The following is a 115,343-nucleotide window of genomic DNA, read 5'->3' as shown; positions in this document are numbered from 1 at the left end:
GGACCAGCACCCCAACATCGACGTTTACTTTGACATCCGTTCCAGCGGATGTGACCGGGGCGATTACGATCGGTGGGTCAGCCGTTACGCTCTCCACCACGGCACCTGGTCAGAACGGTAGTCTGACTTTCAGTGGCACCGCTTCGCAACGTGTGTCTCTGTACATGGCACCAAATTCGGGGGGCGGATGCGGGCGAGTCACTATTTTCAATCCCGACGGTGTCAACACGACCGGGTATCCGTACGGGTACTCCTACTGTGGAAGCCCCATTTTCACTGACGTACTAACACTGCCAACTACTGGTACATACACAATAAAGTTCAACCCGGAGGCGGCTGCGGTTCAAACTGCAATGTTCACCTTATACAGCGTTCCACCGGATGCGACGGGGACGATTGCAATAGGTGGGGGAGCTACGACGCTCACCATCACAGCACCAGGCCAAAACGGCAGCTTGACGTTCAGTGGTACCGCCGCGCAAAGCGTGTCGTTGTCTGTGAGTATGGACTCTGGGCTCGTCAATGGGTGTGCACGCGTAAGAATCGTCAACCCGGATAGCACCGTCCTGCTCAATCCGGATCTGTGTAGTACGTCCAATACCTTAGGCCCCGTGACGCTGCCCAGCACAGGCACATATTCGATCATTTTTGATCCGGATGGGAAGAACACTGGCACGGCGTCCTTCACGCTAAGCGGCCAATGACGGGAAGAATGATGCTCCCGGAATGTCAATCGTACTTCACGGCAAGGATCGCGTCATGAACGGGTCGCTTCGCAAGGTGATTGGTTTCCTGCTGCTGATAAGTGTGGCGCTAGTTCCTGCACTGGCGGCAACTCCGTCGGCAGTAATCGGGCAGAGCGTGACACTTTTGCCAGATGGGCACTCGCTAAACATTGGAGGAGAGGGTGGCGCTGCGGCTTCGGCTTCTCTTTTTGACCCGACTACACAGCAGATAGTGCGACTGGCATCGGGACCGACGACGCCCCGGGCATGGCACGCGGCAACCTTGCTGCCTGACGGTAGAGTATTGATTCTCGGAGGGGTCGGAAAAGACGGTTCGATAATTAATAGTGCAGAGTTGTTTGATCCGGCTAACCAGTCGTTCACCGTCCTCGGCGATGTCGGGTTGCTAGCGCGTGCCCACCATACGGCCACCGTGCTCATGGATGGTACCGTGCTTGTGGCAGGAGGTGTTTCGGCGACAGGCGCACCGTTGCCGCAGGCGGAACTGTGGGATCCGACGTCCCGCCGGGCCCTGGCATTCAACGCGCAGATGGTTTTCCCGCGCGCTGACCATACTGCAACGGTGATGCCCACCGAGCCGGTATTGTTGTCCGGCGGACGCGACGGGAAAGGCAAACCCGTAACAACACCTGAGACTTACTCTCCGCCGCAGCAAAACTTTGCGGCGGTTGATGCTGCCGGCAGCGGTGTGCTGGCTTCACAGCCGGGTCAGGACGGTCCAGTAGTGATGGATTCCTTACCGGCGGCCGGCATGTCGAGCGTGGCCATTAATGCTCGTCTTGCCGTGCGCTTCTCGACGCCATTGTCGGTTGCCAGTCTCAATTCACGGACAGTAACGCTCTTGGGGCCCACGGATGCCGTACCTGCGAGCGTTGTGCCCGTCGAGGGCGGACGAATGCTTTTCGTGACGCCGCGGACCGATCTCCGGCCTGGGGCAAGCTATACGCTTTTCATCAGTGGTGCTGTCGACGCGGCGGGCAGGCCGCTCCCGTTTACCTCGATTGGCTTTTCCACACGTACGCTCAGCGCTAACTCCACTTCTGCGAGCACGTCCGCCGGTGGATCTGTCACGGTCGCCGCGGGTTCCGTCGGCGCTGCAGTACCCAACGCGGCATCAGCGCCGAAATCGTCAGCGCCATCGCCGTCATCGGTGGCTGCGGCTGCGGCCGCAGCCGGTATGGCTGACCTCACCAGCTGGATACCGAATGGCGCCCAGCTGGCAGGAGACTGGCGTGTGAAGCTGGCAGCGTCCCCTCTGCAGAAGTTGCCACCCCTGAACGCTGGACCAGGCGTCACCGCGTTGTCCGGTCAAGTCCTCTTCATGAACGGCACGGCGGCGGCAAACGTGACCATGAAACTTGGCGGTCAAAGCACGCTAACTGATGCAACTGGACGCTTTCTGCTTTCGGGTGTAAGTGCGGGCGCTCAAACTCTTGTTATCGATGGCCGTAGCGCGAACCGGTCTGGCAAGACATTCGGTTATTTCGAGGCGTTGGTTAGCGTGGACGCTGGTAAGACTACGGTGTTGCCGTATACAAGTTGGATGCCACTGATCGATACCGCCCATTCGGTGAAGTTCGATTCACCGACCGCCAGTGAGGTGGTCATTACCACGCCATACATCCCAGGTTTGGAGGTACACATCCCCAAGGGGACCGTGCTGCGTGATCGCGCTGGCCACATCATCAATGAACTCTCGATCACTCCGGTACCGGTGGACCGGCCGCCGTTCCCGTTGCCGACGCGCTATGTTCCGGTGTACTTCACCTTGCAACCGGGTGGGGCACATGTCGAAGGCGTCGATGCGGCGAGCGCACTTGGCGCTCGCGTAATCTATCCGAACTACCATCATGGCGCGCCAGGCAGTACATTGGATTTCTGGAACTACGACCCTACGGTCAAGGGTTGGTATGTGTACGGCCAAGGCAAGATCAATGGTAGTGGCCAGCAAATCGTTCCTGATCCAGGTGTAGCCATTTATGAACTCACCGGCGCAATGGTGTCACTGCCCAGCAATGCGCCCCCGAACGGCCCGCCCGTCGGCGGTTGTGGCGACTCGCCGGGCGCCGCTACCGTGCCGGCACCCGCAGGTCCTGATCAGAACTGCTCACAACAGCCGCAGCCAGGTCATCCCGCGAATCCTTCAAGTCCTAGTCACTCGGGAGGGCAACCCGGCTGCGTGTCGCAGGGGGGAGACCCGGTGGATTGTGCCACTGGACTCTTCGTGCTGTCGCGAAACGACTTGGCGGTTGCCGGTACGATTCCGTTGGTCTTGACGCGCGTCTATCGTCAGGGCGACAGCACGTCTCGCGCATTCGGTATTGGTGGCAACGATCGGTACGATATCTTCACGGTCGGTGACACTTGGCCGTGGACGTATCAAGATCTGATTCTCCCTGACGGCGGACGCATCCATTTCGTGCGCACCTCCTCTGGCACGAGCTGGACCGATGCGGTGTACAAGCACACGGCCACGCCTAGCGCCTATTACGGCGCCGTAATCAGCTGGGTGAACAACGGCTGGCAACTCAAGATGCGTGACGGGCGAACCATGTTCTTTGCCGAATGCGCGGGCTGTACGAGTTCCCGAATGGCTGCGCTCCGTGAATTTGATGACCGTCTAGGAAACAAGCTGATGCTGACGCGTGACTCGTACGGGAACCTGACGCAAATCAGTAATCCGGACGGGCGTTTCATTAGTTTGACCTACGACGGCGCCAATCGGGTGACTCAGGCACAGGATAGTATTGGCCGCACAGTCACCTACCAATACGACTCGAGCGGACGTTTAGCCCAGGTCACCGATCCCGACGGCGGCGTTGAACACTATACATACGATTCCGCCAATAACATGCTCACCGTCACTCGGCCGGGCGGCCAGGTAATGGTGACCAACCAGTACGACACACACAACCGGGTGGCGCAGCAGACGCTCGCCGATGGCGGGATATACCAGTTTGCCTACACGCTTGATGGTAGTGGGAACGTGACGCAAACCAGTATCACGGATCCGAACGGCAATGTGCGTCAGATCGCGTTCAACAGCAGCGGGTATGCGACCAACGCCAGCTGGGCAGTAGGTAAGCCGGAAGCGCAGACCTTTACCTACGGTCGGGGTGTTGGCACCAACTGGCTGACCTCCAGCGCTGATGCGTTGGGACGAACGACAGCCTACACCTATGACGCCGCAGGCAATCTCGCGACCGTGACAGCGCTGTCGGGAACTTCGCAGGCGGTCACTGGCACCTATACCTACGAGTCGGTGTTTAACCGCCCGATCACGTACACGGACGGGCTGGGTCACACCACGACCTACCGGTACGACACCTCGGGCAATCTCACCGAGATAGACGATCCGCTAGGCAACGCCACTCACTTTACTTACAACAGCCTCGGGCAGATGATCGGGAGCACCGATCCGCTGGGTCATGCCACGACGTTCAGCTATCAGTATGGGGACCTCGCGGGCGTCACCGATCCCCTCGGCAGAACAGTTACCCGCTACACGGACGGTATCGGCAGGATACTGTCCGTCTCCGACCCGCTCGGCAATCGCACGGTGTTCGACTACAACGGGCGCAGCTTGCCGACCCGCGTGACGGATGCGCGAGGCGGCGTCACGACCTTCGCTTATGACACCAATGGCAACCTGACGACCTTCACGGACGCGCGAGGTGGAGTAACGACCTTTGCCTACGACTCGAAGGAGCGGCGGGCGAGCCGCACTGATCCGCTGCAGGCAATCGAAACCTACATTTATGATGGGAACGACAATCTCACTAAGTTCACCGATCGTACGGGGAAGATTGGGACGTTCAGTTACGATGGGCTCAACCGTGCAGTATCGGCTGCCTATGGGCAGACCAGCTCCGGAGGCGGTCTAACGGCACCCGACGCCACAGTGGCCGTTACATACGATGCGGGTGACCGGGCTACCCAGATCACTGATAGCCAGGGCGGAACCATTACGCACACTTATGACGGCCTGGACCACCTCACCGCGGAGACCACGTTGCAGGGTAGCGTCACGTACATATACGATGCCGCTAGCCGGCGAGCTAGCTTTCAGGTGTCGGGTCAGAACGCAGTCACCTATGGGTACGACAATGCAAATCGCCTCACCGGTATTACGCAGGGCAGTGCGCAGGTCGGGTTTACCTACGATGCTGTAGGCCGGCGATCGACGTTGACCTTGCCGAATGGTATCGTCGCCAATTACAGCTATGATGTGGCAAATCAGTTGACCAGTATTTCATTTGCGAACGGTAGCACTATCGTAGGCAACCTGACCTACGCGTACGACAACGCCGGCCGACGTACGCAAATTGGAGGATCGCTTGCCGGGATGAACCTTCCGGCCGCACTAGCGAGTGCGACCTACGATGCCGATAATCGCCTCACCAACTGGGCCGGCACCACGCTGACTTATGACGCGAACGGGAACTTGAAGAGCGATGGCAATCTCACGTATGGCTGGGACTCGCGTGGTCGGCTCAACTCGCTCTCTGGTACGGCAACAGCGAGTTTTGTCTACGACCCAATGGGGCGCCGGTCTGGGAAAATCGTAAGCGGGACAGCGACGAATTTCGTCTTCGATGGACCGAACGTGGTTCAGGAACTGGCGGGTAGCGCACCCACAGCAAACCTATTGACCGGCCTTCGTGCTGATGAAATCTATAACCGTACCGACGCCCTCGGCTCACGTAACTTCGTCACCGATGCGTTGGGCAGCACGGTAGCACTCACAGATGCGGGTGGCGCGATCAAAACGAGCTACGTATATGAACCGTACGGTAACACTTCCGCCTCTGGCGAAGTGAATTCCAACCCGGTTCAGTACACGGGACGTGAGAATGATGGCACCGGCCTATACTACTACCGGGCACGGTACTACCTACCAGGATTCAGCCGATTTGCGTCAGAGGACTCGATCGGTTTAGCCACGGGGGCTAACCTATACGCCTACGTAAATGGCGATCCGATAAATTTAGTGGATCCGTTTGGATTAATGGCTTTGGGTGGTTCTTTGCCTTTTGATTTGCCAGACTCACCTGCTTCGGCTTGCGAAGTTCCGACGCAAGGTATAGCAATGGACGGTGGCAACGGAGGCGGCGGTGAACGGGGATGGGCTGGAAGTCCATACGGAACAGACAATCCATTCAAACATATGAAACCGCATCCGACAGATCCTGATAAGGTGATTTATAAAGATCCTCAAACGGGGAAGAAGATAGTCAAGCCAAAACCTCCGGGCTTCCCGGGGTAGATATCAGTGTGTTATTGGAGAAAGTCGTGGGAAAAGTTTCATCTTTATTTTCCAGTCATCAGATGATAGGTACCTGGCGCGCAGATGAAGATGATGCGCGATCGGAATACACAGTAAGTGCTACAGTAAATGGACTTACCGTATCTGGTCGAGACTTCCTCGATGGTGAGTTATATCAAATCTCTAACGTGCGCTGGACTGATGAATCGGTGGAGTTTGACACATATATGACATCGACAGGAAGACATGGTCATCTTGTTCTATCTAAACTTCCGGGAGGGCAGGCGGAAATGCTTTTCACTTTTACAGATCGCTGTTTGGCTTGTAGATTGTGAGTTTTGAGATCTAAATTTAATAGTATTTGGTGAGTTTTAAATGCGATAGGTGGCCAGGTTCTTGAGGAATTGATTTCGCGACTACTCGGTAATGGGGTTCCATCCAGGATTTTGGACATCGTAGCAGATGAAGTGATTTTATTTGCAAAGTACGTTTGATGCTGCTCGGAGTGTGATGAAGTCACACACTTCAAGTGGCTTGATAAATACGTCTATGTCTCGATTAATTAGGTGAATTTCAATGACCCGCGCGACTACTGTCTGTGGTGCAGAGCTGCTATCGTTGGTGGCGTCATCGGTGGAATAAGCGGGGGCCTTTCAGCCATCAATACCTCGGGAGTATCTGCTGAGGGAGTTTTGTAGGTGTTGCAGTCGGAGTCGCGTTGGTGCTCTTAGCACCGTCTCATTTGGGGCTGGAAGCATGTTTGCCCTTTCCAGTGCTGCGACAGGCGGTCTTGCTGGAGCAGCCGAAAACGTGGCTGGTCAGTTAGTCGGTGGTACATCTCCGTCGTGCATTAATTGAGGGGCGGCCGGCGCTCAAGGTGCTATCGGCGCATTGGCGGGGCTTCTCGGAGGTGGGTTACCGGCAACGAGTTGCTCGTCTCTCGCCCTCGGAGCTGTTCGGGTCAAAGAACGCGCCATTTTGGGGCGTGCCGTCGAGGATCGCACGTCCGCGGGATATTCTGGCGCCATAAAGCGGGACTCATTCCAAAAAAAGACCTTCAGTCCTTGCGGGCGTTTTTTGCTTCGAAGCAACAACCACTATAACCGGCAGATTTCGGGCACTCTTTCGAAGAGAACGAATAGGGGAAATTTCGGACTGGTCCGTGCTGGTCCGCCTCGATCCGGTAAATTCATTAAGTAATTGAAATATAACGATAATTATAGGGATTCCCGCGCTCCTGTTGCTGCTTCGACGCTTGTCTACGCTTAGCTAAACTTGCCGCCTTGGCGTAGGTTTTTGTGGCGTTGTGCACGAAACCTACGCCGCGTATGCTTTTCTTGGGAAAAACCTACGCCGAGGGAAGAATGCGCTTTGATGCCCGTATCGTCGCCAAGCTGCCGAGCGGCGAACACATGACCTTTGAGAGATTTCCGGGGCTTCGTCTTCAGGCTTCGGCGAGTCGCAAATCGTGGACGTATCGCTACAAGCCGCCGGTCGACGGCCGCATGAGGCAGGTGAAGCTCGGCGAGTGGCCCGCGATGGCATTTGCTACAGCGATCTCCGCGTGGGAAAAGAGTCGCGCCGAGCGCGATTCGGGCGCCGAGCTTTCCGTTCCACGTCGAAAGCGGGAAGAGGCGGCTGCTCGTCCATCACCAACCAGCTACACCGTCAGGGAGCTGTGCCGCGACTATCTGGAAGGTCACGTAAAACCAAATCGGAAGACGAAGGGAGCAGTAGAAGTCGCCCGTATATTCAAGGCGATGCTTGGGCCTATTGCGGACACCAGCGCGGCGACCATCACACGTGCCCAGGCGTTCGATTTCCTGGATTCATATCGCTCGACGCCGGTGCTCGCGGCGCGCCTTCGCATGGAGCTCGGAGGTGCCTGGAACTATGCGGTGGATGCCGGGCGCCTTCCCGACACCACTGCGAATTGGTGGAAGGATGCTTTAAGGGGGGGATTGAAGAGCAAAGGCCGCAAGGTCGAGGGGAAATACACCGGGACGCAGAAACGAGTGCTGTCGGTGGATGAACTCGGCACATTGATCCGCTGGCTGCCGAATTTCAGTTTGACTGTCGCTGATGCGCTGACGCTCTATCTTTGGACTGGCACGAGAGGGGGCGAGATCGTCGCCATGGAGTGCGCCGAGGTGACGGAGGAATCCGACGGCCTCTGGTGGACTATCCCGAAACACAAGACCAAGGGGCTGCAAAAGCGAGAGAGCAACGGATCTGCGCGTGCCGCTCATCGGTCGTGCAGAGGTTGTTGTGCGACGGCGCCTCGGTCAGGCTAAGGGAACCTTTTTGTTCCCGTCTTCGCGCGGAACGTCGATGGACCAGACGGTGGTCCAGCACGGCGTCTACTACCATCAACCATATTGCAAGATCGCGCCGAAACATGACCGGCCGCGTTTGCCAGTCACGCACTGGTCAGCTCACGATCTTCGACGAACAGCCCGGACATTGCTTGCAATGATGGGATGTCCCAATGATATTGCCGAAGCAGTCCTCGGCCATGTGCAACCCGGAATCATCGGCGTCTACACGGGAAGGCACGGGAAGGCCGGCAGGCCTGGTTCTATCGCCACCCGCCGGCGAACGATCTGTCAGCCATTTGTATTTACGATGTTCAGACCGATGAGGAAATCACTGACACCAACGAGCCGCTCCAAGGCCGGGCGCTGAAGCTCTGCACCTTCAAGGTCGGTGAGCGATGCCGCCGCGGGGTTGGCGTCACTTGAGCGGCTGGCACGTGACATCCTGCGAAGGATGTCACCTCAGATGCTGATTGTTGATGAGGTACATCACCTCCACCTCCGCCACGCCACGAGCAAACCACGGAATTTGTGGCTGACCTGGGGTGCTGACAAAGAATGCCCACCTTGCGCGCGAATCGGAAAACGTCATAGACGATCAGCACCAGTTAATTGCTGGAGTATGGAGATGACATAAAGGCGGGTTGGGGCATGGATTTCAGGGCTTCTAACTTATGTCAATGTAAATGGGCGGTTCGTGGTGGAGGCACCTGAATTGTCCATGGCTCTAGTGCGAACTCATATACGTTGATAGCGCCTTGTTGCAGAAATACGTAGGCCGCAGTGAATGGGTCACCGCCTGGAGCACGACAGGCGGAAACGATCTGCGAAGTGTCTCGACCGAGTTCGCCGGACCTAACGACATTCCCTGTCCCATCGCTCGCCACAACCCGAGCCGATTTCGGCTGATTGTGTGGACCTTGGAGTGAGAGTTTCACTGCCGTTGCTTCCCTGAGGCCTCCCAACGCGAGGTTTGACTTGACCGTGTGGGATCATTCGAATCGTGAGCGGATAGCACTTAAACAATCGATAAGATAACGCGAATATTATTAATTTATTTCCATAATGAAGGCCGATTCGCCCCACAAGATGCCATAGTTATTCAAATAATTTCGGGTTTAGAAAAACTAAATTCCGGATGAAGATCAAATCGCTTGTGGTACAAAATGGCCACCTCTACGCTTGCGAACAACACAACAACGTCAGCAGGCTTCCACCCCAGAGGGGTGACTCCCCCGTCGCATTCTATCAAAAGAGGATATAAACAGTGTCATTGTTACCCATGAAAACCCGCAGCAATGAGATCTCCGAAGTCCAGCTCGGCGCATCTAATATTTCGATCGAACAATTCGTTGCGATTGCGCGGAACGGTGCGCATGTGACATTTTCATCGGATTATTGCGAGCGCGTATTGAACTCGCGCCGTCTCGTCGAGCGATTCCTCGATCAAAACCGGCTGGTCTACGGTGTGACGTCCGGGTTCGGCGCAAACTCGACACGCATCGTCAGTCCGAGCGACGCCGAGCAGCTTCAGCGCAACATCGTGCGCTCGCACGCCGTGTCCGTCGGCGAACCACTGCCGCGCGAGCTCGTCCGCGCCACGTTGCTGATGATGCTGATCAGCCTCGGCAAGGGTTACTCCGGCGTCAGCCTCGAATTGCTGCAGCAAATCGCCGGGCTGCTTAACAACGACATCACGCCGTTCGCGCCGGGCGACGGGTCGGTCGGCTATCTGGCGCCCGAGGCCCATATGGCCCTGGTACTGATCGGCGAAGGAGAAGCGTTCTTTCGCGGCGAGCGCGTGAGCGGTGCCGAGGCACTGGAGCGCGCGGGACTCAAGCCACACAAGCTGCGATGCAAAGAAGGGCTTTCGCTCACCAACGGCACCACGTCGGTGACGGCGATCGGGATGCTCGCGCTTCACGACGCACTTGAGCTGTCGAAGGTCGCCGACATCGCAGCGTCGATGTCCATGCAACCGCTCAAGGCCACCACACGCTCGCTGGACGCGCGGTATCACGCCGTCAAGCAGCACGCGGATCAGCACAACACGGCCGACAACCTCCGCCGCCTGTTGGCCGGCAGCGCGCTGTGCGAGCGCTTTGCCGACTACCGGCTGCAGGATACCTACAGCCTTCGCGGAATCGCACAGGTCCACGGCGCGGCGAAGCGGGCGATCAATGACGCATACGACGCGATACGCGATGAAGTCGGATCGTGCGGCGACAATCCCGTGATCCACCCCGACGGAGACGACGGCACGGCGATTTCCGGCGCCAACTTCGACGGCACCTTCGTCGGCATTGCGTGCGATCTCCTGTGCATCGCCATGACCACACTCGCGAAGATCTCGGAGCGGCGCACGGATCGGCTCGTCAACCCGTACTTCAGCGAACTGCCGGCGTTCCTCGCGAAAGATCCGGGGCTGAACAGCGGCTACATGATCATTCAGTACACGGCGGCCGGACTGCTGGGCGAAATGCGCACCCTCGCGCAACCGGCCAGTGTCGACAGCGTGCCGACAAGCGGCAATCAGGAAGACCCTGTGAGCTTCGCCTATCACGCGGCACGGAAAGCCTATGCCACGTCCCGCAAGCTGCAGCACGTGCTGGCGATTGAGTTGCTCACCGCTGCCCAGGCGCTCGACTTCTTCGATCCCGCCGATGCGTCGCCGGCAACCGCGGCGGTCTATGCACGCATTCGCCAGGCGGTCCCGACCGCGGAAAGCGATCGCTTCTTTTACCCGGACATGACGGCCGTGCACCGGCTGGTCGAACAGGGCCACCTGGTCGACATCGTCGAGCACATCGCCGGCACGCTGCACGACTGACGTCCACGCTGCCGGGAACGGTTTGCGCCGCGAGTCGGCGGTCCCGATCCGAGCGGCACGACAACCCGGCGATTCCCGCTCTGGCGAGATCGCTTCAACGAAATGGAGATGCAGCATGAAAATGACTTCCTCGAATGCCTTGAAGGCATCGCTCGTGACCCTCCTCGGCGCGCTCGCGCTCATCGGCAACGGTGCACAGGCAAAGGAATGGAAATCCGTCAAGGTCGCACTGGAAGGCAGCTATGCGCCGTGGAATCTCACGTTACCGAGCGGCAAACTGTCGGGATTCGAGCCGGAATTGCTCGACAATCTTTGCAAGCGCGTCAACCTGCAATGCGACACGGTCGCCCAGGACTTCGACGGCCTCATCACCGGTCTGCAGGCCGGCAAGTTCGACGCGGTGATGGATGCCCTCGCGATCACGCCGGACCGCGAACGCATCATCGCGTTCTCGAGGCCCTATGCGGCGACGCCGGCCGCGTTCGCGTCAATCGACGGGCAGGGATTCGCAAGGGGTGCCGGACCCGCCGCGCTCCTCAAGCTGACCGGCAACGCCAAGGCCGACAGCGCGACGATCGCTCCGCTGCGCGCGCAGTTGAAAGGAAAGTCGATCGGCATTCAATCCGGCACGGTTTATACGCGGTTCGTCTCCGACAACTTCAAGGACGTCGCGTCCGTGCGGCTCTACAAGACTTCGGCCGAACGCGATCTCGACCTGGTCAACGGGCGCATCGACATGGCGTTCGACGACGTGACCTACTACGCCGGCATCAGCGGTAGCAAGGACACCGCACGCATCCGGATCGCCGGACCGACGATCGGCGGCGCCATCTGGGGCCCCGGGGAAGGTCTCGGTTTCCGCAAGCAGGATGCGGATCTGAAGGCGAAGTTCGATGCCGCGATTACGGAAGCGCTCGCGGACGGAACCGTGACGCGATTGTCCGAGAAATGGTTCAAGACCGACGTGAAACCGTAGACACGCGGCATCGAACGGTCAGGTTGCGGGTTGCAACGACTGCCGCATGAAAGAACGAGATGCGCGGTTGATCTTTCGTATGACAAACCGCGCCCCACGCTTTTCCAAACGATCCCCTCGCCACACACCGAGCGCCCCGCAACGTTCCGGTGTCCTTGCGAGCGCGCGCAGGACGCGTCCGCTCCGGCATGCGCGCCACGCGCCAGTCTTTGCTAGACTGGCGTCGACCATTCCGCATGCGCCGCCGAGCAACGTTCGTACTGCTCCGGGGGCGCCGCCTTCCGACCGCATTTGCCAGGTCAGCTTCATGAACCGCCTTCCGCCACTTCGCGCCCTGCAGATCTTCGATGCCGTGATGCGCCACGGCGGTGTCGTGGCCGCCGCAGAGGCACTTCATGTGACTCCCGGTGCGATCAGCCAGCAGATTCGCGTGCTCGAGACGTTTCTCGGCATCGCGCTTTTCGACCGGGAGAACACAGGTCTGAGGCCGACCCCGCTCTGTGAGCTGTACCACTCGCACATCTCGCGGGGATTCGAGTGCTTCCACAGCGCCCAGGCCGCGCTCAACGTACAGACCGGGCGCCGGCTCACGCTGATGACGTTTCCATCGGTCGCGACGCACTGGCTTGCCTCGCGACTGGACACGTGGCACACCCTCTGCCCGCATGTGCAGGTTCACGTCGAAGTCGTCGATCACGAAACCAGCATTGCGACGAGAAGCGCAGACATCCGGTTGACTTACGGGACCCTTCCCAGTGACGGCACACCTTATCGCGTGATCTTTACGGACAAGGTCGCACCGGTATGCGCGCCGTCCCTGCTGCAATCGACGGGCGCGATCTCGCAACCGGCCGACCTCCTGCGTTGCCCGTTGATTCAAGTTGAGTGGGGCTGGGCGAACCTGTCGCCGCCGACCTGGGCCAACTGGCTGCATGCCGTCGGCGTGCCGTTGCCCGCGGCGCTGTCGCCGCTCACTTACTCGGTTTCCGGGATGGCGATCGACGCGGCCATTCGGGGACGAGGTGTTTCGCTTGGCCAAGGATTCTTTGCCGCCGACAGCATCAAGCGGCACGAACTCGTTGCGCCATTCAAGATTGCGCTGCCGATGCCGTTTCCCTATTTCGTTTGCTGGAAACAGGCCGTCACGGAATCCCCCGCCACTCGACAATTTCTCGATTGGCTGATCGAGGAAGCGGAGCAAACTGGGCGAGATATCGCGACCCTGTTTGGTTAGCTGCTGACTCTGCAGTTTCTGTCAATGACAAAAGCGAATTAAAAACGAGAGAAGGAAGCTGTGCTGGGCAATCCTCGTCTCCTCGCGAAGCAACGGCGTGCAAGGGAAGACTCGCAGCTTGAAGCGTGATGTGGCCGAAGTATTGCGCGCGCGCCACTTTCTATCATGCTATCAAAGCGAGGAGGCTTGGCTTGGCGGGAGAGTACCTTGATCACCCGACGGTTTGCGCTTTCCGAGAGTGCGACATGCGATGCCATGCCTCGAGTAAGAGGCCAGTTCAAAAAGGCTGTTCGATACGCCTGAAGATGTTCCAACAGACAAGCGAACAACCGAGTTTCAAGAATGCCTCGTGAATGTCAGCACGTCGCTCGAAGCGAGTGCGTAGGCGACGAAAATTGTGGAGCCAGGAGTGCGTGCGTTCGACCACCCAACGATACTTGCCAAGTCCGCTGCCGTGTTCGGTCCGGCGCTTCGCGATCACTGGCTGGATACCGCGATTGCGCAGGGCTCGCCGATGCCGCTCGCAGTCGTAACCGCGATCGGCGTAGACGACGCGAGGCCGTTGAATCGGGTGGCCGCGCAGGCCGCGAATCGATGGAATCGCGTCGATCAGCGGCAGCAACTGCATAACATCGTTGACGTTCGCGCCAGTCAGGATCGCGGCGAGAGGTGTGCCGTTGGCGTCGGTGACGATGTGGTGCTTGGAGCCGGGTCGCGCGCGATCAGTGGGGTTCGGGCCAGTTTTTGGCCCGCCCCAACAGCCCGTACCGATGATGAATCGACGGCGGCACGTGAGAAATCGATCTGGTCGGCCGCCCGCAGTTTGGCGAGCAATAGTTCGTGGAGGCGAACCCACACGCCGGCTTCGTGCCAGTCGCGAAGCCGGCGCCAACAGGTCGCCCCCGAACCGAAGCCGAGCTGCGTTGGCAGATGGTTCCATCGAATGCCGGTCTTGAGCACGAACAGGATGCCGTCCAATGCTGCCCGATTCGGAACCGGAAACCGTCCTGGATTCTTCGTTCGCCGCGGTTTCGGCGGCGGGAGCAATGGTTCGATGAGTATCCACAATTCGTCATTAACGATCGGCGCTTGCATTCCTCATGATCCCGTTGCTCAGATGCTCGAGGTTAACAGGTCACCGGTGAAGTTAACAGCCCCTCGAGGGTCTTTTTGAACTGGCCTCTAAGGATGCGCCGCGTGCTTCGACTTGAGGACGTGTAGCTTGCTGGAGTCGCAATTAGAAAAATCAGATGCGGAGTTCAGCATCGGCGCTCTAGTCATCATTGTCTGATCTTGTCGATGCGCAGCACGCGCAACCAATTCTCGCACATCAACAAAGGACTGAGGATTGCGTGACAACAAAGCAATTTTGTTTTTCGGACAATTTTTATTTGTTTCACAACAAGGATTGATCCCTCGCATAATTTAAAGACGTTTGATGAGTCGAGTGCGATTGACGTCCCTCGTGCGTGATTTTCACACTCCTCTGCCGATCGTCCTGTGGGCTTCGTGACCAGAGTGGTCATCTGCCTGATTTCCGTACCGCTGAACCTGAGAGAACTCCTTTGAAGACAATCGACCAAACCAATGAGTTGCGATCAAGCGGGATCAATCACGCCACGATCATCGGGGGTGGAGTTATCGGCGCCTCGTGGGCGGCGCTCTTCCTTGCCAACGGCCTCTCTGTAACGGTCACCGATCCCGATCCTGATATCGCGGAGAAGGTCGAAGCTGTCATCACCGGCGCGATTCCGGCGCTTCGGGGGTTAGGCTATCAAACGTCGGGCCTGTTCGATCGGTTGTCGTTCGACGGCAATCTGGCTACTGCCGTCGCTTCGACAGACCTGATCCAGGAGTGTGGCCCCGAACGAGCTGACTTCAAGCAGGATCTATGGCGCCGGATCGAGCAGGTTGCGCCCCAAAACGCGCTGCTGCTCTCTTCCAGTTCGGGAATTCCTGCGTCGGTACAAAATGCGGGAATGGCCGAGCCGGGTCGGTTGATCATCGGCCACCCATTCAATCCTCCCCATCTGATGCCGCTCGTCGAAGTCGTTCCGAGCGATAAGAGCGACGCGGCGACGGTTGCGCGGGTTCTTTCTTTCTATCGCGGTGTTGGCAAGATCGCGCTGGAACTGAAGAAGGAGATTCCGGGATTTGTCGCCAATCGCTTGCAGGCGGCGATTTTCCGTGAGTGCATGTATTTGGTACGGGAGAACGTCGTAACGATGCGTGATCTTGACGACATCGTGACGAGTTCGCTTGGCGTGCGCTGGGCAACGAATGGCCCGTTCCTGTCATTTCATCTCGGCGGCGGCGAAGGTGGTATGGCCCACTTCGTCGAGCATCTCGGCAAGGGTGGCATGGAGAAGCTTTGGGCAACGTTTGGTGACGTGTCCTTTGATGATGCCACCTGTCGGCTCCTCGTCGAGCAAGCTAGCGAATTCTATGGTGGCAGTTCCATCGATGCGCTCGCTGAAGACCGTGATGCGAAGGAGGTCGCAATCCTCAATGCCCTCGCGGGCATGGGCGATCCTACCAATACCTAGAGCGGCATCCGCTGGTATCTCTCCGTCACGCATTCTCGGTAGGTATTCATCATGTCAATCGCAACAGGAGAAGGCCTTACTAGGCACTTCAAACACATTCTTGCGAATCCGGAGACTAGCGTCGATTTCGATCTCGCTGGTGAGACGACGGCGTTGCTGGCCAGTATCGGTGCATCCTCGTCCGAAAGTGGTGGAAAACTAAGTTTTTATGGTCTGGATCCGATCGTGCCTAGTGTTGTGCGATTTGGTGCGATGTCGGCTATTTCGCTAGCTGCGAAGTCGTTGCAGACTGCTTCAATATGGCGCATGCGAACGGGGGAGGGTCAGGATATTCACGTGGATGTCCGGAAGGCGCTGCGTCGGTTCAGTCCGTTCATCGACGGACGGTGGGAGTTGCTGAACGGCTATCCGGGCGGCATGTATTCCAACGTCGACAGTGCGGTCGCGGGCAATATGTATCGCTCGAAGGATGGAAAATGGTTCTTTCCGACCAACCCCTATCCCGGACTGTACGGTCGTATGTTGAGGTTCCTGGACGTTTCGGGGTCGTCTGAATCGATTGAGCGCGCGATCGCTCAACGGGATAGCGGTGATCTCGAACAGGCGGCAGCACAGGCAGGTGTATCGCTGGCAATGGCTCGCTCGCTCGAGGAAATCATGTCGATGGACGTGTACACGCAGGGATTGCGTGACATGCCGCTGATTTCGGTCGAGCGCATCGGGGACGCGCCCCCTAAACCGTTCGACGAGAAGGTCGTCGCGCCTTTGTCGGGTGTGAGGGCGCTCGGTCTTGGTCACGTCATTGCAGGCGCCAGCATTGGGCGAACGTTAGCGCTGCACGGTGCGGACGTGCTCAACGTTTGGAATCCCCACGACTGGGAGCATGACGTTTTCCTGAATACGTCGCATGTCGGCATGCGCTCGACCACCTTGCAACTGAAAGATGCCGATGCACGGGCGAAGTTTCTTGAGCTGATGTCGAGAGCAGACATTTTCTTTGCCAATCGTCGTTTCGACTATCTGGACCGCTACGGAATTACTGCCGAGGAGATGTGCGAGTCCAATCCTGGCCTCATTCACACCAATGTTTTGTACTGCAATGGGCCGGGGAAGCCGTGGTCAGATCGGGTTGGGTTTGATGTAACAAGTGGCTTCGCAATGGGTCTCGATTATCTGGAGGGTAGTCCCGAAAAGCCCGAGTTCCCACCGATTTTTGTGGTCAACGACTATGTTGCCAGTTGGTTGGCAACCATCGGTGCACTGCAGGCCCTCAAACGCCGGGCAATCGAGGGTGGAAGTTACAAGGTGACTGTTTCGCTGTGCAGAACGACCTTGTGGCTGATTTCGTTGGGAATTTTCGACAAGGCATTCGCGAAAGCAACGGCGGGGTCAAGCGACGAACATCGCTACGTCGAGCCGGAGCAGTTCACAGTTGAGACGCCGATGGGAACCTACACCGGTGTAACGGAGATGGTCGAGATGTCGAAGACACCTGGGAGCTATCGCTTTCCGCGGGAGCCACGGGGTAGCGCCAAGCCGGAATGGCTTTCGGAGGGCTGAACTCATGGTTGGAAAAAATCAGGCAACAGCAAGTGGCATCCTCTATTTCCTTCGCGCCCATCCGGCGGCGATCATGGCACTCCATCCGGATAGCGGCGAAGTCCGCGAAGTCTTCACCGTTCCCGACGGGACACCAGACGGCATCCAGGTCGATGGCGCAAGCCGGACGATTTACTGGACGAATATGGGCCAGATGCCTGCCAGCGGAGAGGCTTTTCCTGACAGGGATGGAACTATCGAGTGCTGCGACCTCGACGGTGAGGGCCATCGCAAGCTAGTGGGTAACGGTGCGATCGTTACGCCCAAGCAGGTGCAGCTCGATTCGGCCCGTGGTCTGCTGTATTGGTGTGACCGGGAAGGGATGGCGGTGTTTCGGTCCCGCGTCGACGGAACTGAGTTGACGATGTTATTAAGTACAGGCGTATGGCCGAACGCAACACAAGACGTCCTTCGCCATTGCGTTGGGGTTGCCCTCGATTCAGAGCGCGGTCAAATCTATTGGACGCAAAAAGGGCCACCCGACGGTGGACTGGGGCGAATTTTTCGCATGGGGCTCGACATGCCGGATGGGGTGATGCCGGATATGCGGAATGACGTTGAACTCCTGCTCGACGGGCTACCCGAGCCCATCGATCTGGAGATCGATCATGAGCGCCGCCAACTGTACTGGACGGATCGCGGCGATCCCGCCGCGGGCGGCAACAGCCTGAATCGTGCCGATATGACTGCTGGTGGGCTGACGAATCATCATGTGCTCGCGACAGGTTTGAAGGAAGGCATCGGACTGGCTCTGGATCTTAGAAATCGTCGAGCTTTTGCTGCAGATTTGAGCGGGGCAGTATGGGCGGTGCCGATGGACGGAGGCGAACTCGCCATGATTCATCAGTGCTCGGGGCCGGTCACCGGGATCGCATTCCTAGCAGCAGCTGGCGGGTCGGCCTGACTGGTCCGGAATCTTTGAGCGGAAGATAGTCTGATATTCGAAGATTTTCGGCTTGCCGGGCTGGTATTGCCATTCACGTCAGCCGTATTAGTTATCCGGTTGTCGAGAGAGCGCGTCAGTTTCGCATCTCGCCCGCGACTCGCTGGGGCTGCAGTGCTTTGTCCCGCTCTTTTCTCCGGCCACTGGCTTCCAGTGCCCCGTCGTCATACATTCAGATTTTTCCATACCTGAGTGCCTGCGGCCTCGATGGACGTATCGTATGACCGTATGTACGGGGACGTGAAATTGGCCGATGATCGATGCGTAAACGGCGCGAGGTTGATGATCTGTCGATGGGGTTAAGAGCGAAATATTTGACCGACCCTGGCTTCTGCCGAAATATGTATAGGGGACGATGACATATCCCGACTCATGAACTTCCCAGACGGTTATGCAAGATGCTGAATCGAACGATAGATTCCACCTTGATGGAAATGATGGTTTGCCTTGCCGAAGAAAGCAGCTTCACGGCAGTAGCGGAGCGCATGCATCTTACGCAGCAGGCGGTAAGTGCACAGGTCAAGCGACTCGAGGCATTGACCGGGCAGCAGATCGTCGTTCGATCGCCTCATGAGGTCCATTTGACACAGGCCGGCGAGAAACTGTTGATATATGCCCGTCAGGTTATCGCAGTAGGCGAGCGGATAAGGCAGCAGTTTTCGATCATACCGCTTGAAGGGACGGTTCGCTTTGGCTTCACCCCGGGATTCGGTGCGCCGATGCTTTTCCCGGTGCTGAGCGAAATCAGGCGCGTTCACCCTCGACTGGAACTGCAGTGCGAAACTGGGCGGACGACTAACTTGCTTTCAAGAATGGAGGCTGGAAAGGTCGACGTGATCATTGGCGCACAGGCCGACGGTGGAAATTGCGGTGAAACGCTCTGCCGAGAAAAGCTTATATGGCTGGGAGATGCAGAGAGGCTGGTCCAGTCAGGTTCACCTGTGCCGCTGGTGATGTTGCCCAAACCAACCTTCCTGCGGGAGCACATCTTCAAAATACTGGATGGCGCAGGCTATACCTGGTCGGTCTTCTTCGAAAGCGATGACGTCATGGCGTTGCGGGCGGCGGTTCAGGCCGGTTGGGGAATGTCGCTGTTTAACAAGGTGTTGGTCGCTGGAGAAGACAACCTTGTATTTGAAGGTGCGTCAGAACTTCTGCCCGACGCGGGCCACGTGGAGTTTTTCATGCGATATCGCGAGCAGTCCGAAGATGTCGTGAAATCTTTTGCGAAGGCACTGCGTAGTGTTCTAGGGGACTCCTAGCGGTTTTACTTCTATCGCATCGAGTCAAGTGCAGCTTCTTGCAGAAGCAGACGTCCCAGCCTTGTCGGATGGCCATGAGCGCTTCAGACGATCAAGAGACTTCGGATGCGAGGATCATGGCCGTCGCGTTGCTCGGCCGTGGACGCCCAGTCGGGCGAAAGATCGGATCTCCAGGGCTGATGTTCTTCCCCGAATAGGCACATACCCCAAAACGAGTCGCGATCCTGGGGCGCCAGATCTGCTCACCATAATGGCTGCCACCAGGCTCGACCCAGCGGGCAACCACCCGATCCGAGGCGCATTCGAGAATGTATATCTTGACATCCATGGGCAAGGCGTTTCGGGTTCATTGATTACAATCTGTTTGCTTTGCCTGCTTGGAGAAATATGAGGGAGCGGCTACGCTGCGAAAATGACCAAATCGGACAAGAAAATTGTCCGACTTGATCTGAATGTCGACGGTAGCTGCATCATGGGTATTCGGCACTCAACTCGCCGTTCCATCCATCCCTGTTGCGGCGAACTTCATTGGGTGTCATGCCTGTCCAGCGCTTGAATGCATGCCTGAAGCTCACTGCGTCGCTGAACCCCAATGCCAGTGCGATGTCTTCGGTGTTCAGAGTGGTTGTGGTGAGGTAGTCGATCGCAAGTGCTCTGCGCACACTCATCAGTAGCTCGTGGTACGAAGTTCCTGCGGCTTCGAGCTTGCGGCGTAGGGTTCGTGCTGTCATACACAGAGCTTCGGCAACGGCGTCAATCTCAGGAAATCGACCTGGAACGCGTGTGAGTTCCTGATAGACGCGCTGCGTGATCTCCGACTGACTCCGGAGTTCATCGAGTAGAAGCGCGCAGTGATGCGAGACTTGCGCCGCCGTGATGGGATGAGCAAGTTGCGGAGCCCGCGGTAGCCATTCGGCAGGGTAGCTGAGGGTATTGGATGATTGCTCGAACAAGAGTGGGCATTCGAGTACTTCCGAGAGCAGCGTCGCATGTGCGGGCCGGCTGTATGTGAAATTCGCACATACCGGTGTGCACCATGGGCCCATCACGTTTTTGATGACCGTCACGTGCAATGCGAATTGCATATCGAGTAGAAACTGGTACATCGGTGCGTCGAGTTCGGGGAGCGTGACTTCTTCTCGCGCAGGAAAGTGCCACGATGCTTTGTCTCCGTCCTCAATCCAGCGGATGCTGAGCATGCCGTTGGCGAGCTGATGGAACTTGACGGCCGAGTCGAACGCGCTCGCCATCGACTCGGCGCATAGGGCTGCATAGCCGAACATCCCATAGCTTGACGCATGCAAAAGTTTCCCGACCCGAACGCCTAGATCTGAATGCGGGTATTGACGGATCGCGTTACGTGCGGCCGTCAGGAATTGTTGCGTCGACGTCAATGTAAACGGATCGGAGAGATCCTTGAGATTGAGACCCGTGCCCGTCAAAACCTGGTCGGCATCGAGTCCAAGGTTTGCGACAACTTCGGCTAAAGCTGCGAGCTTCGACGGAGAAAAGCGCTTTTCAGACAGCGTAGCGGGTTGCGCAGGTTCGGATGGTTGATCTGCGGGAACGCCCGAGTCTGCTGAGTTCGATGGGGTATTCCTGTTCATAGCGGGATCCAGTAGGTCGAGCTTCATCCCCAGAAGACACTGGGCATTCCCATGCCTCAATTTCCTCCGGGCCCTGCTTCATGGGCGATGACGCTACGTCATACGGTCGTCACTGGCCGCGACCAAAACGGACAATTTTCGTGTCCGTTTCCACCATTTCCAATGTATGCGCAGGACGCCATAGTCACAACCGGAGACATAGTCCGCTGATACAGAAACAGTGCCTGTCGCGTGGGTGCTGGCCGGGCTATAGCAGTATTTCGAGCTGGTACTTTGATGCTCGCCTCAGGGGGTACCTATATGATGAACAGACACTGGATAGCGTCGTACGGTTCGATTCCTGCTGAGATCGATCCCGACTGCTATTCATCCGTCAATGCGATGCTCGACGTCGCCATGGCGCGGTTCGCCAATAAGCCGGCATTTCGCGTAGAAGACCTAACGTTGACTTACGCAGACGTTGATCGCTTGTCGACTGCCTTCGCTGCTTACTTGCAGCAGATCGTTGGTATTCGAAAGGGGGATCGAGTAGCGGTCATGTTGCCCAACGTCCTGGCGTTTCCGATTGCATTTATCGGTATCACGAAGATCGGCGGCATACAGGTCAATGTCAATCCTCTTTATACGGCGCGGGAGCTCGAACATCAGCTTAACGACGCTGGGGTCGAAACGATCGTGGTGTACGACGAGTCACTCGGAACACTGGCTAATGTGATTGAAAGGACGAGTATCCGAACTGTCATCCGGGTCGACCCCTGCGAATTTGGGGTTGCGCCGTCCGCTCCCGTCGGTAGTTTCGACTTTCCGTATGACGCGATTGGCTTTGCGGCAGTGCTAGATGAAGGAGAGCGTCTTGCCTGCGAGCCCGTTCCGCTAGTCGGTAACGATCTTCTTTTGCTTCAATACACGGGTGGTACGACTGGATTGTCGAAGGGCGCTGCGCTGTCTCACCGGAATCTCGTTGCAAATATCGAGCAGTTTCAGGCGTTCATGCCGGATGCTCAACGTCCGGGCGAGGAAGTTGTCGTCACAGCTATCCCGCTGTATCACATCTTCGCGCTGATGACGAACTTCCTGTCGTGCTTCTCGATCGGCGCCGAAAACTGGCTCGTTACCAACCCGCGTCGAATCGAAGCGCTGATCGACGTTCTTAAGGCGGCGCGGCCGACGGTGTTCTTCGGTGTTAATACGTTATACGCGAGCCTGGCCAATCACGCTCGTTTGAACGACGTGGACTGGTCGCGCTTGAGATTGTCGGCCGGCGGCGGTGCAGCTGTAATCGACGTCGTGTCTGACCGATGGAAAGCAGTTACTGGAAATTTCATTCGGGAGGGTTATGGCCTTTCCGAGACCTCACCCATCGTGTCGTTCAACCCTCAATTTATTGAGGAATTCTCCGGCACTGCTGGCTTGCCTGTGTCGTCAACCGACGTGGTACTACTCGACGACAATGATCGTCCGGTTGGCATCGGCGAATCAGGCGAGATTTGCGTGAAGGGGCCGCAGGTAATGGGGGGATATTGGGAGTCACCCGAAGCGAACGAGAATGCCTTCACGCCGGACGGCTACTTTCGAACGGGCGATGTAGGGGTATTCGACAACAAGGGATTTCTCAGAATTGTTGATCGAAAAAAGGACATGGTCATTGTTTCAGGCTTCAACGTTTACCCGAACGAGGTCGAGGCCGTTGCGACCGCGCTTCCCGGTGTCGCCGAATGCGCGTGCATCGGCGTACCGGACGAAAAGACGGGCGAAGCGGTGGTGCTCTTCATCGTCAAGACACGTAACGCAGACGTGACACTCGAAACCGTCATCGCACACTGCCGCGCGCGGCTTGCACCCTACAAGGTGCCGAAGATTGTTCACTTTGTGGATGCGCTGCCGAAGTCGACGGTTGGAAAAATACTGCGCCGAGAGCTACACGGTATGACGAAACGTCATTGGGCGTAATAGAAATGGCACGAGGGGGTGATGTACGGCTTCCAATCTATAAAATACCGATAAAAAATTATTACGGTATCCATATAATAAATACGGAGACTCAGTGCAATGAAATACAGGAATCTGGTAGTGACCATGGCCGCGTTGACGGCTGCGGTCGGAGCTCAGGCTCAAACTGCGGGTAGTAATGTTGCCAGCGTCGGATGGTTGAGGATTGCGCCGCAGACCTCAAGTGACCCGTTGACTGTTGGTGGACACTCGGTTCCGAATACGGGGGCAAGCGTCGACAATGCAGATACGGTTGGTTTGACGCTCACCCATTTTTTTACGGACAACATCGCGGTGGAAACCGTGGCCGGGATCCCGCCGAAATTCAAGTTTTCGGGCACCGGCGTTCTTGCGGAACCAGCGATCAATCCGCTTGGGGATGTGCGGCAATGGAGTCCGGCAGTGTTGCTGAAATACTATTTCGGGCGCGCTGATTCTCGGTGGCGTCCGTTCCTTGGTATCGGTGTCAGCTACATCTGGTTCACCAACGCGCACGTCAATCCCGCATTTCAGCAGGCATTAAGCGCGCAGATCACACACGGTGCGACATCGAGTCTTTCGACCAGCGCTGACATCGAAAGCGAATGGTCTCCGGTGTTCAACGCTGGCATGATCTATCAGTTCGACAAGCACTGGTCGGCTGGTCTCTCCATTTCATATCTCCCGTTCGGTACCAAGGCCAATCTGAGCACGAGGCTGCCGAATGGGCAAGAAGTCAAGAGTCAAGCAAAGATTACGCTTGATCCGATCGTCACGCTTGTCTCGGTCAGTTATCGATTCTGAAATAAATTTAATCATATTGATTCGTACTACATCGTATTTGAGGTGTGAAGTCGAGAAGCGAACGATGGAAGCTGGTAACACGGCCGGAACGGTGTTCCGGCATTGTCTGATATCTGGATTCCAGGGGGCACGATGGGTATCAAGGAATACAGCGTTGCGACGATCGAGGATTTCATTGGGCACGAGCTGGGCGTGTCTGGTTGGGTTCTGATCGATCAGGAGCGAATCAACGACTTCGCGAAATGTACTGGCGACCACCAATGGATCCATACGGACTTGGTGCGGGCCGAACGCGAGAGTCCGTATGGCGGAACCATCGCGCATGGTTATCTGACGCTTTCCCTGTTGGCTGCGCTGGCAATCGAGATCGGCGCTATTCCGCATGACGCAGCGGCCGGGCTCAACTATGGACTGGACAAGGTTCGGTTCATGACACCGGTCAGGGCCGGCAAGCGTGTGCGTAGCAGGATGACTCTCGCGTCGGTTGAGAAGCGGGAGGGCGGACGTCGCGTCATCCTCAAGACGGTGAGTGAACTTGAAATCGAGGGCGAGGACAAGCCGGCCCTGATCGCGGAGTCTCTGGTCATGCTGGTTGTGTGACTGGCACAGGAAACGACGCGAGCCACCCTGTTCAAGGAGCATCGAGATGACAAGAAATACCGACGGTGAGCCGCGCAACGAGGCGGCCGATGATCTTGCCGCGGCGGCTGCAGAAGGCATGCTCGGGCCGAACCCATTCGTCGGGCTGCGGTCGTCCGATATTGTGGCGACCACTCAGTTGATCGGGGCACAAGCGCTGAGGCAACCTTCGCTTGTTCTGGAGCAAGAAGCCGCGCTTGTTCGCGATCTCGTGGCAGCTCTGTGCGGCGCGGAATTTAACGCTTCGAAAGGTGACAAGCGCTTCGCGGACCCGGCCTGGCATGAGAACGCGATGTACCGATTGACGATGCAAGGCTATCTTGCATGGCGCAACGCGCTGTCAGGGTTCGTCGAGCGTTCTGCACTGGATCCGAAAAGCAAGGAGCGCGCGCTGTTCGTGATGTCGTTGTTCACGGAAGCGCTGTCGCCCACGAACACACTGTTGGGCAATCCTGCGGTAATGAAGAAGATCGTCGAATCAGGTGGCGCGAACCTCATCGGAGGTATGAGGAACTTCCTGGTAGACATGTTGCAGAACCAGGGGATGCCGTCGCAGGTCGACAAGACAGCGTTCAAGGTTGGAGAAAATCTCTCTACCTCGCCGGGGGCGGTGGTGTTTCGCAACGAAGTGCTGGAATTGATCCAGTACGCGCCGGCGACAGATCATGTTCATTGTCGCCCTCAGTTGATCGTGCCGCCGCAAATCAACAAGTTCTATGTGTTTGATTTGGCGAAGGGTAAGAGCATCGTGGAGTTCCTCGTCAAGAACGAGTTTCAGGTGTTCGTCGTGAGCTGGCGCAATCCCACTGCGCGACAAAGCCATTGGGATCTCGATACCTACGTCGGTGCACTGCTTGAAGCGATCGAGGCGGTGCGCGAAATTACTGGAAGTGAGGATGTCAACCTCCACGGTGCGTGTTCCGGGGCAATGGCCATTTCCGCGCTCCTGGGCTATCTGGCTGCTGGAAACGAAAAGATGGTCAATGCGGCGACCCTGATGGTGGCCGTGCTCGACAATTCAACGGATTCGCAGCTTGGTCTTTTCGCGACACCGGAGGCCATTGAAGCAGCAAAGCAGAACAGTCGGTCGAAGGGCGTACTCTCAGGAGAGGAGATGGGACGTGTCTTCGCATGGATGCGTCCCAACGATCTGGTGTGGAACTACTGGGTCAACAACTATCTGTTGGGTAAGGCGCCCCCGGCCTTCGACGTTCTCTACTGGAACAACGACACGACGCGGCTGCCGGCGCGTCTGCATGGTCAACTGCTGGACATCTTCTCGGGGAATCTGTTTAGCAAACCGAATGCGTTGACGGTACTTGGCACTCCGATCGACCTGTCGGGCGTGACCTGCGACAAGTATGTCGTCGCCGGCATGACCGATCACATTACGCCGTGGAAAGGCGTCTACAACACAGCTCGCACCTTCGGCGGCAATACGCGATTTGTATTGAGTTCAAGCGGGCACATCCAGAGCCTGGTCAATCCGCCCGGCAATCCGAAGGCGAAGTACTTCCTGAATCCCGAGTTGCCGGCAAGCGCTGATGCGTGGCTCGAGCGCTCGCAGCCGGAAAAGGACTCGTGGTGGGGCAACTGGGTGGACTGGTTGCGCGAGCGTTCCGGCGAACGACGCGCGGCACCTGCCGTGCTGGGTAGCGAACGTTACCCCTCAGGCGCAAAGGCGCCAGGTACGTATGTGAGCGCGTGACCGATCACATTCTTTCAACGTCGAACAGTGGAGATTCCTATATGGATCCGACCAACGTCAAGAGCATTTTTTCGGAGTACACGAAGGTTATCGGGCAGTTCAAGTTGCCGGGTATCGATCCCGGTGCGCTGCTCGAATCCAGTCGCAAAGACATCGAAGCGCTTGCCGCGGCGAATACGACCGCGCTCGGGGGAATGCAATCGCTGGTCGAGAAGCAGGCCGAGATTTTGCAGACGACGCTCACGGAATTGCAGTCGTTCGTTACGAACCTGGCAGCTTCCGGCGATTCCCCGAAGAATGCGGGCGAGCTGGTTCAACAGGCTCTGCATAAGGCGATGGTCGATATGCGCGAACTCGCAGACACGGCGTATCGCACGCAGTCAGACAGCATCGCCGTGATCACTAAGCGGGTGGCGGGACACGTCGAGGAACTGAAGGCTACCTTGGCGGCGAAGAAGTAGCGTGATGCCGGGATTCGGCTTGCCGAATCCCTTATGGAAAACTTGCAGGAAGGTCGCCGTATGTCAGAGACGTGCACGTCATTCGAATCGACTTGTGGCATGCAGATCAGAATGATTGATCTGGATGGCCAGATGCTCAGAGTCGCCACGCGGCAAGGGAGCAGCGTATCACCGCCGCTTGTCATCTTCAATGGCATCGGCGCCAATCTCGAACTCGTCGAGCCGTTCGTTGCAGCGCTCGGAGATATAGGTGTCGTCATTTTTGACATCCCTGGCGTGGGAGGCTCTCCCGTGCCGATTGTGCCCTATCGATTCTCGTCGCTGTCGGTCTTGACGGACAAACTGCTGTCGAGACTGGGGTACGATGGGCCCGTAGATGTGCTTGGCGTGTCGTGGGGAGGCGCACTGGCGCAACAGTTCGCACATCTGTACCCCGATCGCTGTCGTCGACTGATTCTCGCATCGACGTCTCCGGGTGTCATCATGGTGCCGGGCAAGCTGTCCGTGTTGTCGAAGATGATCGGCCCGAGACGCTATACCGATCCAGACTATCTCGAGAGAGTTGGCGGAGAGATCTACGGCGGGGTGTACCGGAAAGATCCTTCACTGCTCAAGTCGCATAGCCAACACATTCAACCTCCGCGTGGGCGCGGCTATCTCTATCAACTACTGGCCGTAACGGGATGGAGCAGTTTGCCGTGGCTCGGCACATTGCGCCAGACAACGCTCGTCATGCACGGCAACGACGACCCAATTGTGCCTTTGACGAACGCGAAAATTCTCGTGGCGCGTATCCGGCACGCGACGTTGCATGTTGTCGACGATGGGCACTTGTTTCCGATCACGCGTGCGAGAGAGGTGGCACCCGTGGTGACGAGATTTCTTCAGCAGGCGGAATGTTGAATGTCTTCGCAAAGGGCGGGGAGGCTGCGAGCCGCTCGGCGACGGGCGCCACCGAACATGAGGGCGCGTTGCGCCTTATCCGGATGCGGCGAATTGCGACGTACCTGCTTACGGGAATGGCAGTTCTGTTGATCGTGAGCGTAACGTGGCGGCGGAACTATCCATGGCTTTCATGGCTGCAGGCTTTCTCTGAAGCCGGCCTGGTTGGCGCGATCGCGGATTGGTATGCTGTTGTTTCATTGTTTCGGCGTCCGTTCGGCTTGCCTATTCCGCATACAGGCATCGTACCCAAGAATCAGAATCGGATCGCTGAGAGTCTTGGTAGTTTCGTTGAGAGGAACTTCCTGGAGCCCGAACTTATTGCGAGTCGACTGAGCAACTACAACGCCGCGCAAGCCGTGGCCGTGTGGATCTCAGAACCGGAGAATCAGAGAACAATTGCCGATGTCGCGAGTACGTCGCTGCCGGGTCTGTTGAGTGAGATTGACGAAGCAGATATCGGATATTGCTTCGATTACGTAGTCAGGCCGCAATTGCGCACGCTCGATGTGTGCCGGATCGCTGGATTCATTGCAAAGGCCATGGTCGAGAGAAAGCTTCATCAGTCGCTACTCGACCAGGGACTGCCGGTAGTGGAGAAGTGGTTAATGAACAATGCCGGTGTCATCGGAGCCAAATTCAGTGCGGCGTCGAGATATACGCCCGCGCCATTTGATGCTTACATCGTTCGAAAATTTCTAGAAGGGATTGTCGCGCTGCTTCGCGAAGTTGCATCAGATCCCGAGCACGAGCTCCGACGACAGTTCGATGCTGGCATCCAGCATTGGATTGCCCAGTTGCTTACTTCACCCGCGTTGAGGCGCGCAGGACGACTGGTGGTGCGTGACTTTGTTGGTCGTTTCGGGAACGAGGACGTCTATCGCATCTTATTGGAGTACTTTCGCCGGCAGGTGGAAAGCGATCTCGAGCGCGAGCGTTCCGTGATTCGTGGTGCTATCGGCAGTCTCCTTGGTTCCCTGGGTGCAACCTTGAGCAGGGAGCCGGCGATTCAGCGCAAACTTAACGCGTGGTTGCGCATGCTTGCTCGTGAACTGATCGTACGTCATCGACATCAATTGTCACTGTTGATCGTCGAGGTCGTGAAAGGCTGGGATACAGAGATGGTGAGCCGGAAGGTCGAATCCGAGATCGGTTGTGACCTTCAATATATCCGGATCAATGGCACGTTCGTTGGCGGAATCGTGGGGGTGTTGCTTCACGCATCCGTACTTATGCTCGTGGCTTGACGTATCGAATTCCAGCGATCATTACCTATGGCGATTTCCGTGGCAATCGGAGCCATCGAGGAGATTTGACCGATCACCACCCATGTTAGCAAGATCAGGCAGCAATGTTCCCGCGCGTCCGAGATCTTCCGATCAGGGCTTCAGCCACTGAAGTCATTCCTCCGCTGCTAAAACCGTCCAGACAGAGATCTAAGCAGGAGATTATATGAAGAAATTGGCGTTCAATGCCTTTATTCTGACCAAGGTGCCGATCGCTTGGATCGCTGGTGTGAGAATTCGCCATCTGGACAATAGATCCTGCCAGATGGAAGTGAAATTTGGTTGGCTGAACCAGAACCCGTTCAAGAGCATGTTCTGGGCGGTGGAGGGAATGGCAGCCGAGTTCTCGACAGGCACCCTTTGTATATCCAAGATTCGGGCGTCGAAGCGACGAATCGCTGTGCTGGTCGTTAATCTGGAAGCCAGATTCACCAAGAAGGCAGTCGGGAAGATAATTTTTAGTTGTGACCAAGGCGTAGATGTAGACGCCATAATTGAAAATGCTATCAATACCAGGGAACCACAGGTTCTCCGGATGCGGAGTGTGGGAATCGACGGTCAGGGTGATCTGGTTGCCGAGTTTGTCTTCACATGGAGCTTCAAAGCGAATAAATAGGGGCTATTCGAGACCTCTATCCGGCACCCATATTCGTTGCGGACGTCTCGGTAACGTGCAATTCGTGGAGGTATCAGGCACACCCACGCATATCGATATCCGATGGATCATGCGTGGTGTGCACCCGCTAGCGGGACGGTGGCGGACGTTGTAGCGTCTGAGTGATCGCTGAGAAGTCGGCCTGAATTACGGCGAAAATGAATGCAGTCGACATGCCAAACAGCAGCACGCCGTCGGATGACTCGATCGCACCCAGCATCCGCCAATTTTCGGTCAGTGAGAGGCCCGACGCGCCGCGTGTCGCCATCGTATCGATCGAGAAGAACAGCGCGTCGCCAAACGAGCCAATGGCTTTGAGCTGGACGAAAACAATGGCCCATATGGCCGCCTCCAACGTGTGGAGTAGGCCAAGAGCGATGCAGACGAAGGCGACGATGCCAACCAGTTTTCGCAGTTGTGTGTGAATGGTATGGCGTTGCATGTCGAGCGCGCAGCGTAGTCGACGTGCGATGACGGCGAGAAATACCATAGCTGCCGCATGAACCAGAATGTTGGCCATGCCGAGAAGCACGCCGATCGTCCAGCTTTCCATGGTGATGTTGTCGTGAGGGAGCGTGGAGGAGAACGGAACAGGATGCTGTCCCGCGAAGTAAATACGCGGGCAAGCCATCAACGACCGTCATTTGGCCGAGGTGCGCAACTTGAGCGCAATATCTAGTTTTGAGATCCAGCTAGAGTCGTCCAGACGCGCGCCGAGCATGTTTTCGATGCGCTCAAGGCGGTAATTGAGCGTGTTGGGATGGATCCCCAGGACACTCGCCGTTGCCTTGCGCCGCTGAAGTTGATTGAAGAAAGTGCGGAGTGTTTCGAGTAAGTCGGGCTCGCTGGCCAATTGGTCGATTAGCGATGTCAGATAGGTAAGCGCGCGTTTCGTGCCGCGTATGCTTTCCTCAACCGCGATCTCCGAGTACAGACGTACGCGCTCGTTATCTACATGCTCCCGGCCAAAGCTGAGCGCCCGGCTCGCTTCATTGGCGGACATCGCCCAGCCTGGCGCACCTTCTCCCGGCAGCCCGATGCCGATGGCCTTGACTTCCGGTAGTGCGTCCGCAATCGAGGCGATTTGCCGTGCCAGTTGAAGATCACTTTTCCAGGTTGCCTCGTCAGGCCGCATGGGTATCCATATGAGCAATTGCCCACGAAACCAGACGTCGAAGATATCGTCGACGGGCAGCCGTAGGCGTCGGGCGGTTGCTGCTACGACACGCTCGATCTCATTCTTGAAATTGGCCGAATTGCTGTCGATTGATTCGATGTCGACGGCCAGAGCGGTTCGTGGTACCGAGACGTCGAGGCGCAGCGCAGCCGCGGTCTTGTCGAATTCATCGGTATCGTCTGGAAAGTTGAAGATGATGCCGTGCAACTGATAGCGCAACGATTCCCGCCAACGCGCCTGTTTGTATTGTTCTTCGAGGAAGGTCTGGGCCATTTCCTGCGACAGGATGTCGAAGAACTCCATCAGATACGGGGAGATTCGGAACAGGAGGTCGTCTCGAAGCGTGTCGTTTTTTTCCGCGAGACCAATATAGAAGCACCACAGTTCACGGGATCCAAGCCGGAATGCGCGCAACAGCGATTCGAGCGGAACGCCTTGGTAGACGCGCCGACGCCCATGTGCGCGGAACTCCTCAAGCGCCGCATCCGACGGCATCGTGCCCGATAGCAGGCTGTCGAGCCAAAGCTGTGACGACAGCGCGATCTGATCACGGATGTCCAGCTTCGTCGTCGAATCGAGATCAGCATAGGGTTTGACATTCATTAGCGCCCTGTATACCCGCTCGATGAAGTCGGCGTTGTGCTCGGCAATGCCCGTGATCCACTGACGCAAGGCCGGCGAAATGTCGGGAATGGCTGTAGTCATGCGATTTCGCTCCTAGCGACGGCTTCGCGCGGCTGGATCGTGTGCCGGAGACACTGACGGGCACGTTCGAGACGATTGCGCGGCTTGATGGTGACGAGACGGATACCAAAGCATACGTCTTCGAGGAGGCTGACAGGGCCAATTCCAATCATTTTCGTTGACGATGCACGGCCGTCACATCCGGGAGCGTGCGTTGTCGTCTCTGCACGATCAGTCTTCACGTACCCGTCGGGGAGGGAGTTGATCACGTGTCAGCCGACACCTGATGGAGGGCGTCGCAGATTTTCACCGCAAGTTTGCCCTCAAACGCTAACGGACATTTTTATAGTCAACATCGGTTTGCGACGTCAACATAAATATTAGTCGCACTCGATGGACGAGTCGTGGCGATGCGATGTGTGAGCGCAGGCGTGATCGTTCATTGTTTGATTCGACAAATTGTTTTGTGTATTTCCACAAATTTGTGAGAACGCACAATCGCAATAGTTCATTTCACGGTTTTATCGGAGCCGCGACGCGATTACCATCCCGAAGCGAGTCGCGCGTTGCTGATGTGCGATCCGCCATGTGCTCTCGGCGCGGAGGCAGAAGGGAGGCGTGGCGTCGAGCAGCACGTGCCCCGGCCTTCTCTCGTCGCGCTCATTCGAGCGCCGAATCAATCCCCGCGTCATGTCGTCATGCCGCCTTCGTCCGTTGCCTTGAGTCATTTGCCGATGCGTCTGTCTATCTCCCTGAGTTTCGTTTCGATTGGGGCCAGCGTGCTGCTGGGAGGATGTGCGGCCGCACCGTCGGTTGCCGTGTTCGGCGCGGCCTTTCCCGACTGGCTGTTCTGTATCGTTGTCGGCGTGCTGGCGACCTCGATCGTCCACGTCGTGCTGGGCAAACGCGGCAAGCGGGCGCTGCTCGCGCCGTTGGCGATTAGCTATCCCTCGCTCGCCGCCGCGTTCGCGATGGCGTTCTGGCTGCTCTTCTTTCCCCACTGATTCCGCGTACCGTTATGTCCGACGCTTCCGGCGCATCGCGCAAAAAGTCCCTGCCTGCATGGCTCATCGTGATTGTCGCGCTGGTGTTGCTCGGCGTCGTCGTGTGGCGTCTCGACCAGTCGCCGACGACCGATGACGCATACGTCTACGCGGACACGATCAACGTCGTGCCGGAGGTCAACGGTAAGATCGTCGAGATGCCGGTGCGCGACAACCAGCCGGTGAAGCAGGGCGATCTGCTGTTCCGGATCGATCCTCGGCCGTACCAGAACGCGCTGAACCAGGCCCGCGCACGGCTGGTTACGCTCGACAAGCAGATTGGGCTGACGCAACGCACGGTCAATGCGCAGCAGTACAACGCAGATTCCGTCAAGGCGGCGGTCGAACGCTCGCGCGCGCAGGCCGTGCAGGCAGCCGACACGCTGCACCGGATGGAGCCGCTTCTCGCGCCGGGCTATACGTCCGCGGAGGACGTCGACCGGGCACGAACCGCGCAGCGCGCGGCGCAGGCGGAGCTGAACGCGGCGATGCTTCAGGCGCAGCAGGCAGCTGCGGCGGTGAGCGGCGTGGATGCGCTGGTCGCGCAGCGTGCGGAAGTCGAGGCGCAGATCGCGATCGCCGAATTGAATCTCGAGTACACCGAAGTTCGAGCGCCGTTCGACGGACGGGTGGCTTCCCTGCGCACGACGGTCGGCCAGTTCGCTTCGGCGCTCAAGCCGGTCTTTACGCTGATCGACACGCGTCATTGGTACGTTGTAGCGAATTTTCGCGAAACCGATCTGAAGGGCGTACGTGCCGGAATGGCTGCCACCGTCTATCTGACGAGTGATACCGGAAAACGCTTCGGCGGTACGATCGATTCGATCAGCTACGGCGTGCTGCCCGACGACGGTGGCGTGGTGCTGGACGGGTTGCCACGCGTGGCGCGCAGCATCAACTGGGTGCATGTGTCGCAGCGCTTCCCGGTCAAGATCGCGGTGCGTGATCCGGATCCAAACCTGTTCCGGGTCGGCACCTCGGCGGTCGCGACGCTCAGGCGCGACTCCGCTGTACACGACACGGCACGGTGAGCGCGGCATGAGCACCGCGCAATTATCGCCGAGCTGTCTGCAGCGCTTCGTGGACTTCGTCGGTGGAGAGATTCGCCCGTACCCGGGGCGCATGAACGTGATGCTGCGTTGCGTGCTCGCCAGCGCGCTCGTTATCGTTGCGTCGATGGCGCTTCAGGTGCCGCTGCTCGCGGTGTCGCTGATCGTGGTGTTCTTCGTGACGCAGGCGAACGTCGTGGTGACGCGCCTGATCGGCATCCTGTTCGTCGTCGGGTCGACGCTCGCCGTCGGCAGCTCGATCCTGGTGTTCAAGTTCACCTACGACTATCCGCTGTTGCGGATACTACTAGCCGGTGCGCTGTTTTTCTTCAGCGTCTACATGATGCGGGTGGCGAAGATCGGCGTGGTGTTCTTCGTCGTTGCCATCGTTATCATTTACTCGCAGACCTTCGTCGACCAAACCGACCAGGCTGAACTGCTGGTGCGCGCCGTGCTCTGGGTATGGGTCGCAGTCAACTATGCGATCGCGGTGACGCTCCTGATTAATACGCTGTTCCTGCCGATAGAACCGGCGCGTCAGCTCCGTGCGGCCCTGTGTGGGCAACTGAATGCCGTCGACGCGCGTTTGATCGCGCTCGAACAGCGCGTACCGACGCTGAGCGGCCCGACGGCACGCGACATCCAGGTGGGTGCGCTGACGCTGCAGAAGCTGCTCCGCTTCGCGACGATGCGCGATCCCGCTTACCGTGCGAGCCAGGCATTGCATCTCGCTCGAGTGGTGACGGTGTCGCGCCTGTACGCGGCGGCAGGTCATCTTCCACCCTCGGCCACTGGATCGGTGGCCGACGCGCTTCCGGTGCTGCGCGATGCCGTCCGACGGCTGGCCGATGCGGCTGGGACGGACGCCCGTTTTGTCTCGCCGGACGCGCTGGTTGGACTGGCGTCGGAAGGGTTGCCTGGCGCGCTGGCGGAAATGCGCGACGCGTTGCTGACGTTCTCGGACCGTTCGGCCGCACCACCCGAAGCTCAATCCACAGCCGAGAAGGAACGCATGCTGGTGCCGGATGCCGTCAGTAATCCCGTCTATGCGCAGTTCGCACTGAAAACGCTGATGGCGGCCATGTGCAGCTACGTCTTCTACGTCGCGACCGACTGGCAGGGCATTCATACGATGATGCTGACCTGCTTGATCGTCGCGCAACCGAGTCTCGGCGCATCGGCGCAGCGTGCCGTGCTGCGGATCGGTGGAGCGGCGGTCGGCAGCGTGCTGGCGCTCGCGATGGTTGTCTGGGGCATGCCACATCTGGACGGCATTGTTGGCTTGCTGATGATGACGTTGCCAGTGATCGCGCTGGCCGCATGGGTGTCGGCGGGCTCAGAGCGCATCAGTTATGCGGGTACGCAAATCATGTTTACGTTCTCGCTGGCAGTGCTTGAGCACTTTGGCCCGACCACGAATCTCACGGAAATTCGGGACCGGATGATCGGCATCCTGCTGGGCGTCGTCGTGTCCTCGGTCGCTCATGCGTTTCTATGGCCAGAGGCCGAGGGTGAGGCGTTGCGTCAGCGTGCGGCGAAGCTGCTGCGCCGCATTGGTACGCATCTTCGCTCGGATACAACCGGGCCGGTCCCGATCGGCCTGTGGGCCGAACTGGGCGACAACGAGGCGATGTCGGCACGTGTCGCGCTCGAACCGGGGTGGCAGATGGCGGACGGCGAACACGAAGGCCTGACTTTGCGTGTGCAGACCTTGCTGGCTCGCACACGGGAAATCCTGTTGGCGACCGATGCGTTCGCCGCGGAGCGGGACGCACGGCACCTGCCGGCGGAGGTCACTGTCGCAACAGCAGCGTTCCAGGCCGAGCTCGCCGGTGCACTCGACAGTTATTCAGACGCGCTGGTCGAGCACCCGTTGACGATTGACGCGCCACCACGTGCATCGATCGCAGCTCTCTCGGATCGCTGCACGGAGGATCTGTCGGCCCGCCGGGGCGATGCGTCGCAGATGGCGTATGACCGACTGCTGACCCGCGCCGGCGATCTCGCCGGCCAGATAGCGGGGCTACCCGCTTGGGCGCCTGAACCCGTCGCTTCCGTACTGACTTCCCGAGCTTCCCAAGCATGACCGATTCGTTGATTCGACCTTCCTGTTCGTCGTTGCGTCGCTTGGCCGTCGCGGCGATGCTGTGCGGGCTGTCCGCGTGTGCGCTGATTCGTCACGACGCCAAGCCCACGACGACACTCGATCCGAACCGGATCCACATCACTGACGATATACACCTGGCGCAGGACGGCTGGCCGTCAGCGCGCTGGTGGATGCGCTACGGCGATCCGCAGCTCGACTCGTTGGTCGGGCGGGCGTTGGCCGATTCACCGACGATGGCGATCGCTCGCACCCGCGTTTCGCAGGCCAAATCCGACGTCGATCTTGTGAAGGCGGGGACCAACCTGCAGGTGAGCGCGCTCGGGTCGGTGGATCGGGAGCGCGTGTCGAGCAACGGCTTCCTGGGCGCCTATTCCGGTAATCAGCCGCTGCTGGGCGCGACCGGACCCTGGTACACGGAAGGCATCGTTGGCCTGAGTGCGAGCCTGGATATCGATATCTGGGGCAAGCAGCGTGCGCAGGTCGAGGCCGCATTGGGTATGCACAACGCGCGGGTGGCCGAGACGTCGGCGATCGAGCTGGAGCTATCTGCAGACGTCGCGCAGCTCTACTACGGTATTCAAACGACCTATCGCCTCATCGGTCTGCTGGAACAATTGCATGATGTGGCCGCGTTCTCGATGGATGCGCACGCCGCGCGCGCCGCACGCGGGCTCGAGCCGCAGACGCAGGCGGAGCTCGCTCGCGCGCAGAAGCTGGCGACGGAGCGGCAGCTGGTGGCTGCACGCGGGCGCATCGTGCAGTTGCGTGAAGCGCTGCGTGCGCTGCTCGGTGCCGGGCCGACGGATCTGCCGGAGATCCGGCCCGTGCCGTTGCCGCAGCCGCCGTCGTCTCTGCCGACGACGCTGTCGTATGAACTGCTTGCGCGGCGCCCGGATTTGCAGGCGATGCGCTGGTATGTGGAAGCGTCGTTCGACAAGATCGACGCGGCGAAGGCCGCGTTCTATCCCAGTTTCGACATCAAGGCATTTTTCGGCGTCAATGCACTGCATCTGGGTGACCTGTTCACGCATGCGAGCCAGCAGATCAATCTCGTCCCCGGCCTGTACCTGCCGGTATTCGATGGCGGCCGACTCAACGCGAATCTCGGCAATGCGCGCCACGCGAGCAACCTGCTGATCCTGCAATACAACCAGTCGGTATTGAACGCCGTGCGCGACGTTGCCACGACGGGCAGCCAGCTGCAGGACCTTGACGCGGAAGCGAAGCTGCAGGCGCAGAAGATCCAGGCCGTGACGTTTGCGCAGGACAGCGCAGACGCGCATTACCGTAGCGGGCTGGGCAGTCGCCTGACCGCGGAGGAAGCGAAGCAGGCCGTGCTTCTGGAGCAGGTCGCACTGCTCGATCTCGACGGTCGTCGGATCGGCCAGGACATTGCATTGACCAAGGCGCTCGGCGGTGGCTACCGGTCGGATGCGCCTGTCGTCCTCAACCCGCGGTAATGCCCCTCATGTTCGAACAGTCACTACGATCGTCCGTTCGTGACGTGCCGCGCGAGGTCGACGGCTTTCGCACGATGATGGCCGTTCAGCTCTCGATTCGGAACGTATTGAACGAGAGAATGCTGACGGCGCTCGGGGTTCAATTCTCGCAGGGCAATGCGCTGGCCCATCTCGCGCGTAGCGACGCGATATCGTGCCAAGCGCTCGCGAAGTCGCTCGGTTGTGGAACGAGCCGTCTCACACGACTTGCCCAAGATCTGGAACGTCGAGGGCTGATCGTGAGGCATCGGGATAGCCGGGACCGCCGCGCGCTGAATCTATCGCTTACGCCGAAGGGGAGAGAGATCGCGGAGCGGGTTCCGCCCGTCGTCGCGGAGGCCGAGCGGATCGTGCTGGGGCGATTGTCTGAGGAGGAACGGATGTTTCTCAGACGATTTCTCCGGCGAATTATTTGTGAGATCGAGGCATGAAGGGTTGCGCCGCGACTGCGCCATGCCAATGGATTTGGACGCGTGCGTCGTCGATCCGTGGCCCATGGCCTGAAACCTGTAGAGCGAGTGTCGCCGCATGTCCCGCACTGTATTGATCGCTTGTCATACCTGCGACACGTTGCTACGCAAGCTGCCGCTTGCCGGGAACACGCAAGCACGCTGTCCGCGTTGCAATGAACTGCTTTATCGAGGCGGCGTTTTGCAACTCGACCGCGTCTGCGCGCTCACGCTGGCCGCGCTGATCACGTTCGTGATCGCGCAGGTTTTTCCGATTCTTGAAATGAACGTGAACGGCATGCACGTGCAGACGACGCTGCTCGGCGCGCTGGCGGCGTTGTGGAATCAGGGCATGGACCTCGTCGCGGCGATGGTGTTCTGCGCCACGTTGCTGTTTCCGCTTGCAGAGATGGCGGCGCTGCTCTATGTGATGCTGCCGCTACGCGCCGGTCGCATTCCACCCGGGTTCGGCATGGTACTGCGCTTGATCGGGCTGGTGCGTCCGTGGGGCATGATCGAGGTGTTCATGCTAGGTATTCTTGTCACGATCGTGAAGATGGTGAGCCTCGCGCGCGTGGTACCCGAGGCGGCGCTGTTCGCTTTCGCAGCGCTCACTTTGATGCTGACCGTCGTCGTGATGTTCGATCCGCGTGCTTTGTGGGATCTCGCTGACGAACTACGCGATGCGGCGCCCTCCGGCAACGAGGCGGCAATTCTATGAAGACGACGACTGCTGCTCGTGAGGGTATGGCGAGCTGCCACGTTTGCGGGCGAGTTCAGCCGCTCGCGGCGGATCCGCATGCAGTGTCGACGCATTGCACACGCTGCGGCACTGCGTTACACGTGCGCTTCCCGAGCAGCCTGGTGCGCACTTGGGCATTCCTGATCGCTGCCGTGATTTTGTACATACCGGCAAATCTGCTGCCGATGATGCGCACATCGTCGATCGTCGGTTCTCAGTCGGACACGATCATGAGCGGAGTCGTCTACTTCTGGGTGTCAGGCGACTGGCCGCTCGCAGTAGTCGTGTTCGTCGCTAGCATTCTCGTGCCGATGCTCAAACTCTGCGTGCTGCTCATCCTCGTGATCACCGCGCAATGCCGTGCTACCTGGCGGCCGATGCAGCGCACGACACTCTATCGAGTCGTCGAACACATTGGCCGCTGGTCGATGCTCGACATCTTCGTCGTCACGCTGACCGTCGCGCTCGTCCACTTCCGGTCACTCGCGGTCATCACCGCCGGACCTGGTGCGTTGGCATTCGGCTCGGTCGTGATTCTGACGATGATCGCTTCGCTGCAGTTCGATCCCCGCCTGATTTGGGATCCCGTCGAAATTTCTGGAACACGCCATGAATAGTCCGCAAAACCCGCAACGCGATTCGAACGCGGGTGCCGGTCAACCCCCGTCCATTGCTGATCCGGTGATCGCGAAGCGCGCCGGTTGGTTGCCGTCGCTTGTCTGGCTTGTGCCGCTGATCGCCGCCCTGATCGGCATTGGCCTTGTCGTCAAGTCGGTGCGCGAGCGTGGCCCGGAAATCACGATTAGCTTCATTAACGCCGAAGGACTTGAACCTGGTAAGACGCAGGTCAAGTACAAGGACGTCGAGGTCGGCACGGTCGACGCGATCCGGCTTGCGAAGGATCTGTCGCATGTACTGGTCGATGTCCGGCTCAAGAAGGAAGCAGAGGATTTCGCGGTAAAGGGATCGCGGTTCTGGGTCGTGCGTCCGCGTATCGGCGCGACTGGTGTGTCGGGGCTCGGCACGCTGCTGTCGGGCGCCTACATCGGCGTCGATGCCGGCCGCTCGAAAGACAGCGAGCGTGCGTTCACTGGTCTCGACACGCCACCCGCCGTGACTGGTGACCAGCGCGGCACGCAGTACACGCTGCGCGGCGACTCGCTCGGCTCAGTCGACATCGGCTCGCCCGTCTACTACCGGCGCGTGCAGGTCGGGCAGGTAGTTGGCTTCTCGCTGGACAAGCTCGGCACCGGCGTCACGTTCACGGTATTCGTCAACGCGCCCTACGACCAGTATGTTCACGAAAATTCGCGCTGGTGGCAGGCGAGCGGCTTCGATCTGCGTCTCGATTCGAGCGGCCTGAAACTGAACACGCAGTCGCTTGCCACAGTGATTCTAGGCGGCATCGCGTTCCAGTCTCCGGCCGACCAGTCGCCTGGGGACCTGGCTGCGCACGACACGGTATTCCAGCTCGCGTCGGACGAGGGGCAGGCGATGCGCGACCCCGACGGCGAACGGGTGCCGGTCGTGATGAATTTCAATCAGTCGCTGCGCGGACTTGCGGTGGGCGCGCCGATCGACTTCCGCGGCATCGTACTTGGCGAAGTGACGAATATCGGCATCGACTACGACGCGAAGGCGAAGAGCTTCAAGATGCCGGTGACGATGAATCTGTATCCGGAGCGGCTCGGCAAGAGTTTCCGGGACGCGATTCGCAGCAAGGGCGAACCGGAACGCCGGCAAATCCTGCAGAGGCTCGTTGAGCACGGGCTGCGAGGACAGTTGCGCACCGGCAACCTGCTAACGAGCCAACTGTACGTCGCGCTCGATTTCTTCCCGACGGCGCCGGCCGTGAAGCTTGACATTAGTCACGAGACGGTTGAGCTGCCGACGGTTGCGAACACGCTCGACGAACTGCAGTCGCAGGTGGCCGATATCGCGAAGAAGCTCGACAAGGTGCCGTTCGATCAGATTGGCGCGAACTTGAACAGCGCACTTGGCAATGCAGACAAGCTGTTCAAGCAGCTCGACACGCAGGTTGCGCCGCAGGCGCGCGACACGCTGTCGGCAGCCAAGCAGACCTTTACCGCTGCGGAGGTGACGCTACAGCAGGATTCACCGCTGCAGTCCGATGTGCGCGGCGCGTTGAAGGAACTCACGCATACGCTGCAGTCGCTCAACATGCTCGCCGATTACCTCGAGCGTCACCCCGAATCGCTGCTCAAGGGCAAGCCAGGAGATGAACAATGACGACACGAGTGAACAGTTTCGCGAGCGGCGCGGTGGCGGCGCTCGCCGCACTCGCGCTTGCCGCGTGCAGCTCGCCGCCCGCACGGTTCTACACGCTTAGCCCGGCCGACGCCGCGGCGCCGCTGAGCACCGCGCCGGCCAACCCGGCGTTCCTGATCGAGGTGCCGTCGGTCGGCGTGCCCGAGCAGGTCGCGAAGAGCCAACTGGTCGTGCAGAAGAATGCTGCGCAGGTCGACGTGCTCGAGGAGGAGCGCTGGGCGTCGCCGCCTGCCGACGAGATCCGCCGTGCGCTGTCGGACGATCTCGCCGCGCAGCTCGGCACGATCGACGTCGCGAATTCCGCGCGCCCGCCCGGCGTGCCCGTGTACCGCATCAGCGTGAATGTGCAGCGCTTCGAGTCGTCGCCGGGAAAGCGCGCCGCGGTCGAGGCCGTGTGGAGCGTGCGCGCGCTCGGCATGCAGGCCGTGATGGCCTGCCGCGCGAGCGTCGCGGAACCGGTTGCCGACGGCTACGACGCGCTCGTAGTCGGCCACCGGCGCGCACTTGCGGAACTGGCGAGTCAGATTACCCGGGGTGTCGAGGCGATAGAAGCATTGCGTATTCGATCCGTGAAAGCGCCTATGTCTCGTCAATCCAGGGAAGCGAACATGTCAATGGCTTCGACTGTACCTTGCCTCGATTTGCCGCACTGAATGCGCCTATCGGGCTGGTGCCGCAAAGCTTATCCGGGCTGTAAATGCGACGCAGACGTGGCAAGGGGCTATGACGTGATGAAAGTGCCGTCGATCCACCGGGCGATGTAATCGTAAAAGGAGACGTAATGGACCGCCTGGTGGCAATGAAGGCATTTGTTCGCGTGGTCGACTGTTTGAGCTTCACCACGGCGGCCAAACATCTGCATCTCGCGCCCGCCACTGTGTCGCGCCTCGTTCAGTATCTTGAGAAGCAGGCCAGCGTGCGCCTTCTGAATCGAAGCACGCGCACCGTCAGTCCGACCGAAGAGGGCCGTGCCTACTACGATGCGTGCGTTCGCGTGTTGGAACAGATCGAGAACATGAACGCGGAGGCTGCAAGCGCCGGGCGCGCGCCGGAGGGACGGATCAAGGTCGGGCTTTCTTCTGCGATTGCGAAAAGCGTGCTGATTCCCGCGCTGCCGTCGTTGCTTGATGCGTTCCCGAAACTCGATGTGGAGATGGCGATCTCCGACGACCCATGCGATTTCGCAAAGGACGCGATTGATTGCAGGATCCTTGTCGGTACCGTGCGGGAGAACAGTGTAATCGCAAAGGAAGTGGGACGGATCGCTCGAATCATGTGTGCATCGCCCGCCTATCTAACGCGCTACGGCGAGCCTCGCACGCTCGCAGAACTGAAAGACCACATGACCGTGGCAGCCGCATGGGATGACGGGACCGGACTGAAACCCCGGGAGATCTACGTCGGCGGTAAGGTCGCGCCGGTTGTGATGAAGAGCCGGATCATGGTGGACGACGCGGATGCAGTCATTTCCTGTGCGCTAGCAGGACTGGGCATCATCTCGGATTACCGCTTTGCGCTCCGCTCCCATCTTGACGACGGCTCGCTCATGGAGATCATGCGAGGTAGCGTCGCGGAAACGAAGCCGGTGAGCATCGTGTATTACCCGAGTCGTCATATGCCAAACAAGCTGCGTACCTTCGTCGATTGGTTCAAGGCAGTATTCGAAGAGACGATCGTGGCGTCCGGCAATTAGTGCTACGTCACTCGATGCTGAGATGATGGCGTATCTCAATGTATCGAGCCGTTCGACAGCTCGTCCTGGCTGATCTGTGGCAATTTCGAGCCGCGCCTCCATCTCGCACCAACTTGCCCACGTGATAAGGAAGCTGCCCACCGGCATAGGAATCTGCTCGGGTATGAGCGAATCCAACGCATCGACGGTTTCTCGCGCGCGATCGATCCAACCATGCTGAAGAAAGAGGCGCACGGTGTCGGCATCGCACGCGGCACGCAGGCGCAGCCAGTGTCGAGACGTGGCGATTTCGGCCCCTGGGTCAGGTAGAGCTAGGCAGACGCAATATCGTTGCGTCTTGCATGCAGATCAGCTGTTCAAATCACTTGATGGTCCGCAATGACGCTACCCTTAGCACTGCACCCGTCCGAGAAATATTTCATTGACGCATTGTCGGCCCGACCCGGTGGGAATTGAGAGCCGTCAAGCCGCATGTCGCAGAAACGACAATGCCCGCTCGTTGAGCGGGCACATGAAGAGGTGGGGCGGGAACAAACCGCGGAACAACGTCCAGTCCGATAAGCCCCGCTCCCTGTTTTCTTACGTCGAACCTGACCGGGTACATCGCAAGAGTAGCTGGAGTTCTGGCGGCCTGCAATGCATGCGTGGCCTCACCCGGCTGCCCCCGCATCGAGCGATGTGACGTAGCGCAGTAGGTCTTCGGTGCGTCCTTCGGATACGAGTTGTTCTGCAGTTTTGTAGTCGAAGACCGGCAAAGGCGCATTGCGATACCAGAAGAGCGCCCGCTGCAGGTCGCCGGAGATGTCGGTCGCGGCTCGAATAATTCTGAGTGCTTCCCGAAGGTACTGCTGCACGCTTTCGGAACCCGCCAGACGGCTCAGCGTATTGCGATGAACGTGTGCCAGTCGCGCGAGTGTCTGCATATCGATTCGCAAGGCTGCCGCGAAGCGTCGTGCCGAGACGATCGGTGCAGCGCTTTCCGAGTCCCTCAAGAACGCCATGAACTGGTCGAAATCGAGGGGCGGTGTTGAATCGCGGGCCAGATCAGGATTCATGACAGGTCACTCTGTGCACATTATTTGCACAGTTATAGCACAATCAGTATCGACGGTGCGGGTCGCTGAAACACCCGTTTGCGGCGCTGCTTGTCGCCAAATTCAGTCGAGGAACATAGGCAGGGGCGTGCCATTCCCAAAGACAACTTTTCTGAGAATATCGGGGGTCACGGACATCTTTTCTGAGACAAGGGGCATGTGGATTTCTCAAAAAAGATGTCCAAGTCCTTGATATGTCTAGGGGCCCAAAGACACCTTTTCTGCGAGCCCACAGTTGTTGGTTCTCAGAAAAGCCCTCCGCCTTTCCAAGTGTTGTCCTTGAATAAAAAGCCGCCCATCTGAAGAAATCGCGCCGGCTCTGCGAATTTTTGTTGAGATCGAGATTAGGGCGCCAGAGTTCTATCAGCAGAGCAATTTACCACTGCGTCAAACGAAAGAAGTGCATCGCGAAGGGGCCAAAAGCGGGAGGCCCACCAAAGATCGAAGGGGCTTGTGGAAGAGTCGGCTTGATCATTCGAGCTTCCTCGCAGGTTTGATCGCGGCATTGCTTCTATTGCTTTCGATCAGCGTGTCGTCATGGGCTTCGACGTACAACTTGTCCTATGACGAGCTGGGGCGCCTAGTTGGGGTGGTAGACAGCGGTGGAAACACTGCCGCGTACACCTACGATGCGCTGGGTAACATCTTGTCGATCGTTCGCGGCAATAGCGCGGTCTCTATCGTCTCGTTTTCTCCAAGCAGCGGGCCAGTCGGCTCGAGCGTCACGATCTCTGGCTCTGGCTTTTCGGCTACGGCCGGTCAGAATGCCGTCACATTTAACGGTACTGCGGCGACAATTGTTTCCGCGACAACGAACCAATTGGTGGCCACGGTACCGGCAGGTGCTACCACGGGGCCGATATCCGTTACTTCACCGGCAGGAAGTGCAACGAGCAATAGTGTGTTCACCGTTGCTTTGGGGCAAGCACCGACCATCGCGAGCTTCTCACCAACGATAGGAGTGTCTGGGGCAGCAGTTACGATCAATGGTACTAATTTTCAAACTACAACGACCGATGACAGCGTCGTCCTTAATATTCGTAACGCGAGAGTTTCCACGGCGACAGCGACGGCGATTGGAGCCATAGTGTCACCATTGTCGACTTCTGGTCGCTTTACTGTAACCACGCCCTTTGGTCAGGCGACCAGCAGCCAGGACTTCTTTGTGCCGCCCGGTACACGCGTACCGGCGGATGTGGGCGTTACAGGCCGGATGTCGCTCGGAAGCTCGCAATCCGTCACGTTGGGTACCGCCAATAAGATTGGGATGATCCTATTCGACGCGACGCCGGGGCAAAGGGTCATCCTGCAGGTCACAAGCTCCAGCTTCGGCTCTTGTGACGGCGGCACCATTCAGATTCTCAACGCCGACGGCACGGTCGCGGGTAGCGCGAATCTGTGTAGCGGTGGGTTCATCGATGCGATCACACTGCCTGTGGCCGCTACCTATACCGTTCTCGTGACCCCGTATACCAACAGCACCGGTAGCGTCACGTTTTCACTCAGTAGTGTGCCTCCAGACGTGACGGGGACAATTACCGCGGGTGAAGACGAGCTACACCTACGAGCCGTACGGCAATACTTCCGCGACTGGTGAGGCGAATGCCAATGTGGCGCAGTACACCGGGCGAGAAAATGATGGTGCTGGCCTGTACTACTACCGGGCGCGGTACTATCACCCTGGCATCAGCCGTTTTGTGGCTGAGGATTCGATCGGATTAGCAGCGGGGGCTAATCTTTATGCTTATGTAAGCGGCAATCCCGTTTTGTTTGTCGACCCCAATGGACATTGGACGAGACAGATTGGCTTTTCTTTCAGCTATACGTTTCCTTTTGGGCTATCGGGTACGTATTTTGCTGGGGTTGCATACGACTCTGAAGGAAATATCGGGACGTATTATGGAGGTGGAGGTGGGGTTGGTGTTGGGGCCGGTGTTTCTGGTGGGGTTAGTGCCCAGGCTTCAAACGCCAAGACGATTTGCGATCTAAGCGGGCCATTTGGGAATGCAAGTGCAGGACTGGGAGCCGGTGCTAACGTTTCTGCCGATGGTTTTTGGGGGCCGAGTGACGACGGGTTAGTGATCGGCGGGGGTGCCACATTCGGACCGGGGTTGGGGGTAACGTCATTTAATGGGGCAACCAATACTTGGGTGAATCCGATAGGTCGCTTCAAATAGTGGGGGTTTTATGAAATTCTGGAGAAATTTCGAGATTATATCTCTGATTGTTTCTGTAATGACATTTTTATCGGCGATTTATTTGTCGTTTTATCTGGTGAGCACTCGACCGAAAGTACCGGAGCCCTCTGAGTTAAGGGTATATGCTCATAACGTCCACGGAAAGGTTGCTTATCTTAATAATAGTGAACGTCTTTCTTTGGATTTGTTGTTTTGGATCGCTGGGATTAGTTTTGTTGCTGGCGTGATTGTTGATAGATCAAAGCGCCCATTTCAGAAAAAATCGCAATGATGCGCCCATTTTTCTGTGAATCCCTTAGTTGGGCTGCGTCACTTGTCATGCGACGAAAAACTATTCAATTGGTCGGCTACCACGGCGACCTATGGCCCGAATGGCAATCTCACGGGCGACGGCAACCATCATGGATGGTTGGCATTCGCACGGTCGGCTTTTCTCGGTGACCGGGAGGGCGACTGAATTTCACCTACGACACACTGGGGCGGTGCACTGGTAAGACGGCGAACGTGGATAGCATGGCCTTGCGGCGCCGGCGTTACGTACCGAGGAACAGGAGTGAATGGTGTAGCGTTTGTTCAACGGTTCAGGCAATGGCGAGCGCAGATGCGCGGCCTTATGTGAAGAAGCGTCGTGGATGATCAGCCTCGGAGATAAGGTGAACGATTGCTCATCTTTGCAATCAGCATGGTGCGTCCTTCCGACACCAACTTTTCAGCAGTCTTGTAGTCGAAGATTGACAATGGCTCATTGCGGTACCAAAAGAGCGTGCTCGGTACATTGCCGGAGACATCGGTCGCAGCTCGGATGATTCGAAGCGCGTCTCGAACGTATTTTGCGCTCCTTCGGAGCCATCCAAGCGGTTCACCGTATTGCGATGGACGTGGGCTAGCTGTGCAAGCGTTTGCATATCGATATGCAAGGACGCCGTGAAGCGGCGCACAGAGATGATGGGCGTGGCGCTCCCTAGCTCCCTCAAGGGCGCCATGAACCGGTCGAAGCTCCGGGGCGGCGTTGAGTCGCAGGTCAGATCGGAATCCATGGCAGATTGCTCGGCGCACACTATTTGCACATTTATCGCACAAGTAGATCGATGCCGCTGGACGCGGGAATACACTTCCATGGCGCCGTTTGTTGCCAAGTTCCGTCGAGACCACGCGGCAGCGCCTGCGACATTCCCAAAGACGCCTTTTCTGAGAATTCCCGTGGCCACGGACATTTTCTTTGAGACGAGAGGCATGTAGCTTTCTCAGAAAAGATGTCTAAGTCCTTGATACGTATAGAGGGCCAAAGACATCTTTTCTGAGAGCCCACAGGGCTCGCGCAGCAGGGATACTTCCTCTTCATTTGGGACGGACGTCTCTACATTTCCGGCGCGTTGCGACACGCGTCCGACCTATCCACGCACACCCGCATTCAGAAAGGTAGGCAACTTGCCTATCAAATTGTAAGAAATGATGCCCGGATGAGTTCGATATTGGGCTTATTCAAAGCTGCATCGACGAGGGGTATTTTCAAAATTTGGGAGAAGCTGAATATTCTATTTTCTAGGCGCGCGTTAAACCTGATGTTTTTACGAGGTGCGCAATTCCTTGAGTATCGAATGATGTCGATTGGTAATTGTAAAAATGCGAGCTGTATGTGCGTTTCCCAATTGAAAGCACGACGAAGGCGTCCGGCAAAGTAGACGTGTGGGAGGGACTGTTATGGATGGCTAGTGAAATTCTTCTTGCGCTACTTAAATTTGTTAACTTAGGATTGAGACTCGTCGAATCGGGAATGCTTATATCCAGAACGGGAAATCTTTCAAATTCCTTTGGCTTGGCCGCCGCGCGAAATGATCTTGCACGGACGTAATAGCTCGCATGAATCGCGATCGGACGGGGAGCGGGAACTGTCGTTTTCGCATGCCGAAGAGAAAGCAAATAAATTTCTGCGAAGTATTTAATCGATGCCTCTCCATGTTCGTGAGTAGGCTGAGTAGAGTTGCGTCCATATTTCTTTGTTGGGCGGTACTGTGGCTTGGGCTTTCTGCATCGCGTAGCTATATCGACGATATGGCTCGATGGGATATTTCAGGTGTCAGTTTGTGTATATCCCGTGATCGATGCTTTCATGGGTTGATGGATTTGCAGTTTGCAGCGTTGTATGGGCCGTATTCCGGTTGAGTGTGGTGTCGATGGTTTTCTATCCGATGCTCGGATCATGGGTCGTGTTGAATTCATGAGCGTAACGATACGTTGATCGCATTTCGTTGGTCTAGAGAGGGCTGAGTAAAATGTTGATTGGAAATTCTGGTGGCGAAAAAAAATATTCGGACAACTATCGGAGTTTTGATGTCGCGTCGGCCGAATGGCGCGACTGGCGCTGGCAGCAACGGAACACCATCCGGGAGGAAGCATCGCTACGCGAGGCCTGCGGGGGCTGGTCCGACGAACTGAGTTCGCACATTCAAAGCAACCTGAACGGCCGCAAGCTACAGATCACGCCCTATTACCTCCGCTTGATTCGCGAATCGCAGGGCGACACCGACATCGTCCGGAATCCGCTATGGCGTCAGGTCGTTCCGTTCTGGAGTGACGAAATCGTCGGAGGATACGATGGCGAATCGGAAAACTGGGAGCTGGCGCATGAAATGAAGACGCCGATCTGTCAGCACAAGTACGACAATCGCGTCATTTTGCGCATGGTCAACACGTGCAATTCGTATTGCCAGTTCTGCTTCGAGGCGCTCCGCACGCTTGAAGTCAATAGCGAAAAGACCAACGCCAGCCGGGACACGTTCGGCGAAAGCGTGGCCTATATCAAGCAGAATCCGGCAATCGAGGAAGTTATTCTGAGCGGCGGCGACCCGTTGATGCTCTCCGACGCCAAGCTCGACGAGCATCTGTCCGCCCTGCGCGACGTCGGACGCGATCTCCTGATCCGGATTCACTCCAGATCGCTCACCTTCAATCCGTACAGGGTCACCGATCAGTTGGTCGCAATGCTCGAGCGGCATCGGGTGAACGCATTCGGCGTTCACGTTTGCCATCCGGACGAACTCAGTCCGGCCTTCACGGACGCAGTGAAGCGGATTCGGTCGGCGGTGCCGATCGTATTTTCCAACATGCCATTCCTGCGCGGCATCAACGACGACGAGGAGACGCTGCATCGGCTCTTCATCGAACTGTATCGCCGCGGCGTCAAACCGTACTACCTGTATCACTTCATGCCGTTCTCGCCGGGCGCGTCGGTCTACAAGGCCTCGATCCGCGACGCCATCCGCATCATGAACCGACTGAAGCGGCGCGTTTCGAACGTTGCGATGCCCGAGTATGTGCTGCCTCATGCGAAAGGAAAGTTTACGGTGCCGCTGTTCGAAGGCCAGGGCGACATCCCGCAGTTTGTAGAAACCGGCGAACAACGCATCTACCGGTTCGTCAACTGGCAGGGCGAGACGTGCGACTGGATCGATAACTGAACGGGCGCTGAGCGGTGTGCGGACTGATTTCTCATCCAGGTGAAAACATGCGACAAGACGCGGTTTTGTTTGTGCAAATCGAGGGCTCCTTGCTGTCGTTGACCAGCTATCGGGATTATCACTTCGAGGTCGCTCGCAAGATGGGTCTCGCGTGCCTGACGGCCGTCGTGCGCCGGCACGTGCCGACGGACGGCGATGCAGGCGCGGGGAGCGACGACACGTGGTGGCTCGATTCACTTTCCGTCGAGTCGCTGCTGAGATTGCTCGAGCGTCTGGACGCGCACTATGACGTGGAGGCCGTCTTTTGCTATGCGGGGCAGGCGTCGGCCTATGGGGAAGTGGGCGCGGTGGTCGCCGAGGTTTGCCGGATGACCGGCCGAGTCCATTCTCCGTCGGCGGCCGTCGCCGCCTGCAACAACAAATTCCTGATGCGTGCGGCGCTGGAGGAACGGGGGGTACGGTCGATTCGACACGCAATGTGCAGCGATGTCGACGCATTGCGAGAAGCCGCCGACACAGTGGGCTATCCGCTGATCGCGAAACCGCCTTACGGCGCGGGCTCGGCCTTTACCGCGAAGTGTCGCGACTGGAACGAATTGCGCGATCACTATCAGCGATTCACCGCGCAACATGGTCAGGCAGTGGTTTCGGACTACTACGGCATGCCGCACGACGTCTACGCCCGTGACGGCGCCCCGGTTCACTATGAGCCGGGCAAGAGCATTCTGCTTGAACAGTACATCGACGGCGTCGAAGGCAGCGTCGAATGCGTGATCGTCGACGATCAGGTTTATCCGGTGCTGATCAACGAAAAGCTGATCCTGACGGAGAAGCGCGGCACGGTGCTGGAAAACCTGCTGATCTCGCCGCCGGTGTCCTTTCCGGCGCCCGCGATTGCCGAGATCAATCGGTATGCGATCGATTGTCTCGAAGCGATCGGCCTGCGCAACGCGATCGTGCACCTCGAATTCCGTCTGTCGCCGACCGGACCGATCGTCATCGAGATCAATCCGCGGCTCGGCGGCCTTTATGTGAACGCGGCGCTCAAGGACATCGCGGGCCTCGACCCGTACGAGCTCTATCTGCTGATGCTGACACGGGCTTCCGGGCTGCACGAACGCTTGCGAAGCGCCTGCGAACGCGCGGCGGACGGGCGCCAGCATTACTCGATGTTCGCGCTGTTTCCAGAGGCGAGCGGAACATTCAACGGAATCCGCGGGCTCGATTCCGTCGTCGGCGATCCGGCGATCATCGAATGCAAGGTCGCCTGCCCGGTCGGTAGCGAGGTCCGGGCGGACATCGAGGAAAATTATCTGCTGAAGGGCTGGGCCGCAGTGAATGGGCGCGATCATGCGATCGATCTCTATGACCGGATCGTTCGCGAACTCGAGCCGGAAATCGTTTCCTGAACGAATGGCCCGACTCACGGGAGACACGATGTCCATCGATACCGTCATTGACGCGTTGAATCGCAACGGCTATTGCCATGCACCACGCTTCCACGGCGTGATCCGCTGCGATGGCGACGAGGTCGTTGCGTTCAAGCGCCACTGGGAGCGCCTTGTCGTCGACGAGAACTATAAGCGCTACACGCGACGCGAACGGCGCTTCCTGCTGTATCGCTTCAAGCCGGGCCAACCGTTGGAAATTGACCGGAACACGAATTTCGAGCCAACCGCGACCTACGATGTGGACTACGTGCCGGGCGTCAATCGCTTGACCTATGCCGAGGACTCCTTCATAGAAAGTGCGATTCTCCGCCAGTTGCTGGACGTCGACATCGCCATCCTCGGGGAGCGGCTGGTTGCGGGGCGGGAGTACAAGATCGATGTCCATCTGTTCCGGATCATTGCGGAACAAGGTGAGGTCAGTCCGACCACATCGGGGATTCACCAGGACGGGTTGGAATGGGTCTTCATGCATTTCATCGATAGTCGAAATATCCGGCCGGTTGTATCGGAGATCCACGCATCGAAAAATTCCACCGTTCCGTTGTTCGCACGGCCGCTGACGGATTTCCTCGATACCGTGGTCGTAAACGACGCCGTGTTGTACCACAGCGCCAATGCCGTTCAGCAAGCCAACCCCGACGAACTCGCGTTCCGGGACATGTTGCTGATTTCCTTTTCCTCAGCGAGATAAGCTGTCATGAAATCCGAGCTGGTTCTAGAAAAACGCGCTTCGTCTTCGTTGGCGCAGTTGTACGTCTGGTTGTCGTTCAAGACAATCTCCGACATCAGTTCGACGATGATCAGCATCGTTCTGGCGACCTACGCGCTCGAGGTCACGGGCTCCGCCGCGCTGCTCGGCCTGACGATGGCGTCGCGCCTGCTGGGTGCGGTCGCGGGCGGCGCCGCGGTGCCGCGGCTGAGCCGGTTCTCCCGCCGTACCCTGATCTTCGCCGCGGAAGCGGGCAGTGCACTGGCGATCGGCGTGCTGGCGATGTCGTCGCGTGCCGCCGACGCGTCGCTCATCTATTTCGTGCCGTTCTTCATCGGCCTTTTCCAGGGGATCTACCGGGTGTCCATCATGTCCGAGGTTCCGGAAATGGTCGGGCAGGAGGGGCGGCATCGTTTCAATGCGGTCCTCAGTGCGACCGATGGGGTGTCGGTGGTCGGCGGTAGCCTGCTCGCATCTGTGATTACGCAGTACCTGGCCTACAAGAGCGTATTCCTGATCGATTCGATCACGTTCGCGATCTCCGCCATCGCATTTCTGATGCTGGTGGGCAACATGCCGCGCCGGCATCGACCGGCCGAGGAGACGCACGCTGCGGCCGAGGCCGGCGCACTGCCGCGCGCGGCGCGTTATCTGTCGGTCATCGTGATGCTGGTGATCTGCGCGCGCTTCGTCGAAGCGTTCGGCTCGGGTACGCACAATGTCGGCTTCCCGATCAGATCGCAGCTGTTCGACCCGAATCAGCCCGCGTTTCTGTACGGCTGGCTGATGGCTGTGTGGGGCGTCGGACGGCTCGTTTCCGCGGCAGTGACGCCGCGCTTGCTGGAGCGTCTCGAATCGCGTCACCAGCCACTCGAGCCGTATTTCATCGCGTTGCTGATCCTGACCTTCGCGTGCTTCCTCGGCGTCTTCGAGGTGCGTGGCATGCCGGGCATGTTGGGCTTCGTCTTGCTGGCGGGCATTTTCGACGCCGCCACGGAGACGATCTACTATTCGCTCCTGCAGTCGACGCCGGCCGCGTCGCGCGATCGCGTGATCGGTATCTCGTACGTCGCTGAGCGCACCGGCCTCGGATTGGGCATGCTGGCGGTCGGGTTCGTGTTCTCCCGGCTCGGAACGGACGTGACGGCACTGCTGTTTTACGGTGGCTCCATCGCGCTGGCTGGCCTGGCGTTCGTGGGCGTCAAAAGACGGCTGGCGCAGGAGGCAGTGGTCGGGCAGGTCGACTGATTCCGGATGTGTTCCCTGGTTCGTCAAGACGACCCGAGGCATCTTCTCCGAGCGCCCACGACGGGCCGACGAGCGAGAACGTCGAACAATGAGCGTCGAACAATCAAAGAGGCTTCCGCCGCTGCCCTGCCGTCGGTGAGGTCATGAGCCTGCATGCCCCCGCGCTGCGCGGCCGGCACAGGGTGACGACGGCCGTCAGCGCTACGCAGGTACCCGGCAGGGTTCTACCTATCCCAGACGAACGATAGATCGCTAGCGCTCCGGCGACTCCTCGGGCGCAGACGTCACAGCTGGCGGCAACGGGCGATTCGCAATCTCTATCGCTTCACTCGGCGGCACACCCAGCGTCTGCAAAAGGGATGAAGCTGCACGCTCGGCAAAGCCGTTCCGACTGTACCCGACCATGTTCAACATGTCGGTAACCGGCTTCTCGTCTGCATCAAATCCTAGTTCGATTGCAATGGCGGTCAGTACCGCGCCCCCGACCGTGACAACGCTCATCAGCGGGTCGTTTGCCGAGAATCTCCCGGCGCGGATCCCTTTCTGAATATCCCTCAACAACCGAGGTCCGAGGCCGCGGCTGAGCGCTCGCATGGACAGCCCTTCGCGGAGGAGAAATTGTCCCCAGACCGGCTCACTTCCGGCTCGCAGCAAAGCACGGCGCAACGACACCGAAATGATTTCAGCCGGGTCGGTGAGGTTGGCTGCGATGCGGTCCAGGGTATCCGCGAACTCCTCGAACACGATTTCCACAACCGCAGCGTGAATCGCTTCCTTCGATGCGAAGTGGTTGTAGAACGAGCCCAACCCCACGTCCGCGGCTTCCGTAATTTCGTTGATCGCGACGCCTTCCATTCCCTTTTGCGCCATGAGTACGAAGGCGGCATCCAGCAGGCGCGCCCGCGTCTCACGCTTTCGACGCGCGCCTCGGGGCTCGCGGACCTCGGGGCCCGACGGCGCTTGCCCGTTCGCGACGGCCGGCAGCGGCGTTCTGATGCGACGGGAGGAAGTATTGGGCATCGGCGTGCGCATGGGTTCGATGTTCGAGTATACGTTCGAACGTCACAATTGACAGAATCATCATTTATGAATTTAATGTCATCAGACGGCCTGCAGTGGCCTGTCCGGAGAATTGGAGACAGAACGGTGGCGGAGACAAAACTGACGGGCGAGTCGGCCGTCCATGAAAGCAACGAGAACGCGAGCCGTGTCGGTGGCCGCGATTTGCCGTCGGACGTAGACGTGCTTGTCGTGGGCTGCGGTCCCGTCGGCGCGGCAATCGGCGCGCTGCTTGGCCGGGACGGCGTGCGCGTGCTTGTCGTCGACAAGGCGGCGGAGATTTTCATGGCGCCGCGTGCGATCGCGCTCGACAACGACGCGCTTCGCATCCTGCAGTACGTCGGGGTAGATGAGGCCGACCTCGATACGGTGGCGATTCCGTACGTCCGGATGCGCTCGCCCTGGTTCGGCGAGTTCGGGCGTATCAATACGCTGGGGAGCGTCGATGGCCATCCGAAGCTCGTGACGTTCTATCAACCGGACCTCGAGCGATGCTTGCGTGCCCGGCTGACCGCGCACCGCACCGCCCGAATGGCGCTCGGTGTAACGCTCGTCTCGCTCGACGAGCACGCCGATCACGTCGCCGCGACGCTCGACAGCGGGCAGGGCGCGTGGCACGTCGTGCGCGCCCGCTACGTCGTCGGCGCCGACGGTGCCAGCTCGATCGTGCGCCAGTTGATCGGACAGGATTTCAAGGGCAAGACGTTCGCGGAAGACTGGTTGATCGTCGACGCGCGAAACGTGCGCCGACCCATCGACCATGTCGAGTTCATCTGTGACCACCGACGGCCGACACCTCATATGACCGCCCCCGGTGGGCGCGAGCGTTGGGAGTTCATGCTCCATCCCGGCGAGACGCGAGAGAAAATGGAATCCGACGAACGCATCCGCGAACTGCTCGCGCCGTGGGGCGGCATCGAGGACATGGTGATCGAACGCAAGGCCGTGTACCGTTTTCATGCCCGAACCGTCACGACGTTCAGCAAAGGGCGCGTTTTTCTTGCCGGTGACGCCGCCCATATCACTCCGCCGTTCGTCGGCCAGGGGCTCGTCGCCGGCCTGCGTGATGCCGCTAATCTCGGCTGGAAACTGGCGTGGGTCGTCAAAGGCCACGCAACCGCGAAAATTCTGGACTCCTACGATCAGGAACGCCGACCGCACGCCAAGGCGATGATCGGCGTCGCGAAATTCATGGGGAAGCTCGTGATGCCGCGAAATGCCGGGATCGCGTTGTTCACGCATGGCCTGATGCGATTGACGCGGCTCGTTCCGTCGCTACGGAATCACTTCGACGAGCTCGGGATCAAACCGAAGAATGCGTTCCGGAGCGGTCTGTTCGTCCCCGGCTATTCCTCCACGCGGCTCGTGCGCGGCGCAGCCCTTCCGCAGGGGTGGCTGCGCAAGCACGATGGGGCGATTCGCCTGAGCGACGACGTGTTCGGTAGCGGTCTCGCGTTGGTCGGATTCGGACGGGATCCAGGCGCGGAGCTCGACGCCGGCGCGCGAGCCGCGCTGATTGCGGCGGGTGGTGTCGTGGTGCAGGTCGTGCACCGCGGGCAGCGCCTTCATCGCATCGACAACGACGGATGGGAGGACCTGGACGGTACGTTCATGCCAGGTGTCGTGCGGTTTGGCTGGGCCGCCGTGATTCGGCCGGACAAAACGGTCCTGCACGAAGGCCCGGTGGCCGACTCGACCCGCCTCGTTCTCGAATCCCTGCGATTGCTTGGTGCGCGCACCTCGTTGTCGTCGCTATCCGGTCACATTGCCCAGCCGGTTTCCTGAGGACTCCCATGAAACTCTCTACCGTACAACCCGCACGGAATCCCCGGCCGACGACGAAGGCTCGGGCGCTTTCCTATTTGATGTTCGAGCGTTCCGATCTCGAACGGGCCGAACGATTTCTCAACGATTTCGGCCTGCGGACGGTATCCCGCGACGGCGAATATCTGTTCCTCCGAGGCACGGCCGCCACACCGTTCTGCTACGTCGTCCGGCGGGCTGAAAAAGACCGCTTCGTCGGCTTCGGGCTTGAAGTTGACGGCATCGACGCACTGCGCAAGCTTGCCGACGTGCCGGGCGCGTCGGACGTGGAGCCGTCACCGTGGCCCGGCGGCGGCCATCGCGTCACGCTCGTTGATCCATCGGGTTTTCGTGTCGACGCAGTCGCGGGACAAGCGCGGGCCGGCGCCCTGCCGCACCGGTCGGCGTTACCGTTCAACTCGCCCGATTCCGTCGTTCGCGTGAACGATACCCAGCGTCCGCCGCTGGAGGTGCCGGAAGTGATTCGCCTCGGTCACGTCGTGCTCGAACTCGCCGATTTCCAGGCGACCTGCGCGTGGTACACGTCTCACTTCGGCTTCATCCCGAGCGACGTTCAGGTGTTGCCGGATGGATCGCCCGCCGTCGCGTTCCTGCGACTCGATCGCGGGGCGACGCCCACGGATCACCATACCCTGGCATTGGCACAGGGATTCGCCGCGCTCTACAGCCACTCGGCATTCGAGCTGGTTGACGCGGATGCCGTGGGGATCGGGCAGCGCGTGCTGAGCGAAAAAGGATGGACGCACGCATGGGGGGTGGGTCGCCACATTCTCGGTAGCCAGGTCTTCGACTATTGGCAGGACCCTTGGGGCGACAAGCACGAACACTATTGCGACGGGGACATGTTCACGGCGGACGTGGCGACGGGCATCCACGAAGTCAGTCGTGAAGCGATGTCGCAGTGGGGCCCCCGGATGCCGCGCAGCTTCACCAAACCGAAGATCACGGCGGCAAGCATCGCATCGCTCATCCGAAACCTCCGGACCAGTCCGGACGTCACGTTCGCGAAGCTGCGCACGCTCGCGAAGCTGTTTGCGTGACCTTCATCTCCACTCAGACCTGTTCGAGGCATCTTCATGGCATTGCACGTCCTGCACTATCGGCATCAGGGGCGCGCCCAATGGGGCGTGGTGAGGAATCACCGGATCACACCGATACCGGGCGACTACCCGACGACCGGCGAATTCGTGCGAGCACATCGGATCGATGAACTCGCCGCGCTCGGCGGAGAAACGATTCCCGAGTCGGACGTCGAGTGGCTGTCGCCGGTCACGCGCAATCAACGGTTCGTTTGCCAGGGCGCCAACTATCGTCAGCACATGATCGAGTCCGGCATGAATCCGGATGCGAAGTCATTCAACATGATCTTCACGAAAGCGAACAGCTGCATCGTCGCCGCCGATTCCGACGTCGTCCGGCCGCAACATGTGCGGTTTCTGGACTACGAGATCGAACTGGGACTCGTGCTTCGCCTCGATATCACGTCCCGGCAAGCCATCACGGACAAGAACCTGCACGAGTACGTGGCCGGCCTCGTGATCGTCAACGACTATTCCGCACGCGATATCCAGATTCCCCAAATGCAGTTTTACAAGGGGAAAAGCTATCGAACGTTCGGGCCGGTGGGGCCGTATCTGTGCCTGCTGGAGGCAAGCGATATCGCGCGGCTGCGCGCGCTGACACTGACATTGACCGTGAACGGGGAAGTGCGGCAGAGCGATTCGACCGGGAACCTCGTGTACGGTCCGGCCGAAACGCTCACCGAGCTGTCGGGTGTTCAGGATCTGAACGCCGGTGACTTGCTTGCAACGGGCACGCCGTCCGGATGCGCGCTCAGCATTCCGTCGCCGGCGAAGCAACGGATCGCCGCGTTGCTGCCCGAGCACATGAAGTGGCGGATGTTCACGAAGGTTCAGGCCGCTCGCCCGCAGTACCTGAAGGCCGGGGATCTGGTCGAATCGTGGATCCGGAGCAGGGACGGAGCGATCGACCTCGGTGTGCAACGCAACCGAATCGTGGACGCGCTCGCATGAACGCCATCGCAACCGAAGCGGACGTGCTTCGGATCGAGAACCAGGGGCCGCCCGACGACCTCCCGGCCAGCACTTACGAAATGATCGGCCGGGGTGCGGCCATCGACCCGAGCGCGCCGGCCTTGTCATTTTTCCTGCGCGCCGACGATCATCGCAAGCCGTTGCGCTGGACCTATTCGGCGCTTCTGCGGGATATCACCCGGGCCGCGAACATGTTTTCGCGCCTGGGCATCGATCGCCACGCGGTGGTCGCCTACGTGCTGCCGAACTTGCCGGAGACGCATTTCGTCATCTGGGGAGGCGAAGCGGCCGGGATCGTATGCGCGATCAATCCGTTGCTGGAGGGGCCGGCCATCGCATCGCTGCTCAAGGCCGCAAACGCAAAAGTACTGGTGACGCTGGCGCCCTTTCCGGGCACGGATATCTGGTCGAAGATCCAACCCATCCTGAGCCAGGTGCCGTCGCTGCAAAGCCTCGTCCTGATCGATCTGGCCGAGCGCGTGCGGGGGTGGCGCCGAATGGCGGCACGCATGATGCAGCGTCGCGAATGCAAACGGTTGCACGGGCGCGCGGGCGTGCGCGGCGCCGTTCCGCGCCACATCGAGATCCACGATTTCGACTGTGCGATGTCGCGTGAATCCGGTGATTCGCTGCTGATCCCCCGGCGTTTCGAAGCCGACGACATATCGTCCTACTTCTGCACGGGCGGCACGACGGGATTGCCGAAAATCGCGATTCGCCGGCACGGCAACGAGGTGGCCAATGCGTGGAGCGTCGGGCAGGTCGTCGGTGCCGGGATGGGCCCCGGCAAGACCGTTTTCTGCGGACTGCCGCTGTTCCATGTCAACGCCGTGCTGGCAACGGGCCTGGTGCCGTTCTCGCGCGGCGCACATGTGGTGCTGGGTACGCCACAGGGCTATCGCGGCGACGGCGTCGTCAAACGATTCTGGGAAATCGTCGAGCACCACCGGATCAATTTCTTCAGCGCGGTGCCGACCTTGTATTCGGCCTTGCTCGACGTGCCCGTCGACGGCCGGAATATCGCCTCGCTCGAGTATGGGCTTTGCGGGGCCGCGCCGATGCCCGTGGAAGTATTCCGCACGTTCCAGGATCGCACCGGCGTCCGGATTCTCGAAGGCTACGGGCTCACCGAGGGCGCATGCGTGAGCAGCGTTAACCCGCCAGGCGGCGAACGGCGTCTCGGTTCGATCGGTTTGCGCATCCCCGGCCAGATGATGAAGGCGGTGATACTCGACGACGCCGGCCGCTACGTGCGCGATTGCGTCGAGAACGAAGTCGGTGTGCTGACGATTTCCGGGCCGAACGTTTTCGCGGGCTATCTTCAGGAAGATCAGAACAAGAGCCTGTGGCTCGATCTCGGCGACGGCCGGCAGTGGCTCAACACCGGGGATCTCGCGCGCCGCGATGGGCAAGGCTACTTCTGGCTCACGGGCCGCCGCAAGGAACTCATCATCCGCGGCGGTCACAACATCGATCCGGCGACGATCGAAGAACCGCTGCACCGCCACCCGGCAGTGCAAATCGCCGCGGCAATCGGACGCCCCGACGTACATGCAGGCGAACTTCCCGTTGCCTACGTGCAGTTGAAAGCCGGCGCAACAGCAACCGAGACGGAGCTCGACGCATTCATACGCGGCTCGATCGGCGAGCGTGCTGCGATTCCGAAGCGGATTCACATCGTCGATGCGATGCCACTGACGGCGGTCGGCAAGATCTTCAAGCCCGAACTCAAACGATGGGAAACGTTCGACGCGCTGATCTCCGCGCTGAAGGATGCCGGCGTCGAGGGTGCACGGGTGAGCATGGTGGACGACCCGTCGCGCGGGCTCGCCTTGCATGTGGCGCTGAGCGATCCCGCGCAGCTGGCGAAGGCCAATACGGTGATGGGCCGCTTCCCGTTCGCCTTTTCGACTTCGGTTGAACCCGAACATCGGTGATTGTCGATTCCTGGAACGTTTGAGGTTGAAGTGAGCAAATAACTTCGGAATGCGAAGTTATAGATTAACGAAGCAGTACCCGATGCCTTTGGCGTCGCGCTTCATCAGCGCAGGAACAGCCCGCGAGTCACGTCTGGCGCACGGGGATGAAGGCAGGTTTCACGATTCTTGAACATCAACACCAAAATATGGAGACATTCATGAAACGAATCAGTGCAGGAACCGTCGTACTGCTCGCGGCCATCTCCGGTGCGCATGCGCAATCAGCCGGTCAGTGGGTCGTCAATGCCGGCTGGTCCCACTTTGCCCCGCAAGGGTCGGCGGATCCGCTGACCGTCAATGCGCTCGGCCAGTCACAAGTGATGACCGGCAGCGGTGGGGAGATCGCAAGCGGCGATACGTTCGGATTGACCGCAACCTACTTCGTGACCGATCACATCGCGGCGACGACGATCATGGGTTTTCCGCCGACATGGCACTTGAACGGCGCAGGTACGCTCAGCGGCTTCGGCGAACTGGGGACCGCGCGCGCCTGGAGTCCGGCGATCATTCTCAACTACTACTTCGGCCAACCGAATGCGCGGTTCAGGCCGTATCTGGGCGCCGGCGTCACCTACACGTGGTTCAGCAACGTCAAGCTCAGCAATCCCGTTTCCACTGGCCAGATCTATTTCTCGCCGACTGTCGGGACAGCGCTCGAGGGACCGACATCCGTGTCACTCAGCAAATCCTTTGCGCCCGTCGTCAACGGCGGCCTGACCTACAACATCGATTCTCACTGGTCGATCAACGCGTCGGTGGCGTATTCGTGGGTATCGACGCGCGCCACGCTGACTACCCGGTCGTCCGTCGGCACGGTCACGAGCACCAGCAAATTCCGGGTCAATCCGATCGTGACGTTCCTTTCGGTCGGATACCGCTTCTGAGCCGCATTGACGTAGACGCGGCAATGGAGCTTTACATAGCGCGGTTTGAACATGAAGGACTGCTAACCCGAACGATGAATGTGACATCGACGTTAGGAGATGTTCGAGTATACGCTCGACCAATATAAGTGACAAAAATATCAATGTTGAATTTAATGTCACAAGATGCCGTGGCCGGCCTCCGTGAGGGCACGTGGTTACCGGTCTCGGCGTCGAGGGTTGCTTGATTCCGATGGAGCGAACGCGCAGCAGAGGAGTCCCGAACCGTCTTACGTTGGTGTTACCCCGGGAGGGAAATGTGAAGTCGATTAGCTGTGTTTACGCCATTGCGCTCATCGCGGGATTGGCGATGCCACATGCGCATGCCGAATTGGGCGGCGCACCGATATCGCTATCCGCCGCCGATCATGCCGCGAAAGTGCGCGTGATGCGGCCTGCGAATCGAGCGGCCGATGGCGTGACGGCGAATCCAGCCGCTTACATCGTCCGTGAATCTACGCTCGGATCGGGAACCGTGATTCGCGAATACCTATCGGGCGACGGAATCGTCTTCGGCGTGGCGTGGCAAGGGCCGACGGTTCCCGATCTCGAGTCGGTGCTCGGCGGTTATCTTCGCGATTACAGCGCAGGCGTGGAAGCCGCGCATGCACGTCGTGGCTGGCGTACGCCGGTATCGGTATCGACGGGCAATGTCGTGATCAAGACAGGAGGGCATATGGGGGCATTTTCCGGACAAGCCTGGTTGCCGCTTGCGCTTCCGTCCGGCCTGACCGGCAACGATATCCTGTGACTCCCATGAGAATGATCATGAGCATTTTTGGTTCGGTCGTTCGGTGGTTCAGCCTATTCAGCTTGATGACCGTTTCGACCGCTTTCCTCGTTGCGTGCGGTGGCGGCGATTCAGGTTCCGGCGAAACGGGCGTCAGTAGTTCGGGTGCATCGGACGGTAACACCGGGAATACCGCCATCATTACGGTCGCGCGAGGCGTTGCACGCGTCGTCAACATTCCGACCGTCAACATCAAGATTTGCGCGCCTGGAACGTCACGCTGCCAGGTGGTGTCCAATGTGCTCGTTGACACGGCATCGTATGGCTTGCGGATCGTACGCGATGCAATTCCGGGCGTCATCGACAGCCTGCCTAAAACGACCACAAGCGACGGGTCGACGCTTTCCGAATGCGGCAAGTTCGTTTCGAGTTATACGTGGGGCACGGTTCGAACGATCGACCTGTCCATTGGCGATGAACGTGCAGCTTCGTTGCCGGTGCAGATCATCGGCGATCTCGGAACGGAAAATGTGCCGAGCTCCTGTACAAACGGGAATGAATCGGCGAACTCGGCCGTTGCTCTCGGTGCAAACGGCATCCTTGGAATTGGCCCGGCGCCCTACGATTGCGGCGCGGCTTGTGTGAAGGTCACGTCGTTGAGCAACTACTACGCGTGCGAGGACGGAAACTCGAGCTGCGAACAAGTCACCGTGCCGCTCTCGCAACAGATCAGCAACCCTGTCGGTCAGTTTGCCGCAGACAACAACGGCGTGATCGTCCAAATGCCGCAGATTTCGGCAGACGGTCAGGAAAGCGCGACGGGCTCATTGATTTTTGGCATCGGCACGCGAAACAACAATGCGTTCGGTGCCACCACGAAGCTGATGTCGACGACGACGGGCGATGTGCCGGGAGCGTTTCTTTCCAGACAGGTCACCGCGTTCTTCGACACTGGGTCAAATGCGAATTTCTTCGATGATTCGTCGCAGATTACGTGTACAAAGAACACGCAATTCTATTGCCCGTCAACGACGACCACGTATGCCGCGACGCTGGTGGGTCTCGATGGCACGGCGAGCATGGTTTCCATCTCCGTCGCAAATGCAGATACGTTGTTCTCGAGAAGTTCGACATATGCATTCAATGACGTCGCCGGACACTTCGGATCGTCCTCTTGGCTCGATCTCGGGCTGCCGTACTTTTACGGTCGGACGATCTATTTTGGCCTGGATCGTTCGGCGGACGGCGGGTCTGCGCCTTACATCGCGTACTGACGCATCGAGAAGCAGTCCACACACCGGAGCAGACCCTCGATTTCACTCAAAAAGCCCGACAAGCAACTTGTCATACGCGTCGATCTGCTTCGGGTTGGTCGACAAAAACCGCCCGATCCTTTGTCGTTGCTGATCTCGATAGTCTTGCCAACTGTCGTCGTGAGATTCGATCGCGCGCTCGAGCTGCCGACAACCTTCATCCACATCGTTCTTATCGTAGAAGTAGCCCAGCTCGCGGCAGAGGTCGGCGTTGTGAACCAGCGCGTAACCGTTCCAGCAAACGTCGAAATAGAAGTAGTTCAACGCAAGCCCGGATTGATGGGAGATGACGATGTCGGTGAATTCCGAAAGAAACTGAGGCGTATTGTGGTAACCGACGAAGCTTATTTTTGAATCTCGCACGAGATCCAGATGATGCGCGATGCCGATGAATTCGGGGCTGCCCGTTGCAAGATGCTCCGTGTTCGTCGCGTGCACGTACGCTATTTTTTCGCCGAGCTTCCGGTAACCCAGTTCCGCGATCAGGATCGGGTAGAGGCAGAACTTGGTGACGTCGATATTTGCCTCCATGACGGACAACCGTTTCGGTTGCCCGGTCGGGCGATATTCGCCGCGATGCGGGAGCGCGGCCGATCGTTCTTCCACGCAGATCGGATCCCACACGAACGGTACCTCGCGAACCGGCTGGCGTCGCAACACGCTGAAGAAGCCGGCGCTGGTCTCGGCGACTTGCGGAATGATCCACACCTGGTCGTAACGTTGGTTGATGAAGACCGTTTCAGCATGCCGTCTGCCGAAAATCATCGCTTGCATCATGTGCACGTATTCCGGACCACAGCAGTAGCTCACGACTTTCGTGCCGCGCGCCTGCAGATACGCGGTTTGCTGCTGATCGATTTGCCCCCCGAGCTCGATCAGGACATCGAGCGAATCTTTCGCGTCGTCGAACGCGCACACCGGAAACTGCTTGATATCCCACGGGAGCGCGGGCGTGACCTTGACGCTCGTGGTGTTGACGAGCGTGACCCGATGCCCGAGCGGCGAGTGCTGAAAGAGCTTCATCAGGTACAGGGCGTTCTGCTTGATGCCGTTGACCCAAAGGCTCTCCGTCGCGTGGTGAAGGCCGATTGTGATGCCGATGTTGAGTGATCGTGCGGAACTCATGGGGTCTCCGGTATGCGCGTCAGGGTGCGAATGAGATCATAGCGTCCCGCTTTCTGGGGGCGGTTAAAAACTGTCAAAAATCGGGTTCTCGCCACTCCGCCGCAACCCGCCCCTTCAAACACTTGAACCACAGTCTCACAGCCCCGACCCCGCCCGCGACCGTAATCCGCGGCAACAGAAACGGATCGTCGTTCGCACCGGCGCATCCGCGCCGGGTCGTCGTCGCATTGCCGTAACCGGCGGCGATCACCTGGTCGCGCACGCGTGGGTCGAGATCCCCGTACGGATAACAGAACGATTCGACGCATTGGCCGCTCAGCATTTCGAGTTTCCGCTTCGATTTGGTCAGCTGAAACGCCGATACGGGCGCCGGCACATACGATAGCGCAACGTGATCGAGCGTATGCGAGCCGATTTCATGGCCGTGATCGCGCCACGCGAGCATGTCCGCGCACGTCATCAGCGGCGAGCGCGTCGTCGGCGCGCCGGCATCCCAGTCGTTCGTGCCGCCGAACCGGCCGGCGACGAAGTAGCAGGTCGCGGTGAACCCGAGCGCGTCGAGCACGGGCATCGCATGCGTGAACACGTTGAGAAAGCCGTCGTCGAACGAAATGCCGAAGACCTTGCCCTGCCGCTCTCCGCGCAGGTACGGCTGCAGTTCGCGCACGCTCAGGCCACGGTAGCCGAGCCGCCTGAACAGCGTCATCTGGCGGCGGAACGCGTCGGGCGCGACGCTCAGGCTGCGCAGCCGGTCGGTCGGCGGCGGCAGCGGGCGGATCTGGTGATACGTCAGGATCGGATAGCGTGGAGTGAGCGCAAGCATCGGCGGATCGCAGGAAGGCGGGATTACGCGGCCTTGCGGAAAATCCGCAGGGTCTTGAAGTCGCCGACCTCGGCGAAATCGGCATGCGCGGCGGCCCACTGCGCGATGATCGGCTCGGCCTTCCGGTAGGCCGACGATCCCTTGTAGAACAGCAGGTGGCCGTTGGGCGCGGTATGGCGCGCGAACAGGTCGAGCACCTCCTCGTCGCTCTTCGCGCCGTAGCGGCTGTTCGCTTCGTCGCGGAATTCGCACAGATGAAACAGCGTGACGGCGTCGAACGTCGGCAGCAGGCCCGAATGGCTCGTATAGATGTCGCCGAAATACGCGAGGTAGGTCTTGCTCACCTCGGGCTGCCGCGTGATCAGATCGACATACGACTTGTATTCCTTCGGCGATGCGGTCACGCCGAACACGGTGTTGTTCAGGTGCGGCCGCGCGCATTCGACGCCGACATGGTGGTGGCCGCCGGTACCGAAGTGATAGATGCGGATGCCCCTGAGGCGCACGGATTCCAGCCATTCGACGAAGTGCACGTCGCACGGACATTCCCGCGTGCGCAGCGCCCAGTACTTCTTCCAGACATTCATTGCCATTTCGTGGATCTCAGGGAGGTCACCCAGCGGGACGGGTTGTGTCGAATCGAGTGGTGATAGACGGACAAGGTCGCGTCGACGAACGCGTCGAACGAGAATTCGCGCTTGCCTTTCAGCCGCGCGCTGCGTCCCATCGCACGGACGCAGCCGGGTTCCTGCACGATCGCGCGCAGGATCGCTTCGATCTCTGCGGGCGCGCGCGGCGGGACGACCCAGCCGTCGACGCCCGGTTCGACGTTTTCGGGCAGTCCGCCCACGCGCGTCACGATCGCGGGACAGCCGAGCGACATCGCTTCGCGGCACGCATACGACAGGCTCTCGTGATACGACAGCACGAACGACACGTCGATGATCGAGAACGGCGCCCGCACGTCGTCGAGGCGCCCGGTGAACGCGGTGCGCGACGCCATGCCGTGCCGCGCGAGCTGTTCGCGCTGCTCGCCTGACGGCTCCGCGCCGACCAGCAGCACGCGAAACCGCTCGCGCTTGGCTTCGGGCAGGCGGCCGAGCGCCGCGATCAGGTCCATCCAGCCTTTTTCCGGCGCGGTGCCGGCGCTGCTGCCCAGCACGATCGCGTCCGCGCCGGACGCGCCGAACAGCGCGATCTTGCGGCGTCGGATCTCGTCGGCCGCCAGTCGTTCGGCAGCCGGCCGGCGCACGCCGTGCTTGACGACCGTGACGTTTCCGTACGGCGAGCGCAGCGCGAGCATGCTTGCGACGTAGTCGCTGACCGCGATCGTGTGGTCGGTGGCCAGCCGCGCGCGCAGCAGGTTGCCGAAGCTGTCGGCGCGATAGGTGTTGTGCTTGGTCAGCACGATCGCGGGACGATACCGGCAGCCGAGCAGCGCCAGCATCACCTGCCGGTGATCGGCGGACCCGTTCACATGGATCACGTCGAAGCGCTCGGCGACGATCCGCCGGCGCAGCCGCAGAATCTCGTGGCACAGCCGGTTCCAGCGCGGCTTGAACTCCATGTCGAAGATCGCGACGTCGGGACTGTCCTTCAGCAGTCGCGACAGGCGGCTGCCTTCCGGCGACGCCACGGTCACGCGGTGATGGCGGCTCATCGCGACGGCGAGATCGCGGACGTAGGTGTCCTGGCCGCCACCGTAATCGCCGTGGAAGTTGGTGTACAGAATGTTCATCACGATGCCGCTTGTTCTCGATCCTTCATTTCATAGGAATACTGATGAAATGAATGAATCGACCCGATGGAAGCAATGACGTGAACGCGGTGCCGCGTTTCCGGCTCGAGATTGCGTGTTGACGTCAAGACATGACGTCAACACGAATCATTTCCAAATATTACAGATCGTTTACGTGCCGTAGTGTCGAGGTCTGCGCATCTTTGTGAGAATGTGTCGCGATCGCTGGATCGTGTCGGCCCGTGTGCGACGATTTCCCGCGAAAGCGACGGTGGCCGGCACCTACGTGCGGGTTGCCTGACGCCGGGCGTCGCCGGGGCGCGTCGCACTGATGCGTTCGCCGGCCTGCCGGGTCTTTTCGGGCCGGCCGCCTTCTGCGCGATTCGCTGACATTCCCCGGCATCCGGCCACACCGGAAGCGGGCCGGACCGCGACAACCCGTCCTTTCCCGCCGACATCAGGACGCAAATCAACCCGCGCTGCTTTCAGATTTGAAAGCTGGGGCGCCATTTGCGTTAGAATGCCCCCCCTGTCCGCCCCGGTGACCGCCGGAGACCGCCGAAAGCGGACAGGTCGCCCGCATGGCGACACAGGTTTCGATTCGCAGCCGGACGCGAATGATTGGCCCGCCGTTAGCAACATACGCTTTGTAATTTGGACGACTAATGAAGAAGAAGCAGAACATTACCAAGTACATCGTTGTCGCGATGATGCTTGGTATCGCCGTGGGTTACGCCTGCCATAGCGCGTTTCCCGACCCGAAGATGGCGAAGGAAGTCGCCGGCTACGTGTCGTTGCTGTCCGACGTGTTCCTGCGCTTGATCAAGATGATCATCGCGCCGCTGGTGTTCGCGACGCTGACCGTCGGCATCGCGCAGATGGGCGACGGCGGCGCGGTAGGCCGCGTGGGCGTCAAGGCGTTCGGCTGGTTCTTCATCGCGTCGTTCACGTCGCTGCTGCTCGGTCTGCTGACCGCGACGATCCTGCAGCCGGGCAGCCACCTGAGCCTGCCGTTGCCGCCGTCCGATGCGGCGCTCAACCTGAAGACGGGCGCGTTCACGCTGAAGGATTTCGTGGTGCACCTGGTGCCGAAGTCGATCGCCGAGGCGATGGCGAACAACGAAATCCTGCAGATCGTCGTGTTCTCGATCTTCTTCGGCACCGCGCTGTCCGCGCTCGGCGAATCGGGCAAGCGCCTGACCGGCGTGATCGACGATCTCGCGCAGGTGATGCTGAAGGTGACGGGCGCGGTGATGTGGTTCGCGCCGGTCGCGGTGTTCGCGGCGCTGGCGTCGACGATCACGACCGAAGGCCTCGGCATCCTGCTCACGTTCGCGAAGTTCATGGCGAGCTTCTATCTCGCGCTCGCGCTGCTGTGGGCCGTGCTGACGCTCGCCGGCGTGACGTTCCTCGGCAAGCGCGCGTTCACGCTGCTGCGGCTGATCCGCGAGCCGTTCCTGCTGTCGTTCGCGACGGCCAGCTCCGAGGCCGCGTATCCGAAGCTGCTGGACGCGCTCGACCGCTTCGGCGTGAACCGCAAGATCTCGAGCTTCGTGCTGCCGATCGGCTATTCGTTCAACCTCGACGGCTCGATGATGTACTGCACGTTCGCGGTGCTGTTCATCGCGCAGGTGTACGGCATCCATCTGCCGCTCGGCACGCAGATCACGATGCTGCTGATGCTGATGGTGACGTCGAAGGGGATGGCGGGTGTGCCGCGCGCGTCGCTGGTCGTGATCGCGGCGACGCTCAACCAGTTCAACCTGCCCGAAGCCGGGTTGCTGCTGATCATGGGCGTCGACATGTTCCTCGACATGGGGCGCTCGGCCACCAACGCGGTCGGCAACTCGATCGCGGCGGCCGTGGTCGCGAAGTGGGAAGGGCAGCTCGACACGCCGCGCGACGACGACGATTCGGACGGTGCGCGCGTTGCCGAAGTGAAGGTGCGGGAAACGTCGGCGTGATGTGTGGCAATGCGGCGGTGCGCAACGCCGCGTTGCCCGACCCGCGGCAAATGACGTTCGCCGGCCTGGATTCGATAAGGATTCAGGCCGGCGTTTCGTTTTGGGTAGTGGCTTCTCCCGATGCGTCCGGAATGGCATGCACCGTTTCAATTGATCGACGTCGAATCGGCGGCGATATTCCCGCACGCAACAACCTGACTCTCCCGATTCCCCGTCCGACGCGTAAGTGACCATTCACTGACGCGTGGCGGCGCTCGCCGCAAACGCGGGCGATTCGCAATTTTTTTCGATTTATATAACGCTATTCTCGCGCTGCGCATTATCGAATGCATGCCGTACGTCATACCGACTGCGCCGGATGATTCAGGGAAGAATTTACATCTCGCGGACTTCAAGCCATCTGGCCGGCCGATCCTTCATGTGAATGTTTGCCCGTTCAGGAGAGCATCCGTCATGGTCGCCAGAAAACGCATCCAGGCCGCGCTCGTTGCCGCGGCGATCGCCGCATTTGCGCCCGCAGCGCACGCAACCAATACCACCGACTGGCTGGCGAACACGTACGGCACGCTCGCCGCGCACGTCGGCAACGTCGCGCGCGCGATGTGGGTCGCGCCCGAAGGCGTGATCTACACGGCGTCGATGTGGGACGAGGACGAAGGCGGCGTCGCGATCTACCAGAACGGCAAGAGCATCGGCTCGATCGGCGCGCATTCGGAATTCCAGGGCAGCGCGATCACCGGCAATGCAACGTCGCTGTTCGTCGCGTTGCAGCCGGGCAAGACGTACGGCAGCGGCGCGGTGGGGCGCTACAACCGCGCGACGAAATATCGCGACCGCGTGATCCAGATCAGCGCGGCGACCAACCAGCCGCGTATCGACGTCGTCACCGGGCTCGCGACGGCCGGCTCGCTGCTCTATGCGAGCGACTTCTACGGCAATCGCGTGCGCGTGTTCACGACCGATGGCGTGTGGCAGCGGGACATCGACGTGTCGGCGCCGGGCGCGCTCGCGGTGGACGGCGCGGGCAACGTGTGGGTCGCGCAGAAGAGCGCCGGCTCGATCGTCGGCTTCAGCCCGGCCGGTGCGCTGCTGAACACGATCCGGATGCCGGCCGGCTCGCACCCGTCGGCGCTCTACGTCGATGCGGCGGCCGGGCAACTGCTGGTGGGCGACGAAGGCCCCGACCAGAACATCAAGCGTTATTCGATCTCGGGCCGGCCGGCACTGGCCGGCACGTTCGGCGTGCGCGGCGGCTATCTCGACACGACGACGGGCATCAAGGGGCAGGTCGGCCCGCAACGCTTCACGCGCATCGCCGGGATCGGCAAGGACACCGGCGGCAACCTCTATGTGCTCAACAACCCATGGGGCGGCAGCTGGGATCTCGGCCGCAACGGCGCGACCGACATTCATGCGTACGGCAGCAACGGCAACCTGCGCTGGACGCTGCAGTCGCTGAATTTCGAAGGCATCGCCGCGCCGGACCCGGTCACGGACGGCGCGCTGTTCTACGGCGCCACGCACATCTACAGCGGCGGCGCGGGCGGCAAGTTCGTCGCGAACACCGTCGACCCGTTCACGTACCCATCCGACCCGCGCATCGACATGAGCGATACGCAGCGCGACGAACACTTCGGGCTGCTCACGTCGGTCGGCGCGAACCGGATCCTCGTCGCGGCCGGCCAGAACCCGCCGGTCTTCTACTTCTATCACTTCAACGCGGCGAACGGCTACATCGCGATTCCGGACGGCTCGATTCCGGGCCCCGCATTCAACACGACGCAGCGCGTGACGGGCGGCTTCAGCGTCGACAGCCAGGGCGGCGTGTGGGCCGGGCTCGACAAGACCGGCGCGATCACGCATTACCCGCTGACCGGCTTCGACGCGAACGGCAAGCCGTCGTGGGGGCCGGGTGTCGCGACCCGCATTCCGGCCAGCATCGTGCCGCTGACGCGCATCGTCTATCTCGCGGACAGCGACACGATGGTGCTCGCGCAGGGCGCGGTCGGCACCAACGACTGGACGTCGATCGGCACGCGCATCGAGGTGTATCACGGCTGGCGCGCGGGCAACACGACGAAGCCGAACCCGGTGATCACGCTGCCGCACAGCGGCGCGAAATCGATCGACGCGGCGGGCAATCACCTGTTCGTCGGCTACTGGTTCAGCAGCAGCGGGCCGCTGTGGCCGAACGTCGACGCGTTCAACCTCACCACCGGCAATCTCGACACGACGCTGGTCAACGCGAGCCCCGCGACCGTCGATACCAGCAGCGCGATCGACGCGATGTACAGCATCCGCGCGTACCGCCGGTCGAACGGCGAGTACGTGGTGATGAAGAACAACGTGAAGGGGAACAGCATCACCGTGTACCGGTGGACGCCCTGATCTGCTGAACGTGCGGCGGCTTCGGGCGGCGGCGCGTACTCGCGCGCGAAGCCACGAAAGAATCGAAGCGTTTTCGCGGGATTGTTGCGCAACGCGCATGCAATGAACGGCGGGCACAATGCGCGCGGCGCCGCGTCGGGCCCGCTTTCCCAACCTCCCGACGTGGAAATGCGGTTCCGTGCACAATGGCTGCTGCTCCCGCAGACGTCGTGCGGGCGTGCACGATGAACGGACGCGGCTGCCTCATGCCGCGTTCCTTACGCTCGAACTGACAACCCGATGAAGATGAAAAACACCCCGAACCGCCTGTTGACGATCGTCGCGCTGGCTGGCGCATTGAGCGGCCCTGTCCACGCGCAGACGGCAGCGACCGTCGCGACGGTCAACGGCACGCCGATCACGCAGACCGACGTCGATACGCTGCTGCGCGCGTCCGGCCAGCCCGATTCGCCGCAGCTCCGCCAGGCGATCAAGAATCAGCTGATCACGCGCGTGCTGGTTCAGCAGGCGGCCGAGAAGGCCAACTATGCGGACAAGCCCGAGGTCAAGGCGGCGATGCAGCAGGCGAAGGTGACGGCCGAGGTGCAACTGTACCTGCGCGACAACGTGAAGCCGGAGCCGGTGACCGACGAGCAGGTCAAGGCGCGCTACGACGAAATCGTCGCGTCGCTCGGCAAGAGCGAGTACAAGCCGCGCCTGATCGTCGTCAAGGATCCGGTCGCGGCGGCGACCGTGCTGAGCGAGCTGAAGGCGGGCAAGTCGTTCGACGCGCTGGCGCGCCAGTACAGCCTGGCGCCGAGCCGCGATACCGGCGGCGAGCTCCCGTGGGTGAGCTTCAACACGCCGGCGGCGGAAGGCAAGACGGCCGGGCTGCCGCTGCCGGTCGCACAGGCGCTCGAGAAGCTGACGGTCGGCGCGGCGACGAAGGATTCGATTCCGGTCGATGGCGTGCGCGCGATCGTGAAGCTGGATGCGAAGCGGCCGACGCAGGTGCCGGGTTTCGAAACCGCGAAGCCGACGCTTCAGCAGCAGCTGCAGGCGATCGCGGCCGAGAAGGCGAGCGCGCAGATGATCGGCAATCTGCTGAAGGACGCGAAGATCACGCAGTAAGGGCCATGTGGCGGCGTCGACATGACGCGCGTCACGCGCGCCAGATCAGGTTCGCGCTCGTATCGGTTTCCGACGCGACACGAAAGCCGAGCCGTTCGTAGAGCCGCCGCGCCGGGTTGCCGTGCAGCACGCTGAGCGATACCGACACCTGCGCGCGTGCCGCGTCGGTCAGCAATGCGCGCAGCACGGCTTCGCCGATGCCGTGGCCCTGACGCGCGGGGAGGATCTGGATCTGATGGACGTGCCATTCATCGGCGGCGCGCGTCACCTTCAGCAGGCCGATGGCGTCGCCGCCTTCGCAGACGATCATCGCGTCGTCGAAGTTCGCACGAATGCGCCGGTCGTGCGCTTCATCGTCGATCGGCGCGCCGACGCGCTGCAGGTGCTCGGTCATCGTGAGTCGACGGAGCGTCAGCAGGAACGGGATATCTTCCTGGGACGCGGCACGCAGATGGATCGCCGGTTGCATGAGTGAGGAGAGGTTGCGCCGGGCGTGAGGCCGCGACGTGGATCACAGGCCCGACAACGGAATCTGCAAGCCGGCCGGACGGTGTTCGAGGACATTCGTGACCTCGTACTCGGTTTTTGCGCCGTCCGAGGTTTGCCACTGCTGCATACGGACATTACACAACAGCACGTCCCCCTTGCTGAAACTGATCTGGCTGTTGTTCACGCGCGACAGGAAGCCGGCATCGGTGATCGTCGCGTGAATCGTCGACGTGCCGTCGTACAGCCGCCACTTGTTGTCGTCCTTGAACGCGAGCGACACGATCGAGAACGCCATCTTGCGATGCTCGTCGAGCAGGAGCGCATCGGCTGGCTCCGGCGCGTGAAACCATGCGATCTCGTTGCGGGCGACCGTCTCGTACACCTCGGTATCGGTGCCGGCCGCGAAAATCTCGATGCCTTCGCGCGCGAGCGGCGCCAGCACTTGCGCGGTGGCACGGCGAACGCGGACGTCGCGCAGCAGTGTGAGCACGGGCAGGTCGATTTCGAGTGTGTCGCCGTCGACGTCCAGCACTGCGGTGTGATCCTGCATCCGCACGTGCGTGATCTCGCGCCCGCGCAGCCATTTGAGGACGGCGAAAAGCCCCTTCCTCGCCTTGGGTGCGGCGATGCCGAGCGCGGTCAGGATGGTGACCGCATTGGCGAGCGCCGTGCTTTCGTTGCCGCTCAGCATGTCGCGCATGCGGCCGAGCAGCGAGGTCGCGAGTGTGAAGTCGATACCGAAGCTGCCGGTCTTGAAGCTGCCGCGCACGTTGACCTGCGGCCGGACCTGATCGCCGCACAGCGCGCGCGTCGACGCGTCGAGCAAATCGCCGAAGGCGAGCAGCGCGGGCGCGAGTTCGCGCACGTCCATCTCGGACGATTCGAGCGTGGGCCCGTCGTAAGTGATGCGAAACCGGCTCATGGCGTCGAAGGGGCCGATATCGGCCGGGTCGGTACTGTTTCCATTGTGTGCGGTCATGTCGAGTGCGGGCAGGAGAGGTGGACGATACCCGAAACGAACGCTTCCGGATGCCTTTCATCGTAGGGGCGAATGGCTGGCCGCGGGCGATTTTGGCCATCCGGACAAGACCGCTTGCGGACGTGTCCCGATAGCCCCGGCAAGCAACGAACTTTTCCGATACTCTCCCGGTCACATTCGCCAGCTTGCGGGCGCGCCGGTGCCCCGAACGTGCTGCCGCCTTCCGGTTCCGGTATTCCGCCGTTCGCCTATCATTCGCACATCGCTCGCACGCACGGCGCAATACACAGGGATTCTCGATGGACACCAAACGATCGCGGCCGGGGCTCGTCGCCGCGCTGCTCTGGGCGGCGCTGTATCTCGCGACCGGCTACATCTCTCACGAGTTCAACGGCCCCGTCCGGCTGACGGGCTACATCTGGCTGCCGGCCGGCGTGACGGTCGGCGCGTTCATGCTGCGGCCGATGCGCGAATGGCTGACGCTGGCCGGCGCGTTCCTGGTCGGGCAGCTCGTGCTGTCCGGCATCGAGCACGGCAGCCTCGTCAACGCGGTGCTGTTCACGGTCGACGAGGTCGGCGCGGCCGCGCTCGCGGTGTGGCTCGTGCAGCGCGTGCGCTTTTCGCTCGAAGGGCTGTACTTCCTGCGCTCGGTGATCCTCGCCGGGCTGATCGCGGGCGTGGTGGGCGCGACCGGCGGCGCGGCGTGGTACACGACGCTCAAGGGCGCGCCGTTCTTCGACGTGTGGTCGGTGTGGGCCGCGTCCGATTTCGTCGGCGTGCTGCTGGTCACGCCGGTGCTCGCATCGTGGTCGCGTTTTCGCGCGCACCGCTCGGGCGATCACGAGCGCTTCGACCTGATGCTCGGCATCGTCGCGTTCGCGCTGCTCGCGGTCGTCGCGCTCGTGATCTTCGACGGCGATACGTCGCGGAAATTCGGCACGGGCGCCGGCTTCGCGCTCACGTATATCCCGCTGTTCCTGACCGTCGCGGTGACGCTGCTGCTCGGCGGCCGTGCTGGCTCGTCGTCGGTGCTGGTGCTCGCGCTGATCGTGATCGAGCAGACCGCGCAGGGCGACGGCCCGTTCGCGTCGTTCCACGAGCATTACGGCAGCGCGCTGCTCGAAGCGCAGCTCTATCTGGCGGTCGCGTCGCTGCTGGTGCTGACGGTCAGCACGCTGAAGACGACGCGCGAGCGCGTGCACGAGCATGCGGCGGTGCTGCAGAACAACATGGAGCTCGCGCTCGCGAGCGCCGGCCAGATCGCTTACGTGCTCGATCCCGAGTCGGGCCGCATCGAATGGAGCGGCGACGTCGAGCGCGTGTTCGGCGTCGGCGTCGACGTCGCGCAGATCGCGAGCGTGCCGCTCGTGCTCGAACGCGTGCAGCCGGGCGACCGCGACGCGCTGCGCGACTACTGGAACGCGGAGATCGCGGGCGAGGATCGCGCGTCGCTGTCGCTGCGCATCGTGCTGCGCGACGGCGGCACGCAGACGATCACCGACCACGGCGCGCCGCTGCTCGATTCGAACGTCGACGTGACGGTGGTGGCGGGCGTCTGGCAGATCGAGCGCGTGTGGCCGGCGGACGAATGAGCGGGTGCGCGTCATGACGGGCCGCACGGGCGTGCTGCTGATCCACGGGCTCGGCGGCACGCAATACGATCTCGGTTCGCTGCACAAGGCGATACGGCGCGCGGGCGGCGACACGCACATGATCACGCTGCCGGGGCACGGCACGCGCCCCGAGGATCTGGTCGGCGTGCGCGCCGAGGCGTGGCTCGACGCGGTGACCGAGCAGTACCGCGCGCTGGAACGCGAGTACGACACGCTGCACGTCGCGGGGATGTGCATGGGCGCGCTCGTCGCGCTGCTGCTGTGTCATCGCGTGCAGCATGCGCGCGGCCGGCTCGCGCTGCTGGCCGCGCCGGTGTTCATCGACGGCTGGTCGACGCCGTGGTATCGGTCGCTGCGGCACGTGCTGTATCGCGTGCCGGGTGTCGCCGAACGGATGCGCGTGGAGGAAGGCGATCCGTTCGGCATCAAGAACGCGACGATCCGCGCGATCGTGAAGAAGAAGTTCGAGCGGCAGGACAGCTTCCACTATGCGTGGGTGCCGCTCGCGTGCGTGCGGCAGGTGGACCGGATGCGCGACTGGGTGCTCGACGCCGCGGCCGGCACGCCGTGCCCGACGCTCGTGCTGCATGCGCGCGAGGACGAACTGACGAGCCTGCGCTCGGCCGACTTCCTGCTGGAAAAGCTGCCCGACGCGCGCGGGATCGTGCTGGAGAACAGCTATCACATGATCTGCGCGGACAACGATCGCGACGACGTCGCGCGGCACGTGCTCGAGTTCTTCGGCTTCGATCCCGTGCATGCGGTGAGCCCGGCGATGGCGCGGAGAATGGGGCGGCCGGGATCGTGACGGTGGCTCACGCCGTCGTTGGCCGCCGCGCAATCCGCTCCCGGACCTCCGGCGACGCCAGGCACGTGGCCACGGCTTCATACCCCGGCGCGCCGGGGTAAGGCGCCACGCGCGCGGGCGGGCTGTGATTGGCCGGGCACAACAGGATGGTTTCGTCGGGGCCGACCGCCGCGAGATCGAGGATCGCCGACGAGCGCGTCAGCAGGAACAGTGGCCGCATGCCGGCGGCCGCGGATTCGCGCAGATGCGCGATCAACGCCAGTTGCGTGGCCCGGTCGAGACCCTGTTCGATCATGTCGACGATTCGCACGCGCGGGCCTTCCGCTTCGAGGCTGACGAGCAGGGCGGTCAGCGCTGGCGACGGCGTCGCGCCGTTGCCGACGAGCACCGCCGCGGTGCGTTCGACGCGCGACTTCAGTTCCGGATCTGCGCGCAATGCATCCAACGCAGCAGCACAATCGTCGTCCAGCCGATCGAGTCCGACGAACACCGCGTCGGGCAGCGCGTCGGCCAGCCGAAGCGCGAGCCGCGTCTTGCCGCTCCCCAGCGAACCGATGATGTAGTTCAACGGCCGGATATCGCGACACTCGAACCACTCACCGCCCCACGGCCACGGCAGGTTGAACGCGACGCCGGCGCTGCCAGCGTCGACCAGCCGCGTGAGTTCGCCTTCCGCCGGCATTCGCCCTCGTGCCAGGCCGGCGCGCATCGCGCGCACGCTGTCGAGCTTGCCGACGAGATCCTGAATCCCGTGATCGAGCGCCGCTTCGTGAGCAGCCAGCGCGGCGTCGAGACTGCGCGCGTCGCCGTCGAGCACGCTCGCCACCTGCGCGAGACCGAGGCCGAGCTTGCGCAGTGCCGCGATGTCGGCAGCGCGCGCGAGGTCGGCTGGGCCGTACGCGCGGTATCCGGCCGGCGTGCGTTCGGGCGTGACGAGGCCGTGCCGCTCGTACAGCCGCAGCGCCTTGATCGAGACGCCGAGCCGCGCGGCGGCGGCCGATGCGTTCAAACGCGGTGTGGCTGTACCCATCCGTCACCTCTTTGCTGTCGATTCGTTGCGGTCAGCATAAAGGCGATCCCAAGGGCCGGGTCAAGCGCGATCGCGCGGCCGTTCCCGTTCAGTCGGCGGCCGCGAACTCGTCCCGCAACACGCGATACAACCGTCGATAGCGCGCGAGCCGCCCCGCCAGCAGATCGACGGACGCGGGATCGGGCGCGACCGTCTCCGTGACGGGCGGCGCGACGCAGACTTCTTCCAGGCTGTCGTTCGTCGCCGCCAGCCGGGCGAGCCGCGCCGCGCCGAGTGCAGCACCGACCGCGCCGTCCGCATGACGCCGCATCGCGAGCCCGGTCGCATTCGCGCACAGCCGCGCCCAGAACGCGCTCTTCGAGCCGCCGCCGATGAACGACACCGCGTCGAGCGTCGTGCCGGCCGCACGCAGCGCGTCGTAACCGTCGGCCATCGCGAACGCGACGCCTTCCATCACCGCATACGCGAGATCGTCCGCATCGTGTTCGTTCGACAGCCCGAAGAACACGCCGCGCGCATGCGCGTCGTTGTGCGGCGTGCGCTCGCCGCCGAGATACGGCAGGAACAGCGGCGCGAGAGCCGGATCGGCGCGTTCGGCGCGCGCCGCGAGCAGGCCGGGTGTCGAGCCGTGCGCGCGTGCGAGCCAGTCGAGGCTCGCGGCGGCCGACAGGATCACGCTCATCTGGTGCCAGCGCCCTTCGACGCAGTGGCAGAACGCGTGCACGGCCGCGTCCGGGTTCGGCGCGAAGCGGTCGTTGCCGGCGAACAGCACGCCCGACGTGCCGAGCGACAGGAAGCCGCTGCCGGCGCCCGTGACGCCCATGCCGATCGCGGACGCCGCGTTGTCGCCGGCGCCGCCGGCGATCGTCACGGGCCCGGCGATCCCCCATTCGCGCCGCAGCGCGTCGCGCAATTGCGCGGCGGCCGTGTTGCCTTCGACGAGGCGCGGCATCTGCGCGCGCGACAGCTCGGTCGCGGCGAGCATCCGGTCGGACCAGTCGCGGCGCGCGCAGTCGAGCCACAGCGTGCCCGACGCGTCGGACATGTCGGACACGAATTCGCCGGACAGGCGCCAGATCAGGTAGTCCTTCGGCAGCAGCACCTTGTGCACCGCGCGAAACACGGCCGGCTCGTATTTCGCGAGCCACAGCAGCTTCGGCGCGGTGAAGCCGGGCATCGCCATGTTGCCGGTGATCGCGCGCGATTCCGGCACCAGCGCCTCGAGCTCCACGCATTCGGTGCCGGCGCGCGTGTCGTTCCACAGGATCGCGGGGCGCAGCACCTGGTCCGCGCGGTCGATCAGCGTCGCGCCGTGCATCTGCCCGGACAGCGCGATGCCGCGCAGCGCGGCGAAGCCGGCCGGGTGCGCGGCGCGCACCGATGCGATCGCGTCGAGCATCGCGTGCCACCACGCCTGCGGGCTTTGTTCGGACCAATGCGGATGCGGCCGGCTGATCGACAGCGTGGCCGCGCCCGTCGCGAGGGGGGCCGATCGGGAATCGGTGAGCAGAACCTTGACCTCGGACGTGCCGAGATCGATGCCGAGGAATGTCACGTGTGAAGCGTCCTGTCTGGGGTACGCGGCGGCGGCGGCGGCGCGCGTCGCGCGGGCGGCGCGTCGTCGCGGCCGTGCGGTTCGTTGAGCCGGTGCAGCGCGCGGAACTTCGACGGCGGCACCTGCTTCATCGCGAGAAACTGACGGTTGAAGTTCGACAGGTTGTTGAAGCCAACCCGGTAGCAGATGTCGGTCACCGTCAGGTCGGAAAACATCAGCAGCTCGCACGCCTCGTTGATGCGCAGCCGGTTCAGGTAGCGCACGAACGACGAGCCGGTGTGACGCCGGAAAAACCGCGTGAAGGTGCTGACGCTCATGCCGGCGAACGCGGCGACGTCGGCTTCGCGCAGCATGCCGGGCAGGTTCTGCTGCAGGTACGACAGCACCTGGTTGATGGTCGACGACATGTAGTGCTGCGCGTCGCTGCGGTAGCCGGGCCCCGCGAGCACGCGCCGCTCGCGGCACGACGACAGCCGGTCGAACAGCGACATCAGGATCTCGACGCGCCGGCAGCCGTGCGCGTTCGCGAGTTCGAGCATCAGCGGCGCGACCTCGACGCCGACGCGGTCGGGAAACTGCACGCCGCGTGCCGCGTCGTCGATCAGGTCGATCACCGGCTGCAGCTCGCTGAACGCGCCGACCATCTTCTCGATCGCATCGCGCGAGAACTGCAGCACGACGTCGCGCGACGGCACGCGTTCGCCGTCGGCGAGTTCGCTGACCCAGTTGTGCGGCAGGTTCGGCCCGGTGACGATCAGGTTGCCGGGACCGAAATCGCCGATGTGGTCGCCGACGAACACCTTGCCGCGCGACGCCTGGATCAGGTGAATCTCGTACTCGGGATGGAAGTGCCACTTCGCGACCGAGTGCGGATAGTCGTGGACCCACGCGCGGAACGATTCGTCGCGGTGGGTGGGAACGATCTCGAGATCCGGGTTCATCGTGTGCTCCGTCGGGGCGTGCCGGCGTGCTACGGACGGGACATCGACCAGCCCGTCGCGGCAGGCGGCGTGGCGCGCGTCGCGGCGGCCGGCGGCGCCGCGTGCGCGATCGGGTTCGCATCCGGCAGCGTGACGTTGCGCTCGGTGCCGGCGTCGAACAGATGCAGCGCTTCTTCGTCGAAGCGAAACGCTACCACGGCGCCGGGCGCCGGGGCCATCGGGGCCGGCACGAGGGCCGCGCACGGCTGGCCGCGCCAGTCCAGCGTGACGAGCGCCTCCGCGCCGAGCAGCTCGACGAGCTCGACCGTGCCGGTCAGCGCGAGCGCGCCGGGGGTCGGATCGCCTTCGGCGACGAGCCGCAGGTGGTTCGGGCGGATCGCGGCCTTCACCTGCTGGCCGTGCTGAAGTCGCGCGAAGCGTGAAGACGCGAGCGGCCAGCGTGCGCCGTTGCAGTCGACCAGCACGTTCGCGCCGACGCGCTCGATCGTGCCGTCCGCGAAGTTCATCGCGGGCGTGCCGACGAACCCGGCGGCGAACACCGTATGCGGCTGGCCGTACAGCTCCGCCGGCGTGCCGATCTGCTCGATGTGGCCGCCGCGCATCAGCACGACGCGGTCGGCGAGCGTCATCGCTTCGAGCTGATCGTGCGTGACGTACAGCGTGGTCGTCTTCAGTTGCCGGTGCAGCCGCTTGATGTCGCCGCGCAACTGCGTGCGCAGCTTCGCGTCGAGGTTCGACAACGGCTCGTCGAACAGGAACACGGCCGGCGTCTTGATCATCGCGCGCGCGATCGCCGCGCGCTGCTGCTGGCCGCCCGACATCGCGCGCGGGCGGCGGTCGAGCAGCGCATCGAGGCTCAGGATGCGCGCGACGTCGCGCACGCGGCGATCGATCTCGTCGGCCGGCACCTTCAGCCGCCGCAGGCCGAACGCGATGTTGTCGTACACCGTCATGTGCGGGTACAGCGCGTAGTTCTGGAACACCATCGCGACATTGCGCTCGCGCGACGGCAGGTCGTTGACGACCGCGTCGCCGATCACGAGCTCGCCGCCGGTGATCGCCTCGAGGCCCGCGATCATCCGCAGCATCGTCGATTTGCCGCAGCCGGACGGGCCGAGCAGCACGATGAATTCTCCGTCGGCGATTTCGAGGTCGAGCGGATGCAGCACGGCGGGGCCGCCGTCGTAGTGTTTCGACAAAGCGTGGCAGACGATTCGGGCCATGGCTCAATCCATTTCGATCTGAATCTTGACGTCGCTCGGCAAGCCGCTCGCCGCTTCCTCGAACGCACGCACGCCTTCGGAAAACGGGAACGTGCGCGAAATGAACGGCTTCACGTCGATCGCGCCGGACGCGATCAGCGCGAGTGCGCGCGGGAAGATGTTCGCGTAGCGGAACACCGATTCGATGCGGCCTTCCTTCGCCTGCAGCGCGACCACGTCGAGCGGCACCGGCGCGACCGGCATCCCGATCAGCACCGCGCAGCCGCCGGGGCACATCAGGTCGACGAGGCCCGCATACGCGTTCGCGCTGCCGCTCGCCTCGAACACGACGTCCGCACCCCAGCCGCCGGACGCTTCGGCCACCGCGTCGGCCAGCGGCCGCGTGCGCACGTCGACGGTCGTGACGGCCGGCTTGCCGGCGAACAGCGCGAGCTTGTCCGGCACGACGTCGGCGAGGATCACGCGCGCGGCGCCGCCGGCGAGCGCGGCGAGCGCCGTCATCGCGCCGATCGTGCCCGCGCCGATCACGACGGCAAGGTCGCCCGGCTTCATCGCCGCCTTCTTCGCGGCCTGCAGGCCGATCGACAGCGGCTCGACGATCGCGCCTTCGGCGAACGACACGTTGTCGGGCAGCCGGTACGTGAACGCGGCCGGATGCACGACGAACGGCGTCAGGCAGCCGTGGATCGGCGGTGTCGCCCAGAAGCGCACGTCGGGGTCGAGGTTGTAGAGCCCGCGCAGCGTCGCGGGCGAATCGAGGCGCGGCACGCCGGGCTCCATGCACACGCGGTCGCCGACGCGCAGGTGCGTGACGCCGGCGCCGGTCTCGACGACGGTGCCGGACGCTTCGTGGCCGAGCACCATCGGCGCGTCGACGCGGAACGGGCCGATCCCGCCGTGCACGTAGTAATGCACGTCGCTGCCGCAGACGCCGACCGTATGCACCTTGATCTGGACGTCGCCGGGGCCGACCTGTTGCGGCAGGTCGATGTCGCGCAGCGCGAGTTCGCGCGTGCGTTCGAGGACGAGTGCTTTCAACATGTTCTCCTTATTTTCCCTTGACCATCGAATTGAGCAGCCGGCTCAGCATGCCGACGAAGACGAGCGGCGGCAGCGCGAGCAGCACCGTCGACGCGTTGATCACGCCCCACGGCACTTCCTGGCCGAGCGACGTGAACGCGGATGCGACCACCGGCAGCGTCGCGCTGCGCGACGACGTGAGCGCGAGCGCGATCATCAGTTCGTTCCACACCAGCACGAAGCTGAACACGATGCCGCCGAGCAGCGTGCTCGCGCACACCGGCAGCGCGATGTGCCAGAACACCGCGTACGGGCCGTAGCCGTCGAGCGCGGCGGCTTCCTCGATCTCGCGCGGCAGGCGCCGGAACACGGGGATCGACAGCCACGTGATGGTCGACAGCGTGACGAGCAGGTACGTGACGATCATCGACAGCTTCGTGTCGTACAGCCCGAGATCGACCCAGATCGCGATCAGCGGCAGCGCGACCGCGACGGGCGGCAGGAAGCGCAGCGACAGCAGGAAGAACTGGATGTCGCGCTTGCCGCGCACCGGGTAGCGCGCGATCGCATAGGCGGCCGGCACGCCGAGCACCGCGCCGATCAGCACGGCCGCGCCGACGATCGCGATGCTGTTGCCTAGCCCGATCAGCACTTCGGGGCTCGACAGCACCTGCTCGTAGTTCGCGAGCGTCGGCGTGAAGAAGAAGCGCGGCGTCGGCGTGACGATGTCGAGCAGGTGCTTGAGCGAATTGAGCACGGCCCAGAACAGCGGGAACGCGGCGACGAGCAGGATCGCGCCGGCGATCGCGACGGTGGAAGCGGTGGCGGTGGCAGCGGCACCGCGCCGGGCCATCAGTCGTCCCATTTGTTGACCCTCTTCCAGATGAGCGTGAACACGAGCGTGGTCGCGACCATCATCAGCACGGCCATGCCCGACGCATACGACACCTTGCCCGCGAGGCCGATGCCCTGCTGGTACGCGTAGAGATCGAGCGTTTCGGTCGCGATGCCGGGGCCGCCCTTGGTCATCACGTAGATCAGGTCGAACGAGCGCAGCGACTCGACCATCTTGATGAACACGAGACTCACGAGCGGCGCCTTCAGCATCGGCAGCGCGATGTACGCATGCACTTGCCACGTCGTCGCGTAGTCGAGCCGCGCGGCTTCGAGCGGCTCGGGCGGCAGCGTCTCCAGCAGCTTCAGGATCACGATCGCGAAGAACAGCCCCCACTGCCATACGTCGACGAGCGCGACCGCGTACAGCGCGAGATGCGGATCGGCGAGGAACGCGGTGTGCTCGACGCCGAGCGCGCCGAGCAGCCAGCTCAGGATGCCGGTGAGCGGCGCGTACATGAATTTCCAGATGAACGCGGCCGACACGCGCGGCAGCAGCACCGGCATGATCAGCACCAGCGACGCGAAGCGGCGCCAGCGGCCGTGCACGCGCTCGAACAGGAACACCGCGAGCGCGATGCCGACGAGCACCGCGCCCGCGACCGTGACGACTTCCCACAGCACCGACACCTCGATCGCGTTCAGGAAGCGCCGGTCCGACGCGAGCCGCACGAAATTGCGCAGGCCGACGTATTCGCTGTCCGGATAGCGCAGCACGCGATTGCGCAGCGCGAGGTTGATCGCGGCGATCGTCGGGACGAGGCTCAGGACCGCGAGCAGCGCGAGCGTCGGCGCGAGGAACACCCACGGCAGGCTCGTGCGGTCTCGGCGCGCGCGGCCGCGCCGGGCCGAAGGCGGGGAAGAGGCCGGGCGGACGCCGAGCGCGCGTCCGCCGGCGCCGTCATTTGCGAGCGCCATGTTCGAGCGCGTCCTTCGCGTACTGGTCCGCGTCGTCGAGCGTGCCGCGGATATCCGTCTGCGTGCCGGTGAACACCTGTTCGAGCGCGATGCCGAGGTTGTCGCCGATATCCGGCCACTGCGGCGTGCGCCAGATCGTCACCTGCGTGACGGGGTTGGTGTCGTTCAGCCCGGCCTGGATCTGCGGCGCGACGTGCTGCTTGAAGTACGGGCTGCCGATCGTGCTCGAGCGGTTGTAGTCGCTGAACACGCCGTTGCGCAGCCGCGCCTGTTCCTGGTCCTTGCTGGTCGCCCATGCGATGAAGCGGCCGGCGGCCATCCGCGTGCAGTCGTCCTTCGCGCCGACCGCCGAGATCGCGAAGCCGTGGCCGTACGCGGCCGACGGCAGCGGCGCGGGCGGGCGCGTGTAGCCGACCTTGCCGGCCACGCTCGACTTGCTCGCGTCTTCCATCCAGTCGGCGAACGGCGTCGATTCGATCATGAACGCGACCTTGCCCGAACGGAACGCTTCGAGCGCGTTGCTCCAGTCGTAGGTCGCCGAGCCGGGCGGCGCGTACTTGAACAGGTCGCTGTAGAGCTGCGTGGCCTTCACCGCGCCCGGCGAGTTGAACGCGGGCTGGCCGCCCTTGTCGGTCCATGCGCCGCCCATCCCCAGCATGAACGGCGACCAGCGCCACACGTTCATCCCCGAGCCGCGCTGGCCGCGCGCGACCCAGCCGTACAGTTTCGGCGGCGCGTTGAGCTGCTTGATCGCGGCGACGAGCTGGTCGAGCGTCTTCGGCACCGGGATGTGCGCGGCGTCGAGCAGGTCGCGGCGATAGAACAGGAAGTCGCCGCCGCCGATCAGCGGCGCGAAGTACGCGACGCCGTTGTAGCTCGCGACCGCGCGGCGGCCGGGCAGGAAGTCGTCGTAGTCGTAGTCCTTCGGGTAGTACTTGAGGAGCGGCACGATCCAGTTGGCCGACGCGAATTCGGCGACGTTCGCCTCGTCGACGTAGTAGATCTGGTAGGAACCCGCGCCGGTCGACGCGTCGAGCCGCGATTTCGCGCGGCGGTCGTTCTCGCCGAAATAGCTGATCTCGACCTTCGTGCCGTTCTTCTTCTCGTAGTCGGCCAGCGACTTTTCCATCACCGACAGGCCGAGGCTCTTCTGCGCGAGCACGCGGAGGGTCGGCACCTTGCAGGTTTGCGCGGCCGCGACGCCCGGCAGACAGGCGCCGAGCAGCACGCCGGCTGCGACGATTCGCATCTTGTTCACCCGTGTCTCCTTGATTCTGCTTGTTCGAATGCCGCCGATGACGGCAGGAACAATGGTGTGACGCGGGCGACGCGATCACCACATCAAAAGAGTTCGGGAACCGATACTTTTTGCTCAGGATCGGTCGTGCGATGCACAAAATGTGGTGGTCGGGCGGCGGCGAGCCCTTTCTCGCCTTTCTCGCCGCGCCGTGCATCTGGGAGAATGCGGCTGCGGCCGTGCCGATTCACGGCCGGCGTGCCGGCCGTCGCCGGGCACGGTGCGGGACCCGACAGGTGGGAAATTGACCGACGACGACGAACTTTCACTCCGCCCGGAGAGCCGCTTCTGGCAGCTCGCGCCGGTGAGATGGTGGATCCGCGGGCACGGCCGCGACGGCTATGCGTTCCGCCTGCTGCTGTACCCGCTCGCGATCGTGTTCGTGCTCGAATTCGTCTGCGTGATGGCCGGCGCGCTGTACACCAGCCTCGCGATCAGCGCGGCCGCGACGCTGTTCCTCGGCATCGCCGGGTTCTACGGCGCGCAGCGCGAATGGCTGATGACGTCCGAGACCGCCCGCGCACTCGTGAAGGCCCGCATGAAGAAGGCGGCCGAGCGGCTCGCGTCGCTCGGCGTCGGCGCGACCGTGCTCGCGATCTTCGTCGCCGCGACGTCGCTGTCGCTCGTGATGTCGGGCCAGCCGGTGCTGGACAGCGTGTCGAAGGACGCAGTGTCGATCTTCATCGCGCTGGCGTTCCTGCCCGTGTACGTGTCCGGCGCGGTACGCAAGCTGGCGATCGCGCGGATCGAGGAACTGGAGGCATTGCGTCACGCGACCGTCGGCACGCAGCTGAGATTCGACCGCGCCGGCGCCGTGCGCGCGGTGATCGTGCAGGGCGCGGCCGGGAAAGGGACGGTATCGGTGATGGAATACACGGTGCTCGGGTTCAGCCCGCCGCTCGAACAGGTCGGGCGCGAACCGCGCGCGTGAGCGGCAAGGCCCGCGCGTTACGCTGGGAAGCGCTCGCCTTCGGGCGCCGGCACGAGATCGTCGGGCCACTGCACCTCGAACCGCGTGCCGCCCGCGCCGGTCGGCACGCACAGCGCTTCGCCGCGATGCGCATGCGCGATCGCCGCGACGACGGCGAGCCCGAGGCCGCTGCCGCCGGGTTGCGATTCGTCGACGCGCCGGAACGCCTGGAACACGTGCGGCGCGAACTCGGCCGGGATGCCGGGGCCGTCATCCTCGACGCGCAGTCGGCACATCCCGTTCTCGATGCGCGTCTGGATCCGGATCGTGCCGGGCACCGCGTGGCGGCGCGCGTTCTCCAGCAGCGCGAGCAACGCCTGGCGGATGCGGACCGGGTCGCAACGCATGCGCCGCGGGTCGAGATCGAGCTGCGGATGCTGGCCGGCGGCCTGCAGTGTGTGCGCGAACACGTCGACCACCGCGCGCACATCGGCGGCGAGATCGGTGTCGCGGATCTCGATGCTCAGATGGCCGCTGTCGGCGAGGCTGACCACGCGCAGATCCTCGATCAGCCGCGTCAACCCTTCGACCTGCGCGAGCAGGCTGCGGTACAGCGCGTCGCTCGGCGTGAACACGCCTTCGGCGAGCCCCTGCAGCCGGCCGCGCAGCACGGTCACGGGCGTGCGCAGCTCGTGCGCGATCGCCGCGTTCCAGAACGTTTGCTCGTCGGTCACGCGCTGCAATTCGCTCGCGAGCGCGTTGAAGTTGTCGGCGAGCAGCGCCGCTTCCTTCAACGAACGATCGCCGGCGACCGCCCGCGCGCCGAGATCGCCGCGCGCGACGCGGCGGATGCTGTCCGTCACCGAATTCAGCGGCACGAGGATGCGGCGCGACAGGTTGATCGCGACGATGACGGCAATCAACAGGCCGACCAGCGTGGTCGAGACGATCCACACCCACTCCGGCCCGGTCGGGAGCCAGCTCACCGCCTGGAACGACTGCGGCGAGTACTGGTACAGCAGGTAGTAGAACGCATAGGCCGTCACGACGATCAGCACCGTGATGCCGAACGCGATCGCGCCCATCGTCAGCGCGATCTGGCGGCTCAGGCCATCGAGTCTCACTCGCCGCTCCACAGTTTGTAGCCGACGCCGCGCACGCTCGCCGGCACGCCCGCGACGCCGAGATCGTCGAGTTTCTTGCGCAGCTTGCTGACGTGGCTGTCGACCGTGCGCTCCAGCGCATCGCCTTCCGGCAGGCACGTGGCCATCAGCTCGGCGCGGCTGAACACGCGGCGCGGCGCGCGCGCGAGCTGCGCGAGCAGCTTGAATTCGGTGAGCGTCAGCACGAGCGTATGGCGCGCGCCGTCGACTTCGACCGTCGCTTCGTGATGCTCGAGATCGATCTCGAACGGCGCGGCGCGCAGCACGCGCTGCTCTTCCTGACGCGCGCCGCCCATCGACCGGCGCAGCACCGCCTGGGCGCGCGCGACGACTTCGGCGGGGTTGAACGGCTTGACCACGTAGTCGTCGGCGCCGATGCGCAGCCCGGTCAGCTTGTCGATGTCCTGGTCGAGCGCGGTCAGCATGATGACCGGCGTGTCGCCGCGATGGCGGATCTCGGCGAGCACCTTCCAGCCGTCGACGTGCGGCATCTGCACGTCGAGCAGCACGAGGTCGGGCTTCAGCGACAGGTGGAGTTCGAGTGCGCGGCGGCCGTCGGCGGCGTGCACGGTGCGCAGGCCGTTGCGCGCGAAATAGGCGGTCAGGATCTCGGCGATCTCGGGTTCGTCCTCGGCGATGAGGACGAGCGCTTGCGCGCCTTGGCCGGCGCCGGGAGATGAAGAAAATTCGGGCATGGCCACTCGTTCGGATTCAGCGGGATTCCATCGAATCGCCATACTACCGTACGGCCCGCGCAACCGAACGGAGACGGGTGGGGCCGCACCGGTCGCCACTGCCGGCGCGATCTTTCCGCGACCTTTCGGCAGCGCTGAAATGCACGGCCCAGACAGGGGATTACCCTGTCTTTTTTTTTCGATCGTGTTTTATGTATCATGACCTATCTTTTGCAACATGTACTAATTAAGGGCGCCGGAAAATCCTTACCGGTACGGAGCAGTACGGCGCGTGTACAGGCAGGAATGCGAACCGGAGTCGCGCCCCGTCAGGGGCAGGCGGGCGGTGGCAGGTGAAGCGGATCGGGATCGCATCCCGTCTTCAGATTCCGCGCGAACGATGGCCGCCTGCCGCCAGGGCGGCCGGCGTTCGCGCCCATTGCAGGCGTCATTCACAGATCATGTCCAGGAAGTCATCCATCAGCGGGGCGGCCGACCTGCAGCGCAGGCAGTGGCTCAAGGTCGCGGGCGCGTCGGTCGCGGCGGGCGGTCTCGCGCTCGGCGCCGCACGGGCGAAGGCCGACGCGGCGCCGGCCGCCGGCCATGAAGGCGATGTACTCGATGTCGCGATCGTCGGCGCCGGGCTGGCCGGCCTGACGGCCGCCCGCGACCTGCGCTACGCGGGCTGCGAATCGTTCGTCGTGCTCGAGGCGCGCGACCGCGTGGGCGGCCGCACGCTGAACTACGACGTGGGCGGCGGCTTCGTGACCGAAGTCGGCGGCCAGTGGATCGGCCCGGGCCAGACGGCGGTCGCCGATCTCGCCCGCGAGCTGGAAGTCGGCACGTTCCCGAGCTACTACGCGGGCAAGACGGTGATTCTCGGCGGCAACGGGCGCGCCGAGATCGACCTGGAGGGCACCTTCGGCACCGACGAGGCCGTCGCGACGAAGCTGAGCAAGCTGTCGCGCGACGTGCCGTCCGGTGCGCCGTGGACGTCGCCGAAGGCCGGCGAACTCGACCGGCTGTCGGTCGGCGACTGGCTCGCGACGCAGGGCATCAAGGCGGAGGACAGGATGGGCTGGAACGCGTCGATCTCGCTGTCGGGCGGCGTCGCGCCAGCGAAGATGGGGCTGCTGCACTTCCTGTCGATGATCAACTCCGCCGATTGCGATTACGCGCAGCTCGACTCGATCAAGCACAGCGCGCAGGAAACCCGCTTCGTCGGCGGCTCGCAGATCCTCAGCATCCGGATGGCGCAGCAACTGGGCGACAAGGTGCGGCTGTCGTCGCCGGTGCGGCGGATCGTCGGCTGGGACCGCGACGTCGTGACCCTGGAAACCGATCGCGGCACGGTGCGCGCGAAAAAGGTCGTGATGGCGCTTCACCCGGCGCTGTGTCACCAGGTGCAGTTCGACCCGCCGCTGCCCGACAAGCGCGTCGCGCTGCAGCGTGCATGGCCGGCCCATTCGCCGGCGCGCAAGACGGCGATGGTCTACCGCCGCCCGTTCTGGCGCGACAAGGGCCTGAACGGCCACATCTTCCAGACCGACGGGCCGGTGTTCTGGGCTTACGACAATTCGCCGCCGGGCGGCGAGATCGGCGTGATCAACGCGTTCGTCCGGAATGCGCTGATGCCGTCGGATCCGCAGGCCGCGAAGCAGATGCACATGGATCTCTATGCGCAGGCGTGGGGCGACGAAGCGCGCGCGCCGGTGTCGTACCACGATCGCGACTGGGGGCTCGCCGACCCGTGGACGCTCACATGCGTGTCGGCGATCCCGCCCGGCTTCTGGAGCGCGCACGGCGACGCGCTGCGCGCGCCGTGCGGCAACCTGATCTGGTCGGGCACCGAGACCGCGAACATCTGGGCCGGCTACATGGACGGCGCCGTGCGCGCCGGTCACCAAAGCGCGCTTCAGGCGCTCAATGCGCTGCGTCGTGCTTAGGAGAGCGAAGATGAAAAAACGCATGCTGCTCGTCGCGGCGCTCGTGGTGCTTGTGGTGATCGGCACGTTGCTGGCGCTCTACGGCCCGACGCTGCTCGGCTTCTATCGCCTGCAGCGCCATATCGACACGGCCGCGCAAGGCGACGACGCCGACGGCGGCCCGTGGCCGCGCGTGACCGACGCGTGCATGGGCTGCCACGGCGTGAAGGGCACGTCGCTGAGCCAGGCGTATCCGAGCCTGGCCGGCCAGCCGGCGCAATACGTGGCCGCGCAGCTTCGCGCGTTTGCGGGCGGGCAACGCACGAACCCGACGATGGGCCCGCTCGCGATGACGATGAGCGAAGCCGAGATCACCCGCCTGGCCGGCTATTACGCGAAGCAGGCGCCGCTGGACAACCGCTATTTCAAGCCGGATGCCCGACTGCGCACGAAAGGCGAACAACTGGTGACGGGCGGCGCGTGCGCGGCCTGCCACGGCGCACGGCTGACGGGGCAGGCGCAATTCCCGCGTCTGGCCGGGCAGGGCTACGACTATCTGCTCGCGCAGCTCGACGCGTTCGCGACGGGTTCGCGCAGCGAGGCGACCGGCACGATGCAGCGCGTCGCGCAGGCGATGTCGGCGGACGACCGGGCGGCGGTCGCGACCTATCTCGCGAGCGTCAACCCCGCCCCGCAGTGAATCAACGGCAGCAATCGACCTCGGGAGTTCGTACCATGGATCACAGATCACTTGTTCTTTGTCTTTCCAGCGCGACGCTCGCGGCGACCACTGGTGTATACGGCTTCAAGTTCGTGCGCAAGCGCAACTTCCTGATCGGCCTCGAGTGGTGGATCGTGACGATCTCCGCGTCCAACGCGGTGATCTTCTTCGCGACCGAATCGCCGGTGTCGTACTTCATCTCGCACTTTCTCGACGCGTTCTCGCGCGGGTTCGGGATGCCGGTGATCGCGGTCGCCGGCCTGATGGCCGTCACGCACGGCTACCGGCCGTCGATGCGGCAGGACGTGACGCTGTTCGTGCTCGCGACGCTCGGAACGATCGCGCTCGTGGCCGGCGTGTTGCAGCACGCGCTGCCGTACTTCTACGTGGCGATGTGGACGCTGATGTCGATCTATCTCGCCGGTTTCGTGTGGCGGCTCGCGCGTGCCGGCCACGCGTTCCATGCGCTGACGACGACGCTCGCGCTCGTCGCTGCGCAGGCGATCGCGTGCATCTACGACTTCTACAAGATTCCCGGCGAGGAAACCAACGTCGTGTTCAATTTCTACGTACTGGCGCTGCTGACCTGGTCGTACCTGACCGTCACGCTTTATTACGCGTATTGCGCACTGGAGCGGGAGAAGGGGCGCAGTCGGGCCGATGCCGGTGTGTTGTCGTATCCGAAATGAGTAGCTCTACTGAGGAATTGGCGAAGGCTCGGGCCGGCTGCCGTGATCGCAGAGCGCGCGGATGGACCGGGTTCGCCTGACCCGCGCCGAGCGGCGCGATGCGACGCGCGAACGCCTGATCGACGCCGCGCGGGTGATCTTCGCGGAGAAAGGCTATGCGGCCGCGAGCGTGGAAGACATTGCTGCGGCGGCCGGACACACGCGTGGCGCGTTCTACTCGAACTTCCGCGGCAAGGCCGACGTGCTGTTCGAGTTGCTGGGGCGCGATCAGGACGAGGCTGCGGCGGCATTGCAGCGGATCGTCGGCGCGCACGACCCGGACGACGATGCGCAGCGCGCGATGCTTGCGTACTGGCGAAGGGGCACGACGCAGCCTGCATCGCGCCTGATGTGGCTCGATGCGCAGCTTCAGGCGGCGCGCGATCCGCAGTTCCGTGCGCGGTTCGGCGCGTTGCTGCACGACCGGCGCGCGCTCGCGGCCGCCTGCATCGACGCGTATGCGGCGCGGGTCGGTGTATCGCTGCCGTTGCCCACGCAGGTGCTGGCGCTCGGCCTGACCGCGCTGTGCGACGGCATGCAGTCGCACGGTGCGGCCGAAGCACGCCCTACCGCCGACACGCTGGCCGATGCGGTACTGGTCGGCTTCATCACGCACACGGTGTTCGACCGCGTGCGCGGTTGAAGGCGCGAAGACGCGGCGGCCGCACGTTGTCGTGCGCCTGTATGAAGGCCGAAAGCCGATTGTCATGCCGGGCCGGCGGCGGGCGGCCACAGACGTTCGATCATGCAGACGAAACAGGGAATACCCCGTCTTTTTCTTTTAATTATTTTTGTCATGATGACCTAACATAGTCATCATGTTCTACTGATGTGCCGGCAGTGAAGACGAACCGCCGGTTGAGGCTGAACGAATCGGGAGATAGACGATGGATGCAATGAAGCGAAAGGCGTTCTTCGAGGACGGAGCCGTGCTCGTCGAAGGGGTGCTCGACGACGGGCAACTCGCGCAATGCCGCACGGTGTTCGACTGGGGAATGGAGAATCCGGGGCCGATGGCGACGACGCTGCTCGACGGCACCGAATACAAGTCGCACAACGACAACGCGAACCCGTATGCGAAGGAGCGGCTCGACGCGCTGGTCGGCACGCTGCCGTTCGGGCAGTTGTTCGCCGACCTGTGGGGTTCGAAGCACGTGTGGTACTTCGCCGAGGAGCTGTTCATGAAGGGCGGCGGCAAGAGCGCACGCTCGCCGTGGCACCAGGACACGTCGTACCTGCCGTGGCAGGGCATGCACTTCGGCAATGCGTGGATCAGCTTCGAGCATGTGCCCAAGCGCAATGCACTGGAGATCGTGCGCGGCTCGCATCACGGCGTGCGGCATGACGGCACGACGTTTCAGAATGCCGAGGACCCGACCGACCCGCTGCACGGCGGCGACGTGTGGCCGCGCCTGCCGAACATCGAGGCCGAGCGTCGCGCGGCGCCGGATGCGTACGACATCCTGTCGTGGGAAACGAAGCCGGGCGACGTGCTGCTGCTCCATCCGGGCGTGCTGCACGGCGGCGGCGCGGTCGATGCCGATTTCCCCGATCGTCATACGCTCGTGCTGCGCTTTTTCGGCGACGACGCGGTGTTCAGCCCGCTGCCCGACGAAAGTCGCTCGGGATTCACGCCGGCCGGCGTGCTGTTCGTCGAGGAACTCGCCGGGCTGAAGGCCGGCGATCCGTTCCGCGCGCCGTGTTTCCGTCAACTCGTCTGAACCGGGAGAACCCATCATGACAGCAACACCGAAGCGCCAATCGATCGTGCCGGCCGCGTTCCAGCCGTGGTACGACGCGTACCACTTCTCGCCGGCGACGCGCGTCGGCGACACGATCTGGGTGTCGGGCCAGGTCGGCCTCGACGCGCAGATGCAGCCGGCCGACGGCGTGCAGGCGCAGGCGCGGATCGCGTTCGAGTGCCTGAAGGCGATCCTCGAGGAAGCCGGCGCGAGCCTCGCCGACGTCGTCGAGCTGACGACTTTCCATACGGATCTGCAGCGCGAGACCGAAGGCTTCGCGGCGGTCAAGGACATGTATTTCCCCGACCGTTACCCATCGTGGACGGCGGTCGGCGTCACGCAACTGGCGCTGCCGGGGCTGTGCGTCGAGATTCGCGCGGTGGCGGTGGCCGGGTCCGGCAAGGGCTGACGGAAGGCTCGAGGGTTTTTCGCCGGATCTGCGTTCCATTCGAATCGCAGTACTGACGAAATATACGGAATGGCAATCAGGCGGCAGGCGGCCGGCCGGAACCCCGGCCGGCCTCGATCAGGGAACGACGTCATCGTCGGCTGACGATGGCGATCGAAGCAAACACGTGTCGTCCGGGATGGGCGAGCGAAGGCGGAGCACGAAGGAGAACCATGATGAAGAAGCATCGTTTCTGGACCACGTCCGCGATCGCGGCCGCTGCATGTGTCGCGATCGGCACCGCCGTCGCGGCGGACGACCTGACGCCGGCCGGCGCCGACCGCTCGGCGAGCAAGGACGGCGCGGTGCCGGCCTATGCGGGCAAGCAGTCGCCCGACGCCGGCTGGGAGTGGGGCAAGGTACGCGGCGATTTCTGGAAGCATCGCAACGAGAAGCCGCTCTACTCGATCGATGCGGCGAACGTCGACAAGTATGCGGACAAGCTGTCGCCCGGCCAGGTCGCGCTGATCAAGCAGAAGAAGGGCTACCGGATGGACGTCTACCCGTCCCACCGCGAATGCCAGTTGCCGGATGCCGCCGAACAGAACTCGAAGGCGAACCTCACCGCCGCGAAGCTGGATGCGAGCGGCGAGAACCTCGCCGCGGCCGCGTTGCCGGGCGTGCCGTTTCCGCAACCGAAAAGCGGCATCGAAGCGATCCTGAACTACGAGATGCGCTATCGCGGCGAAGGCGTCGAATGGGCGCAGGTCGCCACGAGCATTTCGCCGCGCCCCGGCGGCAGCGAATGGATCGACGCGGTCGGCCCGCAGACGTTCTACTTCCCGTCGGCCAAGCTCGGCAAGACGTCGCCGCAGGAGGTCGACCAGTTGAGCGCCGCCGTCTACTTCCAGATGAACTCGCCGGCCGCGCTCGCCGGGCAGGCCTTCGTCCAGCGGCAGTACTTCAACAAGGACTCGGAAACCTACTACTACTTCCCGGGCCAGCGCCGCGTGCGACGCATGCCGGCCTATACGCACGACGCGCCGCTGATCGGCTTCGAGAACCAGTACCTGATCGACGAGGCGAACATGATCAACGGTTCGCTCGACCGGTTCAACTGGAAGCTGGTCGGCAAGAAGGAGATGCTCGTCCCGTACAACGCGTTCGGCATGTACCGGTTCAAGAACAAGCTGCACGACGTCGCGACACCCGACGGCCTCGCCGCGGCGAACCGTCGCTACGAGACGCATCGCGTGTGGGTCGTCGAAGCAACGCTGAAGCCGAGCGCGCGGCACGTTGCGTCGAAGAAGGTGTTCTATCTCGACGAAGACAGCTGGCTTGCGCTCGTCGGCGAGGACTACGACGCGCAGGGCAAGTTGTGGAAGGTGCGGGAAAGCTACCCGATTCCAGTATGGGAGCTCGGCGGCACCTGCGACAACGAACCGCTCGCGCAGTACGACATGATCAACGGCCGCTATGTGTTCGATGCGTCGTCGATCGGCCAGGGCAAGGACATTCGCTGGTTCGGTCAGGTCGACGATCCGCGTTTCAAGCAGGATTTCTACACGGCGGAATCGCTGCGCTCGGTCAGCGAACGGTGACGGCGACCGGCTGACGGATACAAGGACCGGCGCGCGCAACGATCGCGCGCCGGCATCGAACAGGGGCGGAGGTGGATCATGGAACCGGCAAGATTGTTCAGGAATGCTACGGTATCGGTGGCGATGGCGGGCGCTGCGACGTCGAGCGCGTACGCGTATGACTTCACGTTGAACGGCGGGGCCCTGCAGGGCTCGTGGGTGTCGAACCTGACGGCCGGCGCCGGTATCCGCACCAAAAACCCGAGTTGCTCGCTCACGGGCGACCCGAACGCCTTCGGCTGCGGCGCGGGCGCGAACACCAACCAGTGGGGCTACGCGGACAACGGTGACTTGAACTACCGCAAGGGTCAGCCGTTCAGCACCTACATCAGCGCGACCAGCGAGCTGCTGCTGAAGATGCCGAGCGAAGGGCTGAAGTTCATGGTGCGCGGCACCGGCATGTACGACTTCATGGCCAAGAACACGAACCGCACGCCGTTGTCGAGCACGGCCGCCGCGCAGGTCGTCTACAACGCGCAACTGCTCGACCTGTGGGCGCAGAAGGATTTCACGATCGGCGGGCGCAACGCGCACGTGCGGCTCGGCAATCAGGTGATCAACTGGGGCGAGAGCATGTTCGCGCAGAGCGGCATCAACGCGACGAACTCGATCGACACGCAGAAGCTGCTGATCCCCGGCTCGCAGCTCAAGCAGGCGCTGCTGCCCGCGCCGATGGTGAGCCTGGCGGCCGACCTGTCGCACGGGTTCAGCACCGAGGCGTACTACCAGTTCCAGTGGAACGGTAACCGCTATCCGCCGGTCGGCTCGTACTGGTCGGTGACGAACGGCTTCGGCCGCGGTGCCGAACCGTTCACGATCAACACGAACAACCTGAACGTGACCGGCCCGAGCGCCGGCACGATCGCCAACGCGATCGGCGGATCGGGCGCGGCCGGCAACCAGGACACGCTCAACGCGATCAAGAACGGACTCGTGAACGGCGCCTACGCCGGGCCGCCGTTCAACGACATCGGCCTGCCGAGCACGACGAACTTGCCGGCGAAATACCGGCCGCAGTTCGGCGTGAAGTTCAACTACGCGCCGCGCTCGTTCGACGCGAACTTCGCGTTCTACTACCTGAACTACACCGACAAGTCGCCGGTGCTCGCGTCGCTCGCGAACGGCACCGAGCAATGGTCGTATCTCGGCCGGCGCCAGTTGTTCGGCGTCAGCGCGAACTTCGGCGTCGGCCCGTGGGCGATCGGCACCGAATTGTCGTACCGGCCGCGCGACGCGGTCGCGCTGTCGAGCTGCTACGGCGCGGGCGGCCCGCTCGACCTGAACACGAACGGCGTGGCCGGCGTGGACTGTCCGCAATGGGTCGACAAGAAGAAGTTTCAGTACGACATCAACGGGCTGCTGGCGCTCACGCGCAGCGAGTACCCGTTCCTGAAACTGCTCGGCGCCGATTCGGCCGCGTTGACCTGGGAACTGACGTGGATCTACTACCCGGGGCTGAGCGCGAGCGGCGTCACGCGCACGGTCGGCGGCCAGACCGTCACGCAGGTGCCGCAGACCGGCTACCTGCCGTGGCTGAACAACGGATCGGCGGCCGGCTATCCGATCGGGATGGGCCAGGGTACATCGAGCTCGGTCGGCGCGACGATCGACTTCAACTGGACCTACGACGGCTCGCTGATTCCCGGCTGGCAGGTCACGCCGGGCCTGACCTTCAGCACCGGCCTGTACGGCTACACGCCGACCTTCACCGCGAATTACATGCAGGGCGCGAAGTCGCTGAACGTCTACGTGCTGTTCAACCAGAACCCGCCGAACTGGCAAGCCGGCATCAACTTCACCGCGTTCTGGGGCGGCCACAACACGGTGGGCCAGCCGTACGCGGACCGCAATTTCGTCGGCTTGTTCGTCACGCGGAATTTCTGACGGCGGCGGGTGGCAAGTGGCAGGTGGCAGGTGGCGTACGTCACCGGAATACATGAAGGAGTAACGTCGTGCTCAATCGTCTGGTCAGTCGTCTCGAAAGGCTTTTCTTCGGTCACCGCGCGATCGTGCTCGCGGCGATCGCGTTGTTCACCGTCGCGATGGCCGTGTTCGCCGTGCAGCTGCGCATGGATGCCGGTTTCGAAAAGCAGATGCCGATCGGGCACGAGTACATCCGCACGTTCCAGCAATACCGGAACGACCTGCTCGGCGCGAACCGGATCACGGTGGTGGTGCGTGCCAAGCACGGGTCGATCTGGTCGAAGGAAGGCTTGACGCGGTTGTACAACGTCACGCAGGCCGTTACATACCTGCCGAACGTCGACCGCATCGGGGTACGCTCGCTGTGGACGCCGAACGCGTTCGTCAACGAAGTGACCGACGAGGGCTTTCGCGCGGAGCCGATCATTCCGGGCACCATCACGCCCGACCAGTTGACGCCGGAGCGCGTGCAGGGCATTCGCCGCGCAACGACGCTCGGCGGCTACGTCGGCACGCTCGTGTCGCACGGCGAGGACAGCGCGATGATCACGGCCGAGCTGAACGAGCGCGACAGCGCCGGCAAGGTGCTCGACTACGTGGCGTTCAATCATCTGCTCGAAGAGAAGATCCGCAAGCCGTTCGAGGATGCCGGCTACGAGATCCAGATCATTGGTTTCGCGAAGCAGATCGGCGACATCGCCGACGGCGCGACGGCCGTGCTCGGCTTCTGCGCGGTCGCGCTGCTGCTGACCACGCTCGCCGTGTACTGGTATTGCCATTCGGTGCGCTTCACGGTGCTGCTGGTCGCATGCTCGCTCACGTCGCTCGTATGGCAGTTCGGCACGCTGAAGCTTCTCGGCTTCGGCCTCGATCCGCTCGCGGTGCTCGTGCCGTTCCTCGTGTTCGCGATCGGCGTGTCGCATGGCGTGCAGCAGGTGAACTTCATCGTCCGCGAGATCGCGCACGGGCAGAGTTCGTTCGATGCGGCGCGCCACAGCTTCAGCGGCCTGCTGATCCCCGGCGTGCTCGCGCTGATTACCGCGTTCGTGTCGTTCATCACGCTGTTGCTGATTCCGATTCCGATGGTGCGCGAGCTGGCGATCACCGCGTCGCTCGGTGTCGCGTACAAGATCGTCACGAACCTGATCCTGCTGCCCGTCGCGGCATCGTGCTTCAACTTCACGAAAACCTATGCGGACAACTCGCTGAAGCGCGCGCAGCAGCGTGCGAAGCCGCTGCGCGTGCTCGCCCGCGTGGCGGAACCGAAGTACGCAGGCCTCACCGTCGCGCTGACGGTGGCGATCTTCGCGCTCGCCGCGTGGCAAAGCCGCGATCGCGTGATCGGCACGCTGCAGCCGGGCGCGCCTGAGCTGCGCGCGGACGCGCGCTTCAACCGCGATGCGACGTCGATTGCCGGCAACTACGACATGGGCCTCGACTGGCTGACGGTGGCGATCGAATCGACCGGCAAGGCATGCGACAACCCGGCGGTCGGCCTGTACGAGGACGACTTCTCGGCCGCGATGAAGACAGAGCCTGGCGTCGTGTCGGTGCAGTCGTACTCGGCGATGCTGCGCGCGTACAACCAGGGCTACAACGAGGACTTCCCGAAGATGAACGTCGTGCCGATCGCCGCCGAGAACTACGGCGCGGTGTCGGTCGACGTGTCGCGCATGAAGGGTTTCATGAGCCGCGACTGCGGGATGACGGCCGTGCACCTGTTCCTGACCGACCACAAGGCGACGACGATCAACCGCATCCTCGACGACGTGAAGCAGTACCGCGCGGCGCATCCGTTCCCGGGCATCACGGTGCGGCTGGCCGCGGGCAACGCGGGCGTGCTCGCCGCGACCAACGACGAGGTCGAGAAGAGCGAGCTGCCGATGATGCTCTACGTGTATGCGGCGATCCTGATCCTCGTGTTCCTCGCCTATCGCGACTGGCGCGCGATGCTCGCGTGCTGCGTGCCGCTGTCGGTCGCGACCTTCATCGGCTACTGGTTCATGAAGGAGCTGCAGATCGGGCTGACGGTCGCGACGTTGCCGGTGATGGTGCTGGCGGTGGGCATCGGCGTCGATTACGCGTTCTACATCTACAACCGGCTGCAGGTGCATCTCGCGGGCGGGCAGGACATCGTGAAGGCCGTGCAGCACGCGATGCTCGAAGTGGGCGTGGCCACGATCTTCACCGCGATCACGCTGGCGATCGGCGTCGCGACGTGGAGCTTCTCGGCGCTCAAGTTCCAGGCCGACATGGGCAAGTTGCTCGCGTTCATGTTCATCGTGAACCTGGTGATGGCGATGACCGCGCTGCCCGCGCTCGCGTCGCTGCTCGAACGCTGGTTCCCGCGCCGCAAGCCGGCCCGCGCACCGGGCCTGTTCAGCCACTGAAGTTGACGCACATCCCGACGGAGATCCAGTCATGGTCAAGACCTTTGCCGTGTGCGGCGCACTTTGCGTCGTGGCGACAGGCTTCGCACGCTTCCATGCAACGGTTGCGCAACAGCCCGCGCCGGCCCACGCGTTCGCAACCAACGCGCAACGCATCAGCGTGCGCCACGCCACGGGCGGCGAACCGGCCGTGGCCCCGTCGTCGAACGACGGCGACGCCGGACGTCTGGCGGCGGCCGCGCAGGTTGCCGACAAGCCGCCCGTCATCGCGCTCGGCGTCGCGCATGCCGGCTGGTCGGTGCTGTTCAGCCACTGATGCCCGCGCACACCACTACGGAGGTTCTTCCATGATCAAGACGCTCGTTGCCTGTACCGCGCTGTGCGCCGCCGCGATGGCCCTCGCGCAACCGCAGGACGGAACGGTGGCGGCCTGGGCCGCGAAGCCCGCGCATGCCTGGGCCGCGCCGACGCACCGGATGCTGATGGATGCGGCGCGCGCCGGATCGCGGATCGTCGCGGTCGGCGAGCACGGCATCGTGCTGCTGTCCGACGACGACGGCAAGACCTGGCGGCAGGCGCGGCGCGTGCCGGTCGCGGCGACGCTGTCGGCCGTGTCGTTCGCGGATGCGAAGCACGGCTGGGCCGTCGGCCAGTGGGGCGCGATTCTCGCGACCGACGACGGCGGCGACACGTGGGTCACGCAGCGGCTCGACACGTCAGTCGACCAGCCGCTGTTCTCGGTGCTGTTCACGAACGCGCGGGACGGGATTGCCGTCGGCCTGTGGTCGCTGATGCTGCAGACGCACGACGGCGGCAAGACGTGGGCGCGCACGACGCTGCCGAAGCCGCCGGGCGGCGGCAAGGCCGACCGCAATCTGTATCACGTGTTCGCCGACGCCGCGCAGGCGCGCTACATCGTCTCGGAACAGGGGATGGTGCTGAAGTCGACCGACGGCGGCGCGAACTGGACCTATCTGCCGACCGGCGGCAAGGGCACGTTGTGGTCGGGCGTCGCGATGCCGGACGGCCGGATCGTGGTCGGCGGGCTGCTCGGCAGCCTGTTCGAGAGCCGCGACGGCGGCGCGACGTGGGCGGCGCTGCAGACCGGCACGCGCAGCTCGATCACCGATCTGGTCGCAACCGGCGGCGGCCTGGTCGGCGTCGGGCTCGACGGACTGACGTTCACGCAGCGCGTCGCGGGCGGCCCGTTCGACGTCGCACAGCGCGCGGATCGCGCGACGCTCACCGCCGCGCTGATCGACGCGCGCGGCAAGCCGGTGCTGTTTTCGCAGGACGGCGTGCTGGCCGTGCCGTGAATCCGTCGAGAAAAATGAGGACGCATGGAGTACTCGGAATGAAACGCAAGCACAAGCCGGACATGCAGGCCCGGCGGCAAATATTGCGCGCCGCGGCCGCGGCCGCCGCGTCGCTCGCTACCGGCGACGTGTCGTTCGCCGAAGGCGCGACGTCGGCATCCGCCGATCGCGGCGTGTTCGACGTCGTCATCATCGGCGCCGGGCTCGCGGGGCTGACCGCCGCACGCGACCTGAAGCGCGCCGGATGCGAATCGTTCGTCGTGGTCGAGGCGCGCGATCGCGTCGGCGGGCGGACCTACAACCACGATCTCGGGCACGGCGTGGTGTCCGAAGCCGGCGGCCAGTGGATCGGCCCGGGGCAGACGGCGATTGCCGATCTCGCCCGCGAGCTCGGCGTCGATACGTTCCCGACGTATTACGCGGGCAAGACCGTCGTGCTGGCCGGCGACGCGCGCGTCGCGCAGGATTTCCACGGCGGCTCGGGCGGCGACGACGCACTCGGCGCGAAGCTCGGCGCACTCGCACGCGGCGTGCCGTCGCGCGAGCCGTGGACTGCGCAGCACGCGGCGGAGCTCGACAAGCTGACCTACGGAGACTGGCTGCTCAAGCAGGGCGTGACCTACGAGGACGGCTACTTCCTCGGCCTCGCGGCGAAGCTGTCGCTCGGCGGCGCCCCGGCCCAGCTTGGGCTGCTGCATTACCTGTCGATGATCAACAGCGCCGATTGCGACTACGCGAAGCTCGAATCGACCAAGGGCGGCGCACAGGAAACGCGCTTCGTCGGCGGCTCGCAGGTGCTGAGCCTCCGGATGGCGAGCGAACTCGGCGCGTCGAAGGTGCAACTGTCCTGCCCGGTGCGCAAGATCTCGGGCTGGGATCGCGACGTGGTCGACGTGCAGACCGATCGCGGCGTGCTGCGCGCGCGGCGCGTGATCGTCGCGCTCAATCCGGCGCTTTGCCAGCAGATCGTGTTCGATCCGCCGCTGCCGGACGGCCGCGCGCAGTTGCAGCGGAACTGGCCGGCGAACGCGCCGATGCGCAAGACGGTGCACGTGTACGACCGGCCGTTCTGGCGCGACGACGGCTACAACGGACAGATCTTCGAAGTCGGCGGCCCGGTGTTCATGGCGTACGACAATTCGCCGCCGGACGGCTCGGTCGGCGTGCTCGCCGCGTTCGTCGCGCCGGGCGCGCTGCCGGCCGAGCCGAAGGCGGCCGAACGGACGCTGTCGGCCATCTTTGCGAGTGCGCTCGGCGACAAGGCGCTGCACCCGACGCAGTTCCACGACTACGACTGGGGCCGCGTCGATCCGTGGACGCTGCAGTGCATTCACCCGCTGCCGCCCGGCTTCTGGACGAAATGGGGCAAGTTCCTGCGCCCGGAGGCTGGCCGGCTGATCTGGTCGGGCACCGAGACGGCCGACCTGTGGCCCGGCGCGATGGACGGCGCGGTGCGCTCCGGGCATCGCGCGGCGCTGCAGGCGCTCGGCAAACTGGCCGGCCGCGGCAAGGAGGCCTGAGTGAAACGAACCTGGATGATTGGCGCCGCGCTCGTGATAGCGGGCGTGGCGGCAGCCGGCACGCTGTACGGCCCCGACTTGGTCGACGGCATGCATTACCAGAAAGCGATGGCCGCGATCGGCGAAGCCGACAAGACCAGCGGCGGCGCGTGGCCGCAGCCGCAGGAGACGTGCTTCTTCTGCCACGGCGCGCACGGGCAGTCGCAGAACGCGTGGTATCCGTCGCTGTCCGGCCAGCCGGCCAGGTATATCGCCGCGCAACTGCGCGCGTTCGCCACCGACCAGCGCCGCAACGCATACATGGGGCCGCTTTCGCGCGAACTCGACGACGCGAAGATCGCCGCGCTGGCGACCTATTTCGCGCGACAGGCGCCGGCGCGCAACGAGGCCGTGCCGACCGACGCGGCGCTCGACAAGCGGGGATTGGCGCTCGTGGAGGCGCGAAGCTGCCGCGCGTGTCACGGCGCGGCGCTGACGGGCAAGGATCCGGCGCCGCGCCTCGCCGGCCAGGGGCAGCTTTACCTGGAAGCGCAACTCGCGGCGTTCCGCTCGGGCGAGCGGCACGATCCGACCGGCGCGATGAACGCGTTGGCCGCGACGTTGTCGGGCGACGATACGCGTGCGGTTGCGCACTATCTGGCCGGCCTGTCGCCGGACGGGGCGGCGAAGTGATGCGCGAAACGCGTCAGGGCCGGGAATACCCTGCCTTTTTCTTTATCCTATACTTTGTCATAGTGACCTAAGATTGGTAATGTGTTCTACAAAAGAACGCGCCGGATACGAAGCAGCAGTACCCGAGTTTGAACCGAACCGGTTCCCGACAATTCACGTTTCAGGAGACAAGCATGGCCAAGCACCCCGTCGTCGTTTATGGCGCAAGCGGTTACACCGGCATGTTGATCATGGATTGGCTGATCGACCAGAACATCCCGTTCACGGCGGTCGCGCGCAATGCGGGCCGCGCGAAGGAAATGATGGCGCAGCGCGTCGTGCGCCTCGAATCCGCGCAATACGAAATCATCGAAGCCGAGCACGACGTCGATGCGCTCGTGAAGGCTTTCCGTGGTGCGAAGGTGGTGTGCAACACGGTCGGGCCGTTCTCGAGCTTCGGGCTCGTCGGCGTCGAGGCCGCGCTGAAGGCCGGCTGTCACCACCTCGATACGACCGGCGAACAGTCGTATATCCGCGCGGTGCGCGACCAGTTCGGCGAGCAGTATCGCCAGGCCGGCCTGCTGGTGTCGTCGTCGAACGCGTACATGTACACGTTCGCGGAGATCGCCGCCGAGCTCGCGCTCGAAACGCCGGGCATCGATGCGCTGGAGACGGCCACGCTGACGCGCGGCCCGCGCGGCGCGGCCGGCGTGAGCATCGGCTCGACCGCGACGATCTTCGACGGCGCGCGCCACGAGTCCTGCTACCTGTGGGAAAAGGCGCTCGTGCCGCACGCCGCTGACGCATCGTTTACCGTCGCGACGCCCGAGCTGATGCAGCCGGTGTTCTGCCTGCCGTGGGGCGGCACGTCGCTGCCCGTCTACTTCGAGCACGATGCGCGCGTGCGCAGCTGCATTTCGTGCGTGGGCTTCTACGACAACAACGTGATGAAGCTCGTGCACCAGTTCGGGCAGAAGTGGGAAGCCGAATACAAGCACCTGCCGCGCGAGCAGCAGGACGAAGTGCTGAAGCAGGTCGTCGCGTCGACCACGCCGACGATGCCGCCGCGCGAGCGCACGACGATCCAGCGCAGCGTCGACTTCGCGATCGGCCGCGGCCAGCTCGCGGCGGTGCGCGCGACCGTGCACGGCGTCACGCCGTACATCTCGACGGGCGCGATTCACGCGGCCGGCGTGCTCAAGCTGCTCGACGGCGATACCGCGCGCACGGGCTTCGCGTCGGGCTCGAAGGCATTCGGCCATCGCTACCTGCTCGGCTTCCTCGAACAGCGCGGGCTCGCACGCGCGACGGTCACGCAACTGTGACGGCCGCCGCACCGGACCAGACCCAACGGAACTTGTGACATGGCCATTATCGATTTCTACGACCGCGGCTGGCGGCTCAATCCCGACGGCATCGCGTACATCCAGGGCGATCGCAACTACACGTTCCAGGAGATCGGCGAGCTGTCGTGCCGCATCGCCAACGGCTTGCTCGCCGCCGGCTTCGCGAAGGAGGCGAAGGCGGCGGTGTGGGCCGACAACGACGTGATCGGCTGGAGCTGCGCGCTCGGGATGTGGCGCGCCGGGCTCGCGTACATCCCGGTGAACGGCCGCAACGCGGTGGCCGAGAACCAGTACGTGCTCGATGCGTTCGACTGCGAAGTGCTGTTCTTCCATCAGGCGTTCGCGGCCGCGATCGATGCGCTGCGGCCGAGCCTGCCGAAGGTCCGGCTGTGGGTGTGCCTCGACGCGGACCTGCCGTGGGCGCCGTCGCTGGCTTCGTGGAGCGAGCACCAGCCGGCGACGCCGCCCGCCGTCGATTACGCGATGGACGACGTCGTCGCGCTGTCGGCCACGGGCGGCACGACGGGCGCGCCGAAGGGCGTGATGAACACGCATCGTTCGCTGCAGACGTACTTCGCGCAATTCATGATCGCGATGACGTACGACGATGCGCGCCCGGTGAATCTGGCCGCGGCGCCGATGACGCACACGGCCGGCATGATGTCGCTGCCGTGCACCGCGCGCGGCGGCACGGTGGTCGTGCTGCCGAAGCCCGACCCGGCGCTGCTGCTCGGCGCGATCGTCAAGCACCGCGTGACCGAGTTCTTCCTGCCGCCGACCGTGATCTACCGGCTGCTCGACATCCCCGGAATCGAGCAGGTCGATTTCTCGTCGCTGCGCTACTTCCTGTACGGCGCCGCGCCGATGTCGGTCGAGAAGCTCAAGCGCGCGATCGACGTGTTCGGCCCGGTGATGACGGGCGGCTACGGGCAGACCGAGGCGCCCGCGTCGATCTCGTACCTGACGCCGGCCGAGCATTTCGTCGACGGCAAGCTCGCGTCCGACACGCGGCTCGCGTCGGTAGGCCGCCCGAACCCGCTGGTGCGCGTCGAGATCGTCGGCGAGCGCGGCGAGCTGCTGAAGCAGGGCGAAACGGGCGAGATCTGCGTACGCGGCGACCTCGTGATGAAGGGCTACTACCGCGCGCCGGACAAGACGGCCGAGACGATCGTCGACGGCTGGCTGCACACCGGCGACATCGGCCACCTCGATCGCGACGGCTATCTGCACATCACCGACCGCAAGAAGGACATGATCATCAGCGGCGGCTTCAACGTCTATCCGAGCGAGATCGAGCAGGTGATCTGGGCGCATCCGGCCGTGCAGGACTGCGCGGTGATCGGCGTGCCCGACGACAAATGGGGCGAGGCCGTGAAGGCCGTGGTCGAGCTCAACGCCGGGCAGCAGGTGAGCGCGGAGGAACTCGTCGCGCTGTGCAAGGAGAAGCTCGGCTCGGTGAAGGCGCCCAAGAGCGTGGACTTCGTCGCCGCGCTGCCGCGCAGCACGGCCGGCAAGGTGCTGAAGAAGGACCTGCGCGAACAGTACTGGCAAGGCCAGCAACGCAGGATATGAACCTGCTTCATACGGATTCCATACGATGAGCAACATCTACATCGCCGGCATCGCGATGACCGTGTTCGGCCGGCATCTCGACCGCAGCCTCGACGATCTCGCGAGAGAGGCGCTGCAGCGCGCGTTGCGGGACGCCGGCTGCCACGCCGATGCGATCCGCGCCGCGTTCTACGCGGGCATCACCAACGGCGCGCTGCAGGGGCAGTTGTCGATTCCCGGCCAGGTCGTGTTCAGCAAGATCGGCCTCGAAGGCATTCCGGTGTTCAACGTCGAGAATGCGTGCGCGTCCGGTAGTACGGCCGTGCACCTCGCCGTGCGTGAACTGCAGTCGGGCGCGTGCGACGTCGCGCTCGCGCTCGGCGCGGAAAAGATGAACGTCGCGGACAAGGCGAAATCGTTCGCGCTGTTCGACGCCGGCTGGGACGTGTCGCGCGTCGACGAGAATTTCGCGACGCTCGCGCGGCTCGGCGAAGGGATCGAGCCGCCGCCCGGCTCGGAGTCCGAGCGCCCGTACAGCCGCTTCATGAAGATCTACGCGGCGATGTGCCGGCACCACATGCACACGTACGGCACGACGCAGCGGCAGATCGCGGCCGTGTCCGCGAAGAACCACGGGCATTCGGTGCACAACCCGTACTCGCAGTTCCGCCAGCCGTTCACGATCGACGAGGTGCTGGCGGCCGCGCCGATCACGTACCCGATCACGCTGCCGATGTGCGCGCCGCTGTCGGACGGCGCGGCGGCCGCGATCCTGTGCACGGAGGAAGGGCTGGAGCGCATCGGCGCCGATCGCAGCCGCTGCATCCGGATCGCCGCGAGCGTGATCCGCAGCTTCACGCGGCGGCGCATCGACGAGCCGCACAAGCACATCGGCCGGCTCGCCGCGTTGCAGGCCTATGAACAGGCCGGCGTGGGGCCGGAGGACATGGACGTGGCCGAAGTGCACGACGCGTCGGCGATGGGCGAAATCATCCAGGCCGAGAACCTCGGCTTTGTGCCGCTCGGCGAAGGCGGTCCGGCCGCGGAGCGCGGCGAGTTCACGCTCGGCGGGCGCATCCCGATCAACACGTCGGGCGGCCTCGAATCGAAGGGCCATCCGCTCGGCGCGACCGGCATCGGGCAGTTGTACGAACTGGTCACGCAGTTGCGCGGCGAAGCGGGCGCGCGGCAGGTGGACGGCGCGCGTCATGCGATCCAGGAGAACGGCGGCGGCTTGCAGGGCGTCGAAGAGGCCGCGTTGGCGATTCACATTCTCAGCAGGGACTGACGGAGGCGGACATGGGCGACGCACACGGCGCAATCGCGCTCGGGCAGGGAGCGCAGGCAGGACAGACGACGCGACAGGCGTCGGGCGGGGTCGGCGCGGCGGCGGCGATGCAGGCGGCGAGCGTCGACGCGGCGGGGCCGCTCGCGCGCTGGGGCGAGGAAATGCGCGCCGACGCCGCGTTGCAGAAGTATCGTCCGGTCGGCGGCTGGATCGACGCGCCCGAGCGTGCGCAACCTGAGCTCGAAGGCGACGTGCAGGCGGACGCGATCGTCGTCGGCGCGGGCTTCGCCGGTCTGTCCACCGCGCTGGAACTGGCCGCGCGCGGCGCGAGCGTGGTCGTGCTCGAACGCGAATTCGCGGGCTTTGGCGCGAGCGGGCGCAACGCCGGCTATCTCGCCGGCGGCCAGGGGCTCGAGTACGAGCTGTTTCTCAAACGGGTCGGTCACGAACAGGCCAAGCGAATCGTCGGCTTCTACGACGAAGGCGTTGCGTACGTCGAACGCAAGCTCGCCGAATACGCGATCGACTGCGACTACCGCGCGTCGGGCATCATTCGCGCGGGCGTGCATCCGTCGCAGGAGAAGCGCTTGCGCGAGAGCATGGCCACCGGCATCGAACTCGGCTCGCCCGCGCAGTTTCTCGATGGCGCGGCGATGCGGGAGCGCGGCATTCCGCCGGCCTTCCTGTTCGGCGCGTACGTGCCGGGCGGCGGCACGCTCGATCCCGGCAAGTACGTGACGGGCTTGCGGCGCGCGGCGCTCGCGGCCGGCGTGAAACTGTACGAGAACACCGCGCTGCTCGATTTCGACGCGGGCGAGACGGTGCGCGTGCGCACCGCACGCGGCAGCGCGAGTGCGCCGGTGCTGGTGCTCGCGACCAATGCGTACACGCCGCAGCTCGGCCTGCTCGGCGACAAGGTGATGCCGCTGCGCGTGTCGGCGCTCGAAACCGAGCCGCTGTCCGACGCGCAACTCGCGGCGCTCGGCTGGCCGAATCGCGAGGGCATCGTCACGCCGCACCTGACGATGGAAAGCCATCGCCTGACCGCGCGCAACACGTTGTTGCTGACGACCAAGCGGCTGCATTACGTATACGGCTCGCAGACGCCGAACGTGCCGGACGACGACGCGTATCGCGCGCTGCTGAAGACGCTGCACGCGCGCTTTCCGCAACTCGGCAACGTGCCGGTGCGCGCATGCTGGAGCGGCTACATCTCGTTCGCGGGCGATGCGTTGCCGGTGGTCGGCGCGGCCGGTGCGCATGGAAACGTGTTCTACACGGCCGGGTGTTCGGGGCATGGCGTCGGCACGCAGTCGTTGATCGGGCGCGTGCTGGCCGAGCGCATTCACGATGGACGATCGCCGCTGCTCGACACGCTGACGCACAAGACGCCGTCGGTGCCGCCCGAGCCGCTGCGATGGTGTGCGATGACCGCGATGCTCGGCGTCGCGAACCTGCTCGACGAACGCGTGAACCGCAAGGTGCGGCCGGTGTAGCGGCGCATGCGATCGTCGCGACACGCAAACGTGGATCCGGCCGGGCCGCCCGACGCAGGGGCGGCTCGATGGAAAATGCAGCGCGCATCGGGTATAGTCGTTGGCGCTCCGTAAGGCACGGAGCCTCCATTCGACGAAGCCGAAACGCCACCTTCACGACGAACACGATGACAGTGTCCAACGAGCCGCGCAGCACGAGAAAGCGGCGCACTTCGACTCCCACCGCCGCGGCCGGCAACACCGACGGCTTGCGGGCGCAAGGCCTGCGCACGCGCAACACGATCATTCGCGTCGCACGCAAGCTGCTGCTGGAAGGCGGGCCGCTGGAGTTCTCGCAGCGCGCGGTTGCGGCGGCGGCAGGGATCAGCGTCAGCAATCTGCAGTACTACTTCCCGACGCGCATCGCCGTGTTGCGGGCCGTCATCGAGCCGGTCATCGAAGCGTATCTCGACGACATGAAGCGGGCGATCAGCAGCGATGCGTCGCCGCGCGACGTGTTCGAAGAGATCATCGTGCGCTCGATCGCCGATGCGAAGGATGCGAAGTACAACGCACTGTTCCGGCATTTCCTGTCGTTCGCGGCCACCGATCCCGAATGCCTGAAGCTGTGCGAAGAATGGTATTCGGCGCTCACGCGCGACCTCACGCAGCTGGTGCGCGCGCTCACGCCGACCTTCAGCGCGGCCGACGGCCGGCATGCGGCCACGATGCTGATCGCGCTGGCCGACGGCCTCGCGATGCAGTACGGCACCATCGGGCGGCACACGCAGGCGCTCGACGCGTATTTCGCGGCGACGTCGCGCGCGATCGCCTACGGCACGCTGACGGCGCCCGCGGGCAAATAGCGGCGCGATCCGCCGCGGCGGCCACGCGAACGGAGACAGGGGAATACCCTGTCTTTTTTTTGCTTCCAGTGTTTGTCATGATGACCTATGTTTGGTATGTATTGCTAGATTTGGGGTGGCCGGGCGCGTCCGCTGCCGGGCCGACATGATTCGAGTCCAGGAGGAGAACGGAGATGATTCGTCTGAACAAGTCCGCGGCGCTGCCCGTGGTCGGCTTGACCGGCTTCGAGACGCCGCTGAGCGAAGAGGAAAGCGCAATCCAGCACACGGTTCATCGTTTTGCGCGCGACGTGCTGAGGCCGATCGGCCGCGAGCTCGACCGGATGACGGCGGAGGACGTGATCGCGCCGGGCTCGCCGTACTGGGCCGCGATCGTCGAGAGCGCGAAGCTCGGACTCGATCCGCAACTGATCGCGCAGTTTCCGCCGGAGACGGCCGTGCGCATCGAGTCGCTGATCGGCGAGGAACTCGGCTGGGGCGATGCGGGCCTCGCCGTGTCGATCGGCGCGGCCACGATGCCGCTGATGATGGCGCACACCGTCGGCAACGCCGAACTGGTCGAGATGTGCACGGGCAAGGTCGGCTGCTGGATGAACACGCAGCCCGATCGCGGGTCGGACGCGGCGATCCTGTATCGGCAGGAACTCGCCGGGAACGGCCGGCAGCCGGTCGGCAACGTGACCGCGAAGGTCGGCGCCGACGAGATCGTGATCAACGGGCAAAGCTCGGCGTGGATCTCGAACGGCTCGGTCGCGCAGGTCGCGCTCGCGTACATGGCGGCCGATTACGGCGACGGCTTCTACGGCGAAGGCGAGCGCAGCGCATTTACCAACGGCATCGCGATGATCCTGCCGCTCGATCTGCCCGGCGTGTCGCGCGGCAAACCGCTCGACAAGATCGGCCAGCGCTCGTTGCCGCAGGGCGAGATCTATTTCGACAACGTGAAGGTGCCCAAGCGCTTCGCGGTCGCGCTGAAGGACGACTATCTCGGCAACCTCGCGTCGACGTGGTCGTATGCGGGCACGCACATGTGCCAGATGTTCGTCGGCGCGGCGCGGGCCGCGTTCGAACTGGCGCTTGCGTATTGCCACGAGCGCAAGCAGGGCGGCGCGCTGCTGATGGATCATCAGATGACGCACCTGCGCATCGGCGAGATGCTGCGCCGGCTCGAGATGGCGCGCGCGATCGCGCGCCGCAGCCTCGCGTTCTCGCGGATGTCGCCGCAAAGCCATCCGTATGCGACCGCGCAGGCGAAGGTGAGCGTGACCGAGGAAGCGATGAAGATCGCGCACGAGGCGTTTCAGCTGTTCGGCGGCAACGGCACCACGCGCGAATTCCCGATCGAGAAACTGTTCCGCGACGTGCGTTCGGCACTGATCGAGGACGGCGAGAACTACGTGCTCGCGTCGCGCCTCGGCGTGCTGGCCGGGCAGCTTTACGAGAACGGCTGGACGCGCGAATAAGCGGGGGCCATGCGGGCCGCTCGGGCGCGTTTTCCTTTACGGCTTACTTTCGCGTGTAAAGAAGTCACGATGGCAGGTCGGAACGCCAGACCGGAACGCGCGTGCCCGTGCAGCGGCACGCGCGTCCGTGCTCAGATGCGACCGAGCAGCACCAGTATCACGACAATGACGACGATCAGCCCGACGGTCCCCGATGGCCAGTAGCCCCAGCTTCGGCTATGCGGCCATGCAGGAAATGCTCCGATGAGCAGCAGAATCAGAACGATGATGAGGATCGTACCGAGCATCGCATCCCTCCTGGATTTATTCGACACGGTCTGCGCTGTCGCAATTCGCGTGCCGCGCCGCGGGGGGCCGATGAAAGCCGGCGCAAGCGCACTGTCTGGATACGCGGAATTCATGCGATGAATACCGATTGATTCAGAAAATAAATTTCAAAAATGCACGCCCGGTCGCTATGCTGGGCTTTCGGTTTCCTCAGGCGAGCGCAATGGCTGAACTCTTTCTGGTACGGCACGGGCAGGCGTCGTTCGGCACCGACGACTACGACCGGCTGTCCGCGGCGGGCGACCAGCAGGGCGTCTGGCTCGGCGAATACTTCGCGCGGCAGGGCCTGACGTTCGACCGCGTGATCTGCGGCACGATGAACCGCCATGCGCAGACGGTCGCCGCGATCCTGCGCGGGATGGGGCGCGAAGGCGTCGCGGTCGATCGCCATCCGGGGCTGAACGAATACGATTTCCACGGGCTGTTCGCGGCAGCCGCCAGCGACTACCCGGAGATCGCGCGGCTCGCGGCCGGCTCGATGAAGGATCACTTCCGCGCGCTCCGGCAGGTGCTGCAACTGTGGACCGAGGACAAGCTCGGCGATGCGGCCCCCGAAACCTGGGCCCATTTCCAGCAGCGCGTGGCCGACGCGCGCGCGGCGATCCGCGCAGGCGGCGGTCAGCGCGTGCTGGCGGTGAGCTCCGGCGGCCCGATCGCGGTCACCGTGCAGCAGGTGCTCGCGGCGCCGCCGCCGAGCGCGATCGCGCTGAACCTGCAGATCCGCAACAGCAGTCTTTCGCAGTTTTTCTTCAACGCCGACGCGTTCCACCTCGCGTCGTTCAACGGCATCCCGCATCTGGAGGATCCCGAACGACACGCGCTGCGAACCTACGGCTGACCCACGAACGATCGCGACGATGACGAACCCTTCCCAGCAACTCGACGTAGCCCGCCTCACGCGCTATCTGGAAACGCACGTGCCGGGCTTCGAAGGCCCGGTCGACACGGAGAAGTTTGCCGGCGGCCAGTCGAATCCGACCTTCCTGCTGAATGCGAAGAGCGGCCGCTACGTGCTGCGCCGCCAGCCGCCGGGCGAATTGCTGAAATCCGCGCACGCGGTCGACCGCGAATTCCGCGTGCTCACCGCGCTGTCGGGCACCGCGGTGCCGGTCGCGCATCCGTATCACCTGTGCGAAGACCGCGACGTGATCGGCAGCCTGTTCTACGTGATGAGTTTCGAGGATGGCCGGATCTTCTGGGATCCCGCGCTGCCGGAACTGCCGAAGGCCGATCGCGCGACCTGCTACGACGCGCTGCTGCGGACGATGGCCGCGCTGCACGACGTCGATGTCGACGCGGTGGGCCTCGCCGACTACGGCCGCCCGGGCAACTACTTCGAGCGCCAGATCGGCGTGTGGACGAAGCAATATCGCGCGGCTGAAACCGGCCGCCTCGACGCGATGGAGACGCTGATCGACTGGCTGCCGAAAGCATGCCCCGAGGACACGGGACGGCCGGCGCTGGTGCACGGCGATTTCCGGATCGACAACCTGATGTTCGCGCGCGACGGCTATCGCGTGCAGGCCGTGCTCGACTGGGAATTGTCGACGCTCGGCAACCCGCTCGCCGATCTCGCGTATTTCTGCATGTGCCTGCGGCTGCCGTCGGGCGGCCAGGTGCGCGGGCTCGCCGGCCAGGATCGTGCGGAACTCGGTATTCCCGACGAAGCGGCGATCGTCGCGCGCTACTGCGAGCTGCGCGGCATCGAGCCGATCCGCGACTGGCATTTCTACCTCGCATTTAGTTTCTTCCGGCTCGCGGCGATCGCGCAGGGCGTGAAGGCGCGCGCGCTGCAGGGCAACGCATCGAGCGAGCAGGCGCTGCGCGTTGGCGAAATGGCCGGCCGGCTGGCCGAACTCGCCGTCGGCGTGATCGACGCGCATCGCTGACCTCGCCGCGAATCGCCACGATCGCCACGATCGCCGCGCGGCGACACGACAACACAATCAATGGAGGAGCACAGCAACATGGCAACGAACCTGTTCGACCTGACCGGCAAGATCGCACTGGTGACGGGCGCGAGCCGCGGCATCGGCGAGGAAATCGCGAAGCTGCTCGCGCAGCAGGGCGCGCACGTGATCGTGTCGAGCCGCAAGCTCGACGACTGCCAGGCGGTTGCGGACGCAATCATTGCGGCGGGCGGTCGCGCCGAGGCGCTGGCGTGCCACGTCGGGCGGCTGGAGGACATCGTCGCGACGTTCGAGCACATCCGCGGCAAGCACGGCCGCCTCGACATCCTCGTGAACAACGCGGCCGCGAATCCGTATTTCGGGCACATCCTCGATACCGATCTCGCCGCGTACGAGAAGACCGTCGACGTGAACATTCGCGGCTACTTCTTCATGTCGGTCGAAGCCGGCAAGCTGATGAAGACGCACGGCGGCGGCGCGATCGTCAACACCGCATCTGTGAATGCGTTGCAGCCGGGCGACCGGCAGGGCATCTACTCGATCACGAAGGCGGCCGTCGTCAACATGACGAAGGCGTTCGCGAAGGAGTGCGGGCCGCTCGGCATCCGCGTGAACGCGCTGCTGCCGGGGCTCACCAAGACGAAGTTCGCGGGCGCGCTGTTCGCCGACAAGGACATCTACGAGACGTGGATGACGAAGATCCCGCTGCGCCGCCACGCGGAGCCGCGCGAGATGGCCGGCACCGTGCTGTATCTCGTGTCGGACGCGGCGAGCTACACGAACGGCGAATGCATCGTCGTCGACGGCGGCCTGACGATCTGAGCGCGCGATGAAACTCGACAGCTACGCCGGCCAGGCCGTGATGATCACCGGCGCCGCGAGCGGCTTCGGCGCGCTGCTCGCGAGCGAACTCGCCGCGATGGGCGCGCGGCTCGTGCTCGGCGACCTGAACGGCGATGCGCTCGAACGCGTCGTCGCGCCGCTGCGCGCGGCCGGCGCCGACGTGATCGCGCAGCGCTGCGACGTGCGCGTCGAAGCGGACGTCGCGTCGCTGGTGCATGAAGCCGTCGCGCGCTTCGGGCGGCTCGACGTCGGCATCAACAACGCGGGCATCGCCCCGCCGATGAAGGCGCTGATCGACACCGACGAAGCCGATCTCGACCTGAGCTTCGCGGTGAACGCGAAGGGCGTGTTCTTCGGGATGAAGCACCAGATCCGCCAGATGCTCGCGCAGCGCGAAGGCGTGATCCTGAACGTCGCGTCGATGGCCGGGCTCGGCGGCGCGCCGAAGCTGGCCGCGTATGCGGCATCGAAGCATGCGGTGGTCGGGCTCACGAAGACGGCCGCGCTCGAATACGCGCGCCACGGCATCCGCGTGAACGCGGTGTGCCCGTTCTACAGCACGACGCCGATGGTCACCGACAGCGAGATCGGCGAGCGCCAGGATTTTCTGGCGCAGGGCTCGCCGATGAAGCGGCTCGGCCGGCCCGACGAAATCGTCGCGACGATGCTGATGCTGTGCGCAAAGGACAACACTTATCTGACCGGGCAGGCCGTCGCCGTCGACGGCGGCGTCTCGGCCTTCTGAACCGAACGAACGGAAACACGGAAATCTCGAGGAGTCGATCATGGACTTTGGCTACACCCCGAAAGTGGAAGCACTGCGCGAACGCGTGAGCGCATTCATGGATGCGCACATCGTGCCGCGCATCCGCCAGTGGAACGACGAAGTGCACGCGGGCCAATATCCGGTGTCGTTCATGGAGGAGCTGAAGGAGCGTGCGAAAGCCGAAGGGCTGTGGAACCTGTTCCTGCCGCACCTGAAGGACGACGAGCCCGGCACGGGCCTGACCAACCTCGAATACGCGCCGCTCGCCGAGATCATGGGGCGCGTGAGCTGGGCGTCGGAAGTGTTCAACTGCAACGCGCCGGACACCGGCAACATGGAGCTGCTGCACATGTTCGCGACGCCCGAGCAGCGCGAACAGTGGCTGCTGCCGCTGCTGCGCGGGGAAATCCGTTCGGCGTTCGCGATGACGGAGCCCGACGTCGCGTCGTCGGATGCGACCAACATCACGACGCGTATCGAGCGCGACGGCGACGAGTACGTGATCAACGGCCGCAAGTGGTTCATCACGAACGCCGCGCATCCGAACTGCAAGATCTTCATCGTGATGGGCAAGACCGATCCCGAGGCCGAGTCGCATCAGCAGCAGAGCATGATCCTCGTGCCGCGCGACACGCCGGGCGTGACGGTCGTGCGCAACATCACGGTAGTCAATCACCACGCGCCCGAAGGGCACTGCGAGATCACGTTCGACAACGTGCGCGTGCCCGCGCGCAACCTGCTCGGCGAGGAAGGCAGCGGCTTCGCGCTCGCGCAGGCCCGCCTCGGGCCGGGCCGCATCCACCACTGCATGCGTTCGATCGGCGCGGCCGAGCTGGCGCTGGAGCTGATGATCGACCGCGCGCAGTCGCGCGTCGCGTTCGGCAAGCCGCTGAACCGGCATGGCACCGTCGGCGAATGGATCGCGCGTTCGCGCATCGAGATCGACCAGGCGCGCCTCCTGGTGCTGAAGGCCGCGTGGATGATCGACAAGGTCGGCGCGAAAGCCGCGCGCAAGGAAATCTCGATGATCAAGGCGCTCGTGCCGACGGTCTATACGGACGTGTGCGACCGCGCGATGCAGGTGTTCGGCGCGGCGGGCTTGAGCCCCGATACGCCGCTGGCCGACCTGTGGACCTGGGGCCGCGCGCTGCGCTTCGCCGACGGCCCGGACGAGGTGCACCTGCAGGCCATCGCGCGGATGGAGATCAAGGACGGCGAGCCTGGCTCGACCGCGCCGTACCTGACGCCGCCGCCGCGCGGCTGAGCGGCGCGACGTGGACGAACGAATGGCGCCCGCCGTAAGATCTCGGCAAGGAGATCCGGCGATGCGCCTTTCGAAGATT

The 115,343-nt window shown here is 62.7% G+C and carries 98 protein-coding genes (2 of these 98 only partly in view); 74 read left to right on the top strand and 24 right to left on the bottom strand.

What is annotated here, in order from left to right; all coding sequences use genetic code 11:
• The 8 genes from HWX14_RS20780 to HWX14_RS20750 all read left to right on the top strand — a co-directional run.
• A protein-coding gene (locus tag HWX14_RS20780) for an IPT/TIG domain-containing protein (protein ID WP_175884274.1) crosses the window boundary here: on the top strand, window positions 1–704 show its end. 1,666 nt of this gene lie to the left of the window's left edge; the window shows 704 of its 2,370 coding nt (coding positions 1,667–2,370); its start codon lies beyond the left edge, outside the window; its stop codon occupies window positions 702–704.
• 55 nt (window positions 705–759) lie between these two features.
• Complete coding sequence (locus HWX14_RS20775) at window positions 760–6,012, top strand: RHS repeat-associated core domain-containing protein (RefSeq protein WP_175884273.1); 5,253 nt, start codon at window positions 760–762, stop codon at window positions 6,010–6,012.
• A 26-nt stretch (window positions 6,013–6,038) separates the two neighbouring features.
• Window positions 6,039–6,347 carry a hypothetical protein gene (locus HWX14_RS20770; RefSeq protein WP_175884272.1) on the top strand — a complete coding sequence of 103 codons (309 nt, stop codon included), beginning with the start codon at window positions 6,039–6,041 and terminating at the stop codon, window positions 6,345–6,347.
• Between the two features lie 1,002 nt (window positions 6,348–7,349).
• Window positions 7,350–8,306: an integrase family protein gene (locus tag HWX14_RS20765; protein WP_244130288.1), complete on the top strand. Its 957-nt coding sequence runs from the start codon at window positions 7,350–7,352 to the stop codon at window positions 8,304–8,306.
• Window positions 8,251–8,697 (top strand): tyrosine-type recombinase/integrase, encoded by a 447-nt coding sequence (locus tag HWX14_RS36885; RefSeq protein WP_347879832.1) that lies wholly within the window; start codon window positions 8,251–8,253, stop codon window positions 8,695–8,697. Before HWX14_RS20765 ends, HWX14_RS36885 begins: the two co-directional genes overlap by 56 nt.
• A 912-nt stretch (window positions 8,698–9,609) precedes the next feature.
• Window positions 9,610–11,157, top strand: a complete 1,548-nt coding sequence (gene hutH, locus HWX14_RS20760) for a histidine ammonia-lyase (RefSeq protein ID WP_175884271.1) — start codon at window positions 9,610–9,612, stop codon at window positions 11,155–11,157.
• A 115-nt stretch (window positions 11,158–11,272) separates the two neighbouring features.
• Window positions 11,273–12,133 carry a transporter substrate-binding domain-containing protein gene (locus HWX14_RS20755; RefSeq protein WP_175884646.1) on the top strand — a complete coding sequence of 287 codons (861 nt, stop codon included), beginning with the start codon at window positions 11,273–11,275 and terminating at the stop codon, window positions 12,131–12,133.
• Between the two features lie 307 nt (window positions 12,134–12,440).
• Window positions 12,441–13,367, top strand: coding sequence for a LysR substrate-binding domain-containing protein (locus HWX14_RS20750; protein ID WP_175884270.1), 927 nt, complete (start codon window positions 12,441–12,443; stop codon window positions 13,365–13,367).
• A gap of 277 nt (window positions 13,368–13,644) precedes the next feature.
• On the opposite strand, the gene HWX14_RS20745 is transcribed toward HWX14_RS20750, so the two are convergent.
• Window positions 13,645–14,462 (bottom strand): IS5 family transposase gene (locus tag HWX14_RS20745; protein ID WP_175884269.1). Its coding sequence is split into 2 segments (ribosomal slippage): window positions 13,645–14,114 and window positions 14,114–14,462, totalling 819 coding nucleotides; the frame shifts between segments, so codons are not numbered across the junction.
• Window positions 14,463–14,932: 470 nt separating this feature from the next.
• Here HWX14_RS20745 and HWX14_RS20740 point away from each other — a divergent pair.
• From HWX14_RS20740 to HWX14_RS20725, 4 genes are all read left to right on the top strand, one after another.
• Window positions 14,933–15,913: a 3-hydroxyacyl-CoA dehydrogenase NAD-binding domain-containing protein gene (locus HWX14_RS20740; protein WP_244130287.1), complete on the top strand. Its 981-nt coding sequence runs from the start codon at window positions 14,933–14,935 to the stop codon at window positions 15,911–15,913.
• 51 nt (window positions 15,914–15,964) lie between these two features.
• Entirely contained in the window at window positions 15,965–17,473 is a 1,509-nt protein-coding gene (locus tag HWX14_RS20735) for a CoA transferase (protein ID WP_175884268.1), read from the top strand.
• A gap of 4 nt (window positions 17,474–17,477) precedes the next feature.
• The gene (locus HWX14_RS20730; RefSeq protein ID WP_175884267.1) at window positions 17,478–18,416 is read left to right on the top strand and encodes a hypothetical protein; all 939 of its coding nucleotides are present in this window, start codon (window positions 17,478–17,480) and stop codon (window positions 18,414–18,416) included.
• A gap of 437 nt (window positions 18,417–18,853) precedes the next feature.
• Window positions 18,854–19,717, top strand: a complete 864-nt coding sequence (locus HWX14_RS20725) for a LysR family transcriptional regulator (RefSeq protein WP_175884266.1) — start codon at window positions 18,854–18,856, stop codon at window positions 19,715–19,717.
• Between the two features lie 91 nt (window positions 19,718–19,808).
• Here the strand turns inward: HWX14_RS20725 and HWX14_RS20720 are convergent, their stop codons facing one another.
• Window positions 19,809–20,045 carry a DUF3331 domain-containing protein gene (locus HWX14_RS20720; RefSeq protein ID WP_175884265.1) on the bottom strand — a complete coding sequence of 79 codons (237 nt, stop codon included), beginning with the start codon at window positions 20,043–20,045 and terminating at the stop codon, window positions 19,809–19,811.
• 142 nt (window positions 20,046–20,187) lie between these two features.
• Window positions 20,188–21,324 carry an AraC family transcriptional regulator gene (locus tag HWX14_RS20715; protein ID WP_175884264.1) on the bottom strand — a complete coding sequence of 379 codons (1,137 nt, stop codon included), beginning with the start codon at window positions 21,322–21,324 and terminating at the stop codon, window positions 20,188–20,190.
• A 300-nt stretch (window positions 21,325–21,624) separates the two neighbouring features.
• On the opposite strand from HWX14_RS20715, the gene HWX14_RS20710 reads away from it, so the two are divergent.
• The 8 genes from HWX14_RS20710 to HWX14_RS20675 all read left to right on the top strand — a co-directional run bounded on the left by HWX14_RS20710 (window position 21,625) and on the right by HWX14_RS20675 (window position 29,748).
• The gene (locus HWX14_RS20710; protein WP_175884263.1) at window positions 21,625–23,274 is read left to right on the top strand and encodes an AMP-binding protein; all 1,650 of its coding nucleotides are present in this window, start codon (window positions 21,625–21,627) and stop codon (window positions 23,272–23,274) included.
• 99 nt (window positions 23,275–23,373) lie between these two features.
• On the top strand, window positions 23,374–24,096 hold the full coding sequence (locus HWX14_RS20705; RefSeq protein WP_175884262.1) for an OmpW family outer membrane protein: 723 nt from the start codon (window positions 23,374–23,376) through the stop codon (window positions 24,094–24,096).
• 132 nt (window positions 24,097–24,228) lie between these two features.
• Window positions 24,229–24,696 (top strand): MaoC family dehydratase, encoded by a 468-nt coding sequence (locus HWX14_RS20700; protein WP_175884261.1) that lies wholly within the window; start codon window positions 24,229–24,231, stop codon window positions 24,694–24,696.
• A 46-nt stretch (window positions 24,697–24,742) separates the two neighbouring features.
• Window positions 24,743–26,443: an alpha/beta fold hydrolase gene (locus tag HWX14_RS20695; RefSeq protein WP_175884260.1), complete on the top strand. Its 1,701-nt coding sequence runs from the start codon at window positions 24,743–24,745 to the stop codon at window positions 26,441–26,443.
• Between the two features lie 41 nt (window positions 26,444–26,484).
• Window positions 26,485–26,904 (top strand): TIGR01841 family phasin, encoded by a 420-nt coding sequence (phaP, locus tag HWX14_RS20690; RefSeq protein ID WP_059863597.1) that lies wholly within the window; start codon window positions 26,485–26,487, stop codon window positions 26,902–26,904.
• Window positions 26,905–27,015: 111 nt separating this feature from the next.
• Entirely contained in the window at window positions 27,016–27,807 is a 792-nt protein-coding gene (gene phaZ, locus HWX14_RS20685) for a poly(3-hydroxyalkanoate) depolymerase (protein WP_347879830.1), read from the top strand.
• Window positions 27,801–29,093, top strand: coding sequence for a DUF445 family protein (locus tag HWX14_RS20680; protein WP_244130286.1), 1,293 nt, complete (start codon window positions 27,801–27,803; stop codon window positions 29,091–29,093). The genes phaZ and HWX14_RS20680 overlap by 7 nt, the downstream gene beginning before the upstream one ends.
• 205 nt (window positions 29,094–29,298) lie before the next feature.
• Complete coding sequence (locus HWX14_RS20675; RefSeq protein ID WP_175884259.1) at window positions 29,299–29,748, top strand: DUF4442 domain-containing protein; 450 nt, start codon at window positions 29,299–29,301, stop codon at window positions 29,746–29,748.
• A gap of 127 nt (window positions 29,749–29,875) precedes the next feature.
• On the opposite strand, the gene HWX14_RS20670 is transcribed toward HWX14_RS20675, so the two are convergent.
• Both HWX14_RS20670 and HWX14_RS20665 read right to left on the bottom strand, forming a co-directional pair.
• Complete coding sequence (locus tag HWX14_RS20670) at window positions 29,876–30,340, bottom strand: two pore domain potassium channel family protein (protein ID WP_175884258.1); 465 nt, start codon at window positions 30,338–30,340, stop codon at window positions 29,876–29,878.
• Between the two features lie 87 nt (window positions 30,341–30,427).
• Window positions 30,428–31,669, bottom strand: a complete 1,242-nt coding sequence (locus tag HWX14_RS20665) for a helix-turn-helix domain-containing protein (RefSeq protein ID WP_175884257.1) — start codon at window positions 31,667–31,669, stop codon at window positions 30,428–30,430.
• Window positions 31,670–32,382: 713 nt separating this feature from the next.
• On the opposite strand from HWX14_RS20665, the gene HWX14_RS20660 reads away from it, so the two are divergent.
• The 10 genes from HWX14_RS20660 to HWX14_RS20615 all read left to right on the top strand — a co-directional run bounded on the left by HWX14_RS20660 (window position 32,383) and on the right by HWX14_RS20615 (window position 42,519).
• Complete coding sequence (locus tag HWX14_RS20660; RefSeq protein WP_175884256.1) at window positions 32,383–32,652, top strand: YtcA family lipoprotein; 270 nt, start codon at window positions 32,383–32,385, stop codon at window positions 32,650–32,652.
• Between the two features lie 14 nt (window positions 32,653–32,666).
• Window positions 32,667–33,722 carry a multidrug transporter subunit MdtN gene (mdtN, locus tag HWX14_RS20655; RefSeq protein ID WP_175884255.1) on the top strand — a complete coding sequence of 352 codons (1,056 nt, stop codon included), beginning with the start codon at window positions 32,667–32,669 and terminating at the stop codon, window positions 33,720–33,722.
• Window positions 33,723–33,729: 7 nt separating this feature from the next.
• Window positions 33,730–35,826 (top strand): multidrug efflux transporter permease subunit MdtO, encoded by a 2,097-nt coding sequence (gene mdtO, locus HWX14_RS20650; RefSeq protein ID WP_175884254.1) that lies wholly within the window; start codon window positions 33,730–33,732, stop codon window positions 35,824–35,826.
• Window positions 35,823–37,307, top strand: coding sequence for an MdtP family multidrug efflux transporter outer membrane subunit (locus tag HWX14_RS20645; RefSeq protein WP_175884253.1), 1,485 nt, complete (start codon window positions 35,823–35,825; stop codon window positions 37,305–37,307). Before mdtO ends, HWX14_RS20645 begins: the two co-directional genes overlap by 4 nt.
• An 8-nt stretch (window positions 37,308–37,315) precedes the next feature.
• On the top strand, window positions 37,316–37,777 hold the full coding sequence (locus tag HWX14_RS20640; RefSeq protein WP_244130285.1) for a MarR family transcriptional regulator: 462 nt from the start codon (window positions 37,316–37,318) through the stop codon (window positions 37,775–37,777).
• Between the two features lie 97 nt (window positions 37,778–37,874).
• Window positions 37,875–38,516 (top strand): paraquat-inducible protein A, encoded by a 642-nt coding sequence (locus HWX14_RS20635; RefSeq protein ID WP_175884251.1) that lies wholly within the window; start codon window positions 37,875–37,877, stop codon window positions 38,514–38,516.
• Window positions 38,513–39,154: a paraquat-inducible protein A gene (locus tag HWX14_RS20630; protein ID WP_175884250.1), complete on the top strand. Its 642-nt coding sequence runs from the start codon at window positions 38,513–38,515 to the stop codon at window positions 39,152–39,154. The genes HWX14_RS20635 and HWX14_RS20630 overlap by 4 nt, the downstream gene beginning before the upstream one ends.
• Entirely contained in the window at window positions 39,147–40,787 is a 1,641-nt protein-coding gene (locus HWX14_RS20625) for an MlaD family protein (RefSeq protein ID WP_175884249.1), read from the top strand. Before HWX14_RS20630 ends, HWX14_RS20625 begins: the two co-directional genes overlap by 8 nt.
• The gene (locus HWX14_RS20620) at window positions 40,784–41,479 is read left to right on the top strand and encodes a PqiC family protein (RefSeq protein WP_175884248.1); all 696 of its coding nucleotides are present in this window, start codon (window positions 40,784–40,786) and stop codon (window positions 41,477–41,479) included. Before HWX14_RS20625 ends, HWX14_RS20620 begins: the two co-directional genes overlap by 4 nt.
• A 128-nt stretch (window positions 41,480–41,607) precedes the next feature.
• Window positions 41,608–42,519 (top strand): LysR family transcriptional regulator, encoded by a 912-nt coding sequence (locus HWX14_RS20615; RefSeq protein ID WP_175884247.1) that lies wholly within the window; start codon window positions 41,608–41,610, stop codon window positions 42,517–42,519.
• Window positions 42,520–43,169: 650 nt separating this feature from the next.
• On the opposite strand, the gene HWX14_RS20610 is transcribed toward HWX14_RS20615, so the two are convergent.
• Window positions 43,170–43,574 carry a DUF2384 domain-containing protein gene (locus HWX14_RS20610; protein WP_175884246.1) on the bottom strand — a complete coding sequence of 135 codons (405 nt, stop codon included), beginning with the start codon at window positions 43,572–43,574 and terminating at the stop codon, window positions 43,170–43,172.
• Window positions 43,575–44,064: 490 nt separating this feature from the next.
• On the opposite strand from HWX14_RS20610, the gene HWX14_RS20605 reads away from it, so the two are divergent.
• The 6 genes from HWX14_RS20605 to HWX14_RS20580 all read left to right on the top strand — a co-directional run bounded on the left by HWX14_RS20605 (window position 44,065) and on the right by HWX14_RS20580 (window position 52,677).
• Window positions 44,065–45,210, top strand: a complete 1,146-nt coding sequence (locus HWX14_RS20605) for an IPT/TIG domain-containing protein (protein ID WP_244130284.1) — start codon at window positions 44,065–44,067, stop codon at window positions 45,208–45,210.
• Window positions 45,158–45,790: an RHS repeat-associated core domain-containing protein gene (locus tag HWX14_RS20600; protein WP_175884245.1), complete on the top strand. Its 633-nt coding sequence runs from the start codon at window positions 45,158–45,160 to the stop codon at window positions 45,788–45,790. The genes HWX14_RS20605 and HWX14_RS20600 overlap by 53 nt, the downstream gene beginning before the upstream one ends.
• A 2,294-nt stretch (window positions 45,791–48,084) precedes the next feature.
• Window positions 48,085–49,269, top strand: coding sequence for a radical SAM protein (locus HWX14_RS20595; RefSeq protein WP_175884244.1), 1,185 nt, complete (start codon window positions 48,085–48,087; stop codon window positions 49,267–49,269).
• A 47-nt stretch (window positions 49,270–49,316) separates the two neighbouring features.
• Window positions 49,317–50,678, top strand: a complete 1,362-nt coding sequence (locus HWX14_RS20590; protein ID WP_175884243.1) for an ATP-grasp domain-containing protein — start codon at window positions 49,317–49,319, stop codon at window positions 50,676–50,678.
• 28 nt (window positions 50,679–50,706) lie between these two features.
• Window positions 50,707–51,411, top strand: coding sequence for a 2OG-Fe dioxygenase family protein (locus tag HWX14_RS20585; protein ID WP_244130283.1), 705 nt, complete (start codon window positions 50,707–50,709; stop codon window positions 51,409–51,411).
• A 6-nt stretch (window positions 51,412–51,417) separates the two neighbouring features.
• Window positions 51,418–52,677: an MFS transporter gene (locus tag HWX14_RS20580; RefSeq protein ID WP_175884241.1), complete on the top strand. Its 1,260-nt coding sequence runs from the start codon at window positions 51,418–51,420 to the stop codon at window positions 52,675–52,677.
• 252 nt (window positions 52,678–52,929) lie between these two features.
• On the opposite strand, the gene HWX14_RS20575 is transcribed toward HWX14_RS20580, so the two are convergent.
• Window positions 52,930–53,709 carry a TetR/AcrR family transcriptional regulator gene (locus tag HWX14_RS20575; protein ID WP_175884240.1) on the bottom strand — a complete coding sequence of 260 codons (780 nt, stop codon included), beginning with the start codon at window positions 53,707–53,709 and terminating at the stop codon, window positions 52,930–52,932.
• A gap of 63 nt (window positions 53,710–53,772) precedes the next feature.
• On the opposite strand from HWX14_RS20575, the gene HWX14_RS20570 reads away from it, so the two are divergent.
• The 7 genes from HWX14_RS20570 (at window position 53,773) to HWX14_RS20540 (ending at window position 62,520) form a co-directional block, all read left to right on the top strand.
• On the top strand, window positions 53,773–55,521 hold the full coding sequence (locus tag HWX14_RS20570; protein ID WP_175884239.1) for a bifunctional 3-(3-hydroxy-phenyl)propionate/3-hydroxycinnamic acid hydroxylase: 1,749 nt from the start codon (window positions 53,773–53,775) through the stop codon (window positions 55,519–55,521).
• Between the two features lie 8 nt (window positions 55,522–55,529).
• Window positions 55,530–56,600 carry a VOC family protein gene (locus tag HWX14_RS20565; protein WP_175884238.1) on the top strand — a complete coding sequence of 357 codons (1,071 nt, stop codon included), beginning with the start codon at window positions 55,530–55,532 and terminating at the stop codon, window positions 56,598–56,600.
• Window positions 56,601–56,636: 36 nt separating this feature from the next.
• On the top strand, window positions 56,637–57,593 hold the full coding sequence (locus HWX14_RS20560; RefSeq protein WP_175884237.1) for a fumarylacetoacetate hydrolase family protein: 957 nt from the start codon (window positions 56,637–56,639) through the stop codon (window positions 57,591–57,593).
• Window positions 57,590–59,551 carry an acyl-CoA synthetase gene (locus HWX14_RS20555; protein WP_175884236.1) on the top strand — a complete coding sequence of 654 codons (1,962 nt, stop codon included), beginning with the start codon at window positions 57,590–57,592 and terminating at the stop codon, window positions 59,549–59,551. Before HWX14_RS20560 ends, HWX14_RS20555 begins: the two co-directional genes overlap by 4 nt.
• A 200-nt stretch (window positions 59,552–59,751) precedes the next feature.
• Window positions 59,752–60,477 (top strand): OmpW family outer membrane protein, encoded by a 726-nt coding sequence (locus HWX14_RS20550; RefSeq protein ID WP_175884235.1) that lies wholly within the window; start codon window positions 59,752–59,754, stop codon window positions 60,475–60,477.
• 349 nt (window positions 60,478–60,826) lie between these two features.
• Complete coding sequence (locus HWX14_RS20545; protein WP_244130302.1) at window positions 60,827–61,267, top strand: DUF2844 domain-containing protein; 441 nt, start codon at window positions 60,827–60,829, stop codon at window positions 61,265–61,267.
• Window positions 61,268–61,272: 5 nt separating this feature from the next.
• Window positions 61,273–62,520 carry a DUF3443 domain-containing protein gene (locus HWX14_RS20540; protein ID WP_175884234.1) on the top strand — a complete coding sequence of 416 codons (1,248 nt, stop codon included), beginning with the start codon at window positions 61,273–61,275 and terminating at the stop codon, window positions 62,518–62,520.
• A 42-nt stretch (window positions 62,521–62,562) separates the two neighbouring features.
• Here the strand turns inward: HWX14_RS20540 and HWX14_RS20535 are convergent, their stop codons facing one another.
• The 4 genes from HWX14_RS20535 to HWX14_RS20520 all read right to left on the bottom strand — a co-directional run bounded on the left by HWX14_RS20535 (window position 62,563) and on the right by HWX14_RS20520 (window position 66,245).
• Window positions 62,563–63,684: a DUF2827 domain-containing protein gene (locus HWX14_RS20535; protein WP_175884233.1), complete on the bottom strand. Its 1,122-nt coding sequence runs from the start codon at window positions 63,682–63,684 to the stop codon at window positions 62,563–62,565.
• Between the two features lie 73 nt (window positions 63,685–63,757).
• Window positions 63,758–64,507 carry a polysaccharide deacetylase family protein gene (locus HWX14_RS20530; protein WP_175884232.1) on the bottom strand — a complete coding sequence of 250 codons (750 nt, stop codon included), beginning with the start codon at window positions 64,505–64,507 and terminating at the stop codon, window positions 63,758–63,760.
• A gap of 23 nt (window positions 64,508–64,530) precedes the next feature.
• On the bottom strand, window positions 64,531–65,094 hold the full coding sequence (locus HWX14_RS20525; protein WP_175884231.1) for a hypothetical protein: 564 nt from the start codon (window positions 65,092–65,094) through the stop codon (window positions 64,531–64,533).
• A complete protein-coding gene (locus HWX14_RS20520; protein WP_175884230.1) occupies window positions 65,091–66,245 on the bottom strand; it encodes a glycosyltransferase in 1,155 nt (384 codons plus the stop codon). The genes HWX14_RS20525 and HWX14_RS20520 overlap by 4 nt, the downstream gene beginning before the upstream one ends.
• Before the next feature lie 665 nt (window positions 66,246–66,910).
• On the opposite strand from HWX14_RS20520, the gene HWX14_RS20515 reads away from it, so the two are divergent.
• The 3 genes from HWX14_RS20515 (at window position 66,911) to HWX14_RS20505 (ending at window position 71,707) form a co-directional block, all read left to right on the top strand.
• The gene (locus tag HWX14_RS20515; RefSeq protein ID WP_175884229.1) at window positions 66,911–68,209 is read left to right on the top strand and encodes a dicarboxylate/amino acid:cation symporter; all 1,299 of its coding nucleotides are present in this window, start codon (window positions 66,911–66,913) and stop codon (window positions 68,207–68,209) included.
• Window positions 68,210–68,662: 453 nt separating this feature from the next.
• Window positions 68,663–70,597 carry an SMP-30/gluconolactonase/LRE family protein gene (locus tag HWX14_RS20510; RefSeq protein WP_175884228.1) on the top strand — a complete coding sequence of 645 codons (1,935 nt, stop codon included), beginning with the start codon at window positions 68,663–68,665 and terminating at the stop codon, window positions 70,595–70,597.
• Window positions 70,598–70,876: 279 nt separating this feature from the next.
• A complete protein-coding gene (locus HWX14_RS20505) occupies window positions 70,877–71,707 on the top strand; it encodes a peptidyl-prolyl cis-trans isomerase (RefSeq protein WP_175884227.1) in 831 nt (276 codons plus the stop codon).
• Window positions 71,708–71,738: 31 nt separating this feature from the next.
• On the opposite strand, the gene HWX14_RS20500 is transcribed toward HWX14_RS20505, so the two are convergent.
• Window positions 71,739–72,176, bottom strand: coding sequence for a GNAT family N-acetyltransferase (locus tag HWX14_RS20500; protein WP_175884226.1), 438 nt, complete (start codon window positions 72,174–72,176; stop codon window positions 71,739–71,741).
• Between the two features lie 42 nt (window positions 72,177–72,218).
• Window positions 72,219–73,175 carry a hypothetical protein gene (locus tag HWX14_RS20495; protein WP_175884225.1) on the bottom strand — a complete coding sequence of 319 codons (957 nt, stop codon included), beginning with the start codon at window positions 73,173–73,175 and terminating at the stop codon, window positions 72,219–72,221.
• Between the two features lie 299 nt (window positions 73,176–73,474).
• On the opposite strand from HWX14_RS20495, the gene HWX14_RS20490 reads away from it, so the two are divergent.
• A complete protein-coding gene (locus HWX14_RS20490; protein ID WP_175884224.1) occupies window positions 73,475–74,767 on the top strand; it encodes an MASE1 domain-containing protein in 1,293 nt (430 codons plus the stop codon).
• Window positions 74,768–74,780: 13 nt separating this feature from the next.
• Complete coding sequence (locus tag HWX14_RS20485) at window positions 74,781–75,596, top strand: alpha/beta fold hydrolase (protein WP_175884223.1); 816 nt, start codon at window positions 74,781–74,783, stop codon at window positions 75,594–75,596.
• 7 nt (window positions 75,597–75,603) lie between these two features.
• Here the strand turns inward: HWX14_RS20485 and HWX14_RS20480 are convergent, their stop codons facing one another.
• From HWX14_RS20480 to HWX14_RS20445, 8 genes are all read right to left on the bottom strand, one after another.
• A complete protein-coding gene (locus tag HWX14_RS20480) occupies window positions 75,604–76,626 on the bottom strand; it encodes a MerR family transcriptional regulator (protein ID WP_175884222.1) in 1,023 nt (340 codons plus the stop codon).
• A gap of 88 nt (window positions 76,627–76,714) precedes the next feature.
• Entirely contained in the window at window positions 76,715–78,181 is a 1,467-nt protein-coding gene (gene xylB / locus HWX14_RS20475; protein ID WP_175884221.1) for a xylulokinase, read from the bottom strand.
• Window positions 78,178–79,122 (bottom strand): AraC family transcriptional regulator, encoded by a 945-nt coding sequence (locus HWX14_RS20470; RefSeq protein ID WP_175884220.1) that lies wholly within the window; start codon window positions 79,120–79,122, stop codon window positions 78,178–78,180. Before HWX14_RS20470 ends, xylB begins: the two co-directional genes overlap by 4 nt.
• Before the next feature lie 29 nt (window positions 79,123–79,151).
• Window positions 79,152–80,345, bottom strand: a complete 1,194-nt coding sequence (ugpC, locus tag HWX14_RS20465; RefSeq protein ID WP_175884219.1) for a sn-glycerol-3-phosphate ABC transporter ATP-binding protein UgpC — start codon at window positions 80,343–80,345, stop codon at window positions 79,152–79,154.
• A 3-nt stretch (window positions 80,346–80,348) separates the two neighbouring features.
• Window positions 80,349–81,383 carry an NAD(P)-dependent alcohol dehydrogenase gene (locus tag HWX14_RS20460; RefSeq protein ID WP_175884640.1) on the bottom strand — a complete coding sequence of 345 codons (1,035 nt, stop codon included), beginning with the start codon at window positions 81,381–81,383 and terminating at the stop codon, window positions 80,349–80,351.
• Window positions 81,384–81,393: 10 nt separating this feature from the next.
• Window positions 81,394–82,230: a carbohydrate ABC transporter permease gene (locus HWX14_RS20455; protein ID WP_175884218.1), complete on the bottom strand. Its 837-nt coding sequence runs from the start codon at window positions 82,228–82,230 to the stop codon at window positions 81,394–81,396.
• The gene (locus HWX14_RS20450; protein WP_244130282.1) at window positions 82,218–83,177 is read right to left on the bottom strand and encodes a sugar ABC transporter permease; all 960 of its coding nucleotides are present in this window, start codon (window positions 83,175–83,177) and stop codon (window positions 82,218–82,220) included. Before HWX14_RS20450 ends, HWX14_RS20455 begins: the two co-directional genes overlap by 13 nt.
• Window positions 83,161–84,435 carry a sugar ABC transporter substrate-binding protein gene (locus HWX14_RS20445; protein ID WP_175884217.1) on the bottom strand — a complete coding sequence of 425 codons (1,275 nt, stop codon included), beginning with the start codon at window positions 84,433–84,435 and terminating at the stop codon, window positions 83,161–83,163. Before HWX14_RS20445 ends, HWX14_RS20450 begins: the two co-directional genes overlap by 17 nt.
• 283 nt (window positions 84,436–84,718) lie before the next feature.
• Between HWX14_RS20445 and HWX14_RS20440 the strand changes: the two genes are divergently transcribed.
• A complete protein-coding gene (locus HWX14_RS20440; RefSeq protein WP_175884216.1) occupies window positions 84,719–85,405 on the top strand; it encodes a hypothetical protein in 687 nt (228 codons plus the stop codon).
• Between the two features lie 17 nt (window positions 85,406–85,422).
• Here the strand turns inward: HWX14_RS20440 and HWX14_RS20435 are convergent, their stop codons facing one another.
• Window positions 85,423–86,508, bottom strand: a complete 1,086-nt coding sequence (locus tag HWX14_RS20435; protein ID WP_175884215.1) for an ATP-binding protein — start codon at window positions 86,506–86,508, stop codon at window positions 85,423–85,425.
• Window positions 86,505–87,242 carry a response regulator gene (locus HWX14_RS20430; protein ID WP_175884214.1) on the bottom strand — a complete coding sequence of 246 codons (738 nt, stop codon included), beginning with the start codon at window positions 87,240–87,242 and terminating at the stop codon, window positions 86,505–86,507. Before HWX14_RS20430 ends, HWX14_RS20435 begins: the two co-directional genes overlap by 4 nt.
• Window positions 87,243–87,682: 440 nt before the next feature.
• Between HWX14_RS20430 and HWX14_RS20425 the strand changes: the two genes are divergently transcribed.
• From HWX14_RS20425 to HWX14_RS20335, 19 genes are all read left to right on the top strand, one after another.
• A complete protein-coding gene (locus HWX14_RS20425; protein ID WP_175884213.1) occupies window positions 87,683–89,167 on the top strand; it encodes an FAD-dependent oxidoreductase in 1,485 nt (494 codons plus the stop codon).
• Window positions 89,168–89,177: 10 nt separating this feature from the next.
• Window positions 89,178–89,846, top strand: coding sequence for a c-type cytochrome (locus HWX14_RS20420; RefSeq protein ID WP_175884212.1), 669 nt, complete (start codon window positions 89,178–89,180; stop codon window positions 89,844–89,846).
• Between the two features lie 35 nt (window positions 89,847–89,881).
• Window positions 89,882–90,556 carry a hypothetical protein gene (locus HWX14_RS20415; protein WP_175884211.1) on the top strand — a complete coding sequence of 225 codons (675 nt, stop codon included), beginning with the start codon at window positions 89,882–89,884 and terminating at the stop codon, window positions 90,554–90,556.
• A 61-nt stretch (window positions 90,557–90,617) separates the two neighbouring features.
• Complete coding sequence (locus HWX14_RS20410; protein WP_175884210.1) at window positions 90,618–91,238, top strand: TetR family transcriptional regulator; 621 nt, start codon at window positions 90,618–90,620, stop codon at window positions 91,236–91,238.
• Between the two features lie 244 nt (window positions 91,239–91,482).
• On the top strand, window positions 91,483–92,316 hold the full coding sequence (locus HWX14_RS20405; protein WP_175884209.1) for a phytanoyl-CoA dioxygenase family protein: 834 nt from the start codon (window positions 91,483–91,485) through the stop codon (window positions 92,314–92,316).
• Window positions 92,317–92,332: 16 nt separating this feature from the next.
• Window positions 92,333–92,746 (top strand): RidA family protein, encoded by a 414-nt coding sequence (locus HWX14_RS20400; protein WP_175767069.1) that lies wholly within the window; start codon window positions 92,333–92,335, stop codon window positions 92,744–92,746.
• A 212-nt stretch (window positions 92,747–92,958) separates the two neighbouring features.
• On the top strand, window positions 92,959–94,326 hold the full coding sequence (locus HWX14_RS20395; protein ID WP_175884208.1) for a DUF1329 domain-containing protein: 1,368 nt from the start codon (window positions 92,959–92,961) through the stop codon (window positions 94,324–94,326).
• A gap of 78 nt (window positions 94,327–94,404) precedes the next feature.
• On the top strand, window positions 94,405–96,249 hold the full coding sequence (locus HWX14_RS20390; RefSeq protein WP_175884207.1) for a DUF1302 domain-containing protein: 1,845 nt from the start codon (window positions 94,405–94,407) through the stop codon (window positions 96,247–96,249).
• 68 nt (window positions 96,250–96,317) lie between these two features.
• Complete coding sequence (locus tag HWX14_RS20385; RefSeq protein WP_175884206.1) at window positions 96,318–98,678, top strand: efflux RND transporter permease subunit; 2,361 nt, start codon at window positions 96,318–96,320, stop codon at window positions 98,676–98,678.
• A 31-nt stretch (window positions 98,679–98,709) separates the two neighbouring features.
• Window positions 98,710–98,994 carry a hypothetical protein gene (locus HWX14_RS20380; protein ID WP_175884205.1) on the top strand — a complete coding sequence of 95 codons (285 nt, stop codon included), beginning with the start codon at window positions 98,710–98,712 and terminating at the stop codon, window positions 98,992–98,994.
• Window positions 98,995–99,025: 31 nt separating this feature from the next.
• Window positions 99,026–99,994, top strand: a complete 969-nt coding sequence (locus tag HWX14_RS20375; protein ID WP_175884204.1) for a YCF48-related protein — start codon at window positions 99,026–99,028, stop codon at window positions 99,992–99,994.
• Between the two features lie 38 nt (window positions 99,995–100,032).
• The gene (locus HWX14_RS20370) at window positions 100,033–101,514 is read left to right on the top strand and encodes an FAD-dependent oxidoreductase (RefSeq protein WP_175884203.1); all 1,482 of its coding nucleotides are present in this window, start codon (window positions 100,033–100,035) and stop codon (window positions 101,512–101,514) included.
• A complete protein-coding gene (locus HWX14_RS20365) occupies window positions 101,515–102,186 on the top strand; it encodes a c-type cytochrome (RefSeq protein ID WP_175884202.1) in 672 nt (223 codons plus the stop codon).
• A gap of 173 nt (window positions 102,187–102,359) precedes the next feature.
• A complete protein-coding gene (locus HWX14_RS20360) occupies window positions 102,360–103,490 on the top strand; it encodes a DUF5938 domain-containing protein (RefSeq protein ID WP_175884201.1) in 1,131 nt (376 codons plus the stop codon).
• Window positions 103,491–103,529: 39 nt separating this feature from the next.
• On the top strand, window positions 103,530–105,083 hold the full coding sequence (locus HWX14_RS20355; RefSeq protein WP_175884200.1) for an AMP-binding protein: 1,554 nt from the start codon (window positions 103,530–103,532) through the stop codon (window positions 105,081–105,083).
• A gap of 25 nt (window positions 105,084–105,108) precedes the next feature.
• Complete coding sequence (locus HWX14_RS20350) at window positions 105,109–106,350, top strand: thiolase family protein (protein ID WP_175884199.1); 1,242 nt, start codon at window positions 105,109–105,111, stop codon at window positions 106,348–106,350.
• 11 nt (window positions 106,351–106,361) lie between these two features.
• Window positions 106,362–107,846, top strand: a complete 1,485-nt coding sequence (locus HWX14_RS20345) for an FAD-dependent oxidoreductase (protein ID WP_175884198.1) — start codon at window positions 106,362–106,364, stop codon at window positions 107,844–107,846.
• Window positions 107,847–108,013: 167 nt separating this feature from the next.
• Window positions 108,014–108,691, top strand: a complete 678-nt coding sequence (locus tag HWX14_RS20340; protein WP_244130281.1) for a TetR/AcrR family transcriptional regulator — start codon at window positions 108,014–108,016, stop codon at window positions 108,689–108,691.
• A gap of 173 nt (window positions 108,692–108,864) precedes the next feature.
• Complete coding sequence (locus HWX14_RS20335) at window positions 108,865–110,154, top strand: acyl-CoA dehydrogenase family protein (RefSeq protein ID WP_175884196.1); 1,290 nt, start codon at window positions 108,865–108,867, stop codon at window positions 110,152–110,154.
• A gap of 131 nt (window positions 110,155–110,285) precedes the next feature.
• On the opposite strand, the gene HWX14_RS20330 is transcribed toward HWX14_RS20335, so the two are convergent.
• Window positions 110,286–110,441, bottom strand: coding sequence for a DUF3309 family protein (locus tag HWX14_RS20330; RefSeq protein WP_006483086.1), 156 nt, complete (start codon window positions 110,439–110,441; stop codon window positions 110,286–110,288).
• 203 nt (window positions 110,442–110,644) lie between these two features.
• Here HWX14_RS20330 and HWX14_RS20325 point away from each other — a divergent pair, with 203 nt between their 5' ends.
• From HWX14_RS20325 to HWX14_RS20300, 6 genes are all read left to right on the top strand, one after another.
• Complete coding sequence (locus tag HWX14_RS20325; protein WP_175884195.1) at window positions 110,645–111,319, top strand: histidine phosphatase family protein; 675 nt, start codon at window positions 110,645–110,647, stop codon at window positions 111,317–111,319.
• Between the two features lie 19 nt (window positions 111,320–111,338).
• Complete coding sequence (locus HWX14_RS20320; RefSeq protein ID WP_175884194.1) at window positions 111,339–112,370, top strand: phosphotransferase; 1,032 nt, start codon at window positions 111,339–111,341, stop codon at window positions 112,368–112,370.
• A 78-nt stretch (window positions 112,371–112,448) separates the two neighbouring features.
• Window positions 112,449–113,213 (top strand): SDR family oxidoreductase, encoded by a 765-nt coding sequence (locus HWX14_RS20315; RefSeq protein ID WP_175884193.1) that lies wholly within the window; start codon window positions 112,449–112,451, stop codon window positions 113,211–113,213.
• Between the two features lie 7 nt (window positions 113,214–113,220).
• Window positions 113,221–113,979 carry a glucose 1-dehydrogenase gene (locus tag HWX14_RS20310; protein ID WP_175884192.1) on the top strand — a complete coding sequence of 253 codons (759 nt, stop codon included), beginning with the start codon at window positions 113,221–113,223 and terminating at the stop codon, window positions 113,977–113,979.
• A 40-nt stretch (window positions 113,980–114,019) separates the two neighbouring features.
• Complete coding sequence (locus HWX14_RS20305) at window positions 114,020–115,264, top strand: acyl-CoA dehydrogenase family protein (RefSeq protein WP_175884191.1); 1,245 nt, start codon at window positions 114,020–114,022, stop codon at window positions 115,262–115,264.
• Window positions 115,265–115,325: 61 nt separating this feature from the next.
• Window positions 115,326–115,343 carry the beginning of a LysR family transcriptional regulator gene (locus HWX14_RS20300; protein ID WP_175884190.1) on the top strand. 888 nt of this gene lie beyond the right edge of the window, so the window shows 18 of its 906 coding nt (coding positions 1–18); it begins with the start codon at window positions 115,326–115,328; its stop codon lies off the right edge, out of view.

This window comes from Burkholderia sp. BCC0044 (assembly GCF_902832955.1).
Classification (GTDB): Bacteria; Pseudomonadota; Gammaproteobacteria; order Burkholderiales; family Burkholderiaceae; genus Burkholderia.
This window is presented reverse-complemented; position numbering and strand designations above follow the sequence as displayed.

Bases quoted from the DNA above. Each gene is read 5' to 3' on its own strand.
- HWX14_RS20775 (WP_175884273.1), top strand. From the start codon at position 760: ATGAACGGGTCGCTTCGCAAGGTGATTGGTTTCCTGCTGCTGATAAGT.
- hutH (WP_175884271.1), top strand. From the start codon at position 9,610: ATGAAAACCCGCAGCAATGAGATCTCCGAAGTCCAGCTCGGCGCATCT.
- HWX14_RS20755 (WP_175884646.1), top strand. From the start codon at position 11,273: ATGAAAATGACTTCCTCGAATGCCTTGAAGGCATCGCTCGTGACCCTC.
- HWX14_RS20750 (WP_175884270.1), top strand. From the start codon at position 12,441: ATGAACCGCCTTCCGCCACTTCGCGCCCTGCAGATCTTCGATGCCGTG.
- HWX14_RS20735 (WP_175884268.1), top strand. From the start codon at position 15,965: ATGTCAATCGCAACAGGAGAAGGCCTTACTAGGCACTTCAAACACATT.
- HWX14_RS20730 (WP_175884267.1), top strand. From the start codon at position 17,478: ATGGTTGGAAAAAATCAGGCAACAGCAAGTGGCATCCTCTATTTCCTT.
- HWX14_RS20725 (WP_175884266.1), top strand. From the start codon at position 18,854: ATGCTGAATCGAACGATAGATTCCACCTTGATGGAAATGATGGTTTGC.
- HWX14_RS20720 (WP_175884265.1), bottom strand. From the start codon at position 20,045: ATGGATGTCAAGATATACATTCTCGAATGCGCCTCGGATCGGGTGGTT.
- HWX14_RS20715 (WP_175884264.1), bottom strand. From the start codon at position 21,324: ATGAACAGGAATACCCCATCGAACTCAGCAGACTCGGGCGTTCCCGCA.
- HWX14_RS20710 (WP_175884263.1), top strand. From the start codon at position 21,625: ATGATGAACAGACACTGGATAGCGTCGTACGGTTCGATTCCTGCTGAG.
- HWX14_RS20705 (WP_175884262.1), top strand. From the start codon at position 23,374: ATGAAATACAGGAATCTGGTAGTGACCATGGCCGCGTTGACGGCTGCG.
- HWX14_RS20700 (WP_175884261.1), top strand. From the start codon at position 24,229: ATGGGTATCAAGGAATACAGCGTTGCGACGATCGAGGATTTCATTGGG.
- HWX14_RS20695 (WP_175884260.1), top strand. From the start codon at position 24,743: ATGACAAGAAATACCGACGGTGAGCCGCGCAACGAGGCGGCCGATGAT.
- phaP (WP_059863597.1), top strand. From the start codon at position 26,485: ATGGATCCGACCAACGTCAAGAGCATTTTTTCGGAGTACACGAAGGTT.
- phaZ (WP_347879830.1), top strand. From the start codon at position 27,016: ATGATTGATCTGGATGGCCAGATGCTCAGAGTCGCCACGCGGCAAGGG.
- HWX14_RS20680 (WP_244130286.1), top strand. From the start codon at position 27,801: ATGTTGAATGTCTTCGCAAAGGGCGGGGAGGCTGCGAGCCGCTCGGCG.
- HWX14_RS20675 (WP_175884259.1), top strand. From the start codon at position 29,299: ATGAAGAAATTGGCGTTCAATGCCTTTATTCTGACCAAGGTGCCGATC.
- HWX14_RS20670 (WP_175884258.1), bottom strand. From the start codon at position 30,340: ATGGAAAGCTGGACGATCGGCGTGCTTCTCGGCATGGCCAACATTCTG.
- HWX14_RS20665 (WP_175884257.1), bottom strand. From the start codon at position 31,669: ATGACTACAGCCATTCCCGACATTTCGCCGGCCTTGCGTCAGTGGATC.
- HWX14_RS20660 (WP_175884256.1), top strand. From the start codon at position 32,383: ATGCGTCTGTCTATCTCCCTGAGTTTCGTTTCGATTGGGGCCAGCGTG.
- mdtN (WP_175884255.1), top strand. From the start codon at position 32,667: ATGTCCGACGCTTCCGGCGCATCGCGCAAAAAGTCCCTGCCTGCATGG.
- mdtO (WP_175884254.1), top strand. From the start codon at position 33,730: ATGAGCACCGCGCAATTATCGCCGAGCTGTCTGCAGCGCTTCGTGGAC.
- HWX14_RS20645 (WP_175884253.1), top strand. From the start codon at position 35,823: ATGACCGATTCGTTGATTCGACCTTCCTGTTCGTCGTTGCGTCGCTTG.
- HWX14_RS20640 (WP_244130285.1), top strand. From the start codon at position 37,316: ATGTTCGAACAGTCACTACGATCGTCCGTTCGTGACGTGCCGCGCGAG.
- HWX14_RS20635 (WP_175884251.1), top strand. From the start codon at position 37,875: ATGTCCCGCACTGTATTGATCGCTTGTCATACCTGCGACACGTTGCTA.
- HWX14_RS20630 (WP_175884250.1), top strand. From the start codon at position 38,513: ATGAAGACGACGACTGCTGCTCGTGAGGGTATGGCGAGCTGCCACGTT.
- HWX14_RS20625 (WP_175884249.1), top strand. From the start codon at position 39,147: ATGAATAGTCCGCAAAACCCGCAACGCGATTCGAACGCGGGTGCCGGT.
- HWX14_RS20620 (WP_175884248.1), top strand. From the start codon at position 40,784: ATGACGACACGAGTGAACAGTTTCGCGAGCGGCGCGGTGGCGGCGCTC.
- HWX14_RS20615 (WP_175884247.1), top strand. From the start codon at position 41,608: ATGGACCGCCTGGTGGCAATGAAGGCATTTGTTCGCGTGGTCGACTGT.
- HWX14_RS20610 (WP_175884246.1), bottom strand. From the start codon at position 43,574: ATGAATCCTGATCTGGCCCGCGATTCAACACCGCCCCTCGATTTCGAC.
- HWX14_RS20595 (WP_175884244.1), top strand. From the start codon at position 48,085: ATGTTGATTGGAAATTCTGGTGGCGAAAAAAAATATTCGGACAACTAT.
- HWX14_RS20590 (WP_175884243.1), top strand. From the start codon at position 49,317: ATGCGACAAGACGCGGTTTTGTTTGTGCAAATCGAGGGCTCCTTGCTG.
- HWX14_RS20585 (WP_244130283.1), top strand. From the start codon at position 50,707: ATGTCCATCGATACCGTCATTGACGCGTTGAATCGCAACGGCTATTGC.
- HWX14_RS20580 (WP_175884241.1), top strand. From the start codon at position 51,418: ATGAAATCCGAGCTGGTTCTAGAAAAACGCGCTTCGTCTTCGTTGGCG.
- HWX14_RS20575 (WP_175884240.1), bottom strand. From the start codon at position 53,709: ATGCGCACGCCGATGCCCAATACTTCCTCCCGTCGCATCAGAACGCCG.
- HWX14_RS20570 (WP_175884239.1), top strand. From the start codon at position 53,773: ATGTCATCAGACGGCCTGCAGTGGCCTGTCCGGAGAATTGGAGACAGA.
- HWX14_RS20565 (WP_175884238.1), top strand. From the start codon at position 55,530: ATGAAACTCTCTACCGTACAACCCGCACGGAATCCCCGGCCGACGACG.
- HWX14_RS20560 (WP_175884237.1), top strand. From the start codon at position 56,637: ATGGCATTGCACGTCCTGCACTATCGGCATCAGGGGCGCGCCCAATGG.
- HWX14_RS20555 (WP_175884236.1), top strand. From the start codon at position 57,590: ATGAACGCCATCGCAACCGAAGCGGACGTGCTTCGGATCGAGAACCAG.
- HWX14_RS20550 (WP_175884235.1), top strand. From the start codon at position 59,752: ATGAAACGAATCAGTGCAGGAACCGTCGTACTGCTCGCGGCCATCTCC.
- HWX14_RS20545 (WP_244130302.1), top strand. From the start codon at position 60,827: ATGCCACATGCGCATGCCGAATTGGGCGGCGCACCGATATCGCTATCC.
- HWX14_RS20540 (WP_175884234.1), top strand. From the start codon at position 61,273: ATGAGAATGATCATGAGCATTTTTGGTTCGGTCGTTCGGTGGTTCAGC.
- HWX14_RS20535 (WP_175884233.1), bottom strand. From the start codon at position 63,684: ATGAGTTCCGCACGATCACTCAACATCGGCATCACAATCGGCCTTCAC.
- HWX14_RS20530 (WP_175884232.1), bottom strand. From the start codon at position 64,507: ATGCTTGCGCTCACTCCACGCTATCCGATCCTGACGTATCACCAGATC.
- HWX14_RS20525 (WP_175884231.1), bottom strand. From the start codon at position 65,094: ATGAATGTCTGGAAGAAGTACTGGGCGCTGCGCACGCGGGAATGTCCG.
- HWX14_RS20520 (WP_175884230.1), bottom strand. From the start codon at position 66,245: ATGAACATTCTGTACACCAACTTCCACGGCGATTACGGTGGCGGCCAG.
- HWX14_RS20515 (WP_175884229.1), top strand. From the start codon at position 66,911: ATGAAGAAGAAGCAGAACATTACCAAGTACATCGTTGTCGCGATGATG.
- HWX14_RS20510 (WP_175884228.1), top strand. From the start codon at position 68,663: ATGGTCGCCAGAAAACGCATCCAGGCCGCGCTCGTTGCCGCGGCGATC.
- HWX14_RS20505 (WP_175884227.1), top strand. From the start codon at position 70,877: ATGAAGATGAAAAACACCCCGAACCGCCTGTTGACGATCGTCGCGCTG.
- HWX14_RS20500 (WP_175884226.1), bottom strand. From the start codon at position 72,176: ATGCAACCGGCGATCCATCTGCGTGCCGCGTCCCAGGAAGATATCCCG.
- HWX14_RS20495 (WP_175884225.1), bottom strand. From the start codon at position 73,175: ATGACCGCACACAATGGAAACAGTACCGACCCGGCCGATATCGGCCCC.
- HWX14_RS20490 (WP_175884224.1), top strand. From the start codon at position 73,475: ATGGACACCAAACGATCGCGGCCGGGGCTCGTCGCCGCGCTGCTCTGG.
- HWX14_RS20485 (WP_175884223.1), top strand. From the start codon at position 74,781: ATGACGGGCCGCACGGGCGTGCTGCTGATCCACGGGCTCGGCGGCACG.
- HWX14_RS20480 (WP_175884222.1), bottom strand. From the start codon at position 76,626: ATGGGTACAGCCACACCGCGTTTGAACGCATCGGCCGCCGCCGCGCGG.
- HWX14_RS20470 (WP_175884220.1), bottom strand. From the start codon at position 79,122: ATGAACCCGGATCTCGAGATCGTTCCCACCCACCGCGACGAATCGTTC.
- ugpC (WP_175884219.1), bottom strand. From the start codon at position 80,345: ATGGCCCGAATCGTCTGCCACGCTTTGTCGAAACACTACGACGGCGGC.
- HWX14_RS20455 (WP_175884218.1), bottom strand. From the start codon at position 82,230: ATGGGACGACTGATGGCCCGGCGCGGTGCCGCTGCCACCGCCACCGCT.
- HWX14_RS20450 (WP_244130282.1), bottom strand. From the start codon at position 83,177: ATGGCGCTCGCAAATGACGGCGCCGGCGGACGCGCGCTCGGCGTCCGC.
- HWX14_RS20430 (WP_175884214.1), bottom strand. From the start codon at position 87,242: ATGCCCGAATTTTCTTCATCTCCCGGCGCCGGCCAAGGCGCGCAAGCG.
- HWX14_RS20425 (WP_175884213.1), top strand. From the start codon at position 87,683: ATGTCCAGGAAGTCATCCATCAGCGGGGCGGCCGACCTGCAGCGCAGG.
- HWX14_RS20420 (WP_175884212.1), top strand. From the start codon at position 89,178: ATGAAAAAACGCATGCTGCTCGTCGCGGCGCTCGTGGTGCTTGTGGTG.
- HWX14_RS20415 (WP_175884211.1), top strand. From the start codon at position 89,882: ATGGATCACAGATCACTTGTTCTTTGTCTTTCCAGCGCGACGCTCGCG.
- HWX14_RS20410 (WP_175884210.1), top strand. From the start codon at position 90,618: ATGGACCGGGTTCGCCTGACCCGCGCCGAGCGGCGCGATGCGACGCGC.
- HWX14_RS20405 (WP_175884209.1), top strand. From the start codon at position 91,483: ATGGATGCAATGAAGCGAAAGGCGTTCTTCGAGGACGGAGCCGTGCTC.
- HWX14_RS20400 (WP_175767069.1), top strand. From the start codon at position 92,333: ATGACAGCAACACCGAAGCGCCAATCGATCGTGCCGGCCGCGTTCCAG.
- HWX14_RS20395 (WP_175884208.1), top strand. From the start codon at position 92,959: ATGATGAAGAAGCATCGTTTCTGGACCACGTCCGCGATCGCGGCCGCT.
- HWX14_RS20390 (WP_175884207.1), top strand. From the start codon at position 94,405: ATGGAACCGGCAAGATTGTTCAGGAATGCTACGGTATCGGTGGCGATG.
- HWX14_RS20380 (WP_175884205.1), top strand. From the start codon at position 98,710: ATGGTCAAGACCTTTGCCGTGTGCGGCGCACTTTGCGTCGTGGCGACA.
- HWX14_RS20375 (WP_175884204.1), top strand. From the start codon at position 99,026: ATGATCAAGACGCTCGTTGCCTGTACCGCGCTGTGCGCCGCCGCGATG.
- HWX14_RS20370 (WP_175884203.1), top strand. From the start codon at position 100,033: ATGAAACGCAAGCACAAGCCGGACATGCAGGCCCGGCGGCAAATATTG.
- HWX14_RS20360 (WP_175884201.1), top strand. From the start codon at position 102,360: ATGGCCAAGCACCCCGTCGTCGTTTATGGCGCAAGCGGTTACACCGGC.
- HWX14_RS20355 (WP_175884200.1), top strand. From the start codon at position 103,530: ATGGCCATTATCGATTTCTACGACCGCGGCTGGCGGCTCAATCCCGAC.
- HWX14_RS20350 (WP_175884199.1), top strand. From the start codon at position 105,109: ATGAGCAACATCTACATCGCCGGCATCGCGATGACCGTGTTCGGCCGG.
- HWX14_RS20345 (WP_175884198.1), top strand. From the start codon at position 106,362: ATGGGCGACGCACACGGCGCAATCGCGCTCGGGCAGGGAGCGCAGGCA.
- HWX14_RS20340 (WP_244130281.1), top strand. From the start codon at position 108,014: ATGACAGTGTCCAACGAGCCGCGCAGCACGAGAAAGCGGCGCACTTCG.
- HWX14_RS20335 (WP_175884196.1), top strand. From the start codon at position 108,865: ATGATTCGTCTGAACAAGTCCGCGGCGCTGCCCGTGGTCGGCTTGACC.
- HWX14_RS20330 (WP_006483086.1), bottom strand. From the start codon at position 110,441: ATGCTCGGTACGATCCTCATCATCGTTCTGATTCTGCTGCTCATCGGA.
- HWX14_RS20325 (WP_175884195.1), top strand. From the start codon at position 110,645: ATGGCTGAACTCTTTCTGGTACGGCACGGGCAGGCGTCGTTCGGCACC.
- HWX14_RS20320 (WP_175884194.1), top strand. From the start codon at position 111,339: ATGACGAACCCTTCCCAGCAACTCGACGTAGCCCGCCTCACGCGCTAT.
- HWX14_RS20315 (WP_175884193.1), top strand. From the start codon at position 112,449: ATGGCAACGAACCTGTTCGACCTGACCGGCAAGATCGCACTGGTGACG.
- HWX14_RS20310 (WP_175884192.1), top strand. From the start codon at position 113,221: ATGAAACTCGACAGCTACGCCGGCCAGGCCGTGATGATCACCGGCGCC.
- HWX14_RS20305 (WP_175884191.1), top strand. From the start codon at position 114,020: ATGGACTTTGGCTACACCCCGAAAGTGGAAGCACTGCGCGAACGCGTG.